The organism is Lysinibacillus sp. UBA5994 (assembly GCF_002429725.1).
Lineage (GTDB): Bacteria > Bacillota > Bacilli > Bacillales_A > Planococcaceae > Lysinibacillus > Lysinibacillus capsici.
Window position 1 is genome coordinate 251595 of sequence record NZ_DJAU01000012.1, and the last position, 110963, is coordinate 362557.

Here is a 110963-nt window from a genome sequence, read left to right on the forward strand (position 1 = left end):
TTCGGGTGTATAACGCTTCGTAATTTGTGCGGAAGACTGTTTAATGCCCAATTCTTCACCAAAATCAATTTTCATTTTAATCGCAGGAACCCGAGCCTTTGGCAGTTCCTCAGCCTCTAATACCGTGCCGATTCGTATATCAAGTGCTATAAAATCTTCTATTGTCGCCATCACTGTACTCCTTAAGCTTTTATGACAATGTTAGCATTTAATAGAAAAAAATACAAAAAAAGAAGAGCACATTGCGTGCCCTTCTCTCGTTAACGACGATGCTCTACCAGGTCAATCGCACCTAACACAATATGTGCTAAGCCAAAGCCAAAAATCGTATTGGCCACCATTTTGTTAGAGCCATGTTTTTGCTTCATTGCATAGCCTGCCGCCGTAACAGCTGACCCGAGTATAGTGGGGATTAAACCTTCACGAATTCCATTCATAAATTGATCCCTCCGTCGTATGATTCGGCGTGAGTTTCACACCATACTTACTATGAACGTTTGGCGCGGATACTATACTAGGCATCAACCGTATCAATCATGAAAGCAGTGATCTCCGTTTGATCTGCATTTGTATAGGCCTTGCAAAAAAGAACCACAGCACTTTCTTCATCATCAAACCATAAATAGCGAATTTCTGTTGTAAAACAACTTTGGTCATTCATTTCATACACATCAATAGCTACGGAAGCTTCATCCAGCGGCCATGTTAAGGTACCTTGCAAGGCGAAAACCTCCTGCAGAAATATAGCAGTATCCTCTGTTAATATCTTCTCCTGTTGAAGTTTTTCATATCTATTATGTACTAAATCATCTAAGGTCATTTTCGTTAATGCACTTATTTTGTCTTTCATTTGCATAGCCTCCCTCCTAATAGTTATTTTACTGGAAAAGGAAAAATTTTGTATAGGTAAATAGGGATTTATTGAAACGAAAAAGAGCGGTTAGCCGTATAATAAACGAAGGGAGGCTGAAAATGAAGTATATAGGCATTGGCACCATCTTGTCCATTCTAGGTGTGATATGCTCCATTCTCATATGGGGTACAGAGAAAGCCCATTTGCTTTCAGGGCTACTCGGTGGAATTTTCATCGTTTCTGCCATGTTATTGTCAGGAGCCATCGCAAGCGGAGATAGAATGCGCGCCAATTTCGCAACAGAAACCAATGAAGACAGAAACGAACGCAATCTTCTCATGAATAATGCGTTACTATTAGCAATACCAAACATTATCGTAGCAATCTTTGTTTATTATTTATGAAGCTAATAGCAGCCATCAATTTAGAATAAGCATTGTATTCAACACATTTAGCATTCAATCCACCGATTTGCATGAGCAATCCATTCTAAGCATTTCTATCCATCAAAATGAGCGATGTATCCGTCAGATTAGACAGTATATCCGTCACATTTAGCATTCTATCCACCGAATTGCATGAGCAATTCAATCTAAGCGATTCTATCGATCAAAATGAGCATTGTATCCGTCAAATTAGACAGTATATCCGTCAAATATAGAATTCTATCCACCGATTTGCATGAGCAATTCAATCTAAGCGATTCTATCGATCAAAATGAGCATTGGATCCGCCAGATTAGACAGTATATCCGTTACATTTAGCATTCTATCCACCGATTTGAAATGAGCAATCCATTCTAAGCGATTCTATCCATCAAAATGAGCGATGTATCCGTCAGATTAGACATTGTATCCGTCAAAAATAGAATTCTATCCACCGATTTGAATGAGCAATCCATTCTAAGCATTTCTATCCATCAAAATGAGCATTGGATCCGCTAAATTAGACATTGTATCCGTCACATTTAGAATTCTATCCACCAATCATTACATATAAAAATCATAAAAAGTGTCACATCTACCCTAGGTGTGGCTTTTTTTGTTGCATTTAATAGAGAGGAGTACATTTGCAATAGAGAGGTGGTACTATGCAATTAACAGATGGTACACAGATATTTGACACGGACATCATTGATGAGGCTGCTAAAAAGAGGGAGCGTGATGAGCAGGAGCGGGAGATGCTCAACGCCTTTGCCCGCTATGCATACCTACGATATAAGCAAATACGAGACAAAGTAAATCCGCGGAAATGCAAATATATGTATATTCATCAGGTGCGCCAGCAATTAGCATTACCAGCTAGACTACAACGTGTTTGCAAGCTGCTAACGATGACGGAAGAGGAAGTTATCTACATTGTTGAATTTGTGCGGAAGTATTTGAAATACGTTAAATAAGCCTCATCTACAAAGATGGGGTTTTTTTACATAATTTCTAGGGAGAATTGTTTCTCAACAACCGCTCCATATAGTATGATGAACGTGTATAAAGGAGTGAGCGTAGTTGAGATTGATTAAATTTCTAGTGGTAATTGCTATATTTGTTGGTGTAGTGGGGTATGGTGTACTACATTTCGGCACAAAATTTGCCTCTGAAAAAATTGTAGATACCTTGTCGACAGAATTAGAAAATAGCGGACAAAAGGAAGAAATCAAAAATACCATTGAAAATGACCCACAATTAAAAGCCTATATGGAAGAGGCGAAAACGGTCGATAGCAGTACATTACCGTTTACGACAAAAGAAGAGGCAACGAAAGTCTTAATTCAAAAAGTGGGCATTACCGATTTGAACGACATGCGTGTAAAATTGCAGGACGGCTCGATGACGCAGGAAGAAGCTCTACAAATGGTGGAAGGCAAATTATCCGATGAAGAGATTGCAGCTTTAAAAGTCATTGTCTATAAAGAGCTTTATGAATAACAAACAGCAGAAGCAATGTTTGCTTCTGCTGCTTGCATTACCCATTACAGATCATGATTATATTTCCATCTAAATCTTGAATGTTGAAGTAAGCAAAGTCATCAAAACGTTCTATAGGCCGAACAATCGGAATGCCCTTGTCTTTCATAGACTGATAGGCATCGTCAATATTGTTTGTGTAGAAATTAAACAACACATGCTTGGACTGCTGTAACTGAAAGCCAGGATCAAATGTGTGATCGTCTAAGGTAATTCCCGTCTCAGAGGAAATGGGTAAATTGTAGACAGGCGAAACTACCTTCTCTTCACAAAAGGGCAGACCAAGAAGTTGGCTATACCATTCTGCTGATTGACGTAAATCTCGGACATGAATAAAAACATTATTCACCTTCTTGGTAAGAGGGGACGTTACAAAATTCATTCTTTCTACCACCTTTCGCTTGTTATGATAGGAATTCGCTAAAAAATTTTTTTCACCTGCTTAAAAGAGCATGCTTCATGGCATGTTCTTTTTTTATGTCCCATTTTTAAAAATTTTCTTTATATAGTTAGAAAGGACATTAGATGGAAAGAGGGATCGTCATGATTTATCGAGTAGCCAAAAAGGAGAATTATGTGGTTTTGGATAAAGCATTTTTAAATGATGAGCAATTAAGCTGGAAAGCAAAGGGTCTGCTTGCCTATATGCTGTCTTTGCCAGATGATTGGTCATTTAGTCTTGCAGATTTAGCAATACGTAGTAAATGTGGGCGGGAAGCGACAGCCAAAATTTTGGACGAACTCATAGAGGCGGGCTATCTTCAAAAAGTACAGGAACGAGGAAAAGACGGCAAGTTCGGTAGGGTAGAATTTTTCGTCTATGAAGCATCAAAACGTGCTGCTATACCGTCAACGGGAAATTCGTCAACGGTCGTACCATCGACGGAAAAGCCCACACTACTAAATAATAATTTACTAAATAATCAATTACTAAAAGATAAAGATGATAAGGAGTCTACTAACACTGCCTACCACTTTTATGTGCAACAAGGCTTTGGCAAACAAACAGCCTATATTGCTAGTAAAATTCGTCACTGGCTCACTATTTTTTCAGAGGACATGGTCATCTATGCGATGAAGCTAGCGGTGGAGCATAATGTTTTACGCTGGCGGTATGTAGAGAGCATCTTACAAAATTGGTGCCATCAGAACATAAAGAGTCTTGCAGATATTGCTATCGACCAGCAGCGTTTTCAAGCCCACAAGCAGCAAGTGTCATCACATTCTAAAGCTAGACGACGGGAAATCATTCCGCAGTGGTTTCAGCAGCGTGGTGATCAGGAACAAGAATTTCAGCCAACAATTGATTTTGCAGCAGAACGACAAAAAATTTTAGCCCTCTTACGGAGTGAATAAATTCTCCGCATACCATAAAGGCTTAATCGATGAAAAGTTATCATGATCCTGTAAAATCATGTGAATTCTTTCCAACGCATCGTCAAAGGAGCGTGGGTCATAGTGACGAGTCCAAACAATGGTTGAAAAGACAGTCATGGCTGCATAGAGGGCATATAACTGCCAAAACATATCGTCTGGTGAAGATGAAAAATAGCCATCAATCTGCCCAATACAATAGGGGATACTTTGTCGTCTACTAAACAAGGCAAGATTATAAAAGTCATGATAAGGATCGCCCACATCATAGCCATTAAAATCTATCACCCCATTGTAAGTATGTCCTTTACAAATAATGTGACCGAGATGAAAATCATCATGAAGCAGGGTGATGGGGCGTTGCTTTAACAGTGGTAAGTGCGTTTCAATAAAGCGCAATAGTTTAGCTTCTTGTGGAAGTTGATAGGCATCTTGTTGGTATGCCTTCAAATAGGTAGAAAACTTTTTGAGCTGTGTTGTCTCCCAATGAATTATTTGCGGAGGGCTCACTTGATGTATTTTTCTCAATTCTTTCCCCGCCGCAAGACCAAGGTGGAATTGCTCAGAGTCAGAAAGTTCCTGAATAATTTCATCTGCTGGTGTTTCTTCTAAAAAGCTAACGACCATTGCGGATACGTTGGCTTCCTGAAACAAGGTATAGTCAACGGCTTTATGTGTTCTTACACCCTGCTTTGCTAACTCTTGGAGCAAGGAAAACTCTACTGCACGTTTGTCATGATGTGCTAGATCTGACAAGCGCACCAAATAGCGCGTTTCACCAACTGTTACCAGATACTTGCTATCAGGTGAATAGCCTTTGTTAATTTTCACTTGCTGTGTATAGCCGTTTAAGCTTGGTAATTGACGAATAATCTCTACTGCCTGCACACTTTCTTTCCTCGCTTTCAATATTTTAGAAGAACTAAAATACTACAGAAAACAATACTTTGTCAATGCTTGGAAGCGAGAAAAGAGGTTATAAAATCATAATGAAAAAATAGTAAAAGAGCACAACTAACTAGAAAACACTTTTGTGCGCGCATTTACTAATAGTAAGTGGATGTCCTAGTGACATTCACACTTCATAGCTTCGAGGAAAGAGAGGTGAAACGATCGCAGTAGCCTTAAGCGCGAAAAGAAGCTAATAAGCCTCAAAAGGAACCTCTAATTATCTGTTGTTTACCCTAAAAAACCCAAAAAGAAGAAAAGAATAACATAGCGTCAGTCGCTAAAAATAATAGGAAAGGACGGTGCAACATGAGTTATGTTATTGAAAAACAGATGATGTCAGGGCTACCGAATCAAGCGCTAACGGCAGTCAAATACGTTGTGGCGCATGAATCAGGTAATGGCAGCAATACAGGTCCAAATGCATTGGAAAACGAAATTGCCTATATGAATCGAAATAAAGCCAATGCCTTTGTTTCTCACTGGGTAGGCGGTGGTGGAAGAATCGTACAAGTAGCCCCAGTCAATCGCGTGCAATATGGCTGTGGACCAAAGGGAAATCCGTATAGCTATGCCCAGGTGGAATTGGCACGGACTGCTGATAAGGAACAATTTAAAAAGGACTATGCGGCTTATATTTGGCTGTTACGTAAGCTTGCGATAGAGGCAGGGATTCCGACTGTTTTAGATGGTAGCGGCAACGGCATTAAGTCACATCGATGGATTGCGGAAAATCTAGGAGGCACTACGCACAAAGATCCTTTTGACTATTTAAAAAGTATGGGGATTACAGAAGCACAGTTCCAGCAAGATATTAAAAATGGGCTTGAGGAGGGATTAACAGTGTCACAATATAATGAGCTAAAACAAGAAATAGAAACGTTGAAAAGCTTACTAGCTGAAAAAGCTAGTTTACAAACAAGCAGAGAAGTGGGAGCAGCCCATAAAGAGGCTTGGGAGTGGGCTATTAGCGAAGGCATTATCCGAGGCGATGGAAGTAAGAACATGAATCCAGCAGGCGCCTTAACAAGAGAGCAAATGGCGACCATGCTGAAACGCTATTACGACAAATTTATAGCCAACTAATTGTGTAGGATAAAGCTCCTATGTCATCACGAGCTTTATCCTTTTTCATTGAATAAAGGTTTTTTCAAAATTTTGTCGAATGTAGTAGAAGAGAGGAGGGGTTTTGATGTTAACCAAAATAAGAAAAGTAAAATTTGAACAAGAAAGAAAAAATCCATTATACCAGGTGGTGATGGAATGTCCCGATGGTAAGCAACTCTATGTAAAATTTGATTATACGTATAAAACAAAAAATTTCTGGCCATTAGAAGTGAATTATAATAAAAAGAACTATGGTGCAAAGCTAGCATGGTATACAAATGAAGTCGAGAATATGACAGTGGCTTTATTTCTAGAAACGATTGCTGGTAAAATCAACAAGAAGTATGATTTTAACTTTAAGAAACAATAAAAAAAGCAGCACCTTGTAGGAGCATACTGCTTAAGACTTGTCCATTATTTAGTTGAGATATAAACAACAAGTGCTGCCTCATCAAATGTTACATTTGCGCCAAGTGCTTGACTGACAAAGCGTAAAGGCACCATTGTTGTACCTTGATATATTTCAGCAGGATGGCTGAGTGTGATTGTTGATGCAGAACCATTTGTATCAACATAAGCCGTTTTATTCCCCACACCAATCACAATTTTTTTACTGTCCTTTGTTGCCGTTACTTTTTTCGTTGCATTATCATAGCTAACCGTTGCCCCAAGAGATTCAAAGATTGCCTTCATTGGCACTAAGGTTGTGCCATTTTTCATATAAGCGCTAGGCGTATAATTTTGCTTCACGTCATTTAAATAGACAGCAACCTTCGTTAATACAGGTGCTACCGTTGCTTTAGGTGCTGGCGTAGCATAACTTTGACCGCCTGAAGAAGACCCTGCATTATTGCCACCATTGCCATTATGATAATGATAGCCAGAACAAAGCCCTTTAGCCTTTGATTTGTCAGAACAGTTGTGACCGCCATTGCTATCTAAACGCCCTGGATGTGCGCTCGCAATAGAGGCTGTGGTGAAAAATAATGTAAGCATCGCCATCAACAAAACCAATTTCTTCATATAAATCCTCCAATTCTCAAAATATGTAATTATTATACTATTGAAAAGAGAATTTTGATATGTTTTTATAGGAAATTAGTTTTAACCCATTAAAAGGCACTACCAGTCAAGATTGGTAGTGCCATTTTGTTATACGGTTAATTGATTTTCGTTTTGGAGATCAATGGCTTTTTGGAGCAGTCGATGCAGAACGGCTGCAAAGGTTGCAATCGTACTGGTTACAAAGATGCTGATAAGTGTCAGCGTAATAATTCCTGTAATATCTTCCTTGCCAGTAAACATTATCATAATTGATGTAATACCTAGCACAAGGCCGGCTACAATAGTGAGAGCACAATTTTTGATCGTTCTCAAAGCCCGTACAGATGATTTGGAGAACGCTTTATGCTGGTCGATGTTCGTTAAGAGGCGATAGGCCTTATACAACGCCGTGTAATAGGGAATGCATAGTGCATACACATAGAGTAAAAAAAGATAAGACAAATAGGAGGATTCGGGATGTGCCGCTGCATCTCTACTGGCTATCCCAGGTAGCCAAAATAGTCCTAAAGCTAATACAGGGATACCTAGCAGCATAATCACACTCTTTAGGAAAATGGTTGACCCCTTTTTATGTTTCATACAATACACCTCACTGGTAATGATATATTGATTTTAAAATAAAATTTATCGATTTTCAATAAAAATATATTATTATTCATTGGTTTTTTCATTTTAAAAGACATCCATCCTTATAGGATAGATGCCTTTTAAGTGGGATGATTAACATCTTACATATTTACGTTTAAAGCCAATTCTGCCTCGCTCTATTTCCTTTTGAATTGTTTTATAAGCATTTAGCTGTGTGCTTTTCTTGTTGTCTCGCTTCATTTCTACAGGACCAATCGCTTGTGCGGTTGCTACTGCTTGTTCGTGGAGCGGCACATAGGAAATAGCCACTGTGTATAAAAAATTATTCATGGCCGATTTTGTACGTTCGGGTACGTCGTGGATGGTATTTTTCACAACTTCCAGCATGTTAGCCAGCTTGCTCTCGGAAAATTCGCTATCCTTGCGATTCCCTAATAGCCAGCAATAGCAGCTCCAGCCCGCTGACATTTTCAGTTCCTCACCACTGGCAATCCACGCATCCGCCACCTCCTGAGCAATCGGTGCCTCTGCTAAAGTAACCGCTACTACATAATCCGACAGCATATAAAAATAAGCTGCCTCCATCCATCGATTAAAATCTTCCACAGTCATGGCTTTTGGATCTGCTATGATGCCAGCAAAGTACATCGCATCATAGTTGCCCGTAGCATAAAGCTCTTCTGCTAGAGCCTGATCGATTTTAATTTTCTTCGCAATAGGCTTCATGGCACCTGTTGCCACACCAAATAACGGCTCATGGGCGCCATTTGACATATACATTTTTTTCGTCCGTTCCTTGCCAAGAGCCTCTAGCTCCTGCATCACCAATTCAGCATTCATAATAGCACTTCCTTTTTTTCTGTTTTCTAGATTATTTTTATTATCTTATAAAGAATGTCTTTTTGTAATGGATTAAAAGCATATCATATTAGAATATAAAATATCATATCTGAATATATTTTTGTCAGTCATTTTATATTGAAGGAAGTACCTATTTCCAATTAGCTAGAGCCTATTCCAAATAAACATAAATTGAGCTGCATCCGATTCGAGGGCAATTTGATGATAGTCTGTTGAATCATCATCTGTAATCAAGCGACCTTTTTGCACGTTTAAAATGGCATGTTTAACAGAGTTGGGATGTTCAATCGCATAGTGGGAGTCTTTTAGAAGAGTGAGGGCAGATCGACATTTATGTTTATCGATGCGCTCATTTTTTCCTTTAAAATACAGCTTAATTAAATAGGGCACATCGTCAATGATTAAACCAAGCTCAGGATTGGAACGCACAATTAAATCGTCACAATACCAATTCGCCTTACCTGGTTCAAACCACTGTACGTTTTTATTTTTTAAGAATCTTATATAGGCTTTGACGGCTTCTTGGTAATTTTTCTGGCGTGCAGGAAGGGCGTTATCCACGATGTCGAGTAAATAGGTATCATTAAAACGATGTTCATGGTATTTTTTTAATCCATCACGCAAGGCTTTCCAATAATCTTTTATTGGATGGTACTCTCCCTGATATTTTATATCCTTCACAAACTTTGTCTTTGCTGCACTTCCCTTCATTGTGAAGTCTGTAAATTGTGTTAAACCAATAGATGGCTTTGTGAGCGTCGTCATTTTTCCATCACCCTTCTTTCATCATCGATGACATACTATAGATTAGTATTATATTGGAAAGGGTACATGTATATGATTGATGGGCTTGTTAACAATCAGCTCCTAACAGTGTTCTATTACAATAAGAAAATCAATTTTTTAAAAAAATATGTTTAGATGTGTTTTGACTGGGAATATAAATAGCGAGCTAGTAAAAAGCTCAAAAAAATATTTAGGAGGAATAGAAATGGCTAACAAGCAAAACAATCGCAACAGAAACAACAATGAAAACATGACTGTCGAAGAAGCGGGACGTAAAGGCGGAGAAGCTACCTCCAGAAATCATGACCGTGATTTTTATGAAGAAATTGGACGTAAAGGCGGAGAGGCTACGTCTAAAAATCATGGACATGAATTTTATCAAGAAATTGGTCGCAAAGGTGGAGAAGCTACGGCTGAAAACCACGACGAAGAATTTTATGAAGAAATTGGCCGCAAAGGCGGAGAAGCTACCTCTGAAAAGCACGACGACGATTTTTATGAAGAAATAGGACGTAAAGGTGGAGAAGCACGCAGTAAACAGCGTAGTAACAACTCCAACGGCAATCAAAATCGTCGAAATAACAATAATAACTAATCACTTTTAAATAGCTTGAAACCCTTCACACACAGGGCGTTTGTAGTTTTAAACTACAGGCGCCTTTTTTGTTGTTAAGTTCCTCTCAATCCACAGGATAAATTTGTTGAATTTCTCCTAATTGTAGTATATATTTAATCCGCTTCTATTTGTTTTTAGAGGAAATGAGGATAGAGAGAATGACACTATTTAAAGATAAAGAACTATTTCAGGTAATTCAATCCGTCGTGCAGGCTGTGAACATGACGGTCAAGATAAAACAAGATGATTCAGGTATTAATATGAGCTATAACTTTATTGGGGATTATGTAGGATTTGATGCGAAACGATTAGTAGAGGCAAGAAATGAACTAATGCTTCCAACTTCACTTGAAATTTATGTCAAAACAATGACCCTTCATGAGCTAGGTCATGCAGTGGATCGACAAGCATTACAGGCGTCACTTCCACGTACAATTGAAATCTTTACGATGAAAAAGCAACACGCATTAAAAGAAATATATCGTCAGGAACAACTACTAGCCATGCTGATTGAAGAACATGAAATGAATATTCAATTTGAGCAAACGGCTTGGGAAAATGCATGGATGCTTAACCATACACATCACTTAGTTCCTGAAAAGGACTTTGACTATATCAAACAGCATAGCCTAGCGACCTATCAGCGTTTATATGAGCAAGATTTACAAGCTTATCACCATCTTTTGAACCAGCAGATGGTGCAATTAGTTTAGCTAGAAATAATCATTTCATACCGTCGCGGGAATAGATCAAACCAAATAGGGCAATGTAATACTACTTGGAGGTGATCATTTTGACAAAGGGCAAGCAATATAAACGTCAGTCAGAGTTGGCGGAATTAGCGACAGATTTAAGTCCAGATGATTTAGATGTGCGCGAAGAAAATGCTTTAACACAAGAGCAAAAGAAAAATTCGAGCGAAGGAAATCGTTCAAAAAAATCTGCCACACGCAAATCGCAATCATAACGTAAACACCACAATCATTTCCGATTGTGGTGTTATTTTATCTATTGCCACTTTTACATAGAACTGTACTACTGAGCGTTGATTTAATGTTACAATTTATAGAATGAATGAAAGGGGCTGGAATAAATGATTTTATTTATCGTATTTGTTGGAGTTGTCGTTGTCATAGGCATCGTCAGTAATGCAAATAAAAATCACAGCAAATCAAATGAGCACAATCACCATATCCATTCCACTAACGAATTTTCAACAAATGATGCATATCTTTCCTCCCAGGACAGCCAACAGTGTGCTGATTCTAGTGCTACTACGAGTGACTCATCCTGTGGCTCCAGTGGGGAATGAAGGTGGCCCATTCTGAATTATGGAGATATTGCTAGTAAATTGGCGAGGATTCAAAGTAATCGAACTAAGAGCAAATTTTTTATAACGTGATCAAAAGCGGAGGAGGTCTGTTTTGCACCGATCTCTTCCGAAGTACATATGTAAAATTTCATCACCTCACCACTAGTAACTATTGTTACTAGAGAAGTTGTGAACTGTTCTTTAAGATATAGCGAAAATGAAGCAACAGGCGTAAGATAGAGGAATAGATAGAGAGAATTTGGAGGTAGTAGTTGATATGATTCGATTCGAAAATGATTATGCAGAAGGTGCCCATCCACAAATTTTGCAGCGGTTAGTGGCTACAAATGAAGAACAATCTCCAGGGTATGGTATGGATGAGCATTCCGAAAAAGCAAGAGCCTATATAAAAAAAGCGATTGCAGCGGAGCAGGCAGACATTCACTTTTTAGTTGGTGGTACACAAACGAATACAACCGTGATAGCGTCTATTTTGCGTCCTCATCAGGGCGTCATTGCTGCGAGTACAGGGCATATTGCGGTGCATGAAACAGGAGCTATTGAGGCAACGGGTCATAAGGTACTGACATTACCTAGCGATGATGGCAAACTAACTGCGACACAGGTGAAAGCCTGCTATGATGCGCACTGGCTGGATAGCACTCATGAGCATATGGTGCAGCCAGGCTTAGTGTACATATCACACCCTACAGAAAATGGCACGACCTATAGTAAGGCAGAATTAACAGCCTTACGTGAAGTTTGCCGAGACTGTGACTTACCACTGTTTATAGATGGTGCTCGTTTAGGCTATGGTCTAGTGGCACAAGACAGTGATTTATCTCTCGCTGACATGGCTCAGCTTTGTGATGTATTTTATATTGGTGGTACTAAAATGGGTGCATTGTTTGGAGAAGCAGTCATCATCGTGAATCCTGCGTACCAAAAGGATTTCCGCTACATGATTAAGCAAAGAGGAGGGCTACTTGCCAAAGGTCGATTATTAGGCATTCAGTTCGAAACGCTATTTGAAGATACGCTCTATATGGATATTTCGCATCATGCGGTAGATATGGCAATGCTTATACGACAGGCATTTCTCGATAAAGGCTTCGCAATGCGCTATGATTCAAAAACGAATCAGCAATTTCCAATTTTACCAAACCATCTACTTCCAACGTTAGAAGAAAAATATTCCTTCTCCATTTGGGAAGCATACGATGATACCCATACGGTTGTGCGCTTTTGCACAAGCTGGGCTACGACCAAAGAAAATGTGGATCGTTTAATAGACGACATCTACCGTTTAATATAATCAATCAAGCTGCACCTTCCGTCAAAGGGTGCAGTTTTTTCCTATTATTCCCTAACTCTTGCTATACTATAGATAACAGGAAAGGTGGAAGCGAATGACTAAATACGTAGCACTTTTAAGAGGTATTAATGTAGGTGGGCACAATAAATTAAAAATGGCTGAATTGAGAGACGCGCTGCAACCACTGGGGCTCCAAAACATTCGGACATATATTCAAAGTGGCAATATCCTGTTTGAATCGAGTGAATCAGAAGAATTTTTGCAACAGCAAATTCAAGAGACCATCCAAAGTACCTTCACTATCACGAGTACAGTAATTATCCGTACAGCTGAAGAATTCCGCTCTATTGTGAACAATTGTCCTTTCTCAGAACAAGACTTAGCAGATGCAAGTGCTACAGCTACAGGGGAAAGTCTCCATGTTGCACTACTTTCAACAGTTCCAACTGAAGAGAACGGAGCTAAGTTATTACAATATGTAAGTGAAAAAGAGCGCTGCATTATCAAGGGGAGAGATGTCTATCTGTTATTTCACGATAGCATTCGCAATGCCAAGCTTAGTCAACAACTGCCTAAGCTAGAGGTGCCCGCTACAGCTCGCAATTGGAAAACGATGATGAAGCTTGCGACAATGATTGGTGAGTAGGGAAACTCATCTTTTCTATAAGGAGGCGTGTTTGAATGCGACGGGATCAAGTAGGTTATTTTATTTATCCTTTTTTGTACTTCATTGTTAGAACAATGAATCAATGGAGGAAGCATGAGCCGATTGCATGGGGAGAAAATGTGACGATGATGGTCATCACAATGGTCATCATTTATATCTTTGTTTGGATGTGGAATTGGTCCAAAAAGCCGTATCAATGGAGAAAGAAGAATAATAAAGAAACATAAAGCAAGAGAGCAAATTTCATTATTGAAATGATGCTCTCTTTTTTTTTACTTAAACTTTTCAGGTTTTGTGGCTTTAATAGAGGCAATTTCTCCACATTGGGTACAGACAGTGAAAATAAGGGGTGAACCTGAGGAAAAGATGGTATTCACGGGTCTTAAAGCAGCATAGCCATCTAATTTCCCTTCAGAAAAAGATTGACTGCCACAGGCTTTACAACTATATGTATTTGTTTCCATATTCTCACCTCGTAATGTAAGTTTAAGGAAATTATAGCATAGAAAAAACTACAGCGATATGCATCACTGTAGCTCAGAATTGGTTGATACCCCTTGAGGTTTTCTAAAGTATTATAGCATAACAACTTATTCATTGTATAGATGAAGGAAAATATATAAATGTTGCGACTTCATTTGACTTTATCGAATTGGCTATTTGAACGAAAAGATTGGGTGTTTCCTGATTCGTGCTATCTTTATAAATGCCAAGAAGATATTGTAAATTGCTTTCTTCAAAAACAAAGAAGTTAAAAAGCAGGTGCTCAAAATAAATTCCCTAACGACCATCTTGCAGTGTATATGCTTTTCCTGAAAAGCTCACTTTCGGTTGAATAGGTCGAATATCAATTTTAAAAATATGCTGTTTCATTTCGTTATGAACATAGAGAATGTTAAGTGAATCATTCATGCCATATTGATGATCTTTGTAAAATCGACCAAACTTATGTGTGATGGAAAACGGGGGTATAACAGTTGGGAGTTTGACCTTACTATAATGCTGTTCAAATTCCTTCACAGCCGCTTCTACTGATTGATAGCCTGCTTCATCAAATTTTTCCTCAAAAGTGGGTGGCAGAGGATGCGCACTTGCATGTTCAATGGTGTGGTTAATTAAAAAAATACATAGTGAAAAAGTAATTTTCTTTAGCATTGCTTGCACGTCCTTATTTAAATAGCACTTTATATATAAGTATTTCGATTCAGGATGTAAATATACGTGTTCACATTTAAGGATATTAGTTTAAAAATAAATAGTTTAATGTTAAACTATTTTACGTCAGGAGAGCTGATTTGCTCTTTTTCGTGTAATTTGAAGGAGGAATTGAAGATGAATCGAGTAAAAAATAAAGTGGCATTAGTGACAGGTGGAGCTTCTGGTATTGGTTTATCAGCAGCTAGCTTGTTAGCAAAAGAGGGCGCAAAAGTAGTCATTGCTGATTTTAATGTAGAGGGTGCTAAAGAAGCAGCAGCAACTTTAGTCAATAATGGGTATGAGGCAGCAGCCGTTTTCCTTGATGCAGGGAATGCTTCCTCCATTGAAGCGGCCGTGAACTTCACTGTAGAACGATACGGCTCATTAACGGTGCTCTTTAATAATGTTGGTCTAACTAACCTGAAGAAAGATTTAGATATATTAAATATTGATTTAGATGAGTGGGACCGCTTAGTCAATGTGAATTTAAAATCCATATTACTAGGAAGTCGTTTTGCCATTCCACATATGCAAAAAGCGGGCGGGGGCTCAATTATTAATACGGCTTCTATGGCTGCATTCGCCAGTGACCAAATACGTACAGCCTATGGGGCAACAAAAGCAGGTGTGGTGAATATGACGAGAAACATTGCCACACAATTTGGGAAGGATCATATCCGTTGTAATGCGGTTGCACCAGGTCTTATATTAACACCTGCCGCGAAAAACAATATGCCAGAAGAAATGCTGGCCATTTATGCGAAATTTAATGCGCTACCATATCATGGAGAAGCGGATGATATTGGCCATGCAGTTGTATTTTTAGCCTCTGACGAATCAAAATTTATGACGGGCCAAACACTGCAAATTGAAGGCGGACATTACCTCGCTAACCCAACCATCGCTGATACTAATAACTGGCTAGCATCTTTATAGTCAATAAATAAAAGAGGTTGTCTTAAAATAGACAACCTCTTTATTATTTGGCACAAGCTTAGCTACATTTGAGGAGCTTCCAACCCAAACTGAGCCCATTCCTCTTTCGCTGGACCATAAATACCTGGAACAGTTAAACCAGCCTGACGCATCAGAACCGTCATTTGACCGCGATGATGACTTTGATGCTGTAGTAAAAATAATAACAGGGAACCATTGGGCATTTGTTGACCAATAAATTCAATCGTTTCAGTCATTGTCTTGTCAGTCCATTGCGATTGTATCGCTTCCACAAAGGCTTCACTCGCTTGGTGATAGCCATCTGCAATGAACTGAGCAGAAGTAGGAACTGGAAAATCCTTTGCTGGGGCTTCAAACGCTAAATTCGAATTCAAGGTAATAATTCGAATTGCAGTAACCGTGTGCCAAGCAACCCGTCCTAAAGTCCAGTTTTCGGGAGTGATTGCCTGATGTAGCGATTCATCTGTAAGGTTATTAAGTAATTTTTGCGTAGCAGCGGCTTCAAATGCCCAAGACTGTAAAAAATGATCGATTGTTTGAAACATGAAATCCCTCCAAAAATAGCCTATGATGTATTATTTTCCTATGCTCCTAAAAGAAAAGCAAGATAAAGCACTGCATAAAGGGGAAGGGCAATAGAGAGCAGGATGTACATGCTCCATTCACCAATCGATAATTTTCGTTGCCACCTCGTTAATTTAAGCTGTCGACAATAGATCATACTAGCAAGTAAAAAAATTAATAAAGTAAAATCCTTTAAGTTATCTAAAAAGATGTTCAGAATATCAACTCCTTTAGGCATTTGCAATATATGTGTCAACAAGACGTTCAATGACCATAAGCTGAGCCAACATAAAAAGTGCGTCTCTATCTAACATAGAAACGCACTTCGATTTATTCGTCTCGAATGACAATAAAAACGCCACTAAAAATTAATAGGGAGCCTATCCAAAAGGAAAGCCCAATCGTCTCTCCCAATAAGAGCCAGCCTAAAAATGTGCCAACAATTGGTTGAAAGAAGAAAAATAAGCCGCCACTAGACGCATTCATTAGTTGAAGCCCTTTATTCCACAATAAAAAACCACCAGCTGTTGAGATAATGCCTAAGTAAAGCAAGCCGCCTGAAATGGTCGGTTGTAAAACACTTGCCAGATCTAAATTCTTTAACCTTGGAAGGACAAAAGGGGTCAATAACATCACGGCAATCATAGATGTATAGGTTGTGACAACAATTTGTGAGTAATGGCTTGGTACCTTTTTGACGAATACCGACATCAATGCCCACGTTAAGGCAGCAAACAGTAAATAGAGTCCACCTAATTGCTGTGTCACATCGATTTGACCATTGCCTACAACGATCCCGACACCAATCGTGGCAAGAGTGATAGAGAAGCATTTTTTCAGCGTAATGCTTTCTTTTAAAATCAAACGGGCGAAGACAACCATAAAAGCAGGGGTTGTAGCAGTAATAATTGCCCCCATCTGCGCGGTGGATAGCATTGTGCCCATTTCCTGTGTCACAATTGAAATCGTGTTCCCAATAAGGCCAACAAGAAAAATGATCAGCCAATCTTTTTTAGCTATTTTCCAGGATTGCCTCATCATGATCCCAATGATCCCGAGTGCAATCACCGCGATCAAATAGCGCATCCAAACAAGCTCTAATGGTGGCACAACCTCCACCACTACTTTAACAACTACATACATGGCACCCCAAATACTCGCAGCAAGCGATAAAAAGATGGCACCGATTATTAGATTTCTCATGTTTTTTTCCTCCGTTTTCATAGATACCTATGCCCTTAACGGAGAAAAAGCGCTTCTACCGTTAAGGAAGAAGAAGTGCTGGTACGTCCTGTTCAAATAATGGAGCAAACATCATAATAATCCCACCATCCTCAAGTCATTTTTTATTAGTATAATAGAATACACATCGTTTTCATAGGGAGATTTCATGAAAGCAAAAAGAGGGGGATGTAAATGGTAATACTTCAATACGAGATGGAAGAGAAGGATTTGCCAACCATAAAGGAGGTCTATCAATCTGTAGGGTGGATGAAACATGATGAACAGATTATCAAACAAGTTTTCGATGCAAGCACACATCAAGTTTTCGCCGTGGTTGATGGAAAAATAGTGGGCTTTGCTAGAGCTTTGTCAGATGGCGTATTTAATGCCGCCATTTACGATGTGGTTGTGCATCAAGCCTATCAAGGCACAGGGATTGCTCGTTTACTTCTAGAGGATATGATCGCACAGTTAAGGGAGGTATCCTGCATTCAGTTAATCGCCACAACAGGGAATGAACCGTTTTATGCAAAAATGGGCTTTAGAAAATTGAAAACGGGTATGGCCATCTATAAAAATCAGCAACTAGCTCAAGAATATCTGGATTAAAGGAAATGGTCGGAAACCCACAAATGGTTTCCGACCTTACAATTTTATTTCATTATAATTAGACTGGATGAAATAGCTGTTAGTGGACACCTGCTTATAGTGCCCTACATTCCACTCATTCAAGTTGATTAAATCCTTAAGGAATTTGGGGACAGGGCAATTCCAATCTACATTTGCTATTGTTAGTGGGAAATTATCCTCAGCGGGATTAGGTGTATGGATATTAACTGAATCCAAACCAGCATCCTCCTCTACAAACTCCATCCATATTTGATAAGGTTTTCCGAATGTCGAGAGCCTTTCTGATAAGCGGTTATATAGGGCTATATGTGCTTTGATGTGCTCTCTTCTTATCTTTAAACCATCATTGCCGTACCCGTAAAAATCAAGGTGAGTGTGCCACAAATTAAACCAACCTTCTTCGTCAAAGTCTACAATAGATAGCTCTGTGGTTGTTTGTCGCCATAAGTTACGGAAATAACGCCTTTTCCCACGAAATTTTTTCAAATTACTGTTCCTCCATTTAAAAAGCTGTTCCTTTCATTGCGTTGCCTTTTATTAAAATAAAGGCTTTGGCAATCCACTAAGATGCGCGATAACAGAGATTTGCCCAACATGGTAAGCTTCATGTGAGTAAACATGATGAAACAACCAGTTAAGTGTAGGGACGAAAGGTGGCGTCCAACCATCGGAAAACTTCGGCACCTCGACTATTTCATTGAGCTGCGATTCGTCTAATGTATGTAGAATGTCATCCGTATAATTTCTAATTTGAATATAGCTATCTAGTATTTCCTTTGGCGAACAATCATCGTGAAGGTTTAATATACAAGGATTTTTAAGTCCAATTTCATTCACCCAATAGTCTTCGCTACTTGATAAATGAGAAATAATCCATGCTACATTATTTGGATAAAACTCAGATGTCTTAAACCAAAACGTCTCATCAAGTGTGCTTAGGTAAGGTATTAACGTTTTCCTAAGATCATTACGATATGGAAATCGCACATCTATACATCCTTTCATTTATTAATAGGTTTATTGTATAGGAACAAGCACGGGATAGGAAATGAATCCTTTTTTCTTCGGTTGAAGGAGGTCTGGAATATTAAAAAAATCACCTAGAGGAAGGTGATTAAATCGGATTGACTTTAAGTTCTCTTAGAATTAAAAGAACGCCCATTCCATACACAATAGAAATGGCTAAAGGTACAAGTGTGAAGGCTTGATCGACAAAGAAGCCACCTAAAATCAGAGCAGAAAAGCAGACGCCTAGAGTCACAAATAAATAAGCCTTACTTTTATAAATCCATATGTATGGCAGAAAATGAGAGCCTGCAAGTAAACCAATTGTAAAGGGAAGATATTCAGGTATGTTCATATACACAATGATAAATACAGGTATGTAAAAAGCTTGAGGAGCGGCAACGATTCCTCCTAACGTCCCTAAAGGATTGCCAGTAGCGTTTAAATTAATCCCAAGAATTTTACTAATACCTAAACCGATAGGGAAAATGGCACCTAAGCCAAATATCCAACTTAAACGAACTGCTTCGATTGGCAAAACTAAGGGCATTAGAGTAAAAAGTAAAAAGACAACCGCACCAGAAAGTAAAATGGGAAATCCCTTTTTTACTTCAACGATCATTTCCTTTTGTAAATCTTCCAGTGTTTTATCCATCAACGCACCATCCTTCATGAAATAAATAGAATATAACCTATAATATACCAGTATATTTCTATTTTTACCACAGATGATTTTAAATGGAACTTTTTAGAAAAGTTTGCGATCCATTGCCTAAAAAATTCTTGAAGACCAAGATTATTATTAAAATTGTTGATTAGTGAAAGAAAGTCATTCCTTTTATCTTTCTTACGTTATAAGTACCTAGGGAGAATTTTGGGATTGGAAAATGAAATAGTCGTCACCTTCTATAGAATGGTTATTACCTCTAACAAAAACGCAATTTACTCAAACATCATGCATGTATAAAGGTTACTCGCTTTTTTTTTGTCTCAATGTTAGCATTGTAGAATATTGGAGGTATCATATGGGACGAGATAAAAAATTTTCTGAACAAGACCTTTGGCATCATACGCATCAGCTTTTGCTATCTGTTGGATATCAAGGGTTTACAATGAGCTTGCTTGCACAAAGTATTGGCGTATCAAGGGCCGCAATTTATAAACAATATCCAAATAAAGAAGAACTTATTATTCAATTTATGGTTTGGCAAATGGAAAAAAGCATCGAGAACCTTTCAAATGTTAATTTTTCGCAATCATTTGAACAACAGCTTGAGGACTTACTTGTTCGTATGTTTGATATGCGCGACCTACATCAAATTTTAGGATTCGCCTCACAAATTAATGACGTATCGCTAGTTGTGAAGCAAAAAAAGGAAGTATTAAATAACATGCATGGTGGACTTTACATACCACTTCAACAAGTAATTAAGCAGGGTAAGGAAGAGGGGATAATTGCAGAAGATCGTAACAACTTTATTTTGCTTAGCTTCATTTTTCAATTGATTGACATGCCAAACCATCTCAATATGCCTATAGAAAGCTTTTTAAAGGAGATCAAACTGCTTATTTTACATGGTATTTCAAAATAAGTAACAAGTATGTCACTTATTTTAGTTACACATGTGTAACTTTTGTGTATAATGAAAAAGAATTCATATTTAGCAGGATTCAATCTTTGCTCATATGAATTCTATTTCTAATATGGAGGCTACATCATGTTTTTAGCACTAAAAGAATTAAAATATGCGAAGTTCCGCTATGTAATGATGACCACAATTATCATTTTAATCGCATGGCTCGTGTTCATTTTATCGGGACTTGGCAACGGTTTAGCGACTTTGAGTGCCGCTACACTGAAAAATATCGACGCAGAATACGTTGTCTATGAAGAAACAGCAGGGGCTACATTCGCAAAATCGATCCTGTCAGAAAATCTGCAAGATGATTTAGAAAAACAAAAAAATGTAGATAAAGTCGCTGCGTTTGGCGCTTCTACAATAGCAGTCGGCAAAACAAAGTCAAAAGATGCAGATTCGAAGGAAGATGTCGCATTTTTAGGCGTTGAGCCAGACGCATTTTTTATGCCAGAGGTAATCGAGGGTGAAAAATTATCATACGACAACAAAAAAGGTGTTGTTATTAACGATACGTTAAAAGAAGCAGGCTACAAGATTGGTGATATTTTACTAGTAGCAAACTCTGACATGAAATTAGAAGTGGTAGGTTATGTAAAAGGAGAAACCTATAATCACTTACCTGCTATTTTCACAGTACTGGAAAACTGGCGTGATTATCAATATGCAGCTCCTGGCTCTGATAATGATACGGACAAGGCTGTACAAGCTTTCTTCCTAAAGGCTCCTAACTTAGAAGATCCATCTCCTATCGATAAAGCCGTAAAAGATGTTGAAACGGTTACAAAGAAAACAGCAATCAACGGTATGCCTGGTTATAAAGAAGAAAACGGCACTATTATGATGATGCTCGCTTTTTGTATCGTAATCTCTGCATTCATTATTGCTGTATTCTTCTACGTCATTACAATGCAAAAGACACAACAATTTGGTGTCATGAAAGCAATTGGCGCTAGCAATGGTTTCATCGGTAAAGCAATTGTTGCACAAGTAGCGATTCTATCAGTATTAGGTATCGTTATTGGTATCGTCTTCACATACTTAACGGCTAAAATTTTACCAGAGGGTATGCCATTTGACTTAGAACCGACCTTAATCATTACCTATGCGATTGTTTTATTAATTATTGCATTATTAAGTTCAATTGTTTCTGTACGTCAAATCGTTAAAATCGATCCATTAACAGCATTAGGGAGAGTGGAATAAATGGCGCTATTATCATTACAAAATGTTTCTAAAAGCTATAAAGAAGGCGCTAGCACTGTCCAAGCATTAAAGCAAGCAACACTTGAAGTAGAAGCTGGGGAACTAGTAGCCATTATCGGTCCATCAGGTTCTGGTAAAAGTACACTACTTTCAATTGCAGGCGCTCTATTACAGATGTCAGAGGGTACTGTAGAAATTAACGGCAGGAATATTGTTCATCTTTCAGCAAAACAATTAGCAAGTTTCCGTTTAAAAGAGCTTGGTTTCATTTTACAAACATCTAACTTAGTACCTTACTTAAATGTACTTGATCAATTACTACTGGTGAAAAAAATGGGTGGTAAAGTGACAAAAGATGATAAAGAGTTTGCAAAGCAACTACTTACAGAGCTTGGCTTAAGTGATAAATTTAAAAAAATGCCGAATGAATTATCAGGTGGTGAGCGTCAACGTGTTGCGATTGCACGCGCATTCATGAATAACTCAAAAGTGATTTTAGCCGATGAACCAACTGCTAGCCTTGACTCTAAACGGGCACTTGAAGTCGTAAAGCTTCTTGCCAAAGAAGCAAAAGAACGTAATAAAGCTGCCATAATGGTAACCCATGATGAACGAATGCTACAGTTCTGTGACCATGTATACCGTATGGAAGATGGCGTGCTCACGCAACAATCTTAATCAACACAAAATAAAGGCTGGTATTTAGCTTTCATCAAAAAGGACTCGTGCTTTTGTGTCAGTAAAAGTGCGAGTCCTTTTCGTTATAGAAAGGAATATTAAATGATTTTTATTGTTTAAACGATCAACCTAAGCTAGGAAAAACATTTGATGATTATGCACGTTTATCAAGCCTCTTCAAAAACTACTACGCAGGTCTTTGGGATGGAACACTACAATAATCTGTATGCTTTAAAGCCTGATTTTGATGCCATAACGGAGTATGCTAGGCTGCATAATAAAGGCGGATTTCATGCGTTTATGCCTGATACAAAGGAAGGAATAGCAGAGAGCCGAAACTTTTGCTCACTCTATTGCATTGATGAGGAAGCTGCCACAGGTATATCCAATGGGGCTTTTACCTGTTATTTTTTAAATATAAATGTTTTTAATCAAGAGTACATATTTAGAAAAGCTACCTTTATATTGAATATGCCATTTTCAATATAAAGGTAGGATAAAAAAATTAGGATAAAAAAATTAATATTTGACTTTAGTAATAATAGGGGTTTCAACTCTACTATTCAATTTTTGGAATAGCCAGATAGCAAGGAATAAAGCCATGCTTACAGTACCAAAACCGACCCAATTCAAATTTAGGACAGAGGTATGACTGATGACAAACCCGCCTAATGCAGACCCCAGTGCAAAACCGAATTGGATAAAGGAGGTATTTATGCTTAGGGCAATGTCTGGATTTCGAGGTACTAGTGTAACAAGAAGGAGCTGCTGGGCAGGAGAAATACTCCAAGTTGCTACCATAAAAATCATTAAAATCAAGATCAATACAAAGAGATTGATACCAGCTAGTGCGAATAAGAGGAGCGTTACTGCTTGTAACAGCAATCCAAAACAAATGGTAAAACGCGAACCCTTTGCATCAGCCAATTGCCCGCCCACTCTTGAGCCAAGAAAGCTACAGATGCCAGCTAAAAATAGAATGCCACTAATTTCAGTCATAGAAAGAGGGGATGTGGCTTGCAAGAAAGGCGTAATATAAGTAAATAGGGTAGCGTAGCCACCGACATAAAATAAAGTAATCGCCAGGGCAGTTAGAATTTTTGAATCTTTTAAAATCGAAAGCTGCGACCTGAGTGTAACAGCTTCTTCCTCCTTGATAACTGGAATTTTTTTATAGATGATAAGCAGTGGAAGAATGGTTAATAAACCGATCAACATAAATAAAACTCTCCATCCAAATATTTCGCTAAAAAATGTGCCAATTGGAACACCCAGCACGAGCGAACTACTTAGTCCCATCAAAATGATGCCGATAGCACGGCCTCTTCGTTCTTTTTCAACTAATCGAGTAGCTACTGCCATGGCTACCACTGTAGCAATTCCTCCGCTAACCCCTTGAATAATTCGTATCCCTAGTGCGTACTCAAAAGAAGAGGCGATAAACATGAATCCGTTACTAATAATGAACACACTAACGGTAGCCATAAGCAACTTTTTGCGATCCACATTGATCGTGAGCGCAATGAGAATTGGAGCGAAAATGGCTGCTGCTAGGGCAAATAAAGTCACTAATAACCCAGCTTCTGAAATCGTTACTCCAAAGTCGACGGCAATCATTTCAATAACGCCTGTAATAATGTACTCAACGGTTCCGATTAGAAAAACAATGAGTGATAAAACATAGATAATCAGCTTATTTTTCAACTCAATTCACGCTTCCTTCAGCTATTTATAATAGGTATTTGTATCTCCATTAATTGGACGTTTTGGGTTGTAGATAATGGTAAATAGATTTCTCTACCTGGTTCGTTTTCCTTGACTTGATAGTTATTTTCTACAATCCAGTTAGCTAAATCAACACAGGCTGTACAAGCAAAGTTAGAATCTGAACGAAAGGTCATTGTGGCCATCATTGGCTCAGGAGGAAGAGTCCGTAGTTGAAATGTGTCAGGGAATGATGAAAGCTCCTTGGTTAAAAAATAGCCGACTTCAAATTCAAACTCGTCTTCTTTCTCCTCTATTTCTTTCCATAAAACAACCTGAGGACTTTGAGCTAATTGGCGCATTTCCTTTGTGAGTAATTGATTAAATGTACGAAACAGATCTGGAATATCTTCTTCTCTCCCGCGTGCTTTCAAAGAAAGGAATTGCTGAGCATCCACTGCCTTGATGCGGATTTCTTGATCTGATTCCACCTGACCCTCTCGTTCTAAAAGTTGCATACGTTCTTCAATTCGTGCAAGCTTGGCCTGTTCCGTCTGGATAATATGTTGAATCTCACTTTTTTTCAGCTTAAACATCCCTTGTATATCTTTTAACGAAATATCTTCGTGGAGCAAACGTATAATTTGTGGCAAGGTAAACCCCAATTCCTTATAGAGAAAGATCCGATTGAGCTCTAGTAGCTGGTCTGCTGAATAGTATCGGTAGCAAGTATCATGGTCCACCTTTCTCGGCTTTAATATGCCAATCTGATCATAATAGCGCAATGTTTTTAAGGATACTTTGCTTAGCCTAGAAAATTCACTGATTTTAAACAAAATATCACCTCCAATCTAATAACTTAATGCAAGTATACAGTTTCCTGTGCAGGGGAAAGTCAAATGCTTTTTAAATAACCTTACTACAATCTAATGTAGTAAGGCTCTTGTGAATATTTCAATGAATGTTAAATATATAAATAACAATAATAATATAATTAAAAACAATTATTATTTATTGTTAATCAATAAATTTCGTGTTAAATTTATAATGTCATTAAATAAGTGAGGTGCTTTCAATGAATGTTAAACCAGGTTTAACATCTTTTTTAAAGGTAATAATTCTTCTGGCTGGGATGGCCATTCTTGCCCTATGTATATTTTTTGTACCTCCTATGGCTCATTTCGCATCGAGTTTGTATCCGAATTTTTACCCAATGAATTATCTCATTTTCATTGTGATGTATGGATCGGCTGTACCTTTTTACATTGCTCTCTATCAGGCTTTTAATCTTTTACGGTACATTGAAGCGAATACAGCTTTCTCGGAATTATCTGTAAAAGCATTAAAGTACATAAAGTGGTGTGCGATAATAATCAGTGGCTTGCACCTATTAGCTTCACCACTTTTTCATTTTATAACAAACAAAATGGATCCTCCTTTTGGAATAGTGGGACTCCTCATCATTTTTGTCTCACTAGTTATAGCCATTTTTGCGGCTGTCCTCCAGCGGCTTCTACAAGAAGTGACGAATATAAAATTAGAAAATGATTTAACGGTCTGAGATGGATGATATGGTGATATTAGCCAAACGAAAACTGCTCATAGAAGAGATGGAGAACATATCATTTAGAATTCGGAATCCTATGGAAGTTTAATAGTAACGCAAGTAAATTTCTAGATAGATATGTAGTTTAATCTTTTAAGGGGGCTGATCCACTTTTATTCTACTTTTGCTATACTTTATGAAATTGAATAGTATAGGAGGCTATAAAAGTGGATTGGAAGATAAAAAAATTTGATGAATTAACCGTAAAAGAACTATATGAGATACTGAAGGTTCGTGCGGAAGTTTTTGTTGTAGAGCAAGAATGTGTCTATCAGGATCTAGATTCAAAAGACGAAAATGCTTATCATTTATTTGGTGAAGACCAAGGAGAGGTAGTTGGGTATTTAAGAATTCTACCCAAAGGAATAGCATATCAAGAAGCAGCAATCGGAAGAGTGTTAACAAAGCAAACCTACAGAAAAAAGGGATTGTCTCTGGAAATGGTTAAAAGAGCAATTGATTATATTCTAGATGATATTGGAGAAGACGCAATCCGCATTTCTGCGCAGGCATATTTGCTAAAATTCTATGAGGGCTTCGGATTTGAAAAGACATCAGAAGTTTATTTAGAAGATGGAATAGAACATATAGAAATGCTATATAAAAGGCTGTAATTATCAGACACCTTGCGTTTAAAGAGGAGGATAACCCTCAAATAGCAGGATAGATTTCTAAAAGTAGAGGATAAAACTGAAAAAGTAGCGGATAGAACGCTTAAAGTGAGGGATAGCCCTCAAATAGCAGGATAGAATTCTAAAAGTGGAGGATAAAACTGAAAAAGTAGTGGATAGAACGCTCAAAGTGAAGGATAACCCTCGAATAGCAGGATAGAATTCTAAAAGTGGAGGATAAAACTGAAAAAGTAGCGGATAGAACGCTTAAAGTGGAGGATAAAACTAAAAAAATAGCGGATAGAACGCTCAAAGTGAAGGATAGCCCTCAAGTAGAAGGATAGAATCCTAAAAGTGGAGGATAAAACTGAAAAAGTAGCGGATAGAACGCTCAAAGTGAGGGATAACCCTCAAATAGCAGGATAGAATTCTAAAAGTGGAGGATAAAACTGAAAAAGTAGCTGATAGAACGCTCAAAGTGAGGGATAGCCCTCGAATAGCAGGATAGAATTCTAAAAGTGTCGGATAAAACTGAAAGAGTAGCGGATAGAACGCTTAAAGTGGAGGATAGCCCTCAAATAGGAGGATAGAATTCTAAAAGATGATAAAATAGCAGATTAACAAATTGTAAAAATTGAGCGCTATCCGAGCATAAGGATAAGCGCTTTATTTTTTTCTTGAACTTTTAAGCCCTTAAACTAGTATTTAACCTTCAACCCTAGTAATGAAGCAAAACCTATGGCTTGTTCAGTAGAGACTTCACACCCATTTAAACTTTCTGGAGTTACTTGAAGTCTTTTAAATTTACATGTACTGATGTCTATTCCTTTTAAGGAAGTTTGGGAGAAATCCACATCATTTAGATCACTTTCCTGAAACGCCACCTTATTAAGTAAACAATCATAAAAATTCGCACCTTGCAGGGAGGTGCTATCAAATAGCACTTGTTTAAAGCGCACTTCGGGGAAATTGCATAAGTTTGCAAGACAATTTTCAAATGAAACATTACCGAGGTTTGCTTCAGTTAAATTCAACCCTAATAGTTTACAGTTTTTGAAGGCCACTCTATGAATGATGCCTTCACTTAAGTTAGTGTTAGATAAATCACAGTTTTCAAAAATGACGTCCGTTAAATCAATTTTTTGAAAGGTACAATCGATGAATGTGACATTTTTAAAGATAACATTAGAGACGATTAATCGTTCAATATCCTCGTGAGCAATGACTGTATCCGTAATCTTGCAATTTGTTAAATAGGGTTCCTCCTCATAAAAAATATCCTGAAAATTTGCTTTGTCAAGATTCGGGGATATTTTTGGTGATATAAGTTGGAAATTGTATGACATATTAGCACACCCTTCAAATATAAATAAAAGCTTCTTCTATTTAGTATAAGTGCAAACCTAAAATAAGAACACCGTCTATACGGTGCTCTTATCTGGTTTATACAAAGGATTCATCATCTTACTAAAAACGGAGGCTAGTACCTGTTGAAACAGCATACCGAACACAACAGGCATGGCGACTTTACCTGGAAAGTACGTTGTGGCCACGATGACACCGACTGCAATATTTCTCATGCCACCAGTAAAAACAAAGGTTGCCATTTGTGGACCGTCTTTTAACAGATATCGACCAATGACGTAAGCAAATAGATAGCCTGATACTGCAAGGAAGAACACTAAAAGCACCACGAAGAAGAGATGCATGTTGATATCCTTTAAGTAGGGAGCAATGGCACTGCTATTAATCAGTATGACAGCAAATAAACATAGCTTTGAAAAAGGAGCAAGTTTCTTACCGATTTTTTGGGGGATGGCTCCTTTCGAAAGTTCATTCACTAAGATACCTAAAATCGTGGGTAAGACAATCATCCATAGTAAATTCAGAATCAGGGATGCCACATCCAAATCAATTTTTTCACCCGAAACGATATAGAGGATGAAGGGGAGGATGATGGGTGAAAGGAGCGTATCAATTAAAATAATTGATAAGCCTAACGGTAAGTTCCCTTTGCAAATATTGATCCAAATAACACTCGTTACGCCTGTTGGAAGTGCAACTGCTAAGACAAAACCAACAGTCAACAAATGGTCATCGAACAAAACAGTGGATAAGAAATAAGCCCATAAAGGCATCAAGAGATGAAGAAAAAGGATGGAGAATAAAATGAGAACTGGATGCTTCATGAAAATTTTTACATCTTTAAATCTCATATGTAAGCTTCCTGAGAATGTCATGAAGGCAAATAGCCAGGAGACGAGGAATAATAAATGATGTCCAATACTTTCTAAGAATACACCTACAATTAAACTTAATGGTGTCAGGATCGCAATGTATTTTTGGAGAAATACATTTAGTTTTTCTAACATACAAAGACCTTCTTTTTTTATCTGATTTTATCACTTTTATTATAATCGTAGGTAAATTTACCACAAAAAAAGCAGAAGATTTACTCCTGCTAAGAATTTACATGTTTTTTATTGGTTTCTTTAGTGAACGGCATCCATACAATGCCTACGATCAATAAAATATTACCTGTCCACCTAACCCATAAATAATAAGGCTGGTCTTTTAAAAAGTACAACGAAGCTAGGATAATAACCATCCCAATACCAATCATTAATTTTAAATAAATCGGAGTTTTTGCCATTCTCCTGCCTCCTTTCTATCTTTTCATGAACATGTATCTATATCACTCTTTTACCTATCCAATGCGCAGTAAAGACAATGGGGAAAAATAGTGTGCCAAAAGGCAGGCTTATCAAAACGATATGCCAAGTAAGGATGCCACTAGTAAACAAAGATTTAAATAAAATAATGCTATAGGGAATAATGATGATGGCTGATGTTATAGCTCCTGGTGTAACAGAACGAAATAAGAGCGATTGTCCAATATGGGTAAAAGCATGGATAAAGAAAACAAGTGTAACAGCTGTGAAAAAATAGATAGTAAAAGTGACTCCGTTTAGAAAATAGTAGTTAGCCAGAATGGTAGAGAGACTGACAAACAAGAAGATAAATAAGACAGCAACAGCAAATTGTGCGGTGCTCATTGAAAATTGTTTCACCACTTTATCGGCTATTTTTTGGGGTAATCTTTCATACAGCTTATGACGATTATGATGTAACCATTTCTCTACCATAATAATTTCTTCAAAATCATGAATAATAAATAAAATAGGAAACAACCAAATTAGTGTTTGAACATTCGACCATTCCATATGAATACCTCTCTCCTTATCACTATGCTGGTAGTGTTACTGAAAATACCATATTTATATAATATATGTTAATAATAACATATTAGAAAAAGTTGTAAGCTAAGATTCATTTATTATTGAATCTAATTATTAAGAAATCGGGGATGAAGCTGTGAGTGAAATCGATAAACGTAATAGACTAAACAAGGAACCATTTACGTATCAAACGACAAAAAAGGGGACTGTCGTTATTTATTATGAAGGCAAGCAAATTAAAATCGTCAAGGAGAAAGAGGCTGAGCGTCTACTAGCAAAAATTCAGCAGGTGGAGGGGCAGATAAAGGAAGTCCAGCTATTGTTAGCTAAAATTACGGGTAATTTTAAAAGAGGTAACGAGAAATTGGCTAACCATCAAAAAGGGAATGAAGGTTAAAAAAGATTTATTGAGATAATAATTATGCAAAGCTAATAGTAACTTATTGAATTGGTTTTTCCTTTTTAAGGCAGGCGTTAAGGGGGTTATTACGATTATTTACTGTATGGTTCTTTTTATAAAAATACAAGCACTTGCTTTGTCCAATGAGAAGGGAAGATAAATTAACGCACAATTAGCGGATTTGAATTTTTTGTTAATTATTAGCTCATTTTACCATTTTGTCGATAACCTGTGTTATTCTATATTAGAATAATAAATTAGGAGGCGGTAATATGTATTACAGCAATGGTAACTATGAAGCTTTCGCACGTCCTAAAAAACCTGAGGGAGTCGATAAAAAGTCTGCTTATCTGATTGGCTCGGGACTAGCCTCACTGTCAGCAGCATGTTTTTTAATTCGTGATGGCCAAATGAAAGGTGAGAACATTCATATTCTTGAAGAGTTAGATATTTCAGGAGGAAGTCTAGATGGCATACTTAATCCGACGAGAGGGTTTATTATTCGCGGTGGACGAGAAATGGAAGATCATTTTGAATGCTTATGGGATTTATTCCGTTCCATTCCTTCGTTAGAAGTAGAAAATGCTTCCGTTTTAGATGAATTTTACTGGCTTAATAAGGAAGATCCTAATTATTCAAAATGTCGATTAATGAAGGATAGAGGCCAAAGACTTGAGGATGATGGCAAGTTCACTTTATCAGACAAATCCTCAGAAGAAATGATTAAATTATTCTTTACGCCTGAGGAAAAATTAGAGGACAAAAAAATCACAGATGTTTTCTCAGATGAATTTTTTGAATCGAATTTTTGGCTCTATTGGTCCACAATGTTTGCGTTTGAAAAATGGCATTCTGCGATGGAGATGCGTCGTTATATTATGCGTTTCATTCATCATATTGGCGGATTACCAGATTTATCGGCCTTAAAATTTACAAAGTATAATCAGTATGAATCGCTCGTGTTGCCAATGATTAAATACTTAGAAAGTCATGATGTTGATTTCCAATATAATACGGTTGTAGAAAATGTTTTAGTTGATAAGGTAGGAGACAAAAAAGTAGCTCATACATTGGTGTTACGAAAAGATGGTGTGAAAAAGAATATTGAACTAACAGAAAATGAGTTAGTGTTTGTGACAAATGGTAGTATTACAGAAAGTACAACATACGGGGATAATAATACGCCAGCCCCTATCAATAAAGATTTAGGTGGCAGCTGGTCCCTGTGGAAAAATATCGCTGCCCAAGGTGAAGAGTTTGGTCGACCAGAAAAGTTCTGCGATAATCTGCCAGAGGAAAGCTGGTTTGTTTCAGCTACCCTTACAACATTAGATGATCGTGTGGCTCCATATATTGAAAAAATCAGTAAAAGGGACCCATACGCTGGTAAGGTCGTAACAGGAGGGATTGTCACAGCTACCGATTCTAATTGGATGCTAAGCTATACATTGAACCGACAACCTCACTTTAAAAATCAACCAAAGGACCAATTAGTTGTTTGGATTTATGGCTTACTATCAAACAAGCCAGGTGATTTTATTAAAAAAAGTATTACGGAATGTACAGGCATTGAGATTGCACAAGAGTGGTTATACCATATGGGTGTACCAGTGGATGAAATTCCAGACATTGCACAAAATTCTTGCAATACGATTCCATGCTATATGCCTTACATCACTTCTTATTTCATGCCAAGAGCAATGGGTGATCGTCCACTTGTTGTGCCAGAAGGATCAGCTAATTTAGCCTTTATTGGCAACTTCAGCGAAACAGCAAAAGATACAGTCTTTACTACTGAATATTCCGTAAGAACGGCGATGGAGGCAGTCTATCAACTATTAACGATTGACCGAGGTGTGCCAGAGGTGTTTGCGTCTGCCTTTGATGTTCGCACATTATTAGCATCAACGGCTCGTTTACTGGATGGTAAAAAACTAACAGATATTGATGCACCATTTATCTTAAAGCAAATCGGTAAATTGGGTATTCATAAAACAAAGGATACAATCATTTATGATTTACTGAAAGAAAGTAAACTAATATAGTGTTGAAAAAGAGACAAAGCAGTTTGAGGGGCTTTGTCTCTTTTTTTTATAGCCAGTCTTTTACATAGGCAAGTAAACCGATAAACGCACCTAACCCCATGCCAATAAAGACAGGCACTATGAGGTTGGCTTTCTTGTGTACAGTTTTCATTTCTTCCATTGAAATCCCTTCTTTCCCATCACATACTTAAAATTCTAAGCGCATCGTTTGGTTCGTATCCTTGAACCCGTGTTTTTCATATAAGGATTTAGCGCCTTTATTTTCAGTCAATACATTTAATTCCAGATAGTCCAAGTGACGATAGGCTGCCCATTTTTTCGCTTCATCTAATAAAGCAGACCCAATTCCTTTGTTTTGGTAATGCTTGCCAACAATCACATCCACAATAAAAGCATATTTGTGTTCAACCAAGCAAGTATAGGGTGGGGTCGTCGTTTCTTTAATAAGCAAAAAGCCTACTACTTCGTTCTCGAATGTTGCGATTAAAATATCTGAATCATCTTCAATGATCGTAAACCTGATAAAGTTGGCATCTTGTTTGGCAGGTTTGATATATTTAGGTTGAAGAATCGACATCTCTAAAAAAAGCTCTTGGTATAAACGCTCAATTTGTGGAATTTCATCGAGCGTTGCAGTTTTTATTTCCATACTATCCCTCCGTCAGTTTAGTATCATAGTAAGTAATATTTTACATTAATGGTTGATTAATAGAAAGGAGAAGGCACATGAGGTTATGGCATATAGATTTAATTGCGTATCTACCAAAAGGACAACTACTGTCGCAGTGGAGAGAGCTAAATAGCATATTTGCGAAAGAGGATCAGCATATACTGATTAATTATATATACGAATACCCAAAAGAAGATTTGTATTTGTATACAGAAAAAGTCATGGATGAAATGAAGAAGCGGGGTTATCAAATTCGAACCTACGAAAAAAAGAATAACTACTTTAAGGGTTTGGGCCCAGTAAAGGATAGGAGACCCTTTCAACAGCATCATAATCAGGAATATCTTGAAATATGTTTTTATAATTTAAAGGAGAAATTTATAAGAGGCCAGAAGGATTATGAAGAGGAATTGTATCAGCAATTATGCACATATATAAATAACGTGCTTTAACTAGGAGGGTTATACATGTTAAGAGCGATTATATTTGATGTAGATGGAACGATTTTGGATACGGAGCAAGCGATTTTACAGTCGTTGCAAAGAACCTTACGAGAAGAAACAAAACAGGACTATCCCTTTGAGGCATTACGATTTGCTTTAGGCATCCCAGGAAAAGATGCATTGCAGAGGCTTAACGTGGATGACGTAGAGGCTGTGCATCAGAAATGGTCTGCGACTGTGCTGGATTTTTCACATGAAGTGGCTGTTTTCGAAAGTCTAGAGGAAGTTATTCAGCACCTTGCAACAAAGCCACTACAATTAGGGATTGTCACTTCTAAAACAGCGCAAGAGGTAGTGGATGAATTTGAGCCGTTTGGGTTAAGTGAGTATTTCCAACATATTGTAAGTGCCAGTGATACGGAAAAGCATAAACCACACCCAGAGCCGCTGTTAAAATGTCTGGACGCATTACAGGTAGCACCAGAAGAGGCCATCTATATTGGTGATTCTATCTATGATTTACAATGCGCAAAGCAAGCAGGCACCAAATTTGCCCTTGCCCATTGGGGAGCCAAATCCACCATTGGCTTTGAGGAGGCAGATTACGTTTTTTATGAGCCAAAGGATATTTTAGCAATCGTTAAGTAGCATGAAAAACAGAAGATGGTGTCCTAGATTTCACACCATCTTTGCCTATGAGGAAGGTAAATAGTTAAAAAGGTTAAGACAGTCAAATTCCTTAAATCTACACTCACATGGGATAGGATATTGAACGTAAATAAATGGCTCACCTGATATGGATAAGTACAGTCGCTTCATATGAATGTGAAAACTTAATGAAGGAACATGGAGTTGCGTAGGCAGCTCTTTTTTTCTTTCTTGAGTAGTGGCATCAAAAAATTTATAAGAAAAGTAATTGACACCCTAACTACTCGGTGTTACTATGTAGTTGTAATAAGTAATACTTAATAGCTTCTCGAAAGCGAAAAAAATTTACCTAAGTACTAAGTTGTACAGAATAGTAAAGCGAATAGAGGTGGTTCTGCATATGGAAAATTTAACAGAGATGCTGAAGGGGTCCCTGGAAGGCTGCGTACTGGAAATCATTAGTCGTCATGAAACCTATGGATACGAAATTACCCGACGCCTGAACGAGTTAGGGTTCACTGAGGTCGTGGAAGGGACGGTCTACACCATCCTCGTGCGTTTAGAGAAAAAAAAACTGGTGAATATTCAAAAGAAACCATCAGATATGGGACCGCCCCGCAAGTTTTACTCACTTAATGAGGCTGGACGTGACGAACTAAAATTATTTTGGGAAAAGTGGGATTTTATCTCGTCAAAAATCAATGCTCTAAAGTCTTTTTAGTTTCATATGATAATGCGTCTGAACTTTAGCTTGATAATACAAAGGAGGAAAATAACGTGATCGAATTGTTCAAAAAAATGATGGGTGATAAAAAAGAGTACAAGATGATGATGGCACGGGTCGAACAACTACCAGAGGATTACCAATTTGTGTTTAAAAAAATTCAAAACTACATGTGGAATTTCACAGTGGGTAATGGGATGGATATGCTGCATATGCAATATGAATTGATCGAGTTGTTCGAGGCTGGGGCAGCTGAAGGCAGGAAAGTGCTGGAAATCACTGGCGAAGATGTAGCGTCTTTTGCTGATGAGCTAGTGGCAAACGCAAAAACCTATATCGCCAAGTATCGTGAAGATTTAAATCAAAGCATTTTGAATCGATTAGGAAAAAAATAAATGGGTCAGTAATACCGACTGAATAGCTACTTGTTCATTGTTGCCTTCGCTATTCAGTTTTAATTTCAAACGGTACTAAGTTATACAGATTATCAGTCAGACTAAGTAGTTAAGGAAGGGTAATCTAACTCTGCAAAGAGATTTTTAAAAAGGGAGGAAAAAGGATGAGCAAAGATACGATTTCTGTAAAAGGGTTAAAAAAATCTTTTAAAGAAAAGGAAGTTTTAAAGGGCGTGGATTTTGAGGTGCGGCGTGGCGAAATTTTCGCATTGTTAGGCTCAAATGGAGCAGGGAAAACGACGATAATCAATATTCTCTCCACATTGATGAAATCTGATGGTGGCAAAGTAGGGATTTGCGGTTTTGATGTCCAGCACCAACCAGATCATGTTCGTCAGAGCATCAGCCTAACAGGGCAGTTCGCCACTTTAGACGGTATGCTCACAGGGCGGGAAAACCTGATTATGATTGCTAAATTGCGAGGAGTTTCCAATCCCGCTCAAACCGCAGACAATCTACTCGCAAGATTCAGCCTGACAGATGCGGGCAATCGTCGGGCCGACAATTTCTCTGGCGGGATGCGGCGCCGACTTGACATTGCCATGAGCATGATTGGGTCGCCAGCGGTTATTTTTCTAGACGAACCAACGACAGGGCTTGATCCTGAAGCACGAATGGAAGTCTGGGAAACAGTCAAGGAGCTTGCGGATGGTGGCACGACCATCCTGCTAACGACCCAGTACCTGGAGGAAGCCGAACAACTGGCGGATCGTATTGCCATCCTACATGAAGGAAAAATTATAACGACAGGCACCCTTCTAGAACTTAAAGAGATGTTCCCACCTGCGAAAGTAGAGTACATTGAGAAGCAGCCAACACTTGAGGACATTTTCCTCGCCATCATTGGCAAAAAGGAGGATTTAAATGAAGAGTAAAACATGGGTATTGCTAGGGCGTTTAATGCGTAACATTATGCGCAGCCCAGATACAATAATTACGGTGGCTATTACGCCAATTATGATGATGCTACTATTTGTCTACGTATTTGGTGGCGCAATAGAGACTGGCACAGCCAACTACGTTAATTATTTATTACCAGGAATCTTATTGATGGCCATTGCATCAGGCTGCGCTTACACTTCCGCACGGCTGTTTACAGATAGAAAGAGTGGGCTGATGGCACGTTTTATCACCATGCCCATCAAGCGGTCGTCTGTATTGTGGGCTCACGTGTTGGCCTCGCTTATTTCCAACGCGCTTACTGTTGTAGTCGTTATCCTTGTTGCGTTCTTGATGGGTTTCCGTTCTAGTACGGATCTCTTGGATTGGTTTGCGGTAGCTGGCATACTAGGGCTGTTTACGCTAGCACTGACATGGTTGGCAGTCATTCCTGGATTAGCAGCAGGGTCTATGGAGGGGGCAACAGCCTATTCGTACCCGCTGATTTTTCTACCCTTTATCAGTTCGGCCTTTGTTCCCACGGAAACCATGCCTAAAATTATCCGTGCGTTTGCTGAGAACCAGCCCGTTACCTCAATCGTCAATGCAATTCGCGCCCTCTTATATGAAGGCTCTGTTAGTAATGATATCTGGCCCGCTCTTATGTGGTGCATCGGCATCATGGTCATCGCATATTTTTTCGCCATTAAACAATTTAAACGCCAGTTAGGCTAAATTCGTCATTATCAAATAAGCCATACGAAAAAGTCGATTTCTTATTGTATAGGAAATCGACTTGTTCTCGCTTCTATTCAATCTATATGGATAAAGACAATGCTAATTTCGAAAATGATTTCGTGCTAGAAGGGTTGCTGACTGATATTCAGAAGGCAAATCATCCTCAAAATAAATCGCTTCTACTGGACAAACTAATTCACAAGCTCCACAATCAATGCAAAGATCTGGATCAATTACATATTGGGTATCTGTCATAACAATGCAATTTACTGGACAGACATCCAAACAGACAGCTGCTTTTTCATCCCTGCATAATTCTGTAATTACAAATGCCATTATAAATCCTCCTATACAGACAACTGGTGTTTTAATTCTTCGGGTGAGTGTTTCCAATACGCTTCATTAAATTCAGATAAAAACTGAAAAAGTAGCTTTTTTGAATGACGATCCATATGCTGCAAGAGAAATTTCCCTTTCAGTGCCTTATCTAAAAAATTTACCTGCTCTGGCAAAGATTTATAGCCAAGCTTAATACGACGTTCTTCTTTTGATACCCGTACTTCACTTGCGGTACATCCCGCATAATAGGGGCCATTTTGATTAACCTGAATCGCTACCCAAACTATCCAATAACGATAATAATCGCTACTAGCATGAGCTAGATCAGGTGAAAAACGAACTTTTTTTTCAATTTTACTTCGTCCGTGTAAGGCTTCTAAATCTATAAACACGTGCTCTTTTTCACAATCTATAATAATTGACGTTACATTATTTAGATCAAGGGTACCTACTCCGTAACCTCCATCTCCGTCAGTTGAATCGTTACTTAAAATTGTAAAATGCATTTTCTCTTTCATAGAAGTCACCTCGACACATTTGTATTTCCTTATTAATAAATAGTTAATCGGTCTGAACATACAGTTTTTGCTCATAGCAAAACGCATAAAAAAAACATCACTGTACGCTACGTTGTACAAGATGTTCTACCTGTTGGTAATTTTTCAAGTACAAATCTAACAAACACATTACGTATAGTTTTATAAATTAAGATACTGAACGTTTTAGTAGTAATTTTTTTCTATACGTAATGGTTGTCTAGGATTTTTCCTCATACTTTTATCGTTAAAAAGTATAAATACAATATAACGTCTAACATCAATGATTGTCTTCAGACTAATGTCTGAAATGTTATGTATTGGAAATTTGACGATAATACAGTGATTGGACCTTTAATTAGCAGAAGGTTGTTGCTATAAATTTTGCCATTCCGTTTTAATTGGTAGAAACCAAGCAGCTGAAAAAGGACTAAGACTCCTGAAAACAGCTAATTTTTCTATAAAGGACAATAAAATTGCTTGTTGTTGTAACAACAATAGTGTACGATACATAGTATAAGTTATACAGTGTATGTCATATAGTAAGTGAAATTGAGGTGAGTGAATGAGTACGTTACTGAATTCATTAATGACAGAACTTAGGAGAGGAACACTGACATTAGCCGTTTTAAGTCAATTACGAACACCGCAGTATGGATATTCACTTGTTCAATTATTGGAAGATTCGGGCATTAACATTGATCAAAGTACCTTATATCCATTGCTTCGCCGTTTAGAAAAACAAGAGTTAGTGACAAGTAGCTGGGAAACCTCTGAGAGTAGACCCCGCAAGTATTATGTATTAAGTGAATTTGGATTAGACGTCTTTTTGCAATTGAAACGAGAATGGATTAATAATTCAAAAGAACTTTATGAGCTACTAAAAGGAGATGAGGATAAAGATGAATCTGACTGAAATTTATATTCAAGAAGTCACGCGGAGGCTGCCTGAAAAAAATCGTGAGGATATCGCACTTGAGTTACGATCAACCATTGAGGATATGTTACCTGATGATTACCATGAGCATGATGTAAAGGAAGTGCTGGAAAAGTTAGGGAATCCAGCGGCGTTAGCGAGCGGTTATCGTGATCAACCAATGCATTTAATCGGCCCTCGCTATTTTGATGTATACCTCTCGTTACTAAAAATGATTATTCCCATTGCCGCTGTCATTGCGGTAATCTCAATGATTGCTGAATATTTTATTAGTTTTGGTGGGGAAGAGGCGGTTATGAATGCTGTCCTCAATATGGTGGGTGAAGGAATATGGAGAATCATTGAAGTAGGCATACATGTCTTTTTCTGGCTAACGGTCGTATTCGTCATTTTGGAACGTACTGATAAAGGAAAAGAGCAGCATCCATTATCAGCAAGTCTTAAAAAATGGACTCCCGAAGATCTGAAAACCGTCATTTATATTCCTAAGAAAAAGGCAATTACCAAGCTTGAAGTATTTGGCTATTTAATGTGGACGGCCATTTGGGCAACTTTTTATTTTTATGCAAATCATCTTTTAGGTATATATGAAGATGGTGGAGAGGGTCTCGAATTCGTAATGCCAGCTTTAAATCAGGATGTTTTACTTCATTATTGGCCCATTGTGATCGTTGTCATTGCTCTTGAAATTGGGTTAGCTCTCTACAAACTACTGAAAGGGCAATGGACGAAAAAGGTGGCAATCTTTAATACAATTGTGGAGCTTTTCGCAACCGTTGTATTCATTGTGATAGTAAGTAATCCGAATTTAATGAACCAAGAAAGTATCGCGTACATGAGTAATTTATTTACCACATCTACTAAGCAATTTGAAATATGGCTAATTGGCGGCATAATTATTATATTTGTTGTATCTGCGGCAATCAGTATATTCGACGGCTTCCGCAAGGCTCGAATCCGTTAATTCATCGTTGTTTAGCATTAATTAGTACGCAACCATGGATACTTTACTTAAAGATGGCCTCCGTATAGAGCCATCTTTTTCTTTTGAAATCTATGTAGGATGAAGTGAAATTACATAAATAAACAGTGGGGAAGTAAAATGGATTTACTAATTGGAATAGCAATTGTACTAATTGTGTTTTTCTCTTCAAGCATAATAGAGAGAAAGTTAAAATCGATTGAAAGGCAAGACAATCGCATAATAGAAATACTAGAAGAAATAAGAGATAGAAAATAAATAGATCGTCTATGAAAAGCGAAGTTTAGTATAACAATGAAATACCCCATCAAAGTAAGACAAGCTTTGATGGGGTGCTTTTATGATTCACAGATAAAAAAATCGCATGACATTCAATAAAGGGACAAGCTTACAATTTTAATGGGAAGGTATTATTCAGGCGGATATTTATACGTTTTGAGATGTGTGTGATGAATCAATTTAACATCAGGTCCTGAAGAAATTTCATAGGTCATTCGATCCTTTCCAATAGGAATCCATTGTCCGCCATCCGTAGGTTCAATTTCAAATGTAATTTGCATTTGAAAGCCTCGGAAATGATTTCTTTTTGTATCAATTACTTCAATTTTCCAAGGCGTAATATGAGGGGAAACATCCTTTTTAATCTTTGAATAATAATTGGTCAAATCTTCTTCAATATAAGGAGTAAGCAAAAGCATGAGCATATCCTGCAATCTCAGCTCGCTAGAATCCTGTGTTGGTTCAGCTGTTGAAGCGGGTATTGTTTGAAATGAAGGAACTAGTACAAGGGGGAATATAAAGACGAGTAACATCTTTTTCATTTTCTTCTACACCTCTTTGTGATCTTTCCCTAATGCATTGTATTGTTACCTTTATGGAATGAAGTATGTATGATCGAAGTAAAGGTGTTCGAGTATAGGTTATACAAATAATTGAAGATATTTTCTGACATGACGATTGGCAAAAAATAAGCTGCGATACGGTTCATCACAATAAATGGTGTGGAACCAATCATTTTGATGGGGCCTTGCTATACTTTGACCAACATAGGTATTCGATAAAAAATTTAAAATAACCTCTAACATAAATCTACGTTCCATCATAACGAAATAATTATATGTATTGGATGGCGATGAAGTGTGCAATAGGCAAAAAATAGAAGGGGCACAGATGGAAGTGCCCCTTAGTAACAAATCGGGAGGTGCCATGTTAAACGAATTCGCTTAACACTACTTCTATTTATATGATAAGATTACTTTGTTTTATAGACCATCATCTTGAATATGCTGAAATTTACACATCGTAGCGAAGAATAGCTGTTATCCAGTCCTTTACTAATAGTTGCCATTGGAGCTGTGAACTGTCTAAGGGAAGAGAGAGACTTTGCAGCTCTTTAGGGAGCAAGTGTATTTTATGACGTATTATTTCATTGTCAGGTGATTCTGTATCAATAAATAAAAGATAGCGTCCGATTAAATCTTCCTTATACATTGATGGATAATCAAGGGTTTTTAATACACGTGTAGAAAATTCCACACCATTTATCCTTACTTCAAAATGTCCCCGCACATTAAATTCACAGTGAATATGTGTACCAGATAATCGACGTAGCGCTTGTAGGAAAGCAGCTAATGTTCTTTCACTAATGAAATAGGTTTTCCAATAGTATTGACTTTCTTCATGTTTACTTGAATTAGCATCATATGTATCATATCTTATTTCTAATGTTTCTTTGGCTTCGTCAGATTTTTTCCTAGTGAGGTAGTGCCGAGCAATTTTTTTAATGGTGTGATGATCTAAGTCACATCCATAGCTGAGAATAGTTACTTGTCTACGCTGTGCTTTGGCAAATAACCGCATTTCTAAATTTGCATCACTATTTAAATCCCAGCCATAGCGTGGGTTGTAATGAATACATGTACTTTTGTTCATTGCGACCTCCTTTTTGCCATGTCTACTAACATTATAAATAATTTTGTCTAATTTTCCCTATTTTTCTTTTAAAAATGAAACTTTTGGATTTTAAGTTTCGTATATACTGGAAAATACTTTTTTAGGAGGTAATTATGGCTAAATGGAGAGGCACAATCCTTCTTTGCACATTGCTATTAACAGCCTGTACAGCAGAAACCGTTCAACCTAAAGAACAAATACAGGAAGAGAAAAACGATGAAAATATTGTGGTCACAAAGGATGGCAAAATAACCTTTGAAATTAAGAATGAGATTGGTGTTCCACAAGAAAAAGTAGAGGCTATAAAGGATGAAATTGTGACAGTATACGACCACATAAAGAATTCTATACATACTTCCTACACGCCATCTGAGCATATCAACGTATGGTTTAAGGAAGACGGTCTATCCTGGGGGTTTGCATCGAAAATCGAACTAACTGGTGTTAATGAAGATATCTATCCACTAGTCCATGAAATGACCCATTCTTTACTTGGCTATGGCAACAATTTCGAATCAGATCATGGCTATTTTACACAAGAGGGTTTTGCGAGTTATATGGAGGATCAATATGGAAAAAATAAATTATACTTTGAAAAATACATGAAGCATTATTTGGATTCAGATAAGTTAATTCCTATTAGTAAGTTAATTGATCCAAATCAAGATGATGTCTATTTTCGCCCAGCACTTTCAAGTGAAGAACAGAATCGAGTCATGATGGAGATGAGCTATACGCATGCGGCATCATTTGTTACATATTTAATTGATACCTACGGACTCGAAAAGTTTGAACATATATATAACGAGAAAGAACTAGCGCAAAAATTAGAGGAAGTTTACGGAAAGAGTAGTAGTGAGTTAGAAAAAGAATGGTTAGCATTTATTCAACAACAACAAGGGTTTACTCATGAGGAAAAATTTAAATCAGGAAATTTTTATGAGATGAATACAATTCTTCTTCAAATAGACCCAAAATATTTTGCCAAGGAATAATATTTTTCTAAATATTTAAGTAAACCCAAGTGCTCTTTAATTGGAGCTCGTGGGTTTACTTGTGTATGAATTCGGATGAAACTGTCTATGTAATAAATGAACGCCCAGTAAAACGCACAGACCACCAATGATTCTTAATAATATATTTTTGAGAAATACAGTATCGTCAACCGTAATGACAATCAACATAGGGCCAACCATAATCAATGCGATGCCTAGCAATGCTTTAAATACTCGCAACATGTAAAATTCACCTCAAATTTACCATTTCAAATTTGATTATCGCACGATTATCTGAAAAGGAAAAGGGTCACTAGGCTGGTAAAGTGACCCTTGACCTTACAGACTCCTAAAGTCTGTAAAAGGGTTAGGTGCTAATTGGGATGATTAGTACAAGAAAGAAGCGCCAACAATAATTAAAAGAATGAATAGAACGACGATTAATACGAATGTTGAACCGTAATAGCCGCCACCGCCAGAGTCGCCGCCGTAATAGCAGCTGTTGTTCATGTTACCTACGTTTCCGTTGTATCCCACTGAAAATCCCTCCTTTCTACAACCTATAATATGTATGCTGGCAGAAAGGAGAAATGGTATTTACCCTATGGTTCTAAAAAATGATGAAAACATACTTGTAAATTATTTTTATAGAAGAAGGTTTTTCATTTACTTAATTTTTATTTTTTTACATAATTAGAGAGTGGTGTTTTAGGTTTGCAAGTAAAGTTAGAAAAGAAAGCGGGCGTTACATGTTAAGGGAAAAGCTAAAGCAAAAAATCATAAGTGATCTAACCCGATGTATGGCTTACTTAACAGAATTAGTGAAGTCAAATCGAATTTATGATGGGAAGTAGTGGCAATCATTATAGATAGTATAAAAAATGGACCTGATTAACCAACACACAGTGGGATGTTTTGTTAGATAAGGGTTTATTACCTGATCTTTATGTAGAATGTGATAGCTGTGAAGATACCATTCCTTGGTCCGAAATGTACCGTGCGATCTTCAGAGCGAGAGATCATTATTGTCCCTTTTGTAGATATTTAGCAAATAAAGAAAATACAAGGTTATTAGACGAGGATGGTAGAGACAATAATGAAATGGTTCATGATAACTGCCGAATGGCTATTGTTTTTATATGTGGTAATTTGTCTATTGAGCTTTAACATAATTCACCTTGGAAACCTTCTCTATGTGGATATGCCGCACGAAGAACCGATGATTGTGACAACATCTTTTGTTCAGACCTCAATGTTCATTATAGGAATAGGTGCTGTTTGTTTCTACTATATGAAATATTTAAGGGGTAGTAATGCTTATAAAAGGTCAAAGGCAGTGATCTGGGGAAGTCTATTTACCTGTCATGCATTGGCAAGCTGCTTTTATTTGTTCATGCGATATGGGCTGATATGGAATCAACATGAAGCAATGGAGCTTTTATTATCGACGATCATTAGTTTCGTCCTTACAATCCAGGCTGTGATGAAATATGTAGCAAGTAAATATTGAAAGAGTGAGATGCTAGGAAACTGGTATAGTAAAGCAACGTTTGACTTATTCAACAAACGGGCATTTAATTAAGTAAAACATAAACCAAAATTGGATAATTATGTTGAAATGAAGAAGAAATAAAATATACTAAAAAACGGAGCGGATAGTGAAAAAAGGACTTAGAATATCGATTTAATTAGACACAAAGATATGGGGGTCGTGTATGTTTATAGTTAGTCAAGTTATTTTATGGATTATTATATCAACTATTATTAATGCATATTTAATGACATTACCCATACCTGTTTTACAGAGAAGAGATTTTCCAGCTAACTATCTTATTCAACAAAACAATCGAATAGATTTTCAAAAGAATAACGAATGTGCAGCATTTTCAACAGCATATCTATTACGTCATTTTGGCATGGAAGATGATGGTGAAGGGTTATATACGCATTTTCCTAGTAAAACTAGGGTTGGTACTGTATATCCAAAGGGAATCCGAACGGTGTTAAGAAAAAAGGGTTTTAAAACAAAATATCATAAAGGAAATGTAAGTACATTAAAGTATGAAGTTAGTAAAGGAACTCCCGTGATTGTTTTTATTAAAACACAAAAGGATCGTAACTATCTGCATTTTGTCCCAGTAGTAGGCTATGACAAGGAATATATTTACCTTTCAGAATCAATAAAGAAACTGGTGAATTGTGATGATGTACACAATCGCTATAATCGAAAAGTTCCAATTAATGAATTTAAGAAACTATGGAATGTAAAGAGAATTCATATGCTTCTTTATAGCAATACTTACATAGCCGTAGACGCCACACAGTCTAGTTAATTGTTTTATCATTTAAAATGTTTACAATAACAAGAAACAGGAGTTGAACGTTATTTAACAATCGGGCGAGATTTTGCAATAAGAAAAAACACTCAAATTATCAAATAATATAAACTAACAACGCAATATTTTTTATGTGAACTAACTGGTGGAGACATTCAATATCAAGACTTAGATGAAGAAATTGCTTGGTAGGATAGCAATGAAATTTCAAAATTTATTCATGCATACCCGAAAGACTCAGAAGCTATTGAACAACTATTATCAAATTTATCTTAAAAAAATCTTCCACAATTGTGCGCATTTCTTTAAAAAGGAATGCGTCTTTTTTAATACGAAATAAACAAAAACTCCGCGTTATTTTTTAGTGTGTAAAGAATGGAAATCCATGATGTAGGAAATAATGTAGTTCTCGAATGCAAATTACAATTCAAAAGAAAGCAAATTATTGTGGAGGTAAAAATGACTGTTCTTGATTGTATCATTATAGGCGGAGGTCCTTCTGGGTTAAGTGCTGGCTTAACTTTAGGAAGAGCTAGGAGAAATATTGCATTAATGGATGATGGGACAAATAGGAATAGAGTGACACAGGCGTCACATGGATTTATTACGCGTGATGGAATAAAACCACAAGCATTTAAAGAAATAGCTTTAAAAGAGTTGGTGAATTACCCGTCCGTCTCCTATCTTAATGCGACAGTTACTGAAATTATAAAGGATATAGGTAATGAGCGATTTACTGTCAAAACATCTACGAGTCAGGAATTAGTTTCAGAAAAAATAATACTCGCCACCGGTGTTCAAGAAATATTTACTATACCAAGTATAAGAAAGTTTTATGGGAAAAGTCTATTTAGTTGTCCGTATTGTGATGGCTGGGAGCAAAAGGATAAGCCATTAGTGGTGATGGCAGAAAAAGAAGAGCATGTACTCCATTTGACTAAGTTGATTTATAATTGGTCACAGGATTTGGTTGTCTTAACGAATGGAGCTCACTTATCTAAAGAAGGTGAAATGGAGTTACAAAAACACAATATCAAAATAATATCAGAAAAGGTAAAAGACTTCATAGGTAATGATGGGTACTTGCAAAAAATAGAGTTTGAATCCGGAGCCACCATTATAAGGTCGGGTGGATTTGTGGCCCCCTCTTATTATCGCCCCAATCAGTTTGCTGAGAAGCTTGGCTGTGATATTGACGAAGATGGAAAAGTCATAACAGATGGTGTTGGTAGAACAACTCAAAAAAATGTATATATTGCAGGGGAAACCGAAAGATCTAAACCTTCCACTTTAATGATTTCAGCTGCCAAAGGTAATAAAGCTGCTGTTTCAGTAAATACTGATTTAACGATGGAACGCTTTTGATGACGCCAAAACACTTGGAATAGGATCTTAGCAATAACATATCAGCTAATGTATTCTCAAATATTGTGTTAGAGTTACTATAAGAAATGACGAAGAACGGATTTTGCTTGTAGAATCCGTTTTTGTTGTTCGTTTTACAAGGATAGGGTAACAACTAAAACCAATAAAAAAAGCTCGGGGGAAGAAAAACATGAAACAAGTGGGGACTCTATACTTTTTCTGTGGAAAAATGGGAGCGGGAAAATCAACAAAATCAAAACAATTGGCTAAAGAAAAAAATGCGGTACTTTTATCTGAGGATGAATGGCTTTCCTCTCTTTATCCCAATCAGATCACATCATTTGAGGACTATCTAAAATTATCAGCACAGCTCAAGCCGATGTTGAAAAAGCATGTCCAAAACATTTTAAGTGTTGGTACGCATGTAGTAATGGATTTTCCAGGTAACACTCAAAAACAGCGAAAGTGGTTTTTGGATATAGCTTCAGAGGTCAATGCAAACCATCAACTAATCTACCTTAATTTAAATAACCAGCAATGCTTGCGTCAAATTGCGCAAAGGCGTAACGAACAACCCGAAAGAGCAGCTTTTGACACGGAAGCGACGTTTATTGAAGTTACTAAATTTTTTGAAGCACCAGAAGCTTCCGAGGGTTTAAATATATGGGAGTTTAGTGGGAAAGAATAACACAGAGTTATAGCACCAGGAAAAATTAGCTTGACTAAACCGCCTATAGAATTGTCATATGTAATTTATGCGGTTTATGAAGAATTTTTAAAAATTATATTGACAAACTATTTTTTTTCTGTAAAATGAAAAACAATTCAAAAATATTTGTATAGAACAAAGGCTATGAAAAGAAGTAGTATCAATTATTTTTACGAACAGAAAGTTACCGGTCGATGAGAGGTACATGTAAAACGATTGAGAATTCATCTTGGAGCTGTGTACCGAAAGGATTTTTCTAAGTAGGCTACGCCGGTAAGCACCCGTAATCATGTGCGAGAGTATCGTCAAATGACCGTACTTCTTAAGGTAAGTAATGTGAATTGCTTATAAATTAAAGGTGGTAACACGAGTTGAATCGTCCTTTTGGTTAATCCAAAAGGGCGTTTTTTTTTATTCCTTTTTTGAGCAAGTATTTGAAAATTTAAACGTATGAGGAGTAAGCATTATGAAAGATAATCATCAAGATTCACAACTAAAGCGGGAATTAAGTACGCGTCACATGCAATTAATTGCACTAGGCGGGTCCATTGGGGTCGGTTTATTTTATGGCTCTAGTTCAACCATTCAAATGGCGGGACCATCTATTTTACTAGCTTATTTAATTGGCGGGTTAGTTATTTTCACCATTATGCGTGCATTAGGCGAAATGGCAGTAGCAGAACCTGTATCAGGCTCATTCAGTATGTACGCGAATAAATATTTAGGGCGCTTTGCTGGTTTTTTATCTGGTTGGACATATTGGTTCATGTGGATTGTCGTGGGCATGGCAGAACTAACAGTAGTCGGTGTATATATTAACTACTGGTTTCCAGATATTCCACAATGGGTAACTGCTCTTGTCGTCCTTGTTATGATGACGCTTGTAAATTTAGCAAATGTAAAAGCATACGGAGAATTCGAATTCTGGTTTGCGATGATTAAAGTTGTGGCAATTATCGGGATGATCGTTCTAGGATTAGCCATTATTTTCTTCGGTGTCGGCAACCACGGTGAAGCAATTGGCTTTGATAATTTATGGGCACATGGTGGCTTCATGCCAAACGGTTTCCATGGTATTTTAATGTCACTCGTATTAGTTATGTTCTCATTCGGTGGGGTTGAATTAGTGGGTATTTCTGCAGGAGAAGCAAAAAATCCTAGCAAGTCCATTCCATCAGCGATTAACAACATCGTTTGGCGTATTTTAATTTTCTACATTGGGGCGCTAGGCGTTATGATGGTTATTTATCCTTGGAACGAAGTTGGCTCAGAAGGTAGCCCATTCGTTCAAATTTTCGATTACGTCGGTATCCCTGCTGCGGCTCACATTATTAACTTTGTCGTCATTACAGCTGCAATGTCTGCCTTTAATAGTGGCTTATATGGTTCAGGACGTATGCTACACAACTTATCGGTACAAAAAAATGGTCCAGAATATTTTAAAACAGTAAGCAAAAACGGTAGTCCGAGTCGAGGGATATTATTTTCGTCAGCTGTGTTATTAATCGCGGTTGTCTTAAACTATGTAGTACCTGAAAAAGTGTTCATCTATATTTCTGCAGTTGCGACGGTTGCAGTTATTACAAGCTGGATGATTATTTTATTAGCACAGTTGAAATTTAGGAAGTCAAAAACGAAAGAGGAAGGAGCCAAACTGAAATTCAAAATTCCGCTTTATCCACTTTCTACCTATATTGCTATTGTATTTTTATTAATGGTGATTGTGTTAATGGCGTTTATTCCAGATATGCGTGTTGCCCTATATGTGGCACCAGTTTGGTTTTTCATCTTATATATTGGCTACAAAGTAATACATGTTAAAAAGTAGTTACATCTTTTTATACTGATACTTCTACTGCGCAAATTGTTAAAAAATCATTTTGGTATACTCGATTCATTACGTTTATCTAAGGTTTAATAATTCTTAGCCATTAGTAAAGAATGTGATGAGTGCCTTCCTTTATGAATAGGTTCATAATAAAATTGATCTGTATTTAGACAAAAAAGGAGATTCATGATGGAAGTAATATATTTGGCTGGTGGATGTTTATGGGGCGTACAAGCTTTTATAAAAACACTACCAGGAGTTACGTTTACAGAAGCAGGAAGAGCGAATGGAACAAGTCGTACGCTTGAGGGCGATTATGATGGATACGCTGAATGTGTAAAAACAGGGTTTGATCCAACAGTTGTAACCATTCGAGATTTAATGGGCTATTTATTCGAAATCATTGATCCTTACAGTTTGAATAGACAAGGACAGGATGTTGGCGAAAAATATAGAACAGGCGTATATAGTGAAAATCCTGAGCATTTAAAAGAGGCGAAGGCATTTCTTAGAGAGCGAAATGATTACGAGTTTATAATGGTTGAAGTGTTGCCCCTTACAAACTATGTCAGAAGTGCAGAGGAACATCAAGATAGATTAACCAGATGTCCAAATGATTATTGTCATATTCCCGCAGAAATTTTAAATAAATATAAATAACGGAATTTACGAGACCTTTCTATGTTATTAGTGCGTCATTTGGATTATCAGGTTATGTATTTGCTAAAATGCAGAAAATTAGAAGGAAATGATAAGTGCGTAAGAAGGGCTAGTGCGGTGTAGCTAAACCCGTTCTATGTAGGCTTGTTCCAAACGGAATTATTCAAGTAAAATGAGAGAGACAGCTATTTGTAAACATTATACCTAAAAATGATAGTTAGAATAAGGAAGATAGTGTATTGGTATATAGTATTGAACAATGTATTATCAAATCAATACATCACTATTATTTTTTAAAGATAAAGCCTGTATCTTCAATTACCAAGTAATTATGGATACAGGCTTTTTTTGTGGCCTTTTAATAAAGATTGATAATAATTAAGTTCGATTAGTTATAATAAATTTTTGATGAAAAAACTGTATGAAATAAGCAGGAACTAAAAATTATTTGGAGAAATTTAAAAGTATAGTTCAAATTAATGAAGAGGATTGTTATATAATGGAGGACGGTAATTATGAACATTTATAATACAGTTCCATATTTTTTATTAAACTACAAGCCTTCGGAGCGGTTCTTAAAAAACTACCATGAAAAGTTCTCCCAACACTTCAAGGAATATTTTCTGTATCATTGTAAAAATGCAGATGAGAAGATTAAAAACGCAATTCAAAAATATCCTTCCAAAATGAGTGAGATAAAGGAATCGAGTGGAAAAATCGAAAGTCTAATTCAACAAGTTGTGTTAACTTACAGACAAAAATATAATGTCGAGTTCACTAAAGATGTACATATTATTGTTGGAGCATATGGGTCAAATGCATTTACACATCGTCAAATTATTCCTGAAGTGACTTTTTGTTTAGAAAAGCTCTCTTCTAATGATAAGCATTTAAAAGTAATTATTGCTCATGAATTTGGTCATACGCTTCATAATATTTTATCAGATCAGGAGGGTATGGATTGGTCTAAAGTTCAGTGGTTTCATCCCTTTACAGCGCTATTTCAGGAAGGTTGTGCAACGTATTTTTCAGAACAAGTTGCTGATGCTGATAAATCGGTCTATTTTTTATACGATGATACTGGAGAAGAATGGTTAAGATTTGCAGAAGATAACAAAAAAGATATTATCACTAGTTTTTTGGGAGATATGAACAAACGTACACTACCTGAAATTATCCATGAATGGTTTTCAATTAATGGAGGTTCCAACTTTGGTTTCACACGTTTAGGGTATTTTATTGGATACAATGTGATTCAAATCTTAATTGAAAAGTATCAAGAGAAAGAGGCTGTTACACTTTGGAAAGAATCTACCTTCAATAAAGAAATAGAGAATGTGCTTTTAGAACTTACTTAAAATGATTTAATTAGAGTTAAGTTATTTGACATTCGGGCCCGATTGTCGAGTAACAGAGGATGAAAATGAACAAGCTTTTTATAAAAACAAACTTAAAACTGCTAAAGAAGAGTCCATTTTGAACAATCTCTTTCAAAATGGATTCTTCTTATTTATCTTAAAACAAGTATTTACGAGAGGTGTTGCTCGAACTTATTTCAACTTGCTTCTCTGAGTAGGAAATAATATATCTTTATCTCTCATCGCATTTGTAAACATGACATTACGATACACAACCAGATTCTCTTTAATCCTTCCACTAGCTTTAAGCCAAAGAAATAAAGAACTTACCCTATCTATGATGGCATTGACAGTAGAAACTTTAAGGTCATCTTTAACATATTCGTAATCTAACCTCTCCTCATTTCCATGAAATCTATATGGGTTCTTGAGCCACAATTTGAAGTTAGTAAGAACATCAGGTTTACCGTCTAAATCCAAAATATCCAACCCTTTTTTCTTCAAATACACAATGAAATACCATAAGTTGTAGCAGTATGTTCTTATCGTATTAGGAGAATACTTCTCGTTCAGCTCTTGCTTGTATCATATCAAGATATTCTTTTACCAATGATTTAAAATCCAAGGATGCTACTCCCTTGCAGTATAGATTTCCAATAAAAAACTTACCGTTCATTTTGTTCAAGAGGTTTATCTGGTCCAATGTTGAGGTTAGGCTGTTTTAACAGGTTTTTTGATGAGTAATTGAATTTGGCTAAAGTTAACTATTGAAAGTTGCTATATCGTAAATGTAGCAGCAACTTCATTAGAGCGTGAATTGCAGAAAAATTAAAGTTTCCATTTTCAATCCCTTTGATGAAATATGGTAAAATGGACAAAAGCATTGGGTTTGGAGGGATGATATTGGCAGAAAAAAGGTTAAAAGTTTGTGAAAAAGGACATCCATTTTACAAAAGCACAGATTGTCCAAGCTGCCCTACCTGTGATCAGGAAAATAAACCTAGCAGTGGCTTCCTTTCCAAATTGAGTTCACCTGCAAGAAATGCATTAGTACACGCAGGTATTGATACGTTGGAAAAACTATCTATGTATACGGAAAAGGATATCTTAAAATTGCATGGTGTTGGACCAGCCTCCTTACCAATTATGAGATCATCATTGAAAGAAGAAGGCTTGTCATTTAAATAAGTGAGGGGGAATACAACAATGTCAACGAAAGAATTATCACAAGAGCAAACCGAGGAACTAATCAATACTTTGCAAGTTCGCTTCGAGAAAAATACATCTCGTCATGAAGGGCTTGATTGGGCAAATGTCCAAGCTAGGCTAGAGGTTAATAGGGAGAAACTATGGTCGCTCCACGAAATGGAGGCAACAGGCGGTGAACCAGATGTAGTAGGCTATGATGCAAACACGGACGAGTTCATTTTTTATGATTGTTCTGCGGAAAGTCCTAAAGGTCGCAGAAGTTTATGTTATGACCGTGAAGCATGGGAATCTAGAAAAAATCACAAGCCTGAAAATACGGCTATGGATGTTGCCAAGGAAATGGGCATTGAGCTGTTAACAGAGGAGCAATATCGCCAACTACAGGAGCTTGGCAAGTTCGATTTAAAAACATCAAGCTGGGTACAAACACCTGACAACATTCGCAAACTAGGCGGTGCCATCTTCTGCGACCGTCGCTATGACATGGTCTTTATGTACCACAATGGGGCAGAATCCTACTACGCAGCAAGAGGCTTCCGTGGATCGTTAAGAGTTTAATTTTAAATTTTATCTTATTTTAGAGTTTAGTATCGTTTAATTAAATTTAAAACTATACTTCATAATTGATTTTTTAGGCGCTACTCAAATTGAGTAGCGTTTTTCAAGTTTATTCTATTATGGAACAGGCTATTTTATAACTTTAGTCATGTAAATATTTTATATTAATGTATATATTTATGTAGAAATATTTCTAAATATAGGTATAATTTAATTTATTAGGAAATATTTTCAGAAGTTACTTTAGGAGGTTGTTAGATGGTCTTTAAATTAGTATTAAACTATATCTTTAAAGCTGAAACCGAGGAAGAAAAATTAAAAGCTTCAGTAATTTATGGTTGGTCATTAATTATTATTGCACTATTATCTATTTTTCTAGTAGATATTGCTACAAAATTTGGTAATAATTCTATCGTTGAATTCTTTGCTGTAATATTTTTAATTGTAACGATACTATTTATGACTAGATATAATTCTGTAAAACCATTGCTCGGTGCTGCATCTGCAGGTATAAGTATTGTTGCATTTACTGCCGTATTAGAATCCATATTTTCGAGACGAAACGATGGATCCGCTACAATGGGTGCAATTTTTGGAGTAATATTAGTGTTAGGTTTAATAATTACTAAAAATTGTATAATGTCATTATACTATTTATCTCGTGAAACCTATAGATTCTATAATTATAAGGTAAAAAGTATAAGCTTAGAAAAAACTGTTTAATACATAGGGATACAAAGCCACATTTTCAGATGAATGTGGCTTTACATTAAGTAAGAGCTGGTTTTTTGATGAACTAAGCAGGAGGTGGAAAGTTATGTTAAATTGTTTAAAAATTATTTTTTCCATCACAGGCATATCTCTCGCAACTTACGGATTAATCACACGAGATTTCCAATTGAATTACCTCATGATATTGTTCTTAGGCTTTTTCATGTTCACTTTAGGTATTCAAGAATTTCAAAAACAGCGAACAGTTTATGGTTGGTTCCTAATGGGGGTATCTATATTTTCAATCTATGTGTCCGTTCAGAGCTTTGTCTTGATTTAAAGGAAGCAACCACTGTTAATTTTCGTAATACCATACATCAATCAAGTCCTTCCAGCCATTTTCATCAATCACTTTCAACTTATATAATAGCCCTATATTTGTATGGGATTCAGTTAAAATTTGCATGGCGTTTCTTTATTCTGTCGATATCATCAGCATGTTCAATAGTCCGTCTCTTTATCTCACGATTTGCCACTTGTCCCATCACAATTACTTTTTGAATTTCATCAGGAAATTCAAACGTTTTTTCCTCCGTTTTAACCGTTTCATTTACACTCTACAAGAATTAACAAAATGAATAATAAGAATATGACTTAATGCTAATCATTTGATGGGGCAGACCGCTCGTCGCTCATACTAAAGGTTTTTATGCTATAATTTACATAAATTACATAATGAGGTGGTAAGATGGAGAATGAAAAATTAGTGTGCAAGGCTTGTGGTCGAGATAAATTTACAACTGGACAGGTGGGAGGTACTACAAGCCAGGGCAATATAAGACCTATTGGCGCAATCATGGCGGTAGGGTCACCACTCCAAATGACTTTTTGTAAAAACTGCGGGGAAGTCGCTTCATTTAAAGTGGTAAAACCACAGAATTTTAAATAATCGTTGAAAGGGTCACTGATAAGAAAGTGATCCTTTTTATATAGTGGACGTTTAAAAGGGATAAGGATTTAAAAGCATACATGATGTTCGACTTTGGTTAATTGAATACCATGATATGAAACCTGTCTTACAAGACAAAACACCCTTTAATAGGTTTAAAGGGTGTTTAAAAACTAGATAGAGTTTCGATAAGCTCTCAAAGTTGAATGTAAGTTTGAATTCGAACTTGTGATTGATTTTTTATAGTTATACATACCTAATGGGCTTAAATGATTAGAACTAGATCCTAATAACCCTTGCTTTACAGCGCTTTTTAACGTATCAATTTGATTGCTAGATAGTTTAGAAGTTTTACTTTCTTCAAGAATTTTATTTACATTATTTATTTTTTCTTGATCCTCTTTTGATGTAGCTTTAACTTCCTTGTTCATTTGTCGCGTCAACCCATAATACTTAGACGAGGATCTACGTGACATTAAATATTGCATATTAGAAAATTTTGTCGTCATCATGATAAATTGTCACCTTCCCATTCACATTTTTAGTTCCATAGTTGTTATCGTACTGAACTTGAAAAGATTTAGTATATTTACTTTTTTTAGTAATTGATTTTCAGGCTTTATTAACTAGGTTGTGGGGAAGAACAGTGATTGTTAGATTTAGAGTAAAGGTAATAATCAGATCAGATGATGGCACCTTTAAGCCTTGAGAAAATAAGTGGCGTGATTTGTTTTTTATTTATAAATTACGCCAAAATATACATAATAAACGCCAAAAAAATGGCGTTGATTGAGTATTGATTTAGAAAAGTTAAGAATGTTAGGATAAAATTACCTCGAGGGATATTTACTATAGTAATTCAATAACTATTACTAAATAGATTACAATAGGAGTTTATTTCATGAGAAAATATAAATTAATGACTATTTTAATGATCACAATGACGTTACTTTTTTCAGGGGTCTCTAGTTCGTATGCAATTAGTACTGTTGAAAGTATGAATCAAGAACAAAAATTAGAAAATGATTTAGCAGAAGCACTTGAATTGATTTTTGACAAAGCAGTTTTAAAAAATAATAAAGAAGTTATTGTAGGTTATGATAGAGAAATAATAGAGACAGAATTAAAAGGTAATTCTATGAAAGAGGCGATCATTGAGGGATTAGAAGTAGAAAACCTACTAATTTCTTCTGAAGACGTTAATATAATATCTGAACCACAAATTACACTATTTGCAGTAGCTTGTGAATGGCATGGTAAAAGAGAAACAATGGAATTTAGAGCAGCAGAAAATGAATGTATTAAAGAAGGTTTATCGAGTTATTTTGGTATTGCTACATCATTAACGATTATTGTTGATGCAATTAGAGCATCTAATTTCAAACAAGCTGCAAAATTAATTTTAAAAGAGTTTCCTAAAAAAGTTGCAGGTGCAACACTTCCAGGTTTAGTAATAAATCTTAGTGTTATCTCAGTAAGCTGTTCTACTAAGATGAACAAACTATTCCCAGGAAGTTCTAATTGTGAATAAGGAAAAATAAAATATGAAATTAATCAGGAACTTTCTAATTTATTTTATAGTCGGTGCGATAATTATAAACATTTCTAAGTTTATTTATAATAAAGAGGACTACTATTTTGATAGTAAAGAGACGATAATGTACGGTATTATCACTATGGTTGTATTTCTAATAATGGATTATGTAAGGAATATAAGAAAGTCCAAAAGTAAATAATTTTGTGATAAACCCAGGTATTCAATAATTTTGAGCCTGGGCTTTTTCCTTTTGTATTATTGGTATATTTAGTAATTAAATATTATATGAATACATACTAGAAGCGATGAAACATAATGAAAGCTTTGATTGTTCAAATTGTGCAATCATAAAAAAGTCACACCCCCCGAAAATCCACGAAATCAGGCAAAAAGCATGTCTTTGTACATTCACACAAAACCTTGCTATAATAAGGTTTGCGAATACATAGGAAAGAGGGTAAAAGCATGAACGCTTATGATGAATATATGAAGCAGGTTGTGAAGCCGATGCGTGAGGAGCTTGTGGAGGCTGGTTTTACGGAGCTGACGACTGCGGATGCGGTGAATGAATTTATGGCGGTGACGAAGGGAACATCGTTAGTGGTGATTAACTCGGTTTGTGGTTGTGCGGCAGGGCTTGCTCGTCCAGCGGCGCGTGAGGCAATAGCAGCGGTGAAGCCAGATCATCTTGTGACGGTGTTTGCGGGGCAGGATCCGGAAGCGACTGCAGCGATGCGTGGTTATTTTGAGGATGTGCCACCTAGCTCACCATCAATGGCGATTTTAAAGGATGGGGAGTTGGCTTACTTTATCCCACGTGAACAAATTGAGGGATTCCCTGTGGAGCAGATTGTCTCTCATTTAACTGGCGTGTTAGAGCAAACATGCGAGAACTAAAAACGATTGTGACGACAGCGGGCAGACCAGACGATGTATCGATGGCGCTCGCTGCTTTTGCGTGTCAAGAATTAGGTGCTGCGTTTGAGCCACGGAACAAGCGCTCTGTTCGCAAAATTTCGCAGGAGTTGCAGGCACATGTGATGGTCGCTGGGAAGAATCGCTTTGAGTATTATGCCTATGGGGCGCAGGAGCCGTTTTTCTTTCACCCCAATTCTGCGGCGTTTCGATTAAAGCGTGTGGCCCGTGGTGAGGCAGAGCCTTTTTTGGGAGCGGCACAGCTTCAACTGGGGGATTCGGTGTTGGATTGTACGTTAGGTTTAGCGGCAGATGCCATGTTAGCGGCTTATACAGTGGGTGAAGCAGGTCGTGTTGTGGGACTGGAAGCAAATCCAAATGTAGCGTTTATTGTTAGACAGGGGATGCAAGCCTATGATACATCCGAGCTACCGTTAACTGCCTGTATGCGACGCATCGAGGTAATACAGTCTGAGGCTGTTCGCTATTTAAAAACCCTACCAGACAACGCATTTGATGTGGTTTATATGGACCCAATGTTTGAGAAGGTTATAGAAGAGGCCAATAATTTTCAGGCATTACGGCTAGCAGGGGAGCATGTCACATTAACCGATGAATGGGTTTATGAAGCCAAGCGTGTAGCGAAAAAGCGTGTGGTGTTAAAGGCACATTTTCGCTCAGAGTGGTTTGCGACCTATGACTTTCAGCAGCATGAACGGATAACTGCAAAATTTCATTATGGTGTGTTAGAGGTATAGAGGCTTGTTCTTGAGACAAGCCTTTTTTTAGTATATGGTAATAAAAGAGGAGGGTGGAATAATATGGTGAACAATGATAAACGAACTCCCTTTGAGCTAGACTTGCTGGCGAATGCACAGTCGTTGATCTGCACGAAACCTCCTATTCCATGGGCGTATGAAACGAGCATTGCTGCCAATGGTGTTTTGGCTTGCGGTTGGGATCATGAGGAAAACATCGTGTTAATTAGTGGCTCTGGCTATAGTGTCACTGAGCCTATAACAGGTCGTCGTCTTCATCGAGAACGAGATATGGATGAAACCTACGACAGAATGAGTGATGACCGTTTAACGTTTCAATTGCCTCAGGGGACAATATCTATTTTCGGCTTTGAAGCTGGAGATGGGATTCATATGACAGCAGATGGCTGGCAGGTTGAAGTTATTTATCCTTGGTGGCCACGTGCAACAGTAGTACTCGATTATCTTTATAGAACTAATTATACTTATTTAAAAAATGCGACAGCTATTGATTTACAGCGATTGGATGGCATGATTAAATGTGGATTTTCGCCATCTGGCAAGCATTTAATAATAATGGGCTCAGGCGGTGCATTGATTTATTCGAGAAAGGGGTGAGGTCATGGATGATGAACAGAATGGCTATGTTTCCATATGGGCTGGTAATTTTACAAGCGAAGAACAGTTACATACATATCTTGCCACTGTCTATCAGGGAGAAGATGAAACGGACGAAGCCTTTTCACAAAAGTTAGCAAAGCTTTTTTTACCAGAAAATCAGCACCGTACTTGTGAGGAAGAGTTTAAAGCACTTTATGATGAGTTCTACAATCAATTTGAATACGATTTCGGCTTAACCTTCGACGAGGATTTTTGTGAAGCGCTATGTTACGAAGCAGCTTCAAACCAACTTAAGCAACTACTTTGTGATGAATTTTCCTATTCGCAGCAATTTAAACATCAAGTGCTAGCCAAAATGAGGAATGAACTACAGAAAGCTTATAATGCAATAATTTTACTATATGACATGAAATATGAGGGTCACATTCAATCTGTAAGCCATGAAGCGTTTCATATCGATTTTGTATGCTCTATTAAATTGCAGGAAATGTGATGAAAGGAGGTTTTGATGATGTTACCAGCAAAAATTCCTCGTTAAGCCCGTGGTCCACCTTGGTTCAATAACAACGATCTTACTTATAAAAGGAGCGATGTAAATGATTGGACCAAGAAAAAAGACAAGTGATGAACGCATGCAGATTGCCCATTCGATTGCGCAACAAGTTATCGCAAAATATGGAGGAAATGTTCGAGCAATTGGTATTTATGGCTCGTTGGCAAGAAAAACGGATGGTCCGTTTTCCGACATTGAGCTTAAGTGTATCTGTCATCAATTAGAGCACAGCTATAGCTATGAATGGACAGCAGGAGATTGGAAGGCAGAGGTTAATTTCGATCAAGCAGAAGTGATTATCGAAGAGGCAATAACGGTTGAGGAAGATTGGCCATTAACAAATGGGAAGTTTTTCGATTTACAGCCACTTTATGATCCTTCTGGCTTTTTTCTAGAACTCAAAGACAAAGCGGCCACTGTGGAGAATGCCCGATTTAAGGAAGCAATTTGCAAAACCATTGTAGAAGAAATGTATGAATACATGGGGAAATTAAGGAACATAGCTGTTCAGGGTCCCACCACATTTTTGCCGATACTGGCGATGAAAATAGCGATGACTGGTGCCATGATAGTAGGATTACACCATAGGCAGTGCTATACAACATCTGCACAAGTATTACCTGAGGCTTTAGCGATGGATGATCAGCCACACGGGTTAAAAGCATTAGCAGAAATGGTCATGACGGGCAATCTAACGAATCCTCAGCAAATCATAGCTGCCTGTGAAAACTTTTGGCAAACACTTCTCCAATGGACAACTGAAAAGGGTTATCAGATTAAATGCTCTAAGGAGATTCCTTGGTAATTTTTTATAGACCTTTACTTTTGTAGTATAAGGTGCTATAATAGAACACGTGCTATTTTAGGTAGCATATTTCCGTAATCTGGCATTCTGCTTTTTGTTTTTGTAGATACTTATTCACACTGGCGCATGCTTTGGGGCTGCAAGGACGCAAAAGATGGTAGGGTTTGCGTTGCTTAAGTTAGAAGGCACACAGTGGAATTTTACCGCGGTGATGAAACGAATCTGGTTTCAAGATAATATTCCCCAGACGATTGGGTTGAGACTTTTACAATTTACGAGAATGTTACCTATAAATACTAAAGGGGTAGTTTCGCAACAGCGAGGCTGCCCCTTGTCTAATTTTAAGGCCTGTCATGTCCAACCATGACAGGCCTTTTTGGTATACATTACCGTTTACTCTCTTCCATAAATAAGTGATAATAAAAGCATGAATTTTAGTAAAAATCTAAATTCTGCATTAAAAATCAGAAAAATCAAAAAGGTGAGGGATGTCAATGGGAAATATCGACACACTATCGACGAATGTCGTGACACAATTAGAAGAAATGGCTATACGGCAAGACAATATGGATCAGCTAGTATCACGCTATTGCCAAGAAAGACTGCTTTATCGTCTATCCATATCCTCCTATGAAGATCAATTTTATCTAGATGGGGATCTATTATTATTTGCTTTAACAAATGGATTGGTGAAGCCTTCCAAAGAAGTCACGCTGACAGCGCAAGCAAGCGTTCATCAACACGATATTGTGAAACAGGCCTTTAAAGAAATTTGCTCACTAGCAATACCAGCGGATGGCATTGAATGGGATGCACAGCGGATCGAATCGTCTGTATCGAATGACAATATTCAACTAAGCATACCAGCTACATTGGGCAAAATGACTGTATACATAGAAGTTAGGATTACCTTTAAAGAAAACATGCGAATAACACCAAAGACCATTAATTTTCCGAGCTTGCTAGACAAAAAGGCTGCGGTGGTTTATACATATCCAACAGAATTCGTGCTGGCACAAAAATTTATCGAAATTTACCAGTATCCCGCATTAGAAAAGACTGAAAAAACAATAAATGAAGTACAACAATTGCTACAAACGCAAACTATTGAAGGACGAAGATTGCAGGCGTATATTGTGGACTTATTTGATCGATATCATTTTACAATCGAGTTAACTTCTACACTCGAGATGACAGGGATTCTGAAACAATTCTTTATCCCTGTTTATGAAGCGATTTTGGCTGAGGACGAATTTTTCAAGCAATGGAACAATCGAGCTTGGCAATGAAGAGAGGGACCCGCAAATCATCTACGGTTTGCGGGTTTTTGCATGGCTATTATTCAGGGGGATACATTTGTATGTCTCATGAATGGTTTCTTCTTTTTATTAAAATGTAGCTAAAGTGTATCTGTTGCACGAATAGATAAAGTTGAATCGTATTATGTCATGAAGGAGGTTAGGTGAAAAATATGATAAAGTTTGCTGGCTTAAGTGTGCAAGAAATTGTTCAAACATATAGTGACACCCTCATACGAATTGCTGTGCAACAGACCAAAAATATGGCTGAGGCGGAGGACATTGTGCAGGAGGTTTATATGACACTGATGAGGCAGAACAAGCCCTTTGCTCATGAAGCACATTTAAAGGCTTGGCTTATAAAGGTGACATTTAATAAGTGCAAGGATTATTTTAAGTCCTCACGTGTGAAGAAGACTGTACCCATTACAGACGAAATGGCCTTTATTGCAAAAGAGGAGCAGATGGTTCTTACTGAAATTTTTGAGCTTCCTTCAGAAGAGAGAGTCATTGTTTATTTACATTATTACGAGGGCTATACAACGGCAGAAATTGCTGAGTTATTAGAGATCAACGTAAATACAGTAGGCTCAAAGCTCAGAAGGGCACGAATGAAGCTGAAAACGATTCTAGAAGAGGGGAGCAAAGTATGATGAATGCTTATAAGAATGTGATGAAGCAGATTCATGCTTCTGAGGAATTTAAGCGTAAGATGCAGGAAGAGATGATGAAATATGAAAAGAGGTCCTTTATGAAAAAAGTAAGAATTAGTGTTGGAAGCTTAGTAGCCTGTGCAGTGATTGCTGTCCTTGCTATGGTAAATATAAATCATGATACACCAATTGATTTGACGGAGAGAATTGTTGCGGACCATTCAGCTCCTGCGGCAAGTGCGCTAGTAAATATCGAAGGGACCATTACAGAAGTCGGAGAAGATGGGCTGAGCTTTACATTGGATAACGGTATGGAAGTAGTCGTGACAGATAAAACCAAAATAGGAATAGATGGACCGACAGCACCACCTAAGGAGGAACAGCTATTTGAGCCTACTTTTAGAGTAGGTAATTTAATTGGTGGCTATACAGAAGATACCTCCTCGAACCCAGTTCAGGCTGCTGCCATTTATACAAATTGGAATTTTGAACATCCAATACGATAAAGATTTAGATGCGCAAAAAAGAATTTCCGAGGGGAGATTCTTTTTTTATAGCTTCTGGTTAACTATTTATTCCTTTTTATCCTAAAAACGAGATTGAATAATACTATTTATAAAGAAATGATTATTTTTATACAAAAAAGTATTGTCTAAAGAGAATATTGTCACTATAATTTACGTAATAGTCTCACATTTCCGAATTGCGAAAAATAATACGCATTATGGAAAAAATATCATACTAGGGGGATGGGCTATGAAAAGAAATTTAATGGTGTTGCTTACAATTATGGCAGCTTTCACGCTAGTTTTAGCGGGTTGCGGCTCGAAAGACAATACATCATCAGGTGATGGAGATAGTAAAAAAGTTTATAAGGTAGGTACTGAGGCTACATTTGCACCTATCGTATCTCTTGATGATAAAGGGAATATTGTAGGGATTGATGTGGATGTGTTACAAGCAATCGCGGATGAAATGGATTTTGAAGTGAAGTGGGAAAGTATTGGTTGGGAGCCTGTATTCCAAACAATTAAAAATGGTGAAACAGATATTGGTGGTGCAGGGATTACAATTACGGACGAGCGTAAGGAAACATTTGATTTTACTGAGCCGTACTACGAATCTCAATTATTAATCGTGGTGAAAGAAGATTCAAAGATCCAATCATTGGATGAATTAAAAGATAAAAAGATTTCTGTACAAATTAATGCTACTGGTCATATGGCTGCCAAGAAGCTACAGGGTGAATCTAGTCCCAACATTTTTGCTTTCGAAAATCAACCAATTGCTATTCAAGAGATGCTAAATGGCAACGTAGAAGCGGCGATTGGAGATAATTCAGTTGTTTATGAATATATCAAGGCACATCCAAATGACAAAATCAAAGTAATTAAAGATGATTCCTTCGAAAAAGAATACTATGGTTTCATGGTTCAAAAGGGGAACAAAGAGCTTTTAGATAAGTTAAATGAAGGCCTTAAAAAGATTAAAGAAAACGGTAAGTTAAAAGAAATTACAGGTTCAGACTTTTAGTAATAAATAAACCGTAGAAGCTCACCTCAAGGGGAGTTCTACGGTTTATTTTTTAGGTGCTAGTCTTGCGCTTCAGCAACTGTTTTGACCCGTTCTAAAAATTGTACGACTACTTTGTCCGATGCAAACAATAAAAATAATTTGACGAACCATTTTAACGCATTATTTGTTACGGAATAAGTAAAGGAAGTCTCTGTTTCATTTATTTTATTTAATTCATAGTAAGCCGTAATTTCAAACAAATTAGCGAGTACAAAGCCTACTTTCAATATTTTTTTATCAGGTGTATTCGAATATTCCAATGTTTCTACATCATACGTTTCGATACGTTTTCCTTCTTTATATTTTTGGCGATAAATACTGCCAACCCCTTCTTCTGTTACTTTTACAGGCTTGTTTTCAATTACCTGTGGCATAATCTTCTGCATGTCAGCTAAAGAGCCATCAAGTAATTTCCAAACGTTTTCGATGGGGGCATTTATGTTTATAGTCTTTGTCCATGTTTTCATCCAAACACCTCTACTTTCAAAATTACTTATCTATGCTGTAAATTAAACTAATTAATAAATGTAAGTATACTAAATTTTAACGGTAGCCACATGATTATTAACATTTGAGGAGATAAGGGAGAGAAAAACAAAAAAAGATTGAAGCCAATGTAGCTCCAATCCTTCTTATTTACATATTCATCCTATTAATGGAATAGCTATGTGTTAGTTTTCATCTTTTATTTTCCAATCGTTATAAACGATATCTTGAAGTACATTTTTCAGTTGTACAAATTGCTGCTCTGAGATATTAGATTGCTTCATCACTTGGCGGGACACTTCAGGTAGTTTCCTTCTTACATCTACGCCTTCCTTGGTTAAATATATTTTCATTAATCGTTCGTCCTCCTTAGAACGTTCACGACAAATGTAATTCTTTGCCTCTAATTTTTTTAACAACGGTGTTAATGTTCCTGAATCTAAAAATAAACGTTGGCCCAATTCTTTCACCGTTATCTGTTCGTTTTCCTCTAAAGCTAATAAAGTGATATAGCCTGTATAAGTAAGATCGTAAGGCTTCAATAATAATGTATATTGCCGAGTGATTTCCTTAGATGTTGCATACAAAAGAAAGCACAGCTGATTATCTAAATGATTAGGCATAAAAATCCCCTCTTAAAGTTCTTCTACTACCATTTATATTAAAAATAAAGTTCCTACTTGTCAAACGCAATTAAATTGTGTACAATTCAATTTGTAAAAATTAGATTGTACACAATTTAATTAATAACAAAAGATAAGGGGTTTTCAGTTATGAAAGAATTATACGCAACAACAATGATTAATGAAGGTGGCCGTAGTGGCACATCCTATGCAGAAGATCAATCTTTATCATTAAAAATTGCACCACCAGGCTCCAAATTAGCGGATGTTACAAACCCAGAACAATTATTTGCGGCTGGCTATAGTGCTTGCTTTAATAGTGCATTAGATTTAATCAAACGCCAAAAGAAACTAAAAAATGCATCAACCATTAAAGTAACAGTGAAATTAATGGAGCAAGCTTCTTTTGACTATGTGCTTGCAGTGGAAATCGAAGGGCATATTGAAGGACTAGCAGTGGAGGAAGCACAGGAATTATTAGAGGTCACACATACGGTATGCCCATATTCAAAAGCAACAATGGGCAATATTAATGTAACAATAAAAGCAGTTTAAATTGTGAAAAGAGGGAAACTACATGTTATCAAATACACCATTAAAACAAATTATGCAAATGCGTAAATCTGTTCGTAAATACAATGCAGAGACTAAAATTCCGCGTGAAACAATCATGCAGCTGCTGCAGGATGCTACTTCAGCACCTTCTTCAAGTAATATGCAGCCATGGCGCTTTCTTGTCATTGATGATAAGGAAATTCAGAAGAATATCAACTTCTTTTCATTTAATCAAGAGCAAATCGAAACAGCCTCTGCCATTATTGCTGTCATTGGTGATATAGAGATGTATGTAAATGCTGAGGAAATCTATGCAAAAAACGTGGAGCTGGGCTATATGCCAGAACCAATTGCCAATAAGCTTGCACAAGATGCGCTGACAATGTATGGTTCAGCACCAACAAAAACATTAGAAAATATCGTACACTTTGATGCTGGCTTAGTATCGATGCAAATCATGCTATTAGCGAAGGAAATGGGCTATGATACCGTTCCGATGGGTGGATTTGATAAAGCAAAATTCGCTGAATACATGGAATTACCAGCAAATGAAATTCCTATTTTATTATTAGCCATTGGTGAAGCGGCAGCCCCAGCATATGGTTCTTCACGCCTACCAATAGACCGCATTGTTCGTTTTAATAAATAGTTTCAAGCAATGTCCTTGATACACTTGAGGACATTGCTTTTTTAAAGATTTTTTAGGAGGGAATAGGATGTCTTCATTAACTTTTATTTTAAGCTTAGTCGTAGCAGCTGAGCATTTGTATATTATGTATTTAGAAACGTTTGCAACTACTTCTAAAAGAACAGCAAAAACATTTAATCTGTCTGAAGAAGCGTTAGAAAATGCAAATGTTCAAGTTCTTTTCAAAAATCAAGGGGTTTATAATGGTCTGATTGCGATCGCCTTATTGTATGGATTATTTTTGTCACATCAGCAAACTGAAATTGTTGCCATTTTTTTAATCTTTGTAATCATTGTCGCTTTGTATGGTAGCTTAACAAGCTCTAAATCGATTCTATTAAAACAAGGTGGGCCTGCTATTTTAGCACTTATTAGTTTATTTTTCTAAAGGAATCTCTACATATAAAAAGATTGAAGTTAATGTAAACTTCAATCTTTCCTGCACACATATTCTAAAGCGTGTCGCACATTTTTTACCTCAGTTGGCCACAAAGAAATTCAATAGCAAAACATTGATAACACGACGTAATGCATAACAGACGTTATCTCTGTTCTAATGGAAGTATAGTGGAAGACTTATATAATTGCGAGCAAAGATTTGTTTTAAGGAAGGAAGATAATTAGCTTACGTCTAATATCCAGATTGTCCAAAACTTTATTAACAGTCAAAAAGATATATATTGTGATGATTGTCTCTCTGAAAAGTTGAATATTAAACCAAGACAACAAATCAATCAAATTTGTAATAAGTTAAAAAAACAGGTCTTTGTAAAGAGAGGTTAAACAATGTTCTTCTTGCGCCAAAGATAGAATTTAGGTAGAGTTTTTCATAACATCCTAACTTTTTAATAAAGGGGTAAAATAGATGATGCTTAAAAATAGAAAAGTAATAGTAACAGGTGCAGCTTCTGGTATAGGAAAAGAAATTGTTAAACAATGTTTAGATGAAGGTGCTTCAGTACTTGCTTGTGATATTAATGAAGACGCCTTAAGGGAATTAAAACAATCAATGAATGTCCCCTCAGATTTGTATACATATCAATTAGATGTAAGTATTTATGAAGAAGTAGTCAATTTTTTTGGAAATTTGGAAAGAGAACATTGTGATGTAGATAGTTTAGTTAATAATGCTGGGATTTATTTGGGTAAGAATATACTGGATTATCAAACCGAGGAAATTGATAAAGTCATAGATATAAACTTAAAGGGATGTATTTATTTTTCTCAAATGTTCGGGAAATATCTACTTCAGAGCGAACGTAAGGGAGTCATCGTGAATATGTCTTCTGTATCAGGTATGGAAGGCAGTTCAGATGCAATATATGGACTCTCAAAAGCTGCTATATTGGGATTAACTAAAAGCTGTGCAGTGAATTTCTCACCATACATCAGAGTTAATGCCATTGCCCCTACAATGGTAAACACTCCTATGATGGATGCAATACCTATTTGGAGAAAAGAGGAATATTTAAATCATCAGCTCATCGATACACCTGTAATGCCTGAAGATGTTGCTGATACTGTTATTTTCCTCTTGTCAGATAGATCAAAGCATTACACAGGTGCGACATTTGATATTAATAATGGTGGATATCTAAGGTAGTTCAAAAACTTATTCAACTGTTTTGCCAAACTAATTATTTACCCAGAAATTTGGCGCTTTTCTCAAATAAGGAAAGCGTCTTTCCTCATGGAAATAAAACAAATGGTATGTTGAGTTGTTTATTAGAAGTTATTCAATTTAAAGGAATCGTTACATAATGATTTTTGATTAGGGAGGGGTTAGTTCTGTTGATCAAAATGTAGTTCGCCAGTGGAAGAGGCTTGGTGCTCAAATATTAATGCCATTTTGAAGAATCACTTTCAGAAGTAATACATATAAATATGTACCCCTAGGTCAATGAAAAAGGTACTTTTGCAATGCAGAAACAAAAGTACCTAAAAACTTCTATATTAGGGTTTTAAAACCACTTTAATGCAACCTTCTTGCTTTGTATCGAATATTTCATAAGCATGTTTTGCTTTTTCAAGGGGGAGTACATGTGTAATGATATCACCGACATTCACTTTTCCTTCAGCCATTAAGTTATAGACATGGGGCATGATATGAACAACTGGAGCCTGTCCAGTACGAATCGCTACATTGCGTTGGAATATATCTCCAAGTGGGAAGGCGTTGTATCGACCGCCGTATACACCGGTAATTTGGATTGTTCCTCCTTTACGTACAGCTTGACTGGCTGTGACAAGGGCTCCCATAGCACCACCTTGAAGTTTTACCCCACTTGCAAGAAATTCTAGTGGCGTCATTTTTCCGCTCATCCCTACGCAATCAATGACAACGTCTGCACCGCCCTTGGTAATCTCTTTCAAGTATTCACCACAATTTTCATGGTCTTCAAAATTAACGATTTCCACGTTATTTGTCTTCTTTGCATGTTTAAGACGATACCCAATGTAGTCAACTGCGATTACTCTTTCTGCTCCTTTCAGCCAAGCAAATTTTTGTGCTAGCAGTCCAACAGGTCCGCAGCCAAGAATAATAACAGTATCTCCTTTCTTTACACCAGCATTATCTACACTCCAAAAAGCAGTAGATGCGGCATCGGCAAGGAGAACAAGACTTTCATCAGGAACTTCTGATTTCTCTGGAATTTTGAAAGGGATAAAATTACCATAGGGCACTCGCATAAACTCTGCCTGTCCTCCTGGAAAACCGCCTGTTGTGTCTGAATAACCAAAGTAGGCACCCATTTCGCCATTATCGTTTGCATTATCACATTGACTTTCCAGATCATGATTGCAGTACCAGCATTCCCCGCATGCAATATTAAAAGGAATGACAATCCGGTCACCCTTTTTAACCTTCGTCACATCTTTTCCAACTTCTTCTACAATACCCATTGGTTCATGACCAATGACATAATCTTGTCCAAGATTCGGAATCATACCATGAATCAAATGCAAGTCTGACCCGCAAATGGCAGTAGTGGTTAAACGAACAATAATATCATCGGCTTTTTTTATTTTAGGGTCTTGTACTTCTTTAACCTCAACATTTTTTACACCTTGAAAAGTGACAGCTTTCATTAAAAAAATCCCTCATTTTCGTTTATTTTTTCGGTGGGGTAGGGAACATTCCTTTTCGATTCATATCTTTAGGGAATAAATCCAACTGGGCAATATTAATCGCATTTTCTGCTGATTTAATATCCAGTTCCTTTTGACCTGCAAGATCATAAGGTTTCAGCCATTCTTTTTTTACCATCAGTTCAGAAATTTCGAAATATAAATCGACCATGACATCCAGCTGAGTTCTCAAGATTTTCTGAAGAGCAGGAGAAGCTGTTTCTGTTAGGGCAATTGAAAGATTACGAATACCCGTTTTGGTTGTAAGTAAAAACTCAAGAGCAATCCCCGAATCAGTTAGTTCAGGCATTCCAACTGAATTTATAGGATCTAAATAGTCTTGCATACAATTGTCCTCCTAATATTCCAATTCCGATTTTGAGTAGAGCTTAACCATAGCAGTGAGTGCCGGGGTAGATAATTTTACATTTTTGTCCAATAACGCTCTTAAATCATCATCAAAGACCACACCTTGACTCAGCTTCGATTTAAGTAAACTAGTTGTCATAAAGTTAATGACTTCATGAAATTCCATGGTTTCATGAAGTGCTAATTTTTTCTCAAACACGTAATTCGCACCTCCATAATTTTCTTTAAAAAGTCTTCCCTGTAGCAAGTCTATTTATGCAAATTCGCATTGGATTAAATCTAAGACTATATTGATAGCTAGAATCTGATTTAAAGTTGAATTTCCTCCATTCTTTTCACTCAACCCATTTTTTACATTACCTATGTGCTTGAAACCTTATGAAAATTGGTTTTAGGCGTTTTTCTCTTTGTCTAAAGAAAATGCGGGATGTATCCTAAAGGGCGCTTTTCTGAAATAAGGGAAGCTTCTTTTTTTCATAAATGGGTCATTTAATGGAAGAAGGGAGCAACGCTTTTTTTAGATAAATTTATATAAAATTGGATATAAAAAAGGACCTTCAGTCTCTATAGCTGTCAGGTCCTTATTTTTTATACTATTTCATTTGTTTTTTAATATCTTCTACTTTGGTAAACTTCAAGACAACAAACAAGCCCAATAACTCTGGATATAACGCTTTGAGCTTCAATGGTTCATCATCTTTTGAATGCAACCATAAATTTGCTTAACACGCCGCCAAGAATTATTAACATTATATTATTCCCAACAAGCCAACTGTGTGCATGCATTACTATACATTGTAATGTAAAGAAAAATAAAAAACCCCAAAAGCTGCATATAACAGGCTTTTAGGGCTTTGTAGGGTACATATTACAAAATATAAAAATTAGTCCGTGAAACATAAAGATGATAAGTAACCTAACATTAATAAAAGACCAATACCCATTGCGATGCTCATGCTTTGTACCTCCTTTAAAAAACCGACACATTATTCATAAATATTGTACAATGAATTATAGAAATATGAAACCTTTTAATGGCGAGAACGTATATAATAATAGGAGAATTACCAATTTGTACATAAAGAGTAGGTGACAATAAATGAAAACGTGGGTTAAGAAAAGTATAGTCATCATGGTTGCGTTTTTAACATTTGGTTTAATAACGCCTACACATGAGATTTGGGAAGCATTTGATCAAAATCCTTCGAACCGTGCATCTATCGGCCCTTCATCAGGGACAAGCACTGCTTTAGCGGCTGAGCATGATGACAGCAGTGACGAGCAGCTACAGATACAAGAGGAAGCGATTGATTATAATGCCTTACTGGTGGATGCAGCTAGAGAACAATCGTACATAAAATTTGGCACAAAAATTGGTCCAAAAATTAGCAATGAATTCGACAGCATCATCTTCCCAAAAATGGAGGAAGCTATTGCAATGACAGTGGCTAATCTTGATGATCAAACTGCTGCATCTTTAACCATCTCTGAAAGACCAAGTGGTAATTACGGTGAGAAAATTTTCAATGTCATCAACAATGAAACAGGCACAGATTTAATTCGTTTCCATGTGCGCACAGAAAAAAGACCGCAGGAAGGCTACTACTACAACTTCCATTACCACAGTGTCGAGGACAACTTCATGGCACACAACAACCTTGGCGATATCTATTGGGAAAAAAACACACCACCTAAGTGGTTGTCATAATAAGTACGAAACACTCGTTTACATGACGAGTGTTTTTTTGTGAATATCTCAGCGTTTGTAAAAAGTCATTGAGTTATAACTTTTAATTTTTCAGAGTGGGGGAGGTAGGGGAAAGCATGTACCCTAAAAAGTACCCCAAACTCTTAAGTTTTTGATTTTCTTAGATTTATCAATTGAATTGTAGCGATAGCTGATATCAATAGCTACATTGAGCACTCTCGATTGAAGGTGCTTTCCATCAATATGAACAGGACTTTTGTTTATGATTGATTACCCTATATGCAAGTCCTTTTGTTATGCTTTCACAGCCTCTCCCGTAACTCCACATAGGGCTTTATAGCACCATTTAGAGAACCATATAAAAGAAAGGTGACTTTTATAGTCACCTTTTCACTTATAGATAGCAATTTATTTATTGAATATTTGCTCATAACGGTGGAAGAATGCCACTGCGTGCGCTCTTGTTAGTGAATCATTCGGTTTAAACTCTGCATCTGTTTTAGTAGTTGTTAAATCGAAGTCACGTAGAAACTGGATGGCCTCTTTCTGAGATACTGTTTTTCCATAATGCATAGATGCTAGGATACGAGCAAAATTACCACGTGTGATGTCTTTGACTGCATATACCTGTTTAGATGCTGATATACCACCAAGCGTTGGTAGAGCGTACTTACTTGCTAGTTGATAGTTTACATCTGCACTCCATGAAGAACTAGGTTTTGTTGAAGCTAATTCATCAGACTTAAAGTAACGGAAAAGTACAGATAACATCTGATTTTCTGTTAAATTCGTGTTTGGTTTCAGTAAGTTTTCGTATTTCTTTGTTGCAGGGTTGTATACGTTTGGATAACCGCTGATAAGTCCTTTGTTTACTGCCCATTGAAAATCCTCTGCCCAGTACTGGTCTGCCTTGTAATCAGCGAACTTTGATACATCTATACTACCTACTGGAGTTGTAGGTGTTGAAGCTGAGTAGTTTAAATAACTTGATGCTACATACCCCTCTGTCCCGTCATTTCTTTTCACAGGATACCAAACAAAATGGTTTTTCTTCGTTGATACTGCTTCATATTCAAAAGGGCCCGTAATAGTAACAATTTCGCCTGTACGTAAAGTACCCATAGTAGGACTATCCGTAGTAGGTCTTGTCCTAACTGTTACATTAGTTGTTGCACTAACTTTTTGATTTGTTTTAAAAAAGTACTTTGATTTTGTTAAAGGTAAATCAAAATCATAGTTCATCGCTGAAAATTTAATATTTTCCCTGCTGTTAGAGTCATATTGAAAATGTTCGCGTGTAAAAGGCAGCTCTGTTAAGTCTATTAATTCTAATTTCTCAATAATTCGGAGAATTTTTTCTTGATAGGCATTTGCATTTCTTTCCCCAGTTGCTTGGACAAATGGACTATTTACTGGCTTAGTACCGTTATAAGCCATGATAGCGAAGTACCAATGTTCCAATATATCTCTTTCCCCACCGTTGATGCTAGGCAAATCCTTCCGCTTAAACATATCATCTAGAGTCTCCACACCAGCTCGAATATTATAGACAATATCGCTTTTTAGTCTATCTTGATTGTAGCCAGCTTGATTTGTAATTTGCATAATGCCAATTCCATTATCAGCTGTCACAATCGCTTTACCATTCATATCGAAATGACGCCAATTTCCACTTTCACCTTCCGCTATTGCCTTCACAATTTCAGGAGGAACATTATAACTCAGTGCTGTTTCGGTTAACAAACAGTTCATTGTGGAATAATCAGGGTTGACCTTCGATGCCGAATCATACTTACATGTATTTGCAATATCATTAGCTAATACATTTTTATCTATATTTATAGTTAGAGAGAGGGCACCAATGACAATACCACTAATCAATGGTTTCAATATCTTTTTCATATCTGGTTATTACACTTCCTTTCATATTTTCCAAAGTTAAAAGATTCAGATATATGTTATCATAAACCCAATATTTGGGATAGGGGTAATATTCAATGTTCCTTTCATTTAACAGGGTAGAGTGATAAATGATAGCCCTAACATATATTGATTTGGTGAAAGGGTTGTAAATAGTGAGTTCATTGAAACAAGCCCAAGCCAAATCTATATCTACGCCGCATCTGCGGAAGATGTATTTCCTCTGAGAACCGACCTGAGAGCAGTCCATGTAACCAAGTAGTACGTCTATCTAATACTCGGTTCGTCTGAGGGCTGTTCTGAGAAGGTAGACAAGAGAACAAGCACACCTACTAATGATGTGCTACCACAATCTCATCATAACTTTTTTATAAGCTTACACTTCTCTACACAAACATTTGTAAACATGTTACACTATACCAAACAACGGATTGTTCAGTTTTTTAACTAACAGATGCTTTAGTAAATGAAGAAAAGGTTCTACATATTAGTCATATCTAATATGTAGAACCCTTTAACTTTCTATCTTTATTGAAATTAGGTCTTGATAAATCGAATTATTGGATAAATATAAGCACTTTAAAATCACAGATGCAGTTATCTTAGGTTAAAAGAAAACCCGTTTACTATGCTGGTGGGCAAACAATTAAGTAACGATAAGTATCAACCACTCGCAAATGTAGAATTTGGATTCAAGCCAGAGGAAAAAACTGCATTCAGGGAAATAAAATGAATTTAAGTTAAGTTCCCCAAAGGAATATTAAAAAATATACAAAAATATTATAATCTAAAAAGCACGATAAGCTATGAATACTTGATATTAAAGTAATCTAATAAATAAAAACTAAAAGATACCAACCCACTTAGACTCTGGGAAAAAAACACACCACCTAAGTGGTTGTCATAATAAGTATGAAACACTCGTTTACATGACGAGTGTTTTTTTCGAAAATAAAATACATACTGAGAGAGACAAGGGAAAGTATGTACTCCGAATAACTTAGATATCGAGGATTGCATTGTCATTGAAGGTATTTAAAATCAACCTACTCAACAGGAAATAATTATTGTCCCATCCCAAAATGCCTTCTGCCAGTATTTCAAAAGGCAAGGAAAATGAAGAAATCAGTCGCTTGATGGAGGAATGTGGGATTGAATTTGTCTTTTCTTGCGCTTACCCGGGAAATTTTTTTATTGCCTAAACAAACATTTGAACATTTTGTTAAAGGGAGATAGGGGGGGACTGCCAAATGAAAGTACGACTCCAATTGATATCCAACTACTATAAGAAAAATAGCTACCTGTTAAGGCAGCCATTTATTATTCCGCAACATTGCCCATAGCAATAGAAATTCGATTCCAACTGTTAATTTGATTAATCAAGATAACCAAATCGACATAAGCCTTTTCATCAAAATGCTTGCGCACACGCTCATATAATTCATCAGGAACGCGTTTTTCTGGAATAAGCGTAATATGTTCCGTTAATTCTAATGCTGCTTTTTCAGCATCTGAATAAAAAGTACATTCTCTCCAAGCGCTAATGCAGTATAAGCGCTGTTCAGTCTCTCCCATTTTCTTCGCATCAGCAGTGTGCATGTTGATGCAATAGGCACAGCCATTAATTTGAGAAGCTCTAATTTTAATGAGCTCACGAAGCTTTCTCTCAATACTACTTTTTTTAGTGTATTTTTCCATTTCCATCATTATCTTCATAGCATCTGGTGCAATTTCATAATAATTCATACGTTGTGTCATTGTGAATCCCTCCATTATTTATTAGCTAATTCAACTGATAATTGATCCGCTTGATAAAGTGCATTTTGCAAGACATCTTCTGTATTCAATAAGGCTGTTCCTTGGACACGAAGAATATTAAAATCTTCTATTCCAAGAAAGGCAAACATTGATTTAAGGTATTTGTAAGAATACTCTACTTCGGTATACCAATCGCCATTTGTATAAATTGAACCACTTGCCTGTATGAGGATCATGCTCCTTCCATCATTTAATAAGCCCACAGAACCATTTTCCGTATATTTGAATGTTTCTCGCGCAATTAGAATGTTATCCATATAATCCTTTAGCTTTGAAGGAATATTAAAATTATGCAAAGGCATTACAATTAAATATTTATTAGCACTTTTAAATTGAACTAAAATTTCATTCATGCGTTCCAAAACTTCATTTTCTTCGTGTGTTAAAGGATCTCCATTTCGTGAATGTTCCCAGCCACTTAAAACGATCTTATCTATCATCGGAACAACGTCTTCATATAGATTAATTTGCTCAATTACTTCATCATCCTGTTTATTTTCTTTGTATGTCCCTAGAAAATGATCTAATACTTGAAGGCTCAAAGATGTCTTTGACTCCACTTCAGGGTGTGCATTTATCACAAGTAGTTTACGCATAAAAATCCTCCAGTTAAATAAAGTTGTTACTAATCGTCGATTGATTTTATCGTTGATTAACTTTGTCTACAATATACGCTTTTCATTTTCGTTTGTCAAACTGATTCATTTATGTATAGCTAAAATGTGTTACTATCATGGTAAGCAAAATGTTTTAAGAGGGTGGAATAATGAAATATAGTGTGATGGTTGAATATGCCCTACACAGTCTTGTTTATTTAATTGATGTACCAAAAAATGAAAGTATAGGAATAAAGGATTTATCAGAATTTCAAGGATTATCGGAGACCTATCTTTCAAAAGTTTTAGGGAAATTGTCCAAGGAAGGAATTGTTAGCTCGGTATCTGGTGTAAAAGGGGGTTATCGACTCAATAGAAAACCTGAAGATATTACATTTTGGGATGTTGTACGAGCTGTTGAAGGTGAAGATCCGATATTTCAGTGTAAGAATATTAAAGCGAATTTTGCTTATCAAAATAAAAAACAAAAGTGTGAGTCTTGTTCAAGTCAATCGAACTGTACGATCAATAGTGTCATGCTGGAAGCGGAAGAACACATGCGAAATTATTTAAGAAGCAAAACGATAGCGTGGTTAGAAGAAGAATTACTGCGGACTCTACCAAAGGAGCAAATAGAAGAAGCAAAAAATTTTTTTAAAAAAACAATTTGATAACTTGAATCGAATCATTTTGGATGTATGTAAATTCGGTTTACCTGAATGAAAATCTAAAGCGGGAATTTTATCCTGAAGGAATTAACCAAAATTGTGAAAAACAAAAAACCGGCAAGGATGCCGGCTGCGGATGTTGAATGAAAGCTATTTTGAATTATTTTCGTTAGCAAATTTACCAGAAGCAAATTTTTTGTTTGCTTCAGCTTGTTGAATTTGTTGTCTGATTTGGTTAACATCAGTTTCATTCCCAAATTCAACGTTCGTTGACTTCATTGCGTTCATAGAACCAGAAGCCTGTTGCTTTTTAGCTTCAGCTTGTTGAATTTGTTGTCTGATTTGATTAACATCAGTCTCGTTCCCGAATTCAACATTCATTGAATTCATTGCGTTTGGAGCTGCATTAGGAATTTTTGAGTTGAAATTTTGGTTGTTGTTATTATTCGCCATTAAATATCACCTCCTGAAAAGTAGTGTGTGCAGAAGGTTTTTTACTATCCATACATTTTAGAAAAACCTAACCAATTTGGACTGGCACTACAGAGTGAGGACCTCTAGTATCAAATTTGCATAGTTTAAGAAATCTAGTTTTCCTAGTATAATTGTAGTAAGTTCGTTATTGTGTTTAGAGATTGGAGAAATGTATGAAAGATCGTAAACAAATCGTTATCGAATCAACATTACAATTATTTACTGAAAAAGGGTATCAGCATACATCGGTTCAGGATATTTTAGATAAGGCAAATATTTCGAAAGGTACATTTTATAATTATTTTTCATCTAAAAACGAATGCCTGAAAGCCGTATTAGAGCAAAATCGTCAAGAGCGAAATGTTTTAAAAGAGGAAATTTTAGTTGGTAAGAAAAAAGATGATGTAGACGTTTTAATTGAACAATTAATCGCCACATTAAAAATTAAAGAAAAATATAATTTAATGCCATTATTTCGAGAAATCTCCTTTTTGCATGATGAAGAGCTGCAAGAAATTCTTGCGGAACATCGCTTTCATGAAATCACCTGGTTAAAAAACAGATTCTATGATATTTATGGAGAAGAAGGAAAGCACTATTATTATGAGTGTGCGGTCGTCTTTTTTGGCACATTCCAATATTTATCTTTTTATTGGAATTTGGCTACTAATATGACGATAGATCTAAAAAAAGTGGTTACTCGGTCATTGAAATATGTAGAAAGTTTTCTGCCAGAAATGATTAAGAGTGGAGAAATTCTATTAGAGCCACAGGAAATGTTTTTATTAGAAAAGGATCTAGCCTATAAGTCCATTACTAATAAAGAAATACAAGAGAAATTAGAGAAATTTTGTAAAAAAATCTCGACAATCGAACTTCCACAAAAATCACTCGAACTCTCTAGCTTACTTTTGGATGAAGTGAAGAGAGAAACACCCCGCATGAGTGTTTTAGAGATCATGCTACAGCCATTTCGTGCTTCTTTCGCTGAAACGATTTATAAATATGAAGCTGAAGAAATAGCCAACCTTTTCTGGCTCTTTATGAAGATGAAAAACAGCAAGTCATAAATGAATGATTGAATAACTAGACCAGCTTTTTAGCATAAAGTTGGTTTTTTCTTTTGTATTCGCTGGCTATTAATACTAGTGAGGGCATTAAGTTTTTTCATTCTTTTGTCAGTGAATATTTGATACTTGGTGGAATCGTGTCATTTTTCATAAAGCGGAAATAATAAAAGTATACATTTTCCACCAATTAAAATTTGATCTATAATTCCTACCCAATTCATGTTGAAACCGTATTAAGACACAACAAGTAAGCTCACCATAGACGACAATACATTCTCGGTTTAAGTGAATTACTAATTCAGGAAGTGTTATAATAATTTTACAGATTGTGGAGGTGGAGAGAGCTGGTGAAGGAAATAAGAGAACTATGGATGATTACATTTAAAATATTTTTAGAATTAATAAGAATTATTATCCTTTTTTCCATTATTGGATGCGTGATGTGGGGAGGCGCTAGGCTTATTTATACCTCTTTTGGAATAAATGTTGATGGTTCATACGCTGGGTGGCTGGGGGGAATCGCCATATATAGTTTATTGTTTGTCCTCTATCGTAATAAACTGCAGTTTTCGGGATTTTATAATGGTCCATATCGCCAAAAATTATCCCCTACAACCACTACCATTTTTATTACGATTTCCGTTTTTTTATTAATACTGCCACTTTTTTGGCGTCCTCATTTTTAATATAGTTTCATTTGATACATCAAAAAGAATGAAAAGAGGGTTACTACTGTGAAAGAATGGAAGGATAGGGCAGAAGTATCTTTTGTCACGGATATTTCCCGATTCGATTACCTGAGACAGCAAATTCAAGAAGTGGCTGAAAAATTCAGTTTCAATCATCAGCAACTTGCGAAAATATTTGATTTACCAATGAATGAGCTGGATAGTTTATTGAATAACAAGGGCAATATCACGACGGAGCAGCTAGATAAGATTGAACGAAAAATAGTTATGTTATGTGTTGGCTTTGAAGGCTTTGATGCAAGGGAAAGAGCCGCATTGCTTTTGAATGACCTCATTAAGGATTACATGTTTTCAACGGCTAGTGTCGCGAAAATGATTCATGTCGAGGAAAAGGACTTAATCGATTTTAGACAAGAGATATCGATCGATAAGAACGTAGAATTGAAAATTTGCGTGAATAGTATCATGCTTCATTTTGTATTACATGACTAATGACAAGCCATGGTATTTTGGACTAAATCATTCACGAAGGATGAATAAAAAATCTTCTCTTCTTCGCTGACATTCTTCATCACTTCCACGATTTCCTTCATACATAGTAATGATGAGAACCACACACATTAACCTCAAAAAGTATGGGGGTTCCAAAATGAAAAGTGCCAATAAAGTGTATGTGCTTTTATTTATCGTAGTTTTCTCATTTTCTTCAACCGTATATGCAGAAGAACATAAGGAAGGTATTCTTGTATACCATGTGAAATATGATTATGAAGCTATAAGTAAATTTTTGGGCATGACAGTGCAGGAATACGACCAAGAGTGGAGGAAAGGTCTTTCGATTGCAGAGATGGCGGAGAAAAAAGGAATTGCTAGAAGAGATGTAGAAGGCTATTTTTATCAATTTCATTATGAAGAAATGCAAAAATGGCGAAAAAAGGGTGTCATGACGGAGAAACACTATTTCCATCTTGTGTATGGATTAGCCGATGAAATAGAGGAATTTATTGATCGTAATCCCAACCGATAACATTTCTCTATACCCTAAGAGTAATTCTTTTAAAGTTTAAAGGCAGAAATGTTGCTTGCACAACATTTCTGCCTTCGTTCATTTATTTTTGTGTAATACGCTCGAAAAACTCCAGTGTTCTGTTCATATCCGTAACATGTTCATTGCATGTTTGACTATCTGCACAAATGTAATTACTGTGGTTGGTAAACGTGCCTACCACCTGTCCTTTAATGGACGTAGTAAATAGGCCTACATCTGAATGGCGATTACAGATAGCGCAAATGCCGCGAACGGTGTTATTGGCAAATATCCCTTTGATCCCTTTTAGCTGCCCATTTTGCTCAAGGACAACATACTTTCGATGTGTGCCAGCATCATCCCAAGCAAGATAACAAATTTGCTGAAAATCGAGTGCTTCTAGATTTGGTAGCTTGAGCTTCTTTTCTTTTTTAAATAATGCTTTAAGCGTACTAGCGGTCACCGGTTTGAACGGGATGACATATGGTTTTAATTGCTCTAAAAATGCATCACCTTGTGCACGATCTGTGACAGCAAAAAGCTGGTCAATCAGCATTGTTTCTGCTGCTGATAATGCTAATTTTGTCGTTACCTCCGTATCAACAAGGCCACGTACTGCTAGGATAACGTTTTTATCCTTTGTTGTTGTCAGTGCATGTAAAATTTTATTTAATTGCTGTTCTAGTAAATGATAGTTGGCAACCGTTAAAAACGGCTGAATTGTTTGTTGTTCCATTTGAAATCTCTCCTGTTTATTAGGCTATTTGATTACTTTTTGGCCTAAAGAGATCATTCAATTTCTGTTAGTTTATAACTTAATCTTGACCTCTTTGACCTAAAGAAGTCGTTCTAGAGCATGCATTACAAGTGAATGCGATCATTTAGATCCCTCCTTTAAAGGAAACGTTGATTTATATGGGTTTACATGAGGTTTTATAATAGGTTGAATTAAATAGGCAACCAATTTACATTAATTTGTTATAAATTATAAGTGTCTATAGATATAGTAACATGTGATTGCCCTAATTGCTCTTGAATTGTTTTGAAATTACTCCCTTTACAATGGTATAAGATGCAAAGGTTCATGCAAATTTATTAGACGAAATTGTTTGTCTATAATCAACATTTCCATCTTCATTATATGCAGGACACTATTTATTTTTCTTTTGTTAGGCTAATTTTTGTAATCTTGATGTATAAGAATTAGGATTGATTACTTAAGTTTAATGAACTAATTATATTTCTACCATAAAAAAGAATAAAGTAAATTAGTGTAACATTTATAAAAAAATAAAGTATATTAAAGTGAATTTGAGTAATGCCATTTATAGTAAATAAAGCAATTGCGGATGATAACTCATTCTCACCGATGTAACTTATAAAGGGGAATGGGGCTCCAAATTTGTTAGAACCAAAAGATGCAAAGAAAATGGACATTAAGCTCATTATAATGCTAACCCATAACAACGCCTTTTTGTTTGTACCTTGCATTAAGTCATCTCCTTTTATATTTTAACTACCCAGTATTATTATATCGTAAAAAGTTGAATGTGGTAATATTTTGGTAATTTATAATAAAATATTATCCAGAATGTTTATTGTAATTTTTATACATATTGATATTATAACAGCTTATGAAAATTTGAAAATTGATAAAGTACTGTTTATTTTCTGAATTGTTGGAAAGGTAATTAATTGGTATAATGGACTGAATTGGTTAATGAAGGGGGATTTATGATGAAACAGATGACTGAACGTAAATTAATGAATGCTTGGAGAATTTATACATTGTAGGAGGCACTATGCTATTAAATAAACAAGGTTTTGATTTATGGGCCGATGGATACGACCAAACGGTACAACACAGTGAGGAAAAGTATCAATACCCATTTGCAGGCTATAAAGCGATTTTAAATAAAATTTTCAATGAAGTGATGGCTGTTCCCGCTTCCACAGTTTTAGATATTGGCTTTGGAACAGGGGTATTAACGGCGAAGCTTTATGAACAGGGGCATTCGATTTATGGCTTTGATTTTTCTGCGAACATGATTGCCATTGCCAAGGAAAAAATGCCAGAGGCTCACTTAATGGAGTGGGATTTAATGAATGGCTTGCCACAGGAGCTATTACAGCAGCCCTATGATGCGATTATTAGTACGTATGCGCTCCATCATTTTACAGATGAGCAAAAGTCTTTGTATATCACACAATTATTACAGCACCTATCACCAACAGGGAAAATTTTAATTGGCGATGTAGCTTTCCAGACAAGAGAGCAGCTGGAGCAATGTCGTCAAGATAGCAAGGGATACTGGGACGAGGATGAATTTTACTTTGTCCATGAGGAGCTAAAGGTTGCCTTACAGGAAATTTGTGAGTTAACATTTTACCCACTATCGCATTGTGGTGGAGTCTTTGTGATTAGTCGGAAGAATATAAATGCTGATTAGTGACCCCTTATATGGGGAGTTCGAGATAGATGGTTTGTTAGAGGAATTGATTGTAAGTAAGCCAGTTCAACGCTTAAAGGAAATTCATCAGGCTGGGGCAGGCTTTCTAGTAAATAGCAAGTGGACTATTTCAAGATTTGAGCATTCTGTAGGTGTCATGCTGCTTATTAGACAGCTTGGCGGTTCATTGCAGGAGCAGGTGGCAGGCTTATTACATGATGTGTCCCATACCTCTTTTTCCCATGTGGTGGATGTGGTCCTTGAAAATGAGGCGGAAGATTACCATGAAGCGATATTCATGGATGTTATCAAACAGTCTTCAATACCTGCGATTCTTGAAAAATATGGCTACGAGGTAGAGAACATACTAGATACATCCAGATGGTCGTTACTTGAACAACCTGCTCCAGCATTGTGTGCGGATCGTATAGATTATACATTAAGAGATATGTATTTTTATGGAAATTTAGCCCTTGAAGATATCCAAAAATTTTTACAGGACTTATTCGTTTTTCAGGGGAAATTGTGTGTTAAAACGATTGAGCGTGCAGAATGGTTTGTAAAAATTTATTATCAGGAAGTGTTAGATTTTTTCTTGCACCCTTTAAATATCTATGCGACAAGTTCGTTAGCGAATGTATTAAAACTGTCGCTAGCAAAACAAATTCTAACGCTTGAAGATTTCCTAAAGACTGATCATGAGGTATTGCAGCAGATGAAGGCTTCACATGATCGAGACGTTCAAGCTCTTGTACAACAATTACATGAAAATGTAGAGGTAAGAGAAGAACAAGAGAATCATGACATTCATTTTCGCAATAAAGTGCGACTCATCGATCCAGCTATCTATCATCAACAGCGACTATGGAAGGCGAGCGAGGTATCTAACTATGTCAAAGCAATGAATGTCTCTGCTTTGGAAAGGTTTGAGCAGGGAGTTTATGTGAAAATAATCAATGAGGAGCTGTCATAGGACAGCTCCTTTCTTTAGGCAAACATGGATAAAATATATTTGCCAGAAAGCATAAATACGGCATAGACAGCGAGCGCACTCATAACGGAAATGCCTGGTTTAAACCAGCTTGTTAGGAGGAACGCGAGCACGGTAAATAACAGCATGCCAACCGCTCCAAATACCGTGTTTTGAAGAACAGTATGAAAGGTATCTTCTTTCATATTTTTCATTTGCATGCCCATATTAATGAGCGTCAATATCGGTAAGGCCGTAATAATACCTGATAAAAATAAATACTTAGATTGGCTAAGTAGTAGCGCGAGCACCATGATTGTGCCACCTACTAAAAAATAGAGAAAGTATAACATGGGATGCCCTCAATTAAATTCAGAATAGAGTAATAATACTGTAGAACGTAAGTGTTCACAAGTACCCATTGATACTATTTAGCAAGAAGCGCAGAAAGATAGATGTTTATGAAAAATAGATAGAATTTTTGAGAGGGGGTGAGTAGTAATGTCCATTCTATCCTTTATGCTTTTATATGTAGTAGGCATACCAATCTCTACGCTGCTGCATGAAATTGGGCATACATTGGGTGTTATAGTATGTTCAAAGGAACGAGTCCATGTTTATTTAGGTGCAAAACATCTTCCTGAAAACTTGCGTATAGGTCGTATACATTTCCATATTCGATGGGGATTGTTTGGCTTCTGTACCCCACAACAAGGGAGTAGCTTAACGCGCAAGCAGTCGCTCGGATTTATAGCGGGTGGTCCTATCATGACTTTAGCAGTATTACTTTTTGCCAGCTATCTAGCCCGTTATTTTGCTGCTTATGCAGGGATACACTATTTTTTCAATAGCCTTTTTTATTTGAATACTTTTCAATTTCTTGCAACAGCAGTCCCGCTAATTTATCCAAACTGGTATAAGCCCTATGCAGGTTTACCCTCAGATGGCTATCAGATGCTAAGCTTACTGAAGAAAATATCTGAAAATAAAAACTTTAACGAGGTCACTTTTAATATATCGTTGTATACGATATAATCGTTTTGAACGATATATTAAAGGAGTTATTACAATGATTAAAGATATAAATGATTATTTTACAACGATATTCTATCATCTACATACAACCCATGAAGATGTTATTTCCCATCAGAGTGTGCGTATTTTGCAAATGATACAAAAGGAAGAGGAAGTGACGGTGCGTGATATAGCAGGGTTACTAAATATTTCTCCTAATACGGCATCAGAGCATGTGAAAAAGCTAGAGCGTCATGGCTGGGTGATGAAGGAGCGTGCAAGTGACGACCAGCGTAAGGTCATGCTACATTTGACAGCAGAAGGGCTACAAGTGTTGAAGAAAAACTCGGAGCTAGATGATGATAAGCTACAGCATGCACTTAATCAGCTAACTGAGCAGGAACAGCAAGCCATTCTACAGGCGTTTCGACGTCTAAGTGAGGTGGCAAAATAATGTATACATTCTTTAAAATTTTGAGTTCAGCAGCCATCATTGGCGTTGTGACGGAGGTTGCACGACGATTCCCTACCTATGGAGGAATTATTGCTGCGTTGCCATTGGTGAGTATTTTAAGCATTATTTGGCTGACAGTGCAAAGTGAGTCGAGTGAGCATATTCAACGCTTTACGGTAGGCGTTATCGTTGGCTTGCCCGCAACGATGTGCATGCTATTTGTGATTTACATGGCGATGAAATCCTCTGTACATATTGTACTAGCTATTGGACTTGGTGTGCTATCCTGGGCTGTATTTTTAGGCATACAAAAAGCGATTGCAGGGGTTTTTCATATTTCCATTTAAGAAGGAGTTTATAAAATGACGATTATTGCCATACATCAACTACCAAAACGAACTGTAAGCGAATTTTTTCAGGAACATTGGGGTACGACAGAGATGGTCATTTCCAGTGGCATTTATGATTGTAGTGAATTAGCGGGCTTTGCTTTTATGAATGAGCAACAAATGATGATCGGTTTAATCACCTATATCATGCAGGAAGAGGACTGTGAAATCATTTCGTTAGATAGTACGGTTGAGGGGAAAGGTATTGGTTCTGCTCTTGTGAAAGCAGTAGAACAAGCAGCAATGGAGCAGGGCTGTACAAGCATATCACTTATTACAACAAACGATAATTTGCATGCATTGAAATTCTATCAAAAACGAGGCTATTGTTTAATAGAAATACTGCGTAATGCAGTGGAAAAAGCAAGAGCCTATAAGCCTTCTATCCCACTCATTGGTAATGATGGTATTCCAATACGAGATGAAATACGTTTACAAAAACAACTTGACTGTCAATAAGTCAGGTTGTTTTTGTTATACTAGTTGGGAGGAAAGAGAGGGAAAGTATGAAAAAAATACTATTTATTTTAGTACTGAGTGTGCTAGTGGTCGGGGCAATCTTTATGATTTATCTCAAGAGCAATCCACCACTTGTTATTCAAAGCTATAGCAGCAAACAAGGCAATGAAGCAATCAAAATCATCGCACTTGAAAATACAGGGCTGCGTGAAATTAAGCTAAAGCAAATACTGGTGAATGATCAGCGTCCTGATAACGCGAAGCTTGTAATAAGTAAGTCAGAACCTTTTGAGGCGGAAACAAAGCTAGAGGGAAATGATCAACTATCTTTTCATAAATTAGCACAGCGAACGATCGTACCTCAAAGATACATAAATCAACAAGCTATTGGCGAGCAGCCACAGCATTATGCAGTACAAGTTCTAGCATCTAACAGCCAGAAAGTAACGATACACTATGAATACTTAAAAATACCTTTTACGCTTACAGTTGAGCTTCAAGCCAACAAATAATCACTTTTTGTCTTATCCTTTATGCCTGTGTCAATTTCTAAGATTGTTTGGTGAAAAGCTCCTATCCCTCCTAGAACATGGTAATATTGTATTAACAGCAATTGTGATACTAGGAGGGACCTAATGGCATTTATCATCTTGGGTATAGTACTATTTATCTGTGTTATCACTGTGACATTAGTGTTTATGAAAAAGCTTTTAAAAAATGATATTATGCTTGAAGTGACAGCCACTTGTGAAGGAAAAAATGAAGACAATCAAGCGATTATGAAGATATATTTTAGGTATTCCATTGGACGTCTTGCCAGAAGGAAACGAGAAATGATAGGCAGTATTGAATGGTCTGAAGGGTGGATGCCTGTCAGCTATAATTTAAAAGAACATGGCGTGTATGATGAAGAACGACTTCTGTATGCAACGAATGAGCAAACGTATTCCACCTTTGAAATCAATGCGACGAATGCGCTTGATGAGCAAGGACGTGGAGAGGGCTACGTGGTCCTTGTATTGGAAAAGCCAAATACCTCTCATATGTCCCGAGCGGGTGTTATTCTCGCTGTGACAGCCAATATGGTTACATATCAATTATCAGACTCGACTAGCTGGCACAATGATATGCTAGCGAACTAGCTATCCAATGTATTGGATAGCTTTTTTTGTATTTACAAGTAAAAATAGGCTGTTTATGGAACCAATTGCGGAAAATAACGTATAGAAAGAAGAAGGACTTGCAGGAGGAAGGAGGATATAGATGTCCGAACAACATAGCAAATACAATGATTCAAGGCTTGTCACAATAGATGAGCAAATATGTGCACTTTTGCAGCAACGAAAAGAGCAAGCTGCTCTTACTCCAGGCTTGCCTTCGGATGATACCATTTCGAAATGGGCACAGCAATATGGTTTCGATGATACTTTTTTAGCGTTGTTTTTCCAGTTGATTAAATCAGAAAAATACTATACTTCAAAGGTAGAACCTTCAGGCTTCCGTCACTATATCCCTGTATTGAAAACGGTAGCAAAGGGAGAGCGTTTGTATACGGTTTCTTATGTTCGTCAATATGACAATGCAAGTGTGGTGCAATTATTAATTGATTGGGATGAGCAGCAAGAACCTCAGCTAACGATTCAGCAAAAATTAGAACGAAAACATTTTGGTCTATACATTGATGCGTCCTATGAATGCCGAAGTAAAGGTACAGGTGGCTCAAATGGACATGAAAGCAGTACGTATGTGGTGACACCACCCTTGCCAGATGATTTAAGGGGACTTCATTTTGTTTTTACAGAATACGAGGATGCCTTTGAAGAAAAGCCGACAGGGTGGGCTATCACCATACAAGGTTAGGGGGATATTTAATGAAAAAATGGATGTTTCCACTTGCCCTCATCATCCTATTGACAGCTTGTCAAAGCCCCGAGCAGGAGATACATTATATCGCCAAAAGTGAGCATTGGAAAGCCATCTACCATAGTAATGGTGAGGTGGGCTTACGCTTATTTTATCTGGGAGATGATGATGATTTGGGGCCTTTAGAAATTACAATTGAGGGGACAAAAGAATCCCAAAATTTAAGTGATGTTCAGTTAAATAAAGATGGCTATTATTCCTTCACAAAAAAAGAAAGTGAGAAAATCTTTAAACGAGAAACAAAGCCAATGATCCATGTAGAATGGCAATCTGAAAATGAGACCTTAGAAGTGAAAAATCATTAGGAGATAATAATAAAATGCGAATTGAACAGCGCGAAGATATAGTGATTATTGATGGGCTAGAAATCATCGGTACGATTCAAAAAAATCAACAATGCCCGAGTTGTCAAAATTCCATCATCTATGATGACACGTTTGATAGTTATTTTTGTGCGATGTGTAATGAGTGGCAAGAGGAGGCATGTGATGACCCGCATTGTCACTATTGTGTTCAACGTCCAGAACGCCCATTGCAAGTCCGTCGCTAAATTTTTTTCTTTTTTAGTGTTTGACAAAGAATTCACTATTCGTTATAGTAATTAACAATTTCATACAAAATGAAATGGGCAATGATAAGGACAAGAGATGCGATTAACCATTTATAGAGAGGGGGGCCTTGGCTGCAAGCTTCCTAATGTCGTACTCCCATCTTACTACCTTGGAGCCGTGCTTGGAAACTTGCACCGTTTTTTGCGGCGTTACAGCAAAATCAATGAGCCACTAGCTTATAAACTAGTGGGAATTTGGGTGGAACCACGGGTAATCAACACATACTCGTCCCTTCTTAGGGGCGGATATGTGTTTTTTTTATCTACACAATTATGCCAAGGTGTAATTGATTTTATTACTAAAAGGAGTAGAGAAACATGTCAAATCAACGTATTCACATTCAATTTCCAGATGGTCAACAACAAGCATTTACTAAAGGTGTGACACTAACCGATATTGCACAAGCGATTCGTCCAGAGCTTCGTAAAAAGGCAGTCGCAGGGAGTGTTAACGGAACCATCATTGATTTGACGCGCCCGATTATGGAAGATGCACAAATTACATTGTACGATGCAAGCTCAAAGGAAGGGATCGAGGTCATTCGCCATTCTACGGCCCATTTATTAGCGCAGGCAATTAAACGACTTTATCCACATGCACAATTTGGAGTAGGACCAGTCATTGAAAATGGCTTTTATTATGATATAGATATTGCTGATACACTGACACCGAGTGATTTACAGCAAATTGAAAAGAAAATGAAGCAAATTGTACAGGAAAATATCCCGATTCATAGACGCGAGGTTTCACGTGAAGAAGCAAAGCAATTATTCGCCCATGATGCGTTAAAGCTTGAACTGTTGGAGGCGATTCCTGTAGATGAGCTAGTTACGATTTATGAGCAGGGAGATTTTTATGATTTATGTCGTGGTCCACATGTCCCGTCTACAGGCAAATTACAGCATTTTAAATTAATGCATGTGTCAGGCGCTTACTGGCGAGGCGATAGCAATAATCAAATGCTTCAGCGTATTTATGGCGTTGCCTTTGCTACAAAAGAGGAACTGCGCGATCATTTTATCTTCTTGGAGGAAGCAGAAAAGCGAAATCATCGTAAGCTAGGTAAAGAGCTATCGTTATTTATGTTTTCAGAGGAAGCACCTGGCATGCCCTTCTATTTAGCCAATGGTCAAATTTTACGCAATGAACTGGAATCGTATTTGCGACATTTACAAGCAAAATATGATTATAGGGAAGTACGAACACCGCTGATGATGAACCAACGCTTATGGGAGCAGTCAGGTCACTGGGATCATTATAAGGACAATATGTATTTCACACAGGTGGATGACCTAAGCTTTGCCTTAAAGCCGATGAACTGTCCTGGGCATATGCTGATTTTCAAAAATGCCTTACATTCCTATCGGGATTTACCTATACGTATGGCAGAATTTGGGCAAGTGCACCGACATGAATTTAGTGGCGCCTTGAATGGTCTGTTACGTGTACGAACTTTTTGTCAGGATGATGCCCATATTTTTGCAACACCACAGCAAATTGAGGATGAAATTGCACTGGCCTTAAAGATTATAGATGAAGTGTACAACGTCTTTGGATTTGCGTATACGATTGAATTATCGACACGACCAGATGATTATATGGGTGATTTGGCACTGTGGGATCAAGCAGAAGCAGCACTTGAAAATGTCCTAAACAATTTAGGTATTGCCTATACAATTAATGCAGGGGACGGGGCTTTCTATGGACCGAAAATTGACATCCATATTAAAGATGCGATTCAGCGCAGTCATCAATGTGCAACGGTTCAGCTTGATTTCCAGCTACCAGAGAAATTTGATTTAACGTATATTAATGAGCACAACGAAAGGGTGAGACCTGTTGTCATCCATCGTGCAGTGTTTGGCTCAATTGATCGCTTCTTAGGTATTTTAATCGAGCATTTTGGCGGAGCATTCCCAACTTGGCTGGCACCACAGCAAGTCCAAGTGATTGGGGTAGCTGAGGCACATCAAGGCTATGCCAAGCAAGTTGTTGAAGCTTTACAACAAGCAGACATCCGTGTGCAATTAGATGACCGCCAAGAAAAGCTCGGCAAAAAGATACGAGAAGCCCAATTGCAAAAAATACCATATATTGTGGTTATCGGTGATCGTGAGGTTGCCAACCGAACTGTAGCTGTTCGCAGACATGGTCAGCAAAATTCCACTGATAAGTCACTACAGCAATTAATAGAAGAAGTCACAGCAGCCATTCAACAAAAAAGTTTAGCTTAATTCAAGTAAAGAAAGCTTGCGATGAATGTTCGTCATTCATCGCAAGCTTTTTAATTGTTAAGAAATTTTTACTTCTATTTTTTTGAAATGACTACTAGAATCTACATGGTGTGCATACAATGAATTAAAGGTGCTTGGAACTTTCTTGAAAAAGCGAATGTCCCAGTATTACTTCTTGTGTTTCAGCGTCGATGACAAGAAATTTGCGATAGGATTCATCGGTATTGTGCTGAAAGGATGCTAAAAAATAAACTTGTCGATTGGGATGAATAAAAGTATGTTGAGAGAGGTCTATTGTTTCCTGTTTACCATCTGTTTGTAAATAAAAACGTTTTGTCGCATTTGCTACATCTTTAAAAGCCATCTTTTGACGAATATTCAATGAAGCATTGGTATATTCCTCATAAATCGCACGATTAAGCTGCTGATAAAATGTGTCCTCATCACGAAACGATTGAAATTGGTTGTTTGGATATTGATATAGTGTATTTATTTCAGTTGGTGTGCAAAGTGTGGGTGATGTATGGTCTACTGAATGTTGAGGTGGCAATAATATTTTGGAAACAACCATAAAAGTTAAGATGAATACGTGCATCATTCAACCTCCAAATGTTTTCTTATCAAAAACATCGCCTACTTTTTCATTCTCTATACATTCTGAGAAATGGCTAGGTGAATGCATGTATCATCCCCGATAAAACCAGCCAATAAAACATGGCCTGGCTTTATCATATCTATACTTTCTTCTATTATATGCCTCGTTATGATTAGGAAGCTTGTGCTTGTTTTAAATATCTATTAAGTAAGACATCCAATTCTTGACTGTAATCTACTACAATAGGGTGGGTGAAACCAAGATCCTTTGCTTTTTTATACATAATTCTTCGTTTGATCTCAATTTCCGCCTTCAAGAATTGTTTAAGTAATAAGTTAACCAAGATATTTTCCTCCTAATTTTTTATCCATATTCTTGAAATAAATTTTTATGACCTCGATTCAACTTTTTCATTGTATATCACTTATATTAAAAAAAATGTCACATTGTGTATCGTTTCTTAAATTCGTAATTTAGTCATAGATAGGGTACTTCATCCTATTTAGCCTGGTTGAAAATTTTTATATATTATAGATAAAAATTACTGTAAAATTCCCCTTTTATAGAACTTAATATATGACTTAAAACCCTATTCATGTGCTGGATAGGGTTATTCACGTTCTTTGTTTTAGAAAATATTAAGGGGGAAATGGAGAAGTCTTAAGTCTTTTATACTAAGAAAAAAGTTGTGATTAGAGATTGAATTTTCCGATAATTAATCGCGGAATTCATATCTTGTCACATTTTAGCAAATTCCCTTTTTTGTTGTTTAGAAATGGGGACATTTCATTGTCTATGGTGAAATGTTGAGAATTTTTGAAATTAATGGAATAATGGATGGTAGATGAGGTGATGCAGCGCATGATGAAAAAACTGGTTTCCATCATTGCTTTTTTAAGTTTACTAACGGCATGTGAAAGGGAGAAGCCCTTACAGGAACCGACCATTGTGTATGACATGGATACGACATCGACATCCACATCCACTGAATTTAGCTATGTAGCCGATTTATCTTTGGAAAAAAGAGAGGCCTATCAAGCATTTTTAAACGATGGAGAAATTCGTCATTTGCAGACCTTTTCGCCAGAGGAAATGCTGCTAATTATGTTTGATTTAGTGGAGGAACCTCGTATGGATGCATTGTATGCGATTACTTACAGCAATGATGCATTCCCCACAAAAGAATTGTTTGAGCAATACTATACGGATTCACTTGCAGGTGATTTGCTTGTTACCTATTTCATGTATAGATTTTATGATCGAATAGTGATTAATGAATCGAGCACCCCTGATTTACAGGTCGTTCAACTGGAAATTTCCGTTGGGAGTCAGCGCTACATAAAAACATACGCCCTGCAACAGCAAGAGGGGATTTGGAAGGTTCATTTAGCTACAGATCAAAGAGGAGAAACAGATGACTGAAATTTATTTTGTTAGACACGCACATGCTCATTATTCAGAGGATGAATATCATCGTCCACTATCTGCTCAGGGACAAAGGGATGCAGAGTGTGTCACAAATCTTTTGAAGCATCATCGAATCGACGCAGTTTATGCTAGTCCTTATCGTAGAGCCATTCAAACAGTGGAGGGGATTGCACAGGCTCGTCTTTTACCCGTTCAAACGATAGATGCTTTAAAAGAAAGACAACTTGCTACTGGGAAGCTGGAGGATTTTCATGCAGCAGTTCAACGGGTGTGGCAGGAGCCAAGCTTTGCATGGGCAGGTGGGGAGTCCAATCAACAGGCAATGGCTCGCGCTATTCCAAGTTTGCGAAACATCCTTCTCACGCATCCACAGGAGTCTGTCGTTATCGGTACACATGGCAATATCATGGCATTGATGATGCAATATTTTGATGCCCAATACGATTATGCATTTTGGCAAACGTTAAGTATGCCAGATATCTATCGATTAGCCTTTCAAGGGCTATCCTTACAGGAAGTAACACGCGTGTGGCAAGAGGACTGAACAAAAAAAGAGATACTACAGCAATCATAGTATCTCTCTTGTGCTATTCTGTTAATTCCTCTCCCAATCGGAGCGTAAGAGGCCAAATAAAACTACGTCATGGAATGTACCGAAGCGGAAAATTTCTTGGCGTAAAATGCCTTCTTTTGTGAAGCCACATTTTTCATAGGAGCGAATAGCTGCTGGGTTAAAGCTAAAAACCTGAAGCTTGATTTTCTGAACAGCTATATATTGGAAGATAAAATCAATAAGCGTTTTCATTGCATCCGTGCCATAGCCCTTGCCGTGCCACTCTTTCCCAATTGAAATGCCCACTGAGCAAGTGCTATTTTGCCAATTCACTGCATAAACGCCACAGGAGCCTATTAACTGTTGTGACGCTTTTTCATAGATACCGAAAAAGTATTCCTCCTTCTTTCCGCTGATACTGTTAAAGAAAGCGGTGTGATCCTCTACAGTTTGTGGAAAGGGAATCTCATCATTAGCAAGTAGCAAAGAGGTGATTTCGCTTTCGATTGCTATAAAAGCCTCTAGGTCAGCAGTAGTCATTTGTTGTAAAGTGATCGATTGACCTGTTAAAAATGTTTTCAAATAATGTTCCATTATTGTATTCTCCCTTATAGAAGGGCTGCAAGTAGCGTTACAACCCTACGATTGTTGGTAATATTTTCACGTCTACTGCATCTTTCACACTCATAAATCCACCCCTTTTTTTGTGCATACTTCCATAGTAGCATGAGGGACTAAGAGAATGGAAGAAATTATGTTAAAATATGTCATAGTTAAAGAGAGAGAGGGATTAAGATGCGCACAACATATTTTGCGAATTTATTACAATACTTACCACAAGAAGAGCAGCAACAATTACAACAGGCTTTTGGTGCTTCAGAGACACAAATTCAGGCCTTGTTAGAAGTATTTCCGAACTGCCCACAAGCTTTGGTGGAGCTATTACAGGATGTCAATGGTACATATTATTGTCAGCATGGGCAAGAAACGATCTGTGTTTTAGTGCTAGGCTCTGATTTAGGGGATTATCCGTATTATTTAAAATCGGTGGAGCAAATCGTGAAAGATTATCATGACAAGCGTGAAACAATTTATGAGCGCTATCAGGAATTTTTAGCGTATGTGGAAGTAGATGAAAAGATTAATATGCATGTCCCGTTAAATGAACGGCTCTGCTTTGCAGATTGTATGAATAATGGGGGCACATCAAGCCTATATATTGATTTTACGCCAAATGAAGCGGGACAAGTTGGCCAGGTGGTTCGTTATGTCCATGATCCTGATAGCTTTGAGGTGATTGCAGCTTCGTTTGAGGATTATTTACAGCAACTTATAGAGGGAGACTATGAATTCACCGCTATTTACGAGGAGGAATTCGAGTGACTATGCAGCTCATGTTCTATGAGGACAAAGCACAAAATTTAGTAGAACAATATACCCTAACAGAAGAGCAGCTACGCTATACAAAGTCTCCAAAAGAAAGGCATTGCACTTGCTAAGCAGGATAATAGTCGGCATGCCATTTTAGCAATGGACGGTAACAAGCTAGTCACGTTCTTTGTCTTACATGAAAAAGAGGGGGTGACGCCTTACTCCTCCAACGAACAGGCGCTATTAATCCGTTCCTTTTCCACTGATTTTTATGAGCAGGGCAAAGGCTATGCCAAGACAGCACTCCAATTATTGCCTGACTTTGTTCGCAAGCATTTCCCATCCATCAATGAGCTGGTGCTCGGGGTCAATGTACCAAATAGGCTGCTCAAGAACTTTATAAGCGATGTGGCTTTGTCGATGAAGGCAGACAGGCGATGGGACTTCGAAATGAGCTAAAGGTGATGAGCTACTATATGAAGGAGGTTGAAAATTGAGCCATCATATAATTGAAGCAAGAATGGAGCATTTACAAGCACTTTGTACAATCGATCAAGAAGTAATTGGAGATTCATCCAGAGCGGAAGAAATTCAGCAAGCTATCAAAGAGAAACGCTGTTTGCTATACCAATCCGCTGATACCATTGGGGGGTTTTTGCTATTTAGCAATGACTTTTTTGGCTATAGCTTTATTTCCTTAGTCATTGTCAAGCCGTCCGAGCGCAGAAAGGGGATCGCATCTGCCTTAATGACCGCTTATATCCAAATGGCTAAAACAGCAAAGGTTTTCTCCTCTACAAATCAGTCCAATAGGCGTATGCACCAGCTTTTTCATAACCTAGGCTTTGTCAAAAGCGGTTTTATCGACAACTTGGATGAGGGAGACCCGGAAATTATTTATATGAAACAAGCCTCACCACAAACATAGGGTGAGGCTTTCGTTTATTTTTTTGCTTTGATGAATAAAAAGGATGGTCTGCGTAGCTCCTTTTCAATAGAAGGAAGCTGTTGAATGGCTGCTGTGCTTGGAATTGGTTCTACGATTTTATCAATGGTTAACCCATGGGTAATCAATGTATTGACCAGTGTCGCTATAGTGCGATGATATTTGACAACACCATCCACCAACCATGTTTGCTCACGCAAGCCTTCTTCCTGGTAATGATCCACAGCATAGTGCAGACGTTGATGATTGTCATCATATACCCAATTATCATCTGTTGTATGACGAGCTGTAGCAATAGGATGCTCTACAGAGAAAATAAATACACCGTTAGGACGTAGCATGTGAGCAATTTGACCAATGACCGCATCGAAATCTTTGACATAATGAAGAGATAGGGAGCTGGTTATACAATCAAAACTAGCCGAAGGAGCCTCATAATCCTCTATTGCCTGTAGCTGATAGTCAATTTGTGAGTGGGCATGCTCCTGTTTAGCGACGGACAGCATATTGCTCGAAACATCTAATGCGGTTACGTGCTTGGCTTGATGGTCGATACAATACTTGGCGAAATCCCCCATACCACAGCCAATATCGAGTACCTGTAAATTTGTCAACGGTGGAAGTAAAGCCTTCATCGTGGGCTGCTCCAAAAGACGGTTATAATTAGATGCTTTTTGTCTCAATGTCTTGTAGTGATGAAAAAATATCGGATTATCATAAATATTTTGTTTCATTAAAAGCCTCCAGTTTATGAAACATAACGTTATGTTATTTGTGCGCATCATTATTGTCCCATGTAGATAGAAAAAGAAATAGACTTTTATTACAATTTTTTGTAAGATGTAGATAGAGGCATACCATTTTTTTTGATACAGTTATCTTCCATTTAATGGGACATTTTATCGTTCCCTCTACATAATGATTGATCCTACCAAGCACATCCCCATTTCCATGTCATAAAAATGTAACAATTTGAAAAAATAAAAATATTTAAAGGTAAAACATGGCACTTCTTACACGCTATAACGTTCTTACTATTTGGAAGCATATTCCGAAAAAGAGACGTTGGAGGGATTCTATTGAATCAAGAAAGTTTATTATCCATTAGTAGCAATGCCTTATTTATTGCCTTTATTCTACTACTCATTGCTATTGTGCCATTAGGGCTAGCAGTCAAATCAAAGAGAAAAACATTCGGTAAGCTTGGACTATTGCTCACTTATATAGCCTTTGCCCTACAGCTCGTGTACTTTGTTGTCAGATGGGTGGCGGTTGACCATGCACCTGTCAGTAATATGTATGAATTTATGACGTTCTTTGGCATCATGCTTACAGGAAGTTACTTAATTATCCATTTCTTATATAAGCAAATCGTGGTTGGCTTATTCACGATTCCTGTATCCTTAATCATCCTTGGTTATGGAAGCGTTTTCGCGAAGGAAGTATCGCCGCTTGTTCCATCATTACAAAGTAACTGGTTAACAATTCATGTCATGACTGTGGCCTTTTCTAGTGCCATTTTATCTGTATCCTTTGCTACAGGTTTAATTTACTTATTAAGAACGCTGGATGTTTCCAAAAAATCTATCAGTACATACGGGCTTGAGTTTGTGTTGTATTGTTTGGTGGTTGTCATTGGCTTTATTGGCGTATCGACGTTTTTCAGCCTTGCCACAGAAGAGGTGCAGGTACAATTCGATAATGCACAGGGACAGCAAGAAAAAGCCACTTACTCCATGATGCCCCTGATTGTCAGTAAAGGAGCCGTCACCGAGAAGGGTGAAGCAATCGGTGGTGTCGAAATCACAAATAAAATAGATGCCAAGAAATTAAACTCGATTGTCTGGGCATTTATTGTGGGTACTATTTTATATGGTGTCATTCGATTCATCACAAGAAAATCAGTGAGTGCCTTATTAAAGCCATGGACAAGCCGCGTACAGCCACAATTAATGGATGAGATTTCCTATCGCGCAGTTGTTATCGGCTTCCCATTATTTGCATTAGGTGGCCTGCTATTCGCCATGATTTGGGCGCAAATTGCCTGGAGTCGCTATTGGGGCTGGGACCCGAAAGAGGTGTGGGCATTAATTACCTTTTTATTCTACGCAGCCTTCCTCCATTTTCGCTTATCCAAAGGCTGGGAAGGAGAAAAAACAGCCTGGTTGGCCATCATCGGCTTCGGCATTATTGTGTTCAACCAAGTATTTGTCAATCTAGTCATTGCCGGCTTACATTCTTATGCCTAGTTAGAGGTAGGGGGTCTTGACTCCTAAGTGATCCTGACTGAGTGAGGAGGAGCCCGCTCTAAAGTGAGGAGAGAGCGCTCAAACTAGTCAGGTAACTGCTCCAACTAGTGAGAGAACCTCTTAGCTTTGGCCATCCTTTTCTTCTTATTAAAATATTCAACCTAAAAAAGCATTACGAAATGCATGTAGCACTTCGTAATGCTTTTTATTAATTATTTTTTGCGAAATAGTCTAGCGTTGCTTGACCTAAAACGTTGGCGGCAATTCGTAATGAGCGCTCGTCGATATCGAATTTCGGATGATGGTGTGGATAGACTTCCTCCCAATCAGGGTTTTTCGCCCCTGTGAAGAAAAACGCACCGGGGATTTCCTCTAAGAAATAGGCAAAGTCCTCACCGCCCATATTGGGATCAACTATTTCAACAGTCTCAACATCTGCAATTTTCTCTGCGGACGCCATTATATGCTCAGTCTCTGCATCATGGTTCACAACAGGCGGATAGCCTCGCACATATTCATACTCGTAATCGGCTTTTGTTAAATAACAAGTTGCCTTTAAAAGCTCTTCGATTTCATGCTCTAACAAACTACGCTCCTCCTCGTGGAAAGTGCGCACCGTACCCTTCATGTACACTTGATCAGCAATGACGTTGAATGGATTTAATGCCTCAATATGGCCAATTGATACTACTGCTGGACGTAATGGGTTGATGCGACGTGCCACAAGCTGCTGTAAATTTGTAATAAACTGAGCTGCAAGGACAATGGAGTCCTTGGTGTCACTTGGGTTTGAACCATGGCCGCCCTTGCCTTTTATCGTTATATAAATACCATCTGCTGCAGCCATTAATGGTCCTTTAGCTGTTTGCACTTTGCCAAGATCAGTGGGTGCCCATAAATGTGTCCCAAAAATAACATCTACACCTTCTAAGCAGCCATCCCTAATCATCGAAATAGCTCCACCTGGCGCAAGCTCCTCAGCATGCTGATGAATAAAGACGATTGTTCCTTCTAAATCATCCTTCATTTGATTAAACGCCTTCGCTAAGATTAAGAGGGAAGCTGTGTGTCCATCATGGCCACAAGCATGCATACGCCCTTTAATTTTCGATTGGAAAGGTAAGCCGGTTTCTTCCGTAATGGCTAAAGCATCAAAGTCTGCTCGTAACGCTACTGTTTTCCCTGGTTTTCCACCAACTAGCTTTGCCACAACTCCATTGCCACCTACACCTTCACGAACCTCATGACCTAATGCACGATGAAAGGCAGCAATGGTTTTTGGCGTTTCAACTTCCTCAAAGGAAAGCTCAGGATTTTCATGGAAATGACGACGAAGCTGTATTGTCTCTTCTTCATAATGCTTTAATAAATCTGCTAACTGTTGTTGTAATGTTGTCATTCTCTAACACTCCTTATTTTAAGTAAATATAATCTCCAGGGCCAAGCGGTAAACCTAGTAGGAACCAAATGGCGAAGAGGATAATCCAACCGATTGCGAAAAACACCGAGAACGGTAATAAAGAAGAGATAAGCGTACCAATTCCGATATTTTTATCATAGCGCTTTGCAAAAGATAGTAAAATTGCGAAATACGGTAACATAGGGGTAATTGGATTTGTAATCGAATCCCCTACACGATAGGCCATCTGGGTAACCGCTGGGGAATAGCCTAAGTATAAGAACATTGGTACGAAAATTGGTGCAAGTAAAGCCCATTTTGCAGAAGCACTGGCGATTAATAGGTTGACAAAGGCACAAATTAAAACAAATCCTATCATCATTGGTAAACCTGTAAAATTCAATGCTTGTAAAAGCTCTGCACCTTTAATGGCTAAAATAGAACCAATATTGCTCCAGTTGAAAAAGGCAATCATTTGTGAAGCGGCAAACGCTAATACAATAAATGGCGCCATATCTGCAATGGATTTAAAAATTTTCTCTGCAACTTCCTTATCGTTTTTAACCTCCTTCGCTGCTATTCCATAGGCAAGCCCAGGTAATAGGAAGAAGAATAACATGATAGGTACAATGCCTGCCATGAAAGGTGAGTTTAAAAAGCCACCTGTGGCAGGATCTCGTAAAAGACCGTTCGACGGTATGACTGTAAAAGCAATGACTAAAATATAAACTAGCGTTACGATTCCAGCCCACTTTAATCCTCTCTTCTCTAAAGCTGTCAATGGCTCTAGCTTTTCAATTTCACCGTGAAACGAACCAAAGCGAGGCTCTGTAAACTTCTTTGCAACCCATGTACCAATAATGACTAATAAAAACGTCGAAGCAATTAAGAAATAGTAATTCATCGTTGCACGACCAGTGTACGCGGGGTCTGCTATTTGTGCTGCTGATTCTGTAATCCCTAATAATAATACATCTAGAGAGCTAATTAATATGTTCGCACTGAAGCCTCCAGCTACAGCTGCATATGTAATAATTAAGCCTGCTAATGGATTTCGACCAATACTCATAAAAATCATGGCTGCAATTGGTGGTAAAATGATAAATGCCGCGTCAGCCGCTAAGTTACCAACTAAACCTGTAAAAATGATAAAAGGTACAATTAATTTTGTAGGTGCTGACATCACAATTTTCTTCATGACAGCTGAAATTAAGCCTGTTTGCTCAGCTAAACCAATACCAATCATTGTCACGATTACTAGCCCTAATGGAGCGAAGCCTGTAAATGTTGAAACCATCTGCGTTAAAATTAAGATAAGTCCTTCTTGACTTAGCAGATTTTTTACTTGAATGACATCTTCGGTCCCAGGTTGAACTGCTGAAATACCGAGCATGGATAAAACCCATGATAAAACTAGTACTATACCTGCTAGAATAATAAATAACGTGATAGGGTCCGGTAGCTTATTACCTGCACGCTCGATTTTATCTAACATATTGTCAATCCAAGATTTTTTCTTAATTGTTTGTGAATTCCCTTGCATAAATTTCATCTCCTTTTATACTTTATTAGACTTAACCTTTAAGAATCCAATGTCTCTATTTTAAGACATTGAAAATCTATGTCCTTTATACAAAGAAACCATATTTTCTGACTATTTTCAATATTTATTTTTTATTAAGGAGCTATATGTATGTATAAAATTAATGTTTTTACCGCAAAACGCTCACTTTCATGGGTTCAACAGCTTGAAAAAATTAAACCCTCTTTTTGTGAATTTCATTACTATGCTTATACTGATTTTGAACATTTGAATGAGCTTTTAGAAAAGTATTTGGAAGGGGGAGATGGAGCGCTTTTTAGCGGACAAATTCCATATTTTTATGCTCAAACGCATTTTCAAGAAGCAACGGTACCTATGCATTACTTTGATATTTCAGAGCGTGATTTTTACCGTACCGTTACGGAGCTTTTTTATGAGAAAAAGATTGCTATGAATCGCATTGCCATCGACTTTTGCTATGAGGAAAACGGCTATTTGGGCATTCATGAATGGTCGATAGGAAAAAAACCTTATCTTTTTAGCCAAACGATGAGCGAGTACGCAAGTAGCGATATTGTCGATAAAGCTGCTGAATGGCATCTACAATTGCATAAGGAAAACAAGGTTGATTTGAGCTTTACCCGCATTGCAGAAATACGTGAGCGCTTAGCTGATCAAAATATACCATTTATCGCTTTTTACCCGTCTCAATATGCCATGCAATTAACATTAGATCATTTTCTCAATCAACTGCGAATTCGACAGCTTAACCAAAATAAAGTAGTGGTAGTGCATATTTTAATTCCGATCGATAAATCGAATATAGAAGACCTAGAATATCGGCAAATTGCCTTATATAAAACTATATTAGATTTCAAACAACTGTATGCTAGCTCATTTATCGTACATCGTGAGGCATCGTTTATTGCCATTATCACGACGTATAAGCAATTTTTAAGTACAACGAATCGTTATTCACATTGTCATTTAGTTGATTTTTTAAATGAGAAGCTATCGTTTCCTGTCAGAATAGGGTGGGGAATTGGTGACTCTCTAATTGAAAGTCAGGAGTTTGCTAAAAAAGCCGCAACCCTCTGCTCTTCAAAGGAAACACAGGGATACATTATTGAAAATTCACGAGAAATTGGGCCTTTACTATATGGAACGATGCTACAGTTTGACGATGAAAAACAACAGCATCTAAAAAATTTAAGTACGACATATGATATTCCCTTATTACAATTACAAAAAATAGAAGCGATGCTGGAAAAACTAACGACAACGATCGTCAGTGGAGAACTGCTCAGTACACATCTTGGCATTACGGTACGCTCTGCAAACCGCATTTTAAAGCAGCTCCATGAGAAAAATTTAGCACACGAATTACCAAGCAACACGTCCACCACGCGTGGACGCCCAAAAAAGTATTATCAAATTCATTTATATTAGTCAGGATGGAATGGTTCATACGGTGGGGCTACCTGTGCAAGTTGATAGGATGAATAAATCCTGACACAGGAAAAAGAGACATCCATTTACGAATGTCTCTTTTTATATGCACGTCTATGTTAAGTGAAGATTATAGTTTCACTACATTCGTTGCTTGAGGTCCACGGCTGCCTTCTTCTACGCCGAATTCAACTTTTTGGCCCTCTTCTAAAGTTTTGAAGCCATCAGATTGGATAGCTGAGAAATGTACGAATACATCATTGCCACCTTCAACTGCGATGAAGCCAAAACCTTTTTCTGCGTTAAACCATTTTACTGTACCTTGTGTCATGTAAACACCCTCCCAAAAAAATTCAACAATCAATTGCTTCTATCACATATAAAAAACGTATTCAAAAGCTCGTATTACTTTTGAATACGTGTTTTTAATCATAGCAATGAAGTAATGTAATTATTACCCTTATTATAGTACAGAATTGTTTGTATATCCAGTAAATTCCGTTTTTAGTAAGGAAAAATTTACATTTGTAATCTAATAGTAAAGAAACGCTATTTCCTCATTATTTAATCCAGGCTTTTTCCTTCGCAACAATGACCGCCTCTGCCCGCGATTCTACATTCAGCTTGACGAATAGCTTCGATAAATAGTTCTCCACCGTGCGCTGGGTGACACCAATTGCAGAGGCGATGGCTTTATTTGTACAGCCTTGGGCAACGAGCTGTAGTATTTCCTGTTCCTTATCGCTCAGTAGAACCTCCTGCTGCACATTCGGCAGGTTGGTGCGTTGCTGAACAAAGTCTAAGAAATCGGCTGCCAGTAAAATCTCACCTCTTATGGCTGCTTGAATGGTTTGGATCACTTGCTCCTTTGTCGCTAGCTTTGATAATAGACCGTCAATTTTTTTCTCAATCAATAGCTCATAATAATCGGAAAGTTCGTAGCCTGTGTAAAGAATAATCAATGCATCTGCTTGTTTTTTCTTAATCATCTCTGATAGTTGAATGCCGTTGATTGGCTTCATATTGATATCAATGAGAAACAACTGAAAGGTAGCTGTATCCATTCTTGATAAAACGGCTGCGCAATCCTGTTCTGTTTCGATTTGAACATTGGCTAAATCCTGCAACAATGTTTTCGTACCATCTAAAACGACAGGATGGTCATCTATAATAAGTATGTTCATCATATGAATCCCCGTCCTCTTGTATTTGTATATAAATATGCATGCCCTCGTTAAGGCTCGATTGAATGGTAATGTCACCATTAAAAGCACGGACACGTTCGCGAATGCCATTAATGCCCATTGATGCAGAGGACTGTATTAAATCGTCAATGTCGCAGCCTATACCATTATCATCGTATCGAAGGATAAAGCCTTGAGGGATTGCTTGTAATTGAAGCGAAACCTCTGTTGCTTCAGCATGCTTGATTGCATTATTTAACAGCTCCTGAACAAGACGATAGACTACGAGATGCAGGGTGACATCCTGAAATTCTACACGATCAATTTGGGCGCTTAATAAAAAATCAGCCCTTATTTTTACCTTTTGAATGAGTTTTTTTAATGCCATTTGTAAACCAAAGGTATCCAATAGTGGGGGACTTAAGTTCTCGCAATATTCTCGTAAGTCCTTCGTTGCATTCAATAGCTGCTCGCGTATAGCTAGCACGGTCTCCTTCTGAATAGTAGGGGAGCCAGCTAGGACATCAAGCTCTCTGGCTAAATGAAGCTGCTCCTGCAAAATGGTATCATGTAATTCCTGTGCTAAAATACTCTTTTCCTTCTCAATAATATTCCATAGCAATTTATCGAGCCAAGGAAGCGGTGTATCGCTGGTATTTTTTATATGCTGAATTTCACGCACTAAATCCTCAATTTGCTGTAAGTTATTGATAAACATGGACACATACAGTGCAAGCAATTCTAACCAAAGCAGCTCTTCCTTTTGCAGAGCATGGCGTATTTCTAACATAATCTTTTCCTCACCAGCATCATGTAACAGTAAATGCGGATAGTAACTTACATGCTGTGGAGAATCGTCTGTTATTGTCCGGATATGAAACGCTGTGGTTCCAAGCTTCTCGGTGATTTCATATTTAAAACGATCCAATAATTCTTGTTGGTTTTTTGCTTTGCCCATACGCTGAACGGCTGCATATAAATTATGTACATAATTTCCAGTAGAAGAGAAGATAATTTTTCGATACTTAAAATCAATGCGTTCTTTTATATAAAAGCTTGCAATGATCACCATAAAGACAAGTAAAAAAATACTTGTGACATGGACGATGGATAGCTCCCCCATGAATAACAGGGCAATCCCTGCTGTCAACAGAAGCGCACTGAAAAAGGCTAGCGTTGAATAATAGCGTAATCGTGATAATTGGTATTCAATATCGAATAATCGTTCGTTCACCTGAATGAACAGAAAAGAGAACGGAATAAATAATAAAAATAATGCGGCGATTTCAGCGTGTAATATCGGCTTATGTCCTAATATTTCAGGTGTAACGAAGAATAATAAAAAGGGTAAAAACGGCACGATAAAGGCAAGCGCAATTAAACGAATTTTAGCCAATTTAGTACGTAAATAACTCGTTACTAAAATAAAAATTGCATAGACTACCAGGACAGCAAATAAACTTAGGTTCAATATAGGTGTGAACTCACGTAATGATGGCTCAACTTCCTCCATTAGATAAAAGCCAGGGATGAACAGTATTAATAAGTACAGCCATTTGCTGTGAGGGTAGGTCCACTTAATTTGTAGGTATTTGAAAAAGTGTTGTAAAAAGTGAATAAAGAGAACCATGCATAAAATAATACAGCTACTAATGACAAACATCCCAATCATATTTCCTCTAGCTGATGCGCCAGTACTGATATAGGCGGTCGAACAAGTTAATAAAAATAGGATCAATAAAAACGTTGAAAGATTATTTTGATTGCGTCGCCAAACATAAAGTGCGACACCAAAAGCTAGGAAAAAATAAAAGATAGGGAACAAAATTTGCAAATATAATTCTTCTGGCATGTCTCGATGTTTGACAGCAATGGTTTGAATACTCTTATCAGCCTTTTGGATCGTTAATGCATTGGCGCTTCTAACGATCATTTGCTGTTGAACGTAGCGATTCTCCATGGCTGGCTGCCCATCGATAGCCACAATAATATCCCCTTTTTCAATATTTTTTTGCTCTGCCCATAGAGGGTAATAGCTATCCACAAAAACAGGCTGACCGTTTGTCGTATCGAGAGTGAGACTCACAAAGGGTGTTTTGATGGTAATACCTAACACATAAATACCGAGTATTAAGTATGTAAGAAAAATACAATAAGTACATTTTTTCATTGTTAAACCTCTAATTTGCTTATGATCATAATCTCCTATATATTATCGCTAATTATTGATAAATTTGGAATACCGAAATAACGAGTTTCGGAAAACCACTATTGTTTTTTCGGAATAACGAAATAGTGTTTTCGGACATGGCTATGATAGGGTAAATTTAATCATTAGTGACGAATAGGGGGACTTCTGCGTGAAAAAAGGCATTTTAACACTTTTACTTTTTTTTCTCATCGCTATGATCACCATTCCATTGACCACGAAGGCCAAAACGGTGAATCAGGATAAAGTCGAGGTAGAAATTGGTCTCATAGGTAGTGATCATCATTTTGTCTATAAGATTCCGAAGCATTTACATAAGGATATGCCCTATGCAGAAATGAAAAATGGCATTCAAGCTTCCTTAGCTAATCATTGGAAAATTGGTGAGACTCGTTATGAGGCCAATAAATCCGATGTTGCCTATACCTTTTATATTCAGGATTTATTTCAAGAAAAGCAGGATGGTCAGCTAAAAGTAGCCATTCCCTATCGTCATCTAGTAGGGATGTTTGGCGAGCAAGATCCTATTCAATTGCGTATTTTAGCAAGTAAATTATCCAAGTGGACTGTCAATACAAAGGATTGGACAGCGCTTGGCTTTATGGAGCCCTTTACTTTTTTAAGTGAACGTGAATATGTCTATGAGGGGGCAGTCCAAGAGTTATTAAACCAAAGAGTGGGCCATTTTGATGGCACCATTCAAAAAAGTCAGTTGCTTTTATACAGTGTCATTTATTTTTGCTTTATGGCTATCCAACTGCTTGCTTGTCTTATTTTATCCAGACGGTTAAAAAGGAAAATCATTAAAAACCCAGACAATATGCATCAGTTCCGTAAACTCAATTACCTGTATCAATTGGTGCCGATTTTGATTATTGTCGCACAAATCGTGTTCCTTGTATTATCGGGTCTGATTACAGCATTTGGATTATACTTTAGTCCTGGCATTGATTTATTAGTGATTGTTGGACCTGTTTTATTAAATATCATCCTGCTGCCCACTTTTTTTGTCACAACAGAGAGTGAAATTTCAAGGGAGCTCAACAATAATTCGTTGTGAAATGGTATAATGATCAACAGCAAACTTGAAGGAGCTGTTGAAGAAAAATGACGCATCCAGAATTCGCGTACTTAAATTTACTACAACATATATTAGAAAATGGCACAAAGAAAGAGGATCGAACGGGGACAGGTACATACAGTGTCTTTGGGTATCAAATGCGTTTTGATTTAAGCAAAGGTTTTCCTCTTCTAACGACAAAGCGTGTGCCCTTTAAGCTTGTAGCAAGTGAATTATTATGGTTCATTAAAGGGGATACCAATATCCGTTACCTATTGCAGCATAATAACCACATCTGGGATGAATGGGCATTTAAAAAATGGGTGGAATCTGATGAGTATAAAGGTCCTGATATGACAGATTTTGGTCGACGCTGTTTAGTAGACGAGTCATTTAACGCATTGTATCAAAAAGAACTTGCCTCATTTTGTGAACGTGTCTTAATAGATGATGACTTTGCACAGCAATATGGAGATCTCGGAAATGTCTATGGCAAACAATGGCGCCATTGGACAACCTCTGATGGCGATAGCCTTGATCAGCTACAGGATGTCATTCATCAGATTAAGCATCAACCTGATTCACGCCGTATCATTGTCAATGCATGGAATCCTGAGGATGTCATTAATGCGGGCGCAAAGGGCAGTAAAGCTGCATTACCACCGTGCCATGTGATGTTCCAATTTTATGTAGCAAATGGTAAATTAAGCTGCCAGTTAATGCAAAGAAGCCTTGATACATTATTAGGCTGTCCATTCAATATTGCGTCTTACGCCTTATTAACACATTTGGTTGCACATGAGTGTGGCCTAGAGGTTGGCGAATTTATTCATAGCATTGGGGATGCACATATTTATGCAAACCATGTGGAGCAAGTGAAAGAACAGCTATCACGTGAGCCAAGAAACCTACCAACATTGCACATCAATCCAAATAAAACATCCATCTTTGATATAGAGCTTGAGGATTTATCGATTGAAGGATATGATCCACATCCTGCGATTAAAGCACCAATTGCCGTATAATGCTAACAGCAGCCATTTTGGTTGCTGTTTTTTTCAAACAAAGATCTAGGACTAACTATTTGTTTTACGAAATAGGCAAGTAGTTGGATGACTGGATGAAAAGAAATTAATTATAGTTATTATGGTATAATTAGCATTATTTGGTATAATGGGAATAGTCCATTATATTGTAGGGGTGATAGTTGTGAAAAATACAATGGTACTTCTAGTAGATGAATATGATCGACAGCAAAGCGAGCCAGAACAAAGCATGGGTTCTGTGCAACATGCATATTCTTGTAACAAGATCGAATTGTCGCAGCAGCAAATTCAAGAAATGATGCAAATCATCGAAGAGATTCGTTTGAAAGATTATAAAGATACACTATAAATGTAAGCGCCTCCTAAGCTATAATGGCTATGGAGGTGTTTTTTTATGAACGTTATTTTTATCGATTCTTATTCTGGGGAAGAGCTGCTACATATGGTGTCACAAGATGTAGCAGGCATTTTGGCAGCAGCGCAAGGAGAAAGTGTGACATTTCCTGTAGGTCACTTTAAATATGAATTTCATAATTTAGATTTTTATGAGGACAACGGTCAAATACGACAGGAATTAGTCATTTACGTAAAAAAAATATAAGCGATACATTAGCAACAGCATAACGGGGAACAATATATACAGGTGACAGGGCTTGACTTTTTTCTGCACCTGTAACTATAATAGTTACAACAGGTGGTGATACATATGGTGAACAGTCGATTTTCGGTGGCGATCCATATTCTTTCGCTCATTGCTACAACCTCTGATAAAAGTCTCCTTACGTCCGATTTTATAGCTGGAAGTGTGAATACCAATCCAGTAGTCGTAAGAAGAATGATTGGTGTGCTAAAAAAAGCAGGCTTACTTTCTTCTCATTCTGGCATGGCTGGCTATGAGCTATTAGTAGAGCCAAAGGATTTAACACTGCTAGCGATTTATCAGGCAATTGATGGGCCAGAGCAGCTATTTGCCATTCATGATGAGCCCAATCCAGCGTGTGCAGTAGGTCAAAAAATCAAGCATACATTAGAGGGTGTCTATACATCTGTGTGGCTGGCAATGGAAGAGCAATTACAAGCACAGACGCTACAGGATGTGCTAGATCAGCTTCGTACTTAGACGGAGATGGTCTTCTTGTATCTAACCTGTAACTAAAATGGTTACAACTAAACCTTAGGAGGAATAAATCATGAAAATTGCCGTAATTGGTGCAACAGGAAAAGCTGGACAAAAAATAGTAGAGGAAGCGGTACAACGTGGTCATGAGGTCACAGCCATCGTTCGTTCAGCAGCAAAAGTGACAGCTGCTATTCCAGTAATTGAAAAAGATGTGTTTGATGTGACGCAAGATGATGTAAAAGGCTTCGATGTCGTTGTCAATGCATTCGGTGCTCCAGCTGGACAAGAAGATTTACATGTCAAAGCTGGTCGTCATTTAATCTCGATTTTCCAAGGTATTCCTACAAAATTAGTGGTTGTAGGGGGAGCGGGTAGCCTATTTGTGGACCCAGAGAAAAAAGTGCGTGTGATGGATACACCAGATTTCCCAGCCATGTATTTAGCAACAGCGCAAAATCAAGGACAAAACCTACAGGATTTACAACAATCATCCATTACTTGGACATTTATTAGTCCATCTGCATTTTTCGATCCAGAAGGACCACGTACAGGTCACTATACAGCAGGAGTCGACCACTTATTAGTAAATGACGCGGGGGAAAGCTATGTCAGCTATGCCGATTACGCAGTGGCTGTCGTCGATGAATTAGAAAACCCACAGCACGTTAATAGCCGTTTCACAGTAACGTCAAATAAATAATAAAATGCAACCGAGCGTAGGAAATGCGCTCGGTTTTTTGTGATTTTTTTGCTTTTTTGAAGGATTTTTTTCGTTTACAGAAAAATGACTGTTTACAATACGACTTTTATTAGCTACTATCAAGTGTGAGTATTACATAAAAGGAGACGACAATAATGTCAACACAACGAATAGAAAAAGATTTTTTAGGTGAGCGCGTATTACCAGCAGAGGCGTATTACGGAATTCAAACACTACGTGCTACGGAAAACTTCCCAATTACAGGCTACACAATTCACTCATCACTTATTAAAGCAATGGGGATTGTGAAGAAGGCAGCTGCATTAAGTAATATGGAAGTACACCTATTATCAAAAGAAATTGGTGAGGCAATTGTCGAAGCAGCGCAAGAAGTGATTGATGGCAAATGGGATGCTGAATTTATTGTAGACCCAATTCAAGGTGGTGCAGGTACATCCATCAATATGAATGCCAATGAGGTCATCGCTAACCGTGCCCTAGAAATTTTAGGGAAAGAAAAAGGTGACTATCACACAGTAAGCCCAAACAGTCATGTCAATATGTCACAATCAACAAATGATGCTTTCCCAACAGCTATTCATATCGCTGTGTTAAATTTAATAGATGAATTATTAGTAACGATGGATTATATGCAATCCGTTTTCCATCAAAAAGCAGAGCAATTTGCTCATGTCATTAAAATGGGACGTACGCATTTACAGGATGCCGTGCCAATCCGCTTAGGACAAGAGTTTGAAGCTTATTGCCGCGTGATCAACCGTGATATCGTACGCATTCGTCAAACTCGCCCGAATTTATATGATGTGAACATGGGTGCAACGGCTGTCGGAACAGGCTTAAATGCCTTCCCAGACTACATTAAATCTGTTGATGAGCATCTTGCTGAAATTTCTGGTTTACCATTAAAAGGTGCAACGCATTTAGTGGATGCAACACAAAATACAGATGCCTACACAGAAGTATCAGGCGCTTTAAAAATCTGTATGATTAATATGTCTAAAATTGCTAATGACTTGCGTTTAATGGCTTCTGGTCCTCGCGCAGGCTTAGGAGAAATCCTGTTACCAGCTCGTCAACCAGGTTCTTCAATTATGCCAGGTAAAGTTAACCCAGTTATGCCTGAGGTGCTGAATCAAGTAGCCTTCCAAGTAATTGGGAATGACCATACAATTTCTCTAGCATCGGAAGCTGGTCAATTAGAATTAAACGTAATGGAGCCTGTATTAGTGTTCAACCTAATCCAATCGATTAGCATTATGAATAATGTATTCCGTGCGTTTACAGAAAACTGCTTAAAAGATATTGAAGCAAATGAAGAGCGCATGAAAGAATATGTAGAAAAAAGTGTAGGCGTGCTAACAGCAGTTAACCCTCACATCGGTTATGAAGTAGCTGCTCGTCTAGCACGTGAAGCTATTTTAACAGGTCGTTCAATTCGTGAGCTTTGCATTGAAGAAGGCGTCCTAACAAAAGAACAATTAGACTTGATTTTAGATCCATATGAAATGACACACCCAGGTATTGCGGGTTCTAGTATCATGAAATTAAAATAAAACGAGCAATTATGGACTGTAGACATGCCCTAAAAGGCTGTCTATAGTCTTTTTTTGTAGACCTTTTCTCATATAAAATAGAGCGTATCCTTATGTATTTTAGGATTATTCAACTATAATAATGGTATGGAAGACATATTTTAGTTGGGGGAATTTGTAATGAGTTTACGAAAAAAGAGTTTACTTGGCTTTTCCGTTTTAAATGTTTTAATGATCGTTATTTTATTTATCGATTTAGCCAATGTAACGACATTGGATTGGTTTTCTACCGTGTTAACGATTGTAGGAATTGCTATTACACTATCTTACACAGTGTATGTCCATTACAAAGTGATACAGCCTATCAAACAAATCACAGAGGCTGCACAAGGAATTACGGCAGGTCAATTAGATACCGTTGTCATTGAGGTTCGTGATAATGGTGAAATTTCTCAACTAGCACAATCCTTTTTAGAGATGCAGGAACAATTACGAACAATGACACAAAAAATTGCGCACAGCTCTACAGATTTATCGGCAAGCATCGAGGAATTATCTGCGAGTACGAATGAAATTACGCTTGCTGTGGAAGAAGTAGATCAACAAATGGAGAAGACGTCAGAGGGCTTGAAGCAAGCAGCACAATCGGCTAATGATAGTGCTAAATCTATGCAAGAAACCGTTGATGGCATTGAGCGAATTACAGTAGCCACACAAGATGTGTTTGTGCATGCGAAAGATGCTAGCGAGATAGCAGGAAATGGTGCAAATATTTTACATGTGGCAAAAGAGCAAATGCAATTTATTTCCTCTTCAACAGAAAAAACAAGTGGATTGATGCAGCAATTATCCCTTAAAATGTCAGATATTAAATCAATGACAGATATGATTACTACCATTACAGATCAAACAAATCTACTAGCATTAAATGCGGCCATAGAAGCAGCACGCGCTGGGGAGCATGGTAAAGGCTTCGCCGTTGTAGCTGAAGAAGTGCGTCAATTAGCAGAACAATCAAAGCACTCTGCTACGCAAATTGTGGATTTAGTTGTAGGAATAGAAAGTGATACAAAACAAGTAGCCTCATCAGTAGAAGATGATTTGAAAAATGTTCAACAAGGAGTGTATGTCATTGACGAAGCGACAAAATCATTTGGCACAATTTCACAGCATGTTAGTCAGATGACAAGTCAGCTAGAGGATATTTCGACGACAGCTGAGCAGCTTTCAAGTAGCGCCAATGAAGTGGCATCCACTGTGACAACCATCGCAGCTGGCATGGGCAAGCTATCGAATTATACAGAAGCTGTTTTACATTCAATGGATGAGCAAACAGCCTCAATGCAAGCAGTTAATCATGTCACACAGGATTTAAGTG

The 110963-nt window shown here is 37.2% G+C and carries 140 protein-coding genes, 1 pseudogene and 1 other annotated feature (2 of these 142 cut by a window edge); of the genes and pseudogenes, 90 read left to right on the forward strand and 51 right to left on the reverse strand.

Going from position 1 to position 110963, the window contains the following annotated elements:
• The 3 genes from csaA to B3D98_RS03810 all read right to left on the reverse strand — a co-directional run.
• Positions 1–171: the 5' portion of a chaperone CsaA gene (gene csaA / locus B3D98_RS03800; protein WP_004228641.1), read on the reverse strand. 162 nt of this gene lie to the left of the window's left edge; the window shows 171 of its 333 coding nt (coding positions 1–171); the start codon lies at positions 169–171; its stop codon lies off the left edge, out of view.
• 89 nt (positions 172–260) lie between these two features.
• Positions 261–437, reverse strand: coding sequence for a hypothetical protein (locus tag B3D98_RS03805; RefSeq protein WP_004228639.1), 177 nt, complete (start codon positions 435–437; stop codon positions 261–263).
• Positions 438–514: 77 nt separating this feature from the next.
• On the reverse strand, positions 515–856 hold the full coding sequence (locus B3D98_RS03810; protein ID WP_288580742.1) for a DUF7668 domain-containing protein: 342 nt from the start codon (positions 854–856) through the stop codon (positions 515–517).
• 116 nt (positions 857–972) lie between these two features.
• Here B3D98_RS03810 and B3D98_RS03815 point away from each other — a divergent pair, with 116 nt between their 5' ends.
• From B3D98_RS03815 to B3D98_RS03825, 3 genes are all read left to right on the forward strand, one after another.
• The gene (locus B3D98_RS03815; RefSeq protein WP_048393866.1) at positions 973–1257 is read left to right on the forward strand and encodes a DUF5316 domain-containing protein; all 285 of its coding nucleotides are present in this window, start codon (positions 973–975) and stop codon (positions 1255–1257) included.
• Positions 1258–1943: 686 nt separating this feature from the next.
• A complete protein-coding gene (locus B3D98_RS03820; RefSeq protein WP_103117962.1) occupies positions 1944–2252 on the forward strand; it encodes a hypothetical protein in 309 nt (102 codons plus the stop codon).
• A 106-nt stretch (positions 2253–2358) separates the two neighbouring features.
• Complete coding sequence (locus tag B3D98_RS03825; RefSeq protein ID WP_048393864.1) at positions 2359–2778, forward strand: hypothetical protein; 420 nt, start codon at positions 2359–2361, stop codon at positions 2776–2778.
• Between the two features lie 37 nt (positions 2779–2815).
• Here the strand turns inward: B3D98_RS03825 and B3D98_RS03830 are convergent, their stop codons facing one another.
• Positions 2816–3199 carry a VOC family protein gene (locus B3D98_RS03830; RefSeq protein WP_288580751.1) on the reverse strand — a complete coding sequence of 128 codons (384 nt, stop codon included), beginning with the start codon at positions 3197–3199 and terminating at the stop codon, positions 2816–2818.
• A 161-nt stretch (positions 3200–3360) separates the two neighbouring features.
• On the opposite strand from B3D98_RS03830, the gene B3D98_RS03835 reads away from it, so the two are divergent.
• A complete protein-coding gene (locus tag B3D98_RS03835) occupies positions 3361–4173 on the forward strand; it encodes a DnaD domain protein (protein WP_048393860.1) in 813 nt (270 codons plus the stop codon).
• Here B3D98_RS03835 and B3D98_RS03840 read toward each other — a convergent pair.
• On the reverse strand, positions 4159–5079 hold the full coding sequence (locus B3D98_RS03840; protein ID WP_288580754.1) for an aminoglycoside phosphotransferase family protein: 921 nt from the start codon (positions 5077–5079) through the stop codon (positions 4159–4161). The genes B3D98_RS03835 and B3D98_RS03840 overlap by 15 nt on opposite strands.
• Positions 5080–5448: 369 nt before the next feature.
• On the opposite strand from B3D98_RS03840, the gene B3D98_RS03845 reads away from it, so the two are divergent.
• Positions 5449–6225 (forward strand): N-acetylmuramoyl-L-alanine amidase, encoded by a 777-nt coding sequence (locus B3D98_RS03845; RefSeq protein ID WP_048393857.1) that lies wholly within the window; start codon positions 5449–5451, stop codon positions 6223–6225.
• 106 nt (positions 6226–6331) lie between these two features.
• A complete protein-coding gene (locus B3D98_RS03850) occupies positions 6332–6616 on the forward strand; it encodes a hypothetical protein (protein ID WP_048393855.1) in 285 nt (94 codons plus the stop codon).
• Positions 6617–6660: 44 nt separating this feature from the next.
• On the opposite strand, the gene B3D98_RS03855 is transcribed toward B3D98_RS03850, so the two are convergent.
• From B3D98_RS03855 to B3D98_RS03870, 4 genes are all read right to left on the reverse strand, one after another.
• Positions 6661–7269: a copper amine oxidase N-terminal domain-containing protein gene (locus tag B3D98_RS03855; RefSeq protein ID WP_054549412.1), complete on the reverse strand. Its 609-nt coding sequence runs from the start codon at positions 7267–7269 to the stop codon at positions 6661–6663.
• Positions 7270–7398: 129 nt separating this feature from the next.
• On the reverse strand, positions 7399–7890 hold the full coding sequence (locus tag B3D98_RS03860; protein ID WP_054549411.1) for a DUF2975 domain-containing protein: 492 nt from the start codon (positions 7888–7890) through the stop codon (positions 7399–7401).
• Positions 7891–8031: 141 nt separating this feature from the next.
• The gene (locus B3D98_RS03865; RefSeq protein ID WP_216486894.1) at positions 8032–8739 is read right to left on the reverse strand and encodes a DNA alkylation repair protein; all 708 of its coding nucleotides are present in this window, start codon (positions 8737–8739) and stop codon (positions 8032–8034) included.
• 165 nt (positions 8740–8904) lie between these two features.
• Positions 8905–9525: a hypothetical protein gene (locus B3D98_RS03870; RefSeq protein ID WP_216486892.1), complete on the reverse strand. Its 621-nt coding sequence runs from the start codon at positions 9523–9525 to the stop codon at positions 8905–8907.
• 226 nt (positions 9526–9751) lie between these two features.
• On the opposite strand from B3D98_RS03870, the gene B3D98_RS03875 reads away from it, so the two are divergent.
• The 6 genes from B3D98_RS03875 to B3D98_RS03900 all read left to right on the forward strand — a co-directional run bounded on the left by B3D98_RS03875 (position 9752) and on the right by B3D98_RS03900 (position 13683).
• On the forward strand, positions 9752–10141 hold the full coding sequence (locus B3D98_RS03875; RefSeq protein ID WP_414674035.1) for a KGG domain-containing protein: 390 nt from the start codon (positions 9752–9754) through the stop codon (positions 10139–10141).
• Positions 10142–10320: 179 nt separating this feature from the next.
• Positions 10321–10875 (forward strand): integrase, encoded by a 555-nt coding sequence (locus tag B3D98_RS03880; RefSeq protein WP_288580761.1) that lies wholly within the window; start codon positions 10321–10323, stop codon positions 10873–10875.
• Positions 10876–10946: 71 nt separating this feature from the next.
• Positions 10947–11129 (forward strand): hypothetical protein, encoded by a 183-nt coding sequence (locus tag B3D98_RS03885; protein WP_227744851.1) that lies wholly within the window; start codon positions 10947–10949, stop codon positions 11127–11129.
• A gap of 622 nt (positions 11130–11751) precedes the next feature.
• Positions 11752–12789: a threonine aldolase family protein gene (locus tag B3D98_RS03890; RefSeq protein WP_288580763.1), complete on the forward strand. Its 1038-nt coding sequence runs from the start codon at positions 11752–11754 to the stop codon at positions 12787–12789.
• 94 nt (positions 12790–12883) lie between these two features.
• The gene (locus B3D98_RS03895) at positions 12884–13435 is read left to right on the forward strand and encodes a DUF1697 domain-containing protein (RefSeq protein ID WP_103117972.1); all 552 of its coding nucleotides are present in this window, start codon (positions 12884–12886) and stop codon (positions 13433–13435) included.
• A 35-nt stretch (positions 13436–13470) separates the two neighbouring features.
• On the forward strand, positions 13471–13683 hold the full coding sequence (locus tag B3D98_RS03900) for a hypothetical protein (protein WP_004228585.1): 213 nt from the start codon (positions 13471–13473) through the stop codon (positions 13681–13683).
• A 45-nt stretch (positions 13684–13728) separates the two neighbouring features.
• Here B3D98_RS03900 and B3D98_RS03905 read toward each other — a convergent pair whose 3' ends face one another.
• Positions 13729–13920, reverse strand: a complete 192-nt coding sequence (locus tag B3D98_RS03905; RefSeq protein ID WP_048393836.1) for a hypothetical protein — start codon at positions 13918–13920, stop codon at positions 13729–13731.
• 316 nt (positions 13921–14236) lie between these two features.
• On the reverse strand, positions 14237–14611 hold the full coding sequence (locus B3D98_RS03910) for a hypothetical protein (RefSeq protein ID WP_279494752.1): 375 nt from the start codon (positions 14609–14611) through the stop codon (positions 14237–14239).
• Between the two features lie 177 nt (positions 14612–14788).
• On the opposite strand from B3D98_RS03910, the gene B3D98_RS03915 reads away from it, so the two are divergent.
• Entirely contained in the window at positions 14789–15589 is an 801-nt protein-coding gene (locus tag B3D98_RS03915) for an SDR family NAD(P)-dependent oxidoreductase (RefSeq protein ID WP_279494753.1), read from the forward strand.
• A 62-nt stretch (positions 15590–15651) separates the two neighbouring features.
• Here B3D98_RS03915 and B3D98_RS03920 read toward each other — a convergent pair whose 3' ends face one another.
• The gene (locus tag B3D98_RS03920; protein WP_279494754.1) at positions 15652–16155 is read right to left on the reverse strand and encodes a DinB family protein; all 504 of its coding nucleotides are present in this window, start codon (positions 16153–16155) and stop codon (positions 15652–15654) included.
• Between the two features lie 349 nt (positions 16156–16504).
• A complete protein-coding gene (locus B3D98_RS03925) occupies positions 16505–17377 on the reverse strand; it encodes a DMT family transporter (protein ID WP_054549404.1) in 873 nt (290 codons plus the stop codon).
• Positions 17378–17590: 213 nt separating this feature from the next.
• On the opposite strand from B3D98_RS03925, the gene B3D98_RS03930 reads away from it, so the two are divergent.
• Positions 17591–18007, forward strand: coding sequence for a GNAT family N-acetyltransferase (locus B3D98_RS03930; protein WP_048393829.1), 417 nt, complete (start codon positions 17591–17593; stop codon positions 18005–18007).
• 36 nt (positions 18008–18043) lie between these two features.
• On the opposite strand, the gene B3D98_RS03935 is transcribed toward B3D98_RS03930, so the two are convergent.
• From B3D98_RS03935 to B3D98_RS03945, 3 genes are all read right to left on the reverse strand, one after another.
• Positions 18044–18514, reverse strand: a complete 471-nt coding sequence (locus B3D98_RS03935) for a hypothetical protein (protein ID WP_054549403.1) — start codon at positions 18512–18514, stop codon at positions 18044–18046.
• A 51-nt stretch (positions 18515–18565) separates the two neighbouring features.
• On the reverse strand, positions 18566–19015 hold the full coding sequence (locus tag B3D98_RS03940) for a DinB family protein (protein ID WP_288580775.1): 450 nt from the start codon (positions 19013–19015) through the stop codon (positions 18566–18568).
• Positions 19016–19142: 127 nt separating this feature from the next.
• On the reverse strand, positions 19143–19688 hold the full coding sequence (locus B3D98_RS03945; protein ID WP_048393824.1) for a DUF7010 family protein: 546 nt from the start codon (positions 19686–19688) through the stop codon (positions 19143–19145).
• A 370-nt stretch (positions 19689–20058) separates the two neighbouring features.
• Here B3D98_RS03945 and B3D98_RS03950 point away from each other — a divergent pair, with 370 nt between their 5' ends.
• The 4 genes from B3D98_RS03950 (at position 20059) to B3D98_RS03965 (ending at position 23043) form a co-directional block, all read left to right on the forward strand.
• Complete coding sequence (locus B3D98_RS03950; protein WP_048393822.1) at positions 20059–20625, forward strand: TetR/AcrR family transcriptional regulator; 567 nt, start codon at positions 20059–20061, stop codon at positions 20623–20625.
• Positions 20626–20751: 126 nt separating this feature from the next.
• Positions 20752–21876, forward strand: coding sequence for an ABC transporter permease (locus B3D98_RS03955; protein WP_054549399.1), 1125 nt, complete (start codon positions 20752–20754; stop codon positions 21874–21876).
• Positions 21877–22554, forward strand: a complete 678-nt coding sequence (locus B3D98_RS03960) for an ABC transporter ATP-binding protein (RefSeq protein WP_054549398.1) — start codon at positions 21877–21879, stop codon at positions 22552–22554.
• Positions 22555–22704: 150 nt separating this feature from the next.
• Positions 22705–23043 carry a PhzF family phenazine biosynthesis protein gene (locus B3D98_RS03965; protein ID WP_288580781.1) on the forward strand — a complete coding sequence of 113 codons (339 nt, stop codon included), beginning with the start codon at positions 22705–22707 and terminating at the stop codon, positions 23041–23043.
• A gap of 30 nt (positions 23044–23073) precedes the next feature.
• Here B3D98_RS03965 and B3D98_RS03970 read toward each other — a convergent pair whose 3' ends face one another.
• Positions 23074–24258, reverse strand: a complete 1185-nt coding sequence (locus tag B3D98_RS03970; RefSeq protein ID WP_054549397.1) for an MFS transporter — start codon at positions 24256–24258, stop codon at positions 23074–23076.
• Between the two features lie 17 nt (positions 24259–24275).
• Complete coding sequence (locus tag B3D98_RS03975) at positions 24276–25094, reverse strand: MerR family transcriptional regulator (RefSeq protein WP_048393818.1); 819 nt, start codon at positions 25092–25094, stop codon at positions 24276–24278.
• A gap of 239 nt (positions 25095–25333) precedes the next feature.
• On the opposite strand from B3D98_RS03975, the gene B3D98_RS03980 reads away from it, so the two are divergent.
• Together B3D98_RS03980 and B3D98_RS03985 are read left to right on the forward strand one after the other, a co-directional pair.
• Complete coding sequence (locus B3D98_RS03980) at positions 25334–25819, forward strand: DUF2975 domain-containing protein (protein ID WP_048393816.1); 486 nt, start codon at positions 25334–25336, stop codon at positions 25817–25819.
• Positions 25820–26031: 212 nt separating this feature from the next.
• On the forward strand, positions 26032–26478 hold the full coding sequence (locus tag B3D98_RS03985) for a GNAT family N-acetyltransferase (protein ID WP_288580790.1): 447 nt from the start codon (positions 26032–26034) through the stop codon (positions 26476–26478).
• Positions 26479–27173: 695 nt separating this feature from the next.
• Here B3D98_RS03985 and B3D98_RS03990 read toward each other — a convergent pair.
• The 4 genes from B3D98_RS03990 to B3D98_RS04005 form a co-directional block, all read right to left on the reverse strand.
• Positions 27174–27821: a pentapeptide repeat-containing protein gene (locus B3D98_RS03990; RefSeq protein WP_054549393.1), complete on the reverse strand. Its 648-nt coding sequence runs from the start codon at positions 27819–27821 to the stop codon at positions 27174–27176.
• A gap of 75 nt (positions 27822–27896) precedes the next feature.
• On the reverse strand, positions 27897–28847 hold the full coding sequence (locus B3D98_RS03995; RefSeq protein ID WP_288580793.1) for a bile acid:sodium symporter family protein: 951 nt from the start codon (positions 28845–28847) through the stop codon (positions 27897–27899).
• Positions 28848–28936: 89 nt separating this feature from the next.
• Positions 28937–29128 (reverse strand): hypothetical protein, encoded by a 192-nt coding sequence (locus B3D98_RS04000; RefSeq protein WP_054549391.1) that lies wholly within the window; start codon positions 29126–29128, stop codon positions 28937–28939.
• 37 nt (positions 29129–29165) lie between these two features.
• Positions 29166–29699 carry an HXXEE domain-containing protein gene (locus tag B3D98_RS04005; RefSeq protein ID WP_288580797.1) on the reverse strand — a complete coding sequence of 178 codons (534 nt, stop codon included), beginning with the start codon at positions 29697–29699 and terminating at the stop codon, positions 29166–29168.
• A 151-nt stretch (positions 29700–29850) separates the two neighbouring features.
• Between B3D98_RS04005 and B3D98_RS04010 the strand changes: the two genes are divergently transcribed.
• Positions 29851–30111 carry a hypothetical protein gene (locus B3D98_RS04010; RefSeq protein WP_288580800.1) on the forward strand — a complete coding sequence of 87 codons (261 nt, stop codon included), beginning with the start codon at positions 29851–29853 and terminating at the stop codon, positions 30109–30111.
• A 275-nt stretch (positions 30112–30386) separates the two neighbouring features.
• Entirely contained in the window at positions 30387–32159 is a 1773-nt protein-coding gene (locus B3D98_RS04015) for an oleate hydratase (protein ID WP_066038265.1), read from the forward strand.
• Positions 32160–32346: 187 nt separating this feature from the next.
• Here the strand turns inward: B3D98_RS04015 and B3D98_RS04020 are convergent, their stop codons facing one another.
• Positions 32347–32808, reverse strand: coding sequence for a GNAT family N-acetyltransferase (locus tag B3D98_RS04020; protein ID WP_066038266.1), 462 nt, complete (start codon positions 32806–32808; stop codon positions 32347–32349).
• A 77-nt stretch (positions 32809–32885) separates the two neighbouring features.
• On the opposite strand from B3D98_RS04020, the gene B3D98_RS04025 reads away from it, so the two are divergent.
• From B3D98_RS04025 to B3D98_RS04050, 6 genes are all read left to right on the forward strand, one after another.
• Positions 32886–33281: a pyrimidine dimer DNA glycosylase/endonuclease V gene (locus tag B3D98_RS04025; RefSeq protein ID WP_048393800.1), complete on the forward strand. Its 396-nt coding sequence runs from the start codon at positions 32886–32888 to the stop codon at positions 33279–33281.
• A 15-nt stretch (positions 33282–33296) separates the two neighbouring features.
• Positions 33297–33920, forward strand: coding sequence for an HAD family hydrolase (locus B3D98_RS04030; RefSeq protein WP_288580807.1), 624 nt, complete (start codon positions 33297–33299; stop codon positions 33918–33920).
• Positions 33921–34320: 400 nt separating this feature from the next.
• Entirely contained in the window at positions 34321–34641 is a 321-nt protein-coding gene (locus B3D98_RS04035; protein ID WP_004228545.1) for a PadR family transcriptional regulator, read from the forward strand.
• Between the two features lie 56 nt (positions 34642–34697).
• Positions 34698–35039: a DUF1048 domain-containing protein gene (locus tag B3D98_RS04040; protein ID WP_036080890.1), complete on the forward strand. Its 342-nt coding sequence runs from the start codon at positions 34698–34700 to the stop codon at positions 35037–35039.
• Between the two features lie 164 nt (positions 35040–35203).
• Positions 35204–35974 carry an ABC transporter ATP-binding protein gene (locus tag B3D98_RS04045; RefSeq protein WP_103117984.1) on the forward strand — a complete coding sequence of 257 codons (771 nt, stop codon included), beginning with the start codon at positions 35204–35206 and terminating at the stop codon, positions 35972–35974.
• The gene (locus B3D98_RS04050) at positions 35964–36713 is read left to right on the forward strand and encodes an ABC transporter permease (protein WP_066038269.1); all 750 of its coding nucleotides are present in this window, start codon (positions 35964–35966) and stop codon (positions 36711–36713) included. Before B3D98_RS04045 ends, B3D98_RS04050 begins: the two co-directional genes overlap by 11 nt.
• 102 nt (positions 36714–36815) lie before the next feature.
• On the opposite strand, the gene B3D98_RS04055 is transcribed toward B3D98_RS04050, so the two are convergent.
• Together B3D98_RS04055 and B3D98_RS04060 are read right to left on the reverse strand one after the other, a co-directional pair.
• Positions 36816–37052, reverse strand: a complete 237-nt coding sequence (locus B3D98_RS04055) for a DUF362 domain-containing protein (protein ID WP_004228537.1) — start codon at positions 37050–37052, stop codon at positions 36816–36818.
• 11 nt (positions 37053–37063) lie between these two features.
• A complete protein-coding gene (locus B3D98_RS04060; RefSeq protein ID WP_066038270.1) occupies positions 37064–37573 on the reverse strand; it encodes a YwhD family protein in 510 nt (169 codons plus the stop codon).
• 583 nt (positions 37574–38156) lie between these two features.
• Here B3D98_RS04060 and B3D98_RS04065 point away from each other — a divergent pair.
• Both B3D98_RS04065 and B3D98_RS04070 read left to right on the forward strand, forming a co-directional pair.
• On the forward strand, positions 38157–38507 hold the full coding sequence (locus B3D98_RS04065; RefSeq protein ID WP_048393791.1) for a PadR family transcriptional regulator: 351 nt from the start codon (positions 38157–38159) through the stop codon (positions 38505–38507).
• On the forward strand, positions 38494–39492 hold the full coding sequence (locus tag B3D98_RS04070) for an HAAS signaling domain-containing protein (protein ID WP_288580823.1): 999 nt from the start codon (positions 38494–38496) through the stop codon (positions 39490–39492). The genes B3D98_RS04065 and B3D98_RS04070 overlap by 14 nt, the downstream gene beginning before the upstream one ends.
• Positions 39493–39920: 428 nt before the next feature.
• On the opposite strand, the gene B3D98_RS04075 is transcribed toward B3D98_RS04070, so the two are convergent.
• Together B3D98_RS04075 and B3D98_RS04080 are read right to left on the reverse strand one after the other, a co-directional pair.
• Entirely contained in the window at positions 39921–40331 is a 411-nt protein-coding gene (locus B3D98_RS04075; RefSeq protein ID WP_054549382.1) for a DUF3888 domain-containing protein, read from the reverse strand.
• Positions 40332–40803: 472 nt separating this feature from the next.
• The gene (locus B3D98_RS04080) at positions 40804–41442 is read right to left on the reverse strand and encodes a hypothetical protein (protein WP_288580827.1); all 639 of its coding nucleotides are present in this window, start codon (positions 41440–41442) and stop codon (positions 40804–40806) included.
• Between the two features lie 134 nt (positions 41443–41576).
• On the opposite strand from B3D98_RS04080, the gene B3D98_RS04085 reads away from it, so the two are divergent.
• A complete protein-coding gene (locus B3D98_RS04085; RefSeq protein ID WP_288580830.1) occupies positions 41577–42458 on the forward strand; it encodes a hypothetical protein in 882 nt (293 codons plus the stop codon).
• Positions 42459–42494: 36 nt separating this feature from the next.
• On the opposite strand, the gene B3D98_RS04090 is transcribed toward B3D98_RS04085, so the two are convergent.
• Positions 42495–42701 (reverse strand): hypothetical protein, encoded by a 207-nt coding sequence (locus B3D98_RS04090; RefSeq protein ID WP_269898574.1) that lies wholly within the window; start codon positions 42699–42701, stop codon positions 42495–42497.
• Positions 42702–42845: 144 nt separating this feature from the next.
• Positions 42846–42968, reverse strand: a complete 123-nt coding sequence (locus B3D98_RS04095) for a YjcZ family sporulation protein (RefSeq protein ID WP_081010967.1) — start codon at positions 42966–42968, stop codon at positions 42846–42848.
• A gap of 586 nt (positions 42969–43554) precedes the next feature.
• Here B3D98_RS04095 and B3D98_RS04100 point away from each other — a divergent pair.
• From B3D98_RS04100 to B3D98_RS04130, 7 genes are all read left to right on the forward strand, one after another.
• On the forward strand, positions 43555–43968 hold the full coding sequence (locus B3D98_RS04100; protein WP_288580834.1) for a hypothetical protein: 414 nt from the start codon (positions 43555–43557) through the stop codon (positions 43966–43968).
• 205 nt (positions 43969–44173) lie between these two features.
• The gene (locus B3D98_RS04105; protein ID WP_066037844.1) at positions 44174–44791 is read left to right on the forward strand and encodes a cysteine peptidase family C39 domain-containing protein; all 618 of its coding nucleotides are present in this window, start codon (positions 44174–44176) and stop codon (positions 44789–44791) included.
• A 462-nt stretch (positions 44792–45253) separates the two neighbouring features.
• Positions 45254–46159 (forward strand): NAD(P)/FAD-dependent oxidoreductase, encoded by a 906-nt coding sequence (locus tag B3D98_RS04110; RefSeq protein WP_281216533.1) that lies wholly within the window; start codon positions 45254–45256, stop codon positions 46157–46159.
• A 190-nt stretch (positions 46160–46349) separates the two neighbouring features.
• Positions 46350–46847 (forward strand): AAA family ATPase, encoded by a 498-nt coding sequence (locus B3D98_RS04115; RefSeq protein WP_288580841.1) that lies wholly within the window; start codon positions 46350–46352, stop codon positions 46845–46847.
• Between the two features lie 156 nt (positions 46848–47003).
• Positions 47004–47255 (forward strand) — a binding site (T-box leader).
• Positions 47256–47334: 79 nt separating this feature from the next.
• Positions 47335–48696, forward strand: coding sequence for an amino acid permease (locus B3D98_RS04120; protein ID WP_288580844.1), 1362 nt, complete (start codon positions 47335–47337; stop codon positions 48694–48696).
• A gap of 189 nt (positions 48697–48885) precedes the next feature.
• Positions 48886–49356 (forward strand): peptide-methionine (S)-S-oxide reductase, encoded by a 471-nt coding sequence (locus tag B3D98_RS04125; protein WP_257961122.1) that lies wholly within the window; start codon positions 48886–48888, stop codon positions 49354–49356.
• 515 nt (positions 49357–49871) lie between these two features.
• The gene (locus B3D98_RS04130; RefSeq protein WP_288580849.1) at positions 49872–50714 is read left to right on the forward strand and encodes a DUF5700 domain-containing putative Zn-dependent protease; all 843 of its coding nucleotides are present in this window, start codon (positions 49872–49874) and stop codon (positions 50712–50714) included.
• A gap of 192 nt (positions 50715–50906) precedes the next feature.
• On the opposite strand, the gene B3D98_RS04135 is transcribed toward B3D98_RS04130, so the two are convergent.
• Positions 50907–51194, reverse strand: a complete 288-nt coding sequence (locus tag B3D98_RS04135) for a hypothetical protein (protein ID WP_288580851.1) — start codon at positions 51192–51194, stop codon at positions 50907–50909.
• Between the two features lie 420 nt (positions 51195–51614).
• On the opposite strand from B3D98_RS04135, the gene B3D98_RS04140 reads away from it, so the two are divergent.
• From B3D98_RS04140 to B3D98_RS04160, 5 genes are all read left to right on the forward strand, one after another.
• Positions 51615–51902, forward strand: coding sequence for an RNA polymerase alpha subunit C-terminal domain-containing protein (locus B3D98_RS04140; protein ID WP_054549422.1), 288 nt, complete (start codon positions 51615–51617; stop codon positions 51900–51902).
• 18 nt (positions 51903–51920) lie between these two features.
• A complete protein-coding gene (locus tag B3D98_RS04145; RefSeq protein WP_288580854.1) occupies positions 51921–52481 on the forward strand; it encodes a DUF4256 domain-containing protein in 561 nt (186 codons plus the stop codon).
• 258 nt (positions 52482–52739) lie between these two features.
• Positions 52740–53204, forward strand: a complete 465-nt coding sequence (locus B3D98_RS04150; RefSeq protein ID WP_288580857.1) for a hypothetical protein — start codon at positions 52740–52742, stop codon at positions 53202–53204.
• Between the two features lie 94 nt (positions 53205–53298).
• Positions 53299–53532 (forward strand): DUF3953 domain-containing protein, encoded by a 234-nt coding sequence (locus B3D98_RS04155; RefSeq protein ID WP_288580859.1) that lies wholly within the window; start codon positions 53299–53301, stop codon positions 53530–53532.
• Positions 53533–53940: 408 nt separating this feature from the next.
• Positions 53941–54141, forward strand: a complete 201-nt coding sequence (locus B3D98_RS04160) for a hypothetical protein (RefSeq protein ID WP_004228479.1) — start codon at positions 53941–53943, stop codon at positions 54139–54141.
• 173 nt (positions 54142–54314) lie between these two features.
• On the opposite strand, the gene B3D98_RS04165 is transcribed toward B3D98_RS04160, so the two are convergent.
• Positions 54315–54572, reverse strand: coding sequence for a hypothetical protein (locus tag B3D98_RS04165; RefSeq protein WP_288580862.1), 258 nt, complete (start codon positions 54570–54572; stop codon positions 54315–54317).
• A 470-nt stretch (positions 54573–55042) separates the two neighbouring features.
• On the opposite strand from B3D98_RS04165, the gene B3D98_RS04170 reads away from it, so the two are divergent.
• The 10 genes from B3D98_RS04170 (at position 55043) to B3D98_RS04215 (ending at position 62814) form a co-directional block, all read left to right on the forward strand.
• Positions 55043–55672 carry a hypothetical protein gene (locus tag B3D98_RS04170; RefSeq protein WP_288580865.1) on the forward strand — a complete coding sequence of 210 codons (630 nt, stop codon included), beginning with the start codon at positions 55043–55045 and terminating at the stop codon, positions 55670–55672.
• A gap of 471 nt (positions 55673–56143) precedes the next feature.
• Positions 56144–56575, forward strand: coding sequence for a BrxA/BrxB family bacilliredoxin (locus tag B3D98_RS04175; protein ID WP_288580868.1), 432 nt, complete (start codon positions 56144–56146; stop codon positions 56573–56575).
• A complete protein-coding gene (locus tag B3D98_RS04180) occupies positions 56563–57351 on the forward strand; it encodes a class I SAM-dependent methyltransferase (RefSeq protein ID WP_269898560.1) in 789 nt (262 codons plus the stop codon). The genes B3D98_RS04175 and B3D98_RS04180 overlap by 13 nt, the downstream gene beginning before the upstream one ends.
• Positions 57352–57414: 63 nt before the next feature.
• Complete coding sequence (locus B3D98_RS04185) at positions 57415–57969, forward strand: hypothetical protein (RefSeq protein ID WP_288580873.1); 555 nt, start codon at positions 57415–57417, stop codon at positions 57967–57969.
• A gap of 4 nt (positions 57970–57973) precedes the next feature.
• Positions 57974–58465 (forward strand): immunity 22 family protein, encoded by a 492-nt coding sequence (locus tag B3D98_RS04190; protein WP_066037864.1) that lies wholly within the window; start codon positions 57974–57976, stop codon positions 58463–58465.
• Positions 58466–58568: 103 nt separating this feature from the next.
• Complete coding sequence (locus B3D98_RS04195) at positions 58569–59330, forward strand: ANT(4')-I family aminoglycoside nucleotidyltransferase (RefSeq protein ID WP_288580877.1); 762 nt, start codon at positions 58569–58571, stop codon at positions 59328–59330.
• A gap of 494 nt (positions 59331–59824) precedes the next feature.
• On the forward strand, positions 59825–60619 hold the full coding sequence (locus B3D98_RS04200) for a nucleotidyl transferase AbiEii/AbiGii toxin family protein (RefSeq protein ID WP_288580880.1): 795 nt from the start codon (positions 59825–59827) through the stop codon (positions 60617–60619).
• 182 nt (positions 60620–60801) lie between these two features.
• Positions 60802–61281, forward strand: coding sequence for an RNA polymerase sigma factor (locus B3D98_RS04205; protein WP_048394585.1), 480 nt, complete (start codon positions 60802–60804; stop codon positions 61279–61281).
• Complete coding sequence (locus tag B3D98_RS04210) at positions 61278–61787, forward strand: hypothetical protein (RefSeq protein WP_066037867.1); 510 nt, start codon at positions 61278–61280, stop codon at positions 61785–61787. Before B3D98_RS04205 ends, B3D98_RS04210 begins: the two co-directional genes overlap by 4 nt.
• 250 nt (positions 61788–62037) lie before the next feature.
• The gene (locus B3D98_RS04215; RefSeq protein ID WP_004228443.1) at positions 62038–62814 is read left to right on the forward strand and encodes a basic amino acid ABC transporter substrate-binding protein; all 777 of its coding nucleotides are present in this window, start codon (positions 62038–62040) and stop codon (positions 62812–62814) included.
• Between the two features lie 59 nt (positions 62815–62873).
• On the opposite strand, the gene B3D98_RS04220 is transcribed toward B3D98_RS04215, so the two are convergent.
• Complete coding sequence (locus B3D98_RS04220) at positions 62874–63323, reverse strand: SRPBCC family protein (protein WP_048394580.1); 450 nt, start codon at positions 63321–63323, stop codon at positions 62874–62876.
• Positions 63324–63527: 204 nt separating this feature from the next.
• Positions 63528–63965 carry a MarR family winged helix-turn-helix transcriptional regulator gene (locus tag B3D98_RS04225; protein WP_054549302.1) on the reverse strand — a complete coding sequence of 146 codons (438 nt, stop codon included), beginning with the start codon at positions 63963–63965 and terminating at the stop codon, positions 63528–63530.
• Between the two features lie 150 nt (positions 63966–64115).
• Here B3D98_RS04225 and B3D98_RS04230 point away from each other — a divergent pair, with 150 nt between their 5' ends.
• The 4 genes from B3D98_RS04230 (at position 64116) to B3D98_RS04245 (ending at position 66811) form a co-directional block, all read left to right on the forward strand.
• Complete coding sequence (locus B3D98_RS04230) at positions 64116–64520, forward strand: Ohr family peroxiredoxin (protein WP_004228436.1); 405 nt, start codon at positions 64116–64118, stop codon at positions 64518–64520.
• Positions 64521–64542: 22 nt separating this feature from the next.
• Positions 64543–65169 carry a nitroreductase family protein gene (locus tag B3D98_RS04235; protein WP_016995324.1) on the forward strand — a complete coding sequence of 209 codons (627 nt, stop codon included), beginning with the start codon at positions 64543–64545 and terminating at the stop codon, positions 65167–65169.
• 67 nt (positions 65170–65236) lie between these two features.
• Positions 65237–65596: a DUF1304 domain-containing protein gene (locus B3D98_RS04240; protein WP_066037869.1), complete on the forward strand. Its 360-nt coding sequence runs from the start codon at positions 65237–65239 to the stop codon at positions 65594–65596.
• A gap of 480 nt (positions 65597–66076) precedes the next feature.
• Positions 66077–66811, forward strand: coding sequence for an SDR family NAD(P)-dependent oxidoreductase (locus tag B3D98_RS04245; RefSeq protein ID WP_048394621.1), 735 nt, complete (start codon positions 66077–66079; stop codon positions 66809–66811).
• A 350-nt stretch (positions 66812–67161) separates the two neighbouring features.
• Here the strand turns inward: B3D98_RS04245 and B3D98_RS04250 are convergent, their stop codons facing one another.
• Genes B3D98_RS04250 through B3D98_RS04260 form a run of 3 tightly spaced genes read right to left on the reverse strand, consistent with a single transcriptional unit; the run spans position 67162 to position 68905 of the window.
• Entirely contained in the window at positions 67162–68298 is a 1137-nt protein-coding gene (locus B3D98_RS04250; RefSeq protein WP_054549299.1) for a zinc-dependent alcohol dehydrogenase, read from the reverse strand.
• 22 nt (positions 68299–68320) lie between these two features.
• Positions 68321–68683 carry a spore coat protein gene (locus B3D98_RS04255; RefSeq protein WP_054549298.1) on the reverse strand — a complete coding sequence of 121 codons (363 nt, stop codon included), beginning with the start codon at positions 68681–68683 and terminating at the stop codon, positions 68321–68323.
• 12 nt (positions 68684–68695) lie between these two features.
• The gene (locus tag B3D98_RS04260) at positions 68696–68905 is read right to left on the reverse strand and encodes a hypothetical protein (RefSeq protein ID WP_016993944.1); all 210 of its coding nucleotides are present in this window, start codon (positions 68903–68905) and stop codon (positions 68696–68698) included.
• A gap of 900 nt (positions 68906–69805) precedes the next feature.
• Between B3D98_RS04260 and B3D98_RS04265 the strand changes: the two genes are divergently transcribed.
• On the forward strand, positions 69806–70414 hold the full coding sequence (locus tag B3D98_RS04265; RefSeq protein ID WP_036080766.1) for a YpjP family protein: 609 nt from the start codon (positions 69806–69808) through the stop codon (positions 70412–70414).
• Positions 70415–70822: 408 nt separating this feature from the next.
• On the opposite strand, the gene B3D98_RS04270 is transcribed toward B3D98_RS04265, so the two are convergent.
• From B3D98_RS04270 to B3D98_RS04280, 3 genes are all read right to left on the reverse strand, one after another.
• Positions 70823–72316, reverse strand: coding sequence for an SH3 domain-containing protein (locus B3D98_RS04270; RefSeq protein WP_288580909.1), 1494 nt, complete (start codon positions 72314–72316; stop codon positions 70823–70825).
• 1338 nt (positions 72317–73654) lie between these two features.
• Positions 73655–74092 (reverse strand): carboxymuconolactone decarboxylase family protein, encoded by a 438-nt coding sequence (locus B3D98_RS04275; RefSeq protein WP_288580911.1) that lies wholly within the window; start codon positions 74090–74092, stop codon positions 73655–73657.
• Between the two features lie 14 nt (positions 74093–74106).
• The gene (locus B3D98_RS04280) at positions 74107–74748 is read right to left on the reverse strand and encodes an FMN-dependent NADH-azoreductase (RefSeq protein WP_054549282.1); all 642 of its coding nucleotides are present in this window, start codon (positions 74746–74748) and stop codon (positions 74107–74109) included.
• A 170-nt stretch (positions 74749–74918) separates the two neighbouring features.
• Between B3D98_RS04280 and B3D98_RS04285 the strand changes: the two genes are divergently transcribed.
• Positions 74919–75419, forward strand: a complete 501-nt coding sequence (locus tag B3D98_RS04285) for an RrF2 family transcriptional regulator (RefSeq protein WP_288580918.1) — start codon at positions 74919–74921, stop codon at positions 75417–75419.
• 147 nt (positions 75420–75566) lie between these two features.
• On the opposite strand, the gene B3D98_RS04290 is transcribed toward B3D98_RS04285, so the two are convergent.
• Positions 75567–75869 (reverse strand): gamma-type small acid-soluble spore protein, encoded by a 303-nt coding sequence (locus tag B3D98_RS04290; RefSeq protein ID WP_259418912.1) that lies wholly within the window; start codon positions 75867–75869, stop codon positions 75567–75569.
• A 194-nt stretch (positions 75870–76063) separates the two neighbouring features.
• Here B3D98_RS04290 and B3D98_RS04295 point away from each other — a divergent pair, with 194 nt between their 5' ends.
• From B3D98_RS04295 to B3D98_RS04310, 4 genes are all read left to right on the forward strand, one after another.
• Positions 76064–76960, forward strand: coding sequence for a TetR/AcrR family transcriptional regulator (locus B3D98_RS04295; protein ID WP_054549280.1), 897 nt, complete (start codon positions 76064–76066; stop codon positions 76958–76960).
• Between the two features lie 347 nt (positions 76961–77307).
• Positions 77308–77646: a hypothetical protein gene (locus B3D98_RS04300; protein WP_231595711.1), complete on the forward strand. Its 339-nt coding sequence runs from the start codon at positions 77308–77310 to the stop codon at positions 77644–77646.
• A 48-nt stretch (positions 77647–77694) separates the two neighbouring features.
• Positions 77695–78141, forward strand: a complete 447-nt coding sequence (locus B3D98_RS04305) for an HTH domain-containing protein (RefSeq protein ID WP_054549279.1) — start codon at positions 77695–77697, stop codon at positions 78139–78141.
• A gap of 157 nt (positions 78142–78298) precedes the next feature.
• Positions 78299–78676 carry a hypothetical protein gene (locus B3D98_RS04310; RefSeq protein ID WP_054549278.1) on the forward strand — a complete coding sequence of 126 codons (378 nt, stop codon included), beginning with the start codon at positions 78299–78301 and terminating at the stop codon, positions 78674–78676.
• Between the two features lie 82 nt (positions 78677–78758).
• Here B3D98_RS04310 and B3D98_RS04315 read toward each other — a convergent pair whose 3' ends face one another.
• Positions 78759–79412 carry a FusB/FusC family EF-G-binding protein gene (locus B3D98_RS04315; RefSeq protein WP_048394543.1) on the reverse strand — a complete coding sequence of 218 codons (654 nt, stop codon included), beginning with the start codon at positions 79410–79412 and terminating at the stop codon, positions 78759–78761.
• A gap of 1066 nt (positions 79413–80478) precedes the next feature.
• On the opposite strand from B3D98_RS04315, the gene B3D98_RS04320 reads away from it, so the two are divergent.
• Together B3D98_RS04320 and B3D98_RS04325 are read left to right on the forward strand one after the other, a co-directional pair.
• The gene (locus tag B3D98_RS04320) at positions 80479–81126 is read left to right on the forward strand and encodes a class I SAM-dependent methyltransferase (RefSeq protein ID WP_115674627.1); all 648 of its coding nucleotides are present in this window, start codon (positions 80479–80481) and stop codon (positions 81124–81126) included.
• Positions 81116–82099: an HD domain-containing protein gene (locus tag B3D98_RS04325; protein ID WP_288580925.1), complete on the forward strand. Its 984-nt coding sequence runs from the start codon at positions 81116–81118 to the stop codon at positions 82097–82099. Before B3D98_RS04320 ends, B3D98_RS04325 begins: the two co-directional genes overlap by 11 nt.
• A 14-nt stretch (positions 82100–82113) precedes the next feature.
• Here B3D98_RS04325 and B3D98_RS04330 read toward each other — a convergent pair whose 3' ends face one another.
• Complete coding sequence (locus tag B3D98_RS04330; protein ID WP_081977528.1) at positions 82114–82410, reverse strand: hypothetical protein; 297 nt, start codon at positions 82408–82410, stop codon at positions 82114–82116.
• A 187-nt stretch (positions 82411–82597) separates the two neighbouring features.
• Between B3D98_RS04330 and B3D98_RS04335 the strand changes: the two genes are divergently transcribed.
• The 10 genes from B3D98_RS04335 (at position 82598) to thrS (ending at position 89180) form a co-directional block, all read left to right on the forward strand.
• Positions 82598–83131, forward strand: a complete 534-nt coding sequence (locus B3D98_RS04335) for a hypothetical protein (RefSeq protein WP_115674625.1) — start codon at positions 82598–82600, stop codon at positions 83129–83131.
• Between the two features lie 34 nt (positions 83132–83165).
• Positions 83166–83564 (forward strand): MarR family winged helix-turn-helix transcriptional regulator, encoded by a 399-nt coding sequence (locus B3D98_RS04340; protein WP_036219134.1) that lies wholly within the window; start codon positions 83166–83168, stop codon positions 83562–83564.
• A complete protein-coding gene (locus B3D98_RS04345; RefSeq protein WP_016993931.1) occupies positions 83564–83911 on the forward strand; it encodes a DUF3147 family protein in 348 nt (115 codons plus the stop codon). Before B3D98_RS04340 ends, B3D98_RS04345 begins: the two co-directional genes overlap by 1 nt.
• A gap of 15 nt (positions 83912–83926) precedes the next feature.
• The gene (locus tag B3D98_RS04350; RefSeq protein WP_066036853.1) at positions 83927–84412 is read left to right on the forward strand and encodes a GNAT family N-acetyltransferase; all 486 of its coding nucleotides are present in this window, start codon (positions 83927–83929) and stop codon (positions 84410–84412) included.
• Between the two features lie 47 nt (positions 84413–84459).
• On the forward strand, positions 84460–84924 hold the full coding sequence (locus B3D98_RS04355) for a hypothetical protein (protein WP_288580939.1): 465 nt from the start codon (positions 84460–84462) through the stop codon (positions 84922–84924).
• 123 nt (positions 84925–85047) lie between these two features.
• Complete coding sequence (locus B3D98_RS04360) at positions 85048–85554, forward strand: hypothetical protein (protein WP_054549270.1); 507 nt, start codon at positions 85048–85050, stop codon at positions 85552–85554.
• A gap of 121 nt (positions 85555–85675) precedes the next feature.
• Positions 85676–86272, forward strand: coding sequence for a hypothetical protein (locus B3D98_RS04365; protein ID WP_048394530.1), 597 nt, complete (start codon positions 85676–85678; stop codon positions 86270–86272).
• An 11-nt stretch (positions 86273–86283) separates the two neighbouring features.
• Positions 86284–86640, forward strand: a complete 357-nt coding sequence (locus B3D98_RS04370; protein WP_288580945.1) for a hypothetical protein — start codon at positions 86284–86286, stop codon at positions 86638–86640.
• A gap of 14 nt (positions 86641–86654) precedes the next feature.
• Positions 86655–86885 (forward strand): hypothetical protein, encoded by a 231-nt coding sequence (locus tag B3D98_RS04375; protein ID WP_048394522.1) that lies wholly within the window; start codon positions 86655–86657, stop codon positions 86883–86885.
• Positions 86886–87263: 378 nt separating this feature from the next.
• Entirely contained in the window at positions 87264–89180 is a 1917-nt protein-coding gene (thrS, locus tag B3D98_RS04380; protein WP_288580950.1) for a threonine--tRNA ligase, read from the forward strand.
• A gap of 124 nt (positions 89181–89304) precedes the next feature.
• Here thrS and B3D98_RS04385 read toward each other — a convergent pair whose 3' ends face one another.
• On the reverse strand, positions 89305–89775 hold the full coding sequence (locus tag B3D98_RS04385; protein WP_048394519.1) for a hypothetical protein: 471 nt from the start codon (positions 89773–89775) through the stop codon (positions 89305–89307).
• A 172-nt stretch (positions 89776–89947) separates the two neighbouring features.
• On the reverse strand, positions 89948–90118 hold the full coding sequence (locus tag B3D98_RS04390) for an aspartyl-phosphate phosphatase Spo0E family protein (protein WP_004230265.1): 171 nt from the start codon (positions 90116–90118) through the stop codon (positions 89948–89950).
• A gap of 518 nt (positions 90119–90636) precedes the next feature.
• Between B3D98_RS04390 and B3D98_RS04395 the strand changes: the two genes are divergently transcribed.
• Together B3D98_RS04395 and B3D98_RS04400 are read left to right on the forward strand one after the other, a co-directional pair.
• On the forward strand, positions 90637–91197 hold the full coding sequence (locus B3D98_RS04395) for a hypothetical protein (protein WP_288580959.1): 561 nt from the start codon (positions 90637–90639) through the stop codon (positions 91195–91197).
• Entirely contained in the window at positions 91190–91747 is a 558-nt protein-coding gene (locus B3D98_RS04400; protein ID WP_054549265.1) for a histidine phosphatase family protein, read from the forward strand. The genes B3D98_RS04395 and B3D98_RS04400 overlap by 8 nt, the downstream gene beginning before the upstream one ends.
• Positions 91748–91798: 51 nt before the next feature.
• Here the strand turns inward: B3D98_RS04400 and B3D98_RS04405 are convergent, their stop codons facing one another.
• A complete protein-coding gene (locus B3D98_RS04405; protein WP_048394516.1) occupies positions 91799–92350 on the reverse strand; it encodes a GNAT family N-acetyltransferase in 552 nt (183 codons plus the stop codon).
• 201 nt (positions 92351–92551) lie between these two features.
• On the opposite strand from B3D98_RS04405, the gene B3D98_RS04410 reads away from it, so the two are divergent.
• The 3 genes and pseudogenes from B3D98_RS04410 (at position 92552) to B3D98_RS04420 (ending at position 94055) form a co-directional block, all read left to right on the forward strand.
• A complete protein-coding gene (locus B3D98_RS04410; RefSeq protein ID WP_048394514.1) occupies positions 92552–93139 on the forward strand; it encodes an SMI1/KNR4 family protein in 588 nt (195 codons plus the stop codon).
• Between the two features lie 2 nt (positions 93140–93141).
• A pseudogene (locus B3D98_RS04415) lies at positions 93142–93624 on the forward strand (GNAT family N-acetyltransferase).
• Positions 93621–94055 carry a GNAT family N-acetyltransferase gene (locus B3D98_RS04420; protein WP_054549263.1) on the forward strand — a complete coding sequence of 145 codons (435 nt, stop codon included), beginning with the start codon at positions 93621–93623 and terminating at the stop codon, positions 94053–94055. Before B3D98_RS04415 ends, B3D98_RS04420 begins: the two are co-directional and overlap by 4 nt.
• Positions 94056–94069: 14 nt before the next feature.
• On the opposite strand, the gene B3D98_RS04425 is transcribed toward B3D98_RS04420, so the two are convergent.
• The gene (locus tag B3D98_RS04425; RefSeq protein WP_066036846.1) at positions 94070–94807 is read right to left on the reverse strand and encodes a class I SAM-dependent methyltransferase; all 738 of its coding nucleotides are present in this window, start codon (positions 94805–94807) and stop codon (positions 94070–94072) included.
• A 345-nt stretch (positions 94808–95152) separates the two neighbouring features.
• On the opposite strand from B3D98_RS04425, the gene ccsB reads away from it, so the two are divergent.
• A complete protein-coding gene (gene ccsB, locus B3D98_RS04430) occupies positions 95153–96322 on the forward strand; it encodes a c-type cytochrome biogenesis protein CcsB (protein ID WP_288580966.1) in 1170 nt (389 codons plus the stop codon).
• A gap of 208 nt (positions 96323–96530) precedes the next feature.
• Here the strand turns inward: ccsB and B3D98_RS04435 are convergent, their stop codons facing one another.
• Both B3D98_RS04435 and B3D98_RS04440 read right to left on the reverse strand, forming a co-directional pair.
• A complete protein-coding gene (locus B3D98_RS04435) occupies positions 96531–97721 on the reverse strand; it encodes an amidohydrolase (protein ID WP_048394504.1) in 1191 nt (396 codons plus the stop codon).
• Between the two features lie 13 nt (positions 97722–97734).
• Positions 97735–99264: an AbgT family transporter gene (locus B3D98_RS04440; protein WP_048394502.1), complete on the reverse strand. Its 1530-nt coding sequence runs from the start codon at positions 99262–99264 to the stop codon at positions 97735–97737.
• 150 nt (positions 99265–99414) lie between these two features.
• Between B3D98_RS04440 and B3D98_RS04445 the strand changes: the two genes are divergently transcribed.
• The gene (locus B3D98_RS04445) at positions 99415–100713 is read left to right on the forward strand and encodes a hypothetical protein (RefSeq protein WP_048394501.1); all 1299 of its coding nucleotides are present in this window, start codon (positions 99415–99417) and stop codon (positions 100711–100713) included.
• A 130-nt stretch (positions 100714–100843) separates the two neighbouring features.
• Here the strand turns inward: B3D98_RS04445 and B3D98_RS04450 are convergent, their stop codons facing one another.
• The 3 genes from B3D98_RS04450 to B3D98_RS04460 form a co-directional block, all read right to left on the reverse strand.
• Positions 100844–101044, reverse strand: coding sequence for a cold-shock protein (locus B3D98_RS04450; protein WP_004230248.1), 201 nt, complete (start codon positions 101042–101044; stop codon positions 100844–100846).
• Positions 101045–101273: 229 nt separating this feature from the next.
• Positions 101274–101900 carry a response regulator transcription factor gene (locus B3D98_RS04455; RefSeq protein ID WP_048394499.1) on the reverse strand — a complete coding sequence of 209 codons (627 nt, stop codon included), beginning with the start codon at positions 101898–101900 and terminating at the stop codon, positions 101274–101276.
• Positions 101875–104067, reverse strand: coding sequence for an ATP-binding protein (locus B3D98_RS04460; protein ID WP_288580973.1), 2193 nt, complete (start codon positions 104065–104067; stop codon positions 101875–101877). Before B3D98_RS04460 ends, B3D98_RS04455 begins: the two co-directional genes overlap by 26 nt.
• 190 nt (positions 104068–104257) lie before the next feature.
• Here B3D98_RS04460 and B3D98_RS04465 point away from each other — a divergent pair, with 190 nt between their 5' ends.
• The 8 genes from B3D98_RS04465 to B3D98_RS04500 form a co-directional block, all read left to right on the forward strand.
• Positions 104258–105166 carry a hypothetical protein gene (locus tag B3D98_RS04465; protein ID WP_288580975.1) on the forward strand — a complete coding sequence of 303 codons (909 nt, stop codon included), beginning with the start codon at positions 104258–104260 and terminating at the stop codon, positions 105164–105166.
• Positions 105167–105213: 47 nt separating this feature from the next.
• Positions 105214–106191, forward strand: coding sequence for a thymidylate synthase (locus tag B3D98_RS04470; RefSeq protein WP_288580977.1), 978 nt, complete (start codon positions 105214–105216; stop codon positions 106189–106191).
• A 184-nt stretch (positions 106192–106375) separates the two neighbouring features.
• Positions 106376–106561: a hypothetical protein gene (locus B3D98_RS04475; protein WP_288580979.1), complete on the forward strand. Its 186-nt coding sequence runs from the start codon at positions 106376–106378 to the stop codon at positions 106559–106561.
• A 45-nt stretch (positions 106562–106606) separates the two neighbouring features.
• The gene (locus tag B3D98_RS04480) at positions 106607–106813 is read left to right on the forward strand and encodes a hypothetical protein (protein WP_036080672.1); all 207 of its coding nucleotides are present in this window, start codon (positions 106607–106609) and stop codon (positions 106811–106813) included.
• 105 nt (positions 106814–106918) lie between these two features.
• Entirely contained in the window at positions 106919–107332 is a 414-nt protein-coding gene (locus tag B3D98_RS04485; protein ID WP_048394490.1) for an Rrf2 family transcriptional regulator, read from the forward strand.
• A gap of 70 nt (positions 107333–107402) precedes the next feature.
• Positions 107403–108032 carry an NAD(P)-dependent oxidoreductase gene (locus tag B3D98_RS04490; RefSeq protein WP_048394487.1) on the forward strand — a complete coding sequence of 210 codons (630 nt, stop codon included), beginning with the start codon at positions 107403–107405 and terminating at the stop codon, positions 108030–108032.
• A 155-nt stretch (positions 108033–108187) separates the two neighbouring features.
• Positions 108188–109606 carry an aspartate ammonia-lyase gene (gene aspA, locus B3D98_RS04495; protein WP_004230240.1) on the forward strand — a complete coding sequence of 473 codons (1419 nt, stop codon included), beginning with the start codon at positions 108188–108190 and terminating at the stop codon, positions 109604–109606.
• A 159-nt stretch (positions 109607–109765) separates the two neighbouring features.
• Positions 109766–110963, forward strand: partial view of a methyl-accepting chemotaxis protein gene (locus B3D98_RS04500; protein WP_048394485.1) — the 5' portion only. 47 nt of this gene lie beyond the right edge of the window; the window shows 1198 of its 1245 coding nt (coding positions 1–1198); its start codon is at positions 109766–109768; its stop codon lies off the right edge, out of view.

What these genes read in the sequence shown, in the direction of transcription:
- B3D98_RS03955 (WP_054549399.1), top strand. Translation starts at nt 20,752, where the DNA reads ATGTTTTTAGCACTAAAAGAATTAAAATATGCGAAGTTCCGCTATGTA.
- B3D98_RS04445 (WP_048394501.1), top strand. Translation starts at nt 99,415, where the DNA reads ATGTATAAAATTAATGTTTTTACCGCAAAACGCTCACTTTCATGGGTT.
- B3D98_RS04155 (WP_288580859.1), top strand. Translation starts at nt 53,299, where the DNA reads ATGTTAAATTGTTTAAAAATTATTTTTTCCATCACAGGCATATCTCTC.
- B3D98_RS03995 (WP_288580793.1), bottom strand. Translation starts at nt 28,847, where the DNA reads ATGTTAGAAAAACTAAATGTATTTCTCCAAAAATACATTGCGATCCTG.
- B3D98_RS04175 (WP_288580868.1), top strand. Translation starts at nt 56,144, where the DNA reads ATGAACGCTTATGATGAATATATGAAGCAGGTTGTGAAGCCGATGCGT.
- B3D98_RS04455 (WP_048394499.1), bottom strand. Translation starts at nt 101,900, where the DNA reads ATGATGAACATACTTATTATAGATGACCATCCTGTCGTTTTAGATGGT.
- B3D98_RS04115 (WP_288580841.1), top strand. Translation starts at nt 46,350, where the DNA reads ATGAAACAAGTGGGGACTCTATACTTTTTCTGTGGAAAAATGGGAGCG.
- B3D98_RS04355 (WP_288580939.1), top strand. Translation starts at nt 84,460, where the DNA reads ATGAAAAAAATACTATTTATTTTAGTACTGAGTGTGCTAGTGGTCGGG.
- B3D98_RS03855 (WP_054549412.1), bottom strand. Translation starts at nt 7,269, where the DNA reads ATGAAGAAATTGGTTTTGTTGATGGCGATGCTTACATTATTTTTCACC.
- B3D98_RS04365 (WP_048394530.1), top strand. Translation starts at nt 85,676, where the DNA reads ATGTCCGAACAACATAGCAAATACAATGATTCAAGGCTTGTCACAATA.
- B3D98_RS04265 (WP_036080766.1), top strand. Translation starts at nt 69,806, where the DNA reads ATGAAAACGTGGGTTAAGAAAAGTATAGTCATCATGGTTGCGTTTTTA.
- B3D98_RS04275 (WP_288580911.1), bottom strand. Translation starts at nt 74,092, where the DNA reads ATGACACAACGTATGAATTATTATGAAATTGCACCAGATGCTATGAAG.
- B3D98_RS04315 (WP_048394543.1), bottom strand. Translation starts at nt 79,412, where the DNA reads ATGGAACAACAAACAATTCAGCCGTTTTTAACGGTTGCCAACTATCAT.
- B3D98_RS03920 (WP_279494754.1), bottom strand. Translation starts at nt 16,155, where the DNA reads ATGTTTCAAACAATCGATCATTTTTTACAGTCTTGGGCATTTGAAGCC.
- B3D98_RS04055 (WP_004228537.1), bottom strand. Translation starts at nt 37,052, where the DNA reads ATGGCATTTGTAATTACAGAATTATGCAGGGATGAAAAAGCAGCTGTC.
- B3D98_RS04005 (WP_288580797.1), bottom strand. Translation starts at nt 29,699, where the DNA reads ATGGAATGGTCGAATGTTCAAACACTAATTTGGTTGTTTCCTATTTTA.
- B3D98_RS04255 (WP_054549298.1), bottom strand. Translation starts at nt 68,683, where the DNA reads ATGCAAGACTATTTAGATCCTATAAATTCAGTTGGAATGCCTGAACTA.
- B3D98_RS04130 (WP_288580849.1), top strand. Translation starts at nt 49,872, where the DNA reads ATGAACATTTATAATACAGTTCCATATTTTTTATTAAACTACAAGCCT.
- B3D98_RS04450 (WP_004230248.1), bottom strand. Translation starts at nt 101,044, where the DNA reads ATGACACAAGGTACAGTAAAATGGTTTAACGCAGAAAAAGGTTTTGGC.
- B3D98_RS04185 (WP_288580873.1), top strand. Translation starts at nt 57,415, where the DNA reads ATGGTGAACAATGATAAACGAACTCCCTTTGAGCTAGACTTGCTGGCG.
- B3D98_RS03815 (WP_048393866.1), top strand. Translation starts at nt 973, where the DNA reads ATGAAGTATATAGGCATTGGCACCATCTTGTCCATTCTAGGTGTGATA.
- B3D98_RS04350 (WP_066036853.1), top strand. Translation starts at nt 83,927, where the DNA reads ATGACGATTATTGCCATACATCAACTACCAAAACGAACTGTAAGCGAA.
- B3D98_RS03870 (WP_216486892.1), bottom strand. Translation starts at nt 9,525, where the DNA reads ATGACGACGCTCACAAAGCCATCTATTGGTTTAACACAATTTACAGAC.
- B3D98_RS04025 (WP_048393800.1), top strand. Translation starts at nt 32,886, where the DNA reads ATGAGGTTATGGCATATAGATTTAATTGCGTATCTACCAAAAGGACAA.
- B3D98_RS04210 (WP_066037867.1), top strand. Translation starts at nt 61,278, where the DNA reads ATGATGAATGCTTATAAGAATGTGATGAAGCAGATTCATGCTTCTGAG.
- B3D98_RS04425 (WP_066036846.1), bottom strand. Translation starts at nt 94,807, where the DNA reads ATGAAACAAAATATTTATGATAATCCGATATTTTTTCATCACTACAAG.
- B3D98_RS04480 (WP_036080672.1), top strand. Translation starts at nt 106,607, where the DNA reads ATGAACGTTATTTTTATCGATTCTTATTCTGGGGAAGAGCTGCTACAT.
- B3D98_RS03905 (WP_048393836.1), bottom strand. Translation starts at nt 13,920, where the DNA reads ATGGAAACAAATACATATAGTTGTAAAGCCTGTGGCAGTCAATCTTTT.
- B3D98_RS04075 (WP_054549382.1), bottom strand. Translation starts at nt 40,331, where the DNA reads ATGAAAAAGATGTTACTCGTCTTTATATTCCCCCTTGTACTAGTTCCT.
- B3D98_RS04195 (WP_288580877.1), top strand. Translation starts at nt 58,569, where the DNA reads ATGATTGGACCAAGAAAAAAGACAAGTGATGAACGCATGCAGATTGCC.
- B3D98_RS04145 (WP_288580854.1), top strand. Translation starts at nt 51,921, where the DNA reads ATGTCAACGAAAGAATTATCACAAGAGCAAACCGAGGAACTAATCAAT.
- B3D98_RS04100 (WP_288580834.1), top strand. Translation starts at nt 43,555, where the DNA reads ATGAAATGGTTCATGATAACTGCCGAATGGCTATTGTTTTTATATGTG.
- B3D98_RS04240 (WP_066037869.1), top strand. Translation starts at nt 65,237, where the DNA reads ATGTCTTCATTAACTTTTATTTTAAGCTTAGTCGTAGCAGCTGAGCAT.
- B3D98_RS03895 (WP_103117972.1), top strand. Translation starts at nt 12,884, where the DNA reads ATGACTAAATACGTAGCACTTTTAAGAGGTATTAATGTAGGTGGGCAC.
- B3D98_RS03945 (WP_048393824.1), bottom strand. Translation starts at nt 19,688, where the DNA reads ATGGATAAAACACTGGAAGATTTACAAAAGGAAATGATCGTTGAAGTA.
- thrS (WP_288580950.1), top strand. Translation starts at nt 87,264, where the DNA reads ATGTCAAATCAACGTATTCACATTCAATTTCCAGATGGTCAACAACAA.
- B3D98_RS04020 (WP_066038266.1), bottom strand. Translation starts at nt 32,808, where the DNA reads ATGGAAATAAAAACTGCAACGCTCGATGAAATTCCACAAATTGAGCGT.
- B3D98_RS04200 (WP_288580880.1), top strand. Translation starts at nt 59,825, where the DNA reads ATGGGAAATATCGACACACTATCGACGAATGTCGTGACACAATTAGAA.
- B3D98_RS04120 (WP_288580844.1), top strand. Translation starts at nt 47,335, where the DNA reads ATGAAAGATAATCATCAAGATTCACAACTAAAGCGGGAATTAAGTACG.
- B3D98_RS04485 (WP_048394490.1), top strand. Translation starts at nt 106,919, where the DNA reads ATGGTGAACAGTCGATTTTCGGTGGCGATCCATATTCTTTCGCTCATT.
- B3D98_RS04035 (WP_004228545.1), top strand. Translation starts at nt 34,321, where the DNA reads ATGGAAAATTTAACAGAGATGCTGAAGGGGTCCCTGGAAGGCTGCGTA.
- B3D98_RS04065 (WP_048393791.1), top strand. Translation starts at nt 38,157, where the DNA reads ATGAGTACGTTACTGAATTCATTAATGACAGAACTTAGGAGAGGAACA.
- B3D98_RS04345 (WP_016993931.1), top strand. Translation starts at nt 83,564, where the DNA reads ATGTATACATTCTTTAAAATTTTGAGTTCAGCAGCCATCATTGGCGTT.
- B3D98_RS04085 (WP_288580830.1), top strand. Translation starts at nt 41,577, where the DNA reads ATGGCTAAATGGAGAGGCACAATCCTTCTTTGCACATTGCTATTAACA.
- B3D98_RS04490 (WP_048394487.1), top strand. Translation starts at nt 107,403, where the DNA reads ATGAAAATTGCCGTAATTGGTGCAACAGGAAAAGCTGGACAAAAAATA.
- B3D98_RS04370 (WP_288580945.1), top strand. Translation starts at nt 86,284, where the DNA reads ATGAAAAAATGGATGTTTCCACTTGCCCTCATCATCCTATTGACAGCT.
- B3D98_RS03950 (WP_048393822.1), top strand. Translation starts at nt 20,059, where the DNA reads ATGGGACGAGATAAAAAATTTTCTGAACAAGACCTTTGGCATCATACG.
- B3D98_RS04285 (WP_288580918.1), top strand. Translation starts at nt 74,919, where the DNA reads ATGAAATATAGTGTGATGGTTGAATATGCCCTACACAGTCTTGTTTAT.
- B3D98_RS03980 (WP_048393816.1), top strand. Translation starts at nt 25,334, where the DNA reads ATGAATGTTAAACCAGGTTTAACATCTTTTTTAAAGGTAATAATTCTT.
- B3D98_RS04220 (WP_048394580.1), bottom strand. Translation starts at nt 63,323, where the DNA reads ATGAAAACATGGACAAAGACTATAAACATAAATGCCCCCATCGAAAAC.
- B3D98_RS03835 (WP_048393860.1), top strand. Translation starts at nt 3,361, where the DNA reads ATGATTTATCGAGTAGCCAAAAAGGAGAATTATGTGGTTTTGGATAAA.
- B3D98_RS03960 (WP_054549398.1), top strand. Translation starts at nt 21,877, where the DNA reads ATGGCGCTATTATCATTACAAAATGTTTCTAAAAGCTATAAAGAAGGC.
- B3D98_RS04165 (WP_288580862.1), bottom strand. Translation starts at nt 54,572, where the DNA reads ATGAACAAGGAAGTTAAAGCTACATCAAAAGAGGATCAAGAAAAAATA.
- B3D98_RS03990 (WP_054549393.1), bottom strand. Translation starts at nt 27,821, where the DNA reads ATGTCATACAATTTCCAACTTATATCACCAAAAATATCCCCGAATCTT.
- B3D98_RS04070 (WP_288580823.1), top strand. Translation starts at nt 38,494, where the DNA reads ATGAATCTGACTGAAATTTATATTCAAGAAGTCACGCGGAGGCTGCCT.
- B3D98_RS04385 (WP_048394519.1), bottom strand. Translation starts at nt 89,775, where the DNA reads ATGCACGTATTCATCTTAACTTTTATGGTTGTTTCCAAAATATTATTG.
- B3D98_RS03805 (WP_004228639.1), bottom strand. Translation starts at nt 437, where the DNA reads ATGAATGGAATTCGTGAAGGTTTAATCCCCACTATACTCGGGTCAGCT.
- B3D98_RS03830 (WP_288580751.1), bottom strand. Translation starts at nt 3,199, where the DNA reads ATGAATTTTGTAACGTCCCCTCTTACCAAGAAGGTGAATAATGTTTTT.
- B3D98_RS04150 (WP_288580857.1), top strand. Translation starts at nt 52,740, where the DNA reads ATGGTCTTTAAATTAGTATTAAACTATATCTTTAAAGCTGAAACCGAG.
- B3D98_RS04000 (WP_054549391.1), bottom strand. Translation starts at nt 29,128, where the DNA reads ATGGCAAAAACTCCGATTTATTTAAAATTAATGATTGGTATTGGGATG.
- B3D98_RS04110 (WP_281216533.1), top strand. Translation starts at nt 45,254, where the DNA reads ATGACTGTTCTTGATTGTATCATTATAGGCGGAGGTCCTTCTGGGTTA.
- B3D98_RS04060 (WP_066038270.1), bottom strand. Translation starts at nt 37,573, where the DNA reads ATGAAAGAGAAAATGCATTTTACAATTTTAAGTAACGATTCAACTGAC.
- B3D98_RS04180 (WP_269898560.1), top strand. Translation starts at nt 56,563, where the DNA reads ATGCGAGAACTAAAAACGATTGTGACGACAGCGGGCAGACCAGACGAT.
- B3D98_RS04405 (WP_048394516.1), bottom strand. Translation starts at nt 92,350, where the DNA reads ATGGAACATTATTTGAAAACATTTTTAACAGGTCAATCGATCACTTTA.
- B3D98_RS04230 (WP_004228436.1), top strand. Translation starts at nt 64,116, where the DNA reads ATGAAAGAATTATACGCAACAACAATGATTAATGAAGGTGGCCGTAGT.
- B3D98_RS04045 (WP_103117984.1), top strand. Translation starts at nt 35,204, where the DNA reads ATGAGCAAAGATACGATTTCTGTAAAAGGGTTAAAAAAATCTTTTAAA.
- B3D98_RS04095 (WP_081010967.1), bottom strand. Translation starts at nt 42,968, where the DNA reads ATGAACAACAGCTGCTATTACGGCGGCGACTCTGGCGGTGGCGGCTAT.
- B3D98_RS03845 (WP_048393857.1), top strand. Translation starts at nt 5,449, where the DNA reads ATGAGTTATGTTATTGAAAAACAGATGATGTCAGGGCTACCGAATCAA.
- B3D98_RS03910 (WP_279494752.1), bottom strand. Translation starts at nt 14,611, where the DNA reads ATGCTAAAGAAAATTACTTTTTCACTATGTATTTTTTTAATTAACCAC.
- B3D98_RS03875 (WP_414674035.1), top strand. Translation starts at nt 9,752, where the DNA reads ATGGCTAACAAGCAAAACAATCGCAACAGAAACAACAATGAAAACATG.
- B3D98_RS04375 (WP_048394522.1), top strand. Translation starts at nt 86,655, where the DNA reads ATGCGAATTGAACAGCGCGAAGATATAGTGATTATTGATGGGCTAGAA.
- B3D98_RS03890 (WP_288580763.1), top strand. Translation starts at nt 11,752, where the DNA reads ATGATTCGATTCGAAAATGATTATGCAGAAGGTGCCCATCCACAAATT.
- B3D98_RS04205 (WP_048394585.1), top strand. Translation starts at nt 60,802, where the DNA reads ATGATAAAGTTTGCTGGCTTAAGTGTGCAAGAAATTGTTCAAACATAT.
- B3D98_RS04460 (WP_288580973.1), bottom strand. Translation starts at nt 104,067, where the DNA reads ATGAAAAAATGTACTTATTGTATTTTTCTTACATACTTAATACTCGGT.
- B3D98_RS04295 (WP_054549280.1), top strand. Translation starts at nt 76,064, where the DNA reads ATGAAAGATCGTAAACAAATCGTTATCGAATCAACATTACAATTATTT.
- B3D98_RS04245 (WP_048394621.1), top strand. Translation starts at nt 66,077, where the DNA reads ATGCTTAAAAATAGAAAAGTAATAGTAACAGGTGCAGCTTCTGGTATA.
- B3D98_RS04440 (WP_048394502.1), bottom strand. Translation starts at nt 99,264, where the DNA reads ATGCAAGGGAATTCACAAACAATTAAGAAAAAATCTTGGATTGACAAT.
- B3D98_RS04330 (WP_081977528.1), bottom strand. Translation starts at nt 82,410, where the DNA reads ATGGTGCTCGCGCTACTACTTAGCCAATCTAAGTATTTATTTTTATCA.
- B3D98_RS04160 (WP_004228479.1), top strand. Translation starts at nt 53,941, where the DNA reads ATGGAGAATGAAAAATTAGTGTGCAAGGCTTGTGGTCGAGATAAATTT.
- B3D98_RS04470 (WP_288580977.1), top strand. Translation starts at nt 105,214, where the DNA reads ATGACGCATCCAGAATTCGCGTACTTAAATTTACTACAACATATATTA.
- B3D98_RS04105 (WP_066037844.1), top strand. Translation starts at nt 44,174, where the DNA reads ATGTTTATAGTTAGTCAAGTTATTTTATGGATTATTATATCAACTATT.
- B3D98_RS03810 (WP_288580742.1), bottom strand. Translation starts at nt 856, where the DNA reads ATGCAAATGAAAGACAAAATAAGTGCATTAACGAAAATGACCTTAGAT.
- B3D98_RS04290 (WP_259418912.1), bottom strand. Translation starts at nt 75,869, where the DNA reads ATGGCGAATAATAACAACAACCAAAATTTCAACTCAAAAATTCCTAAT.
- B3D98_RS03900 (WP_004228585.1), top strand. Translation starts at nt 13,471, where the DNA reads ATGCGACGGGATCAAGTAGGTTATTTTATTTATCCTTTTTTGTACTTC.
- B3D98_RS04310 (WP_054549278.1), top strand. Translation starts at nt 78,299, where the DNA reads ATGAAAAGTGCCAATAAAGTGTATGTGCTTTTATTTATCGTAGTTTTC.
- B3D98_RS03880 (WP_288580761.1), top strand. Translation starts at nt 10,321, where the DNA reads ATGACACTATTTAAAGATAAAGAACTATTTCAGGTAATTCAATCCGTC.
- B3D98_RS03850 (WP_048393855.1), top strand. Translation starts at nt 6,332, where the DNA reads ATGTTAACCAAAATAAGAAAAGTAAAATTTGAACAAGAAAGAAAAAAT.
- B3D98_RS04050 (WP_066038269.1), top strand. Translation starts at nt 35,964, where the DNA reads ATGAAGAGTAAAACATGGGTATTGCTAGGGCGTTTAATGCGTAACATT.
- B3D98_RS03820 (WP_103117962.1), top strand. Translation starts at nt 1,944, where the DNA reads ATGCAATTAACAGATGGTACACAGATATTTGACACGGACATCATTGAT.
- B3D98_RS04190 (WP_066037864.1), top strand. Translation starts at nt 57,974, where the DNA reads ATGGATGATGAACAGAATGGCTATGTTTCCATATGGGCTGGTAATTTT.
- B3D98_RS03925 (WP_054549404.1), bottom strand. Translation starts at nt 17,377, where the DNA reads ATGAGAAATCTAATAATCGGTGCCATCTTTTTATCGCTTGCTGCGAGT.
- B3D98_RS04410 (WP_048394514.1), top strand. Translation starts at nt 92,552, where the DNA reads ATGCGCACAACATATTTTGCGAATTTATTACAATACTTACCACAAGAA.
- B3D98_RS04090 (WP_269898574.1), bottom strand. Translation starts at nt 42,701, where the DNA reads ATGTTGCGAGTATTTAAAGCATTGCTAGGCATCGCATTGATTATGGTT.
- B3D98_RS04400 (WP_054549265.1), top strand. Translation starts at nt 91,190, where the DNA reads ATGACTGAAATTTATTTTGTTAGACACGCACATGCTCATTATTCAGAG.
- B3D98_RS04320 (WP_115674627.1), top strand. Translation starts at nt 80,479, where the DNA reads ATGCTATTAAATAAACAAGGTTTTGATTTATGGGCCGATGGATACGAC.
- aspA (WP_004230240.1), top strand. Translation starts at nt 108,188, where the DNA reads ATGTCAACACAACGAATAGAAAAAGATTTTTTAGGTGAGCGCGTATTA.
- B3D98_RS04280 (WP_054549282.1), bottom strand. Translation starts at nt 74,748, where the DNA reads ATGCGTAAACTACTTGTGATAAATGCACACCCTGAAGTGGAGTCAAAG.
- B3D98_RS04235 (WP_016995324.1), top strand. Translation starts at nt 64,543, where the DNA reads ATGTTATCAAATACACCATTAAAACAAATTATGCAAATGCGTAAATCT.
- B3D98_RS04030 (WP_288580807.1), top strand. Translation starts at nt 33,297, where the DNA reads ATGTTAAGAGCGATTATATTTGATGTAGATGGAACGATTTTGGATACG.
- B3D98_RS04015 (WP_066038265.1), top strand. Translation starts at nt 30,387, where the DNA reads ATGTATTACAGCAATGGTAACTATGAAGCTTTCGCACGTCCTAAAAAA.
- B3D98_RS04215 (WP_004228443.1), top strand. Translation starts at nt 62,038, where the DNA reads ATGAAAAGAAATTTAATGGTGTTGCTTACAATTATGGCAGCTTTCACG.
- B3D98_RS04080 (WP_288580827.1), bottom strand. Translation starts at nt 41,442, where the DNA reads ATGAACAAAAGTACATGTATTCATTACAACCCACGCTATGGCTGGGAT.
- B3D98_RS04125 (WP_257961122.1), top strand. Translation starts at nt 48,886, where the DNA reads ATGGAAGTAATATATTTGGCTGGTGGATGTTTATGGGGCGTACAAGCT.
- B3D98_RS04435 (WP_048394504.1), bottom strand. Translation starts at nt 97,721, where the DNA reads ATGACAACATTACAACAACAGTTAGCAGATTTATTAAAGCATTATGAA.
- B3D98_RS03860 (WP_054549411.1), bottom strand. Translation starts at nt 7,890, where the DNA reads ATGAAACATAAAAAGGGGTCAACCATTTTCCTAAAGAGTGTGATTATG.
- B3D98_RS03930 (WP_048393829.1), top strand. Translation starts at nt 17,591, where the DNA reads ATGGTAATACTTCAATACGAGATGGAAGAGAAGGATTTGCCAACCATA.
- B3D98_RS03865 (WP_216486894.1), bottom strand. Translation starts at nt 8,739, where the DNA reads ATGAATGCTGAATTGGTGATGCAGGAGCTAGAGGCTCTTGGCAAGGAA.
- B3D98_RS04360 (WP_054549270.1), top strand. Translation starts at nt 85,048, where the DNA reads ATGGCATTTATCATCTTGGGTATAGTACTATTTATCTGTGTTATCACT.
- B3D98_RS04335 (WP_115674625.1), top strand. Translation starts at nt 82,598, where the DNA reads ATGTCCATTCTATCCTTTATGCTTTTATATGTAGTAGGCATACCAATC.
- B3D98_RS04395 (WP_288580959.1), top strand. Translation starts at nt 90,637, where the DNA reads ATGATGAAAAAACTGGTTTCCATCATTGCTTTTTTAAGTTTACTAACG.
- B3D98_RS04340 (WP_036219134.1), top strand. Translation starts at nt 83,166, where the DNA reads ATGATTAAAGATATAAATGATTATTTTACAACGATATTCTATCATCTA.
- B3D98_RS04270 (WP_288580909.1), bottom strand. Translation starts at nt 72,316, where the DNA reads ATGAAAAAGATATTGAAACCATTGATTAGTGGTATTGTCATTGGTGCC.
- B3D98_RS04250 (WP_054549299.1), bottom strand. Translation starts at nt 68,298, where the DNA reads ATGAAAGCTGTCACTTTTCAAGGTGTAAAAAATGTTGAGGTTAAAGAA.
- B3D98_RS04170 (WP_288580865.1), top strand. Translation starts at nt 55,043, where the DNA reads ATGAGAAAATATAAATTAATGACTATTTTAATGATCACAATGACGTTA.
- B3D98_RS04325 (WP_288580925.1), top strand. Translation starts at nt 81,116, where the DNA reads ATGCTGATTAGTGACCCCTTATATGGGGAGTTCGAGATAGATGGTTTG.
- B3D98_RS03965 (WP_288580781.1), top strand. Translation starts at nt 22,705, where the DNA reads ATGATTATGCACGTTTATCAAGCCTCTTCAAAAACTACTACGCAGGTC.
- B3D98_RS03915 (WP_279494753.1), top strand. Translation starts at nt 14,789, where the DNA reads ATGAATCGAGTAAAAAATAAAGTGGCATTAGTGACAGGTGGAGCTTCT.
- B3D98_RS04225 (WP_054549302.1), bottom strand. Translation starts at nt 63,965, where the DNA reads ATGCCTAATCATTTAGATAATCAGCTGTGCTTTCTTTTGTATGCAACA.